Raw genomic sequence first — 111,150 nt, 5'->3', positions numbered from 1 at the left:
CCCATGCACTGGTAATTCGATAAACGAGTACATCGTAGGCTGGCCAAAGTTTTCACTCTGTTCATCGACTTCCCACGCTATCGGCTCTATCTGAGCTTCCCAGGCAGGAATTAACCGAACCAGCGCCCTTTCCTTCAGTAGTTTCACAGCGCCCGTATTTACTTGCTCCTCCCACCGGCCAGCGCCTTTAAGCTGTATCAGTAAAGCGGAGTATCGACCTACCAAATTTCGCCTGTCTGCCCCGCAAATCTGTTTCCAGCAGCGTTTGAGCAGCTTAGCTATGCGCTTGTCCCATTCTGTTTGCTTAGTGGCATCCTTGGTTTTATCGCCTTCATAAACCTCTGGGAAGTCCTCCCAGCAGTCGAGCATGCGTTTTACTGCTGCACCCGCGATAGCATTGCGCTTATATGCCCTGTAGAAGTCGTCAAAGCACAATTCAACGGGATAACCAAACTCCTGGTAAAGTCTTTCGCGCTTGGTGTTACTGGTGCCACTTAGAAGCAAGGAAAGGTTCCCGGCTCTATCTTTATATTTACTGTTAGCGGCACGCTGTTCTGTTTTCATTTGGCTTTCGTTCACGGTTTCCTCCGTCAGCGCGAGCGCACCAACATGCCAGTAATTAGTTCAGGTGAATGCAGGACACGATAGCGAGTACCGTCCCAGTCATGATCTTCCTGGGTGGTATCAACATCGTCAGGATTTTTGCTATCGCGGACTAAAACAGGGATGCGGCTAATCCAGCCTCGGCAGTATTCGAACACATAGAAGCCTGGGTTTTCGGGTATACCTGACTCGGAACTTTTACCTTCAAGCACCGCCTCAAGCATATCGGCAAAAATAGACGCGCCATTAGTTCGGGAACCAGGGCTTTTATTCGCAGGGATCCACTCTACGCCCTGATTTTCCATCTTATCCGCGATGGATAGCTCATTATCACCAGTGTTGTAGATAGCGCCATCGGCAGGCCCAGGGACAACTTCCGAGCAGATACCCGGCATAATATTTACCTGTCCCTTTCCCTGCGTCTCAGCTGGTTCATCGACCTCTTCACCCACCAGCCGCTGATCTATCCACTTAACGCCTTTCGCGACGTTGGTAGATGACATATTCAAGCCTTTGTTGAGTTCGTCAGGTGGGCAGCCATACCACTCACCGATGAGAATCAATGAGCCAGCCGGAGGACAAAACTTTTTGCCATCAGGAAGCATTGCCTCTGTGCCATCAGACTGAGCCCACCAAAGGTTAGAAAATGGTTTCGACTCCCCCCAGTCGTGGGAACGGTCTACCGTCCAGCCATCCGGTATCCTGAAGGGCTTGATAACGTGAACTGCCTCATTCCATAGGTGATCGAACCGCCCACCGCTGGTTACGTCCCAAGAGCCCTCTACCCATGCCTTTTTACGGTTCGGGTCTTTGATGCTCATCAGGGTTGCGATGTATTGCGGATCGAGATAGGGGTTTTCTTTGAAAGAACCGTGAATAGCTACCCTTGTAAGGGTCACGTCCTCTTCACATTCGGTCTGCGGGTTAAATACTCGCTGCTTTTCACGAATGACTGTTCCACGCGGTGCCGGTTGAATAAAACGCTTCTTAACCCAGGTGTGACCAATGCCGAATGGGTTGGTTGTGCTGAATGTCTCCAGCGGGATCGGCTTGAGCAATGAGCCATTAATTCGAGGGTAATCCTCTGGCCTAAACGATGAGCGGCGGCAGGAGAACATCATTTCGTAAAACTCTGATGACTGCTGCTTGGTCAGCTCATTGAAGCCGATAAACGGAAATTCTTGTCCGTGATAGTCCCAGTAGTCATCCTCTTCACTACCAAATCGAAACAGCAGTTCCTCGCCAGTCGGCCATACCCAGCGCAGCTCTGAAGCAGACGCCAAATAACGAGCCCCATCATTAAACAGCCGGTACATACGCTTAGACTGAGTGATGATGTCAGCAAGGTTTTTATATTCTGTGTCGAAGATAACGCCACGCCAAAAAGTCCCATAACCTACCCCAACATTACGACGGAAACGGGCAAGTTGCGCGGCGGTCTTACCAGGGCCGCGAGTGCCTTCATACAAAATTTCGTCACAAGGGCAGCTTAGGGATAGTGATTGCGAGCCAGGCAAAGGCTTCCATACGGCTTTGTAATTCATTCACCTAATACCCCTCTTTGCTGCTGTTGCGCTGCTTGCTCCCAGTCATCGACGCTATCGCATGATGGTACCGGCATGATGTTATGTGAAATTCCGCCGTCTTTGTCCTTGTCGAGCTCTTTGCGTAGCCGATCAATTTCAAGCTGACGCCTTTCGATCTCCAACGCCTGGAGCTTTTGCGAAAATTGACTATCTGCAAGCCCCATTCGCTTGGCGACGGCCTCAAACATCCGCTCGCGGTTTATCGATAAAATCTCAATGCCATTCTTGCCTACCCGCGTTCCTGAGTAAGCCAGCCTGGCTACGGCATCCAGCTTTCTCGAATCCAGCAGATGTGGCTTGCTAATGCCCAGTCCATCACAGCGAGGGCATTCTTGGTTTGGGGGCTTCGTAGAGTTGTATCCGAACCCACCGGGATCCTGCGGCTCTGGCTTTTTTCGCTCGACTGCCTTTAGCCGCTCCTCTTCGAACTCCACCATGTCACGCCATTGGTAGTTGTGTCCGAAGCCCCAGCAGTACCGACAGCACCCGATACGGTGCTGCGATATTTCGTTAGCGTCAAAGGTGGCTAACTGCCACATCGTCTCAAGCACTTCGTCAGCAGAAATCAGCGCACGTTGCGCAGACTCTTTTTGCTGTTGCGCGATTACGCGCTCGACGTGAGGAAGCGTGATGAGCTGCCGACCGTAGCTTGCATCGCTATACCCAGCGCGTGACGCCGCCTGAGTTGCGTTATTATCTTTAAGATATTCAATGACAAACAGCTTTTGCTGGTCAGTGAGTGTTTCATCTTCAATTAACTCATCTGCGCTTTTTTTAACCTGCGCACTGCGCACGCTCTTGCGCACTTTATTTTGCGCAGGCTGCGCATCACTCTGCGCAGAGGCCTTCTTGATATACCGGCGTGCCGTAGCGTAGTTAATGTCCCGCGCTTCGCACCAGTCCTTGGGGGATATGTTCGTTTTGGCATGGTCGGCGAGGAACTGTTTCTGAAGTGCCCCCCAATCCGGTCTTGCCATGAAATCCTCCAGAATGAAAAAGCCGCCAGCAACGGGAGGCCACTGGCGGCTCTATAACTAAACATTGAATCAGCCACTCACTGAATGGCTGCTGCGATGCTTATGCATTGTCGGTGTTGAATAGTGCTAAAGCTTCTTTGCTGTCTTGAATTGACTTAATCGTCTTCGCAACGATATCCGTCTCTGTGCGGGTTCGTGCAAGCTGCTGAAGGAATATTTCGTTTCTTAGTGGGCTATCTTCCACAAAATCAATTGCCAACTGTGCTGCTGCAGTATCGAAATTCACCTGAGCTAGGAGATTAAGACGGATGGCCTGCGCTGGTGTCACTTCTGCTGTATCAGTCATTTTCACTCCTATACATGAGGCATAAAAAAACCCGCCGTAGCGGGTCGTTATCGATGTTCTGTTGCTTCTTACCGTTGGCATGAGACTTTCCTGAACGTTTTAAACACGCTCAGAAGAATAAGATTCTTATATCATTGCTTAACAAGTTTCACTTACATATATTTGTGGTGGACATAGGCACCATTTATTTTTTATAAGAAAGGAAGAAAATGACACTTAAAATAGGCAGTCTATACGTTAGAAATTGTGAAAATGGAGCAAGCATCAGTGGTGATGATATCACTATTGATTTTGTTGACATCGCCGATACCACAGGAGAGGCTTTCAAATACACCTCTGAGGCTGTATCAATTGAAAAAATCAAATTTGAAAGTGAAGAACAAAGAATTGCTTTAAAATCAGCAATTTATGAACTAAAGGAATTATCCCCTGGCGAAATCACAGAGGAAAAAGCCAAAGGGATTTTTGATGCAACCAACCTAACTAAATGGATTAAGGTTGGCACTGACCTTACTGATCTTGCATCTAAGTTGGCAACATTCATTTCATAAATAATAAAACGCAGACGTTATTAACCACGTCTGCATTAATTAACCGTGAAAACATTCAACAAAATATAATATCAACTTTAATTAATGGCAATTTTTCTCCACTCCATGATTGTTTCCACTTGTCCAGCGCAGATTTGCAGTGATGTTTGAAGCGCCAGCGTGTAGCTGAGCGCATCGCCCCACGTATCGCCATGTAGTTGTGGTTGCTCACATGGCGTGAATACGGACTCAGGGGGCAACAGTACGACCTGTTGCGGTGCCGGTGGCGGCGTTCTGCTGCAGGAGGTCAATAACAGCGGCAGGCATAAGACTATTGCCACATTTATCGCTTTTAAGTGCATCGCGTAATCTCCTCTGATACGTTTCCCCCTGCTGGCGCAGTTGCTGTTCTCTTTGCTGTTGTTCTGCTGCTAAGGCTCTGTTCTTCCGGTCTTGTTCTTGCAGGGTTGAGATTAGTCCTGACTGCTGCGCCAGCGTGTTTTTCTGTTCCTTAACCTGCTCTCCAGCCCTTACTGCATTACCGTGGAAGTAAAACGCTAGCCATGCCAGTGCTATGAAGATGAGCAGCAACACAGCGGCTATAACTGCGGTAACCCGGTTCATTTCTGGCTCCAGTTGCAGATCTCACGCTCGACTTCACGCCGATTAATCAGCCCCTTCCAGACCTTGCCACCCGCTTTATTCCAGCGACGCATTTCATCACAGGCACCAGAACTGTCACCGGCGTTGAGTTTTTTCAGCAACGTAGAGGACTCGAAAGCTTTAACGCCTACGTTGTAGCTGAAGCTGATCAGGGCTGCTTTCTGGAATTCACTCGCTGGCACTTTCACAGACCGCTCTACAGAACGAGCAAAAGGCACCAGGTCTTTATCCAGTAGCGCTTTGCATTCAGCTTCGGTGTAAGTTTTGCCGGGGATAATATCGGCACCCGTATGGCCATAGCAGACAGTCAGCACGCCAACTACATCGCGGTAGGGCTTGTACTCCACGCCTTCGAGTGAAGGGATGAGCACCGCGGCAATCGCCATAGCTCCACCGGCAAAGGCTGCGCTGAGTTTTTTCTTTAACGAAGCTGTGAGCGCCATCCTTAGTCCTCCGCTGGCGGTGGTGTGACATATCCAGCTTTAAGGGCCTTCTCATAGGCCTTCGTCTGGCGGCTTTTGAAATAGAAGTTCATCACGGCGGTGATCGCACCGATCACGAACCCACCCACTACTGCAACCTGATTCCAGTCGAGGTCATGTAGCCATTGCAAAATGCTGCCTCCACACACCAGCGTTGCAGAGGTGCAGTAAGAAATGAATGTGGTGATTTTCTCCGGCATGATTTTCATACCTCCCCCTTCCGGGGTTCTGTCCCGGTACCGGGTGATAAAAGTAAAAATCCCGACATAAGCCGGGATTGATTTATTTTGGTTATGCCGGTTGCGAAACCGGAATGTGTTGAGTAGTTACCTGATCGGCGTAACTTTCAAGCAAGTAAAACGGATACTTGAATTCCCAGGTGTCTCCAGCTGCTGATACCGTCGGAGCACCTACACCAGAAAAACAACGCCCTTCGACAGAGATGGCCAGCGAGTATGCAGGCACTGTGTTCAGTACCTCATCGAATTCAGTACCTGGCTCCATTGGCACAGACATGCGGCCAAGGTATTTGTTCAGCAGTACAGCATTTTCAAACTGGCCTGCGACTTCAACCTTAGTAAGAGCCTTAGCTTGCTCTGGGGTCAAAGTAATGTCGTTGTTTTCGCTAATAATCAGATTTGCCATGTGAGGCTCCTTATCATTGACACTGTATCCATATACAGCACATGAATGTTATCAATTAAGAAGCTAAGCATCACATGGTGGCCGCTGTCTCAAAGGTCACACAACGCAGAGTAATCACTATGGAAAATAGGGTTCAACCACCTCCCGGTTATCGGGCTGTGCTGTAGGCTTAAAATAATAAGGGCCATGCATTAGCACAGCCCTGAATGGTTGAAGTGATCTATTACTATCGAAAAGGTTTACACATAAATTCCAATGTGATTTTCGGGTTGTAAATGGTTAGAAGTATCGGGTTGGTATCCATCTGTATAAATATCAAGCTAGTCTCTCCATTAGCCTTCCTACCAAATACTAAACTTTCTCCTCCTTCGGTAGCATCAACCCTATCAATAAAGCGAAATGCTGTTCCGCTTATGGTCACAGTTTGCGATGTTCCATTCATCAGTGCTGAGATTGTTGTGCCGGCCTTCGTGCTGCACTCCAATCTCACCATTGGATTAATGCCTTCTTTAGAAGTAGAAGGGGCACGATGACTTCCACCCGATTCTATTACATATTTTGCCTTCGCCTCTGCAATGCGTTGTTCTGTACTTTTCTGCACACACCCAGCCACAGAAATAATTGCAAGTAAAACTAATAAAATCCTATTAATCACCTAAAAACTCTCTATTGAGCATTCAATTTAATATTTTGACACATTTCACTTTGATGATGTAGGAGTTTGCAGACGGCCATGCAATAGATCAGCCCTTAGCCGTAAACGAGTCGGCGATACGAGGTGTGCCAGGTGTGTGTCGGATGTTGGCTGGGGCTGAAATGCAAAAAGGCCACCCGAGGGCAGCCTTTGAAAGTTCTTTGAATCCACCTTAACAATCAGACGGATTTCTAGTGTTAGGTAGATAATTACCCAGTTTCCGGAAAAAGTAAATAGCTCACGATAAAATAGTTCACTATTTTTCAATGCACTATGCAGTAACTCTCTGCAATGCCTGCTCTGCGTGGTTCTCCTCGCTTTCCAGGATGCGGATTAAACCGTCGTAGAAAGGTTTAACGGTCTTCTCCCATGTTGCCAAGGAAATAGCATCCGTCACCTGCTGAACAGCATCGAAAGCACGCGATGCCGGTATTCTCTCGTAACCACGTCCGCCACAACGCTTACACGCTTTTTTTACTGGGACGCCCTGCCGTTCTGTCTCTTCTCTATCGACAGCCTCACAGCGCCCTGAGCAGTCTCTACACGCCGTCGAAATCACTTTTTTCCCATTGCATTTTTTGCAGACCTTTTTCGTAATGTCGTAATAGGTGTGCTTCACAAACATTTCACGGCCTTCTACCGGCTTGATACTGACTGGCAGATCCCCGCGCACAAAGCTGGCTACAGTGTCATGGGCATGAGCCAATTTATTCATGACGAACTTCCTTTCCTCTACGAATCCATCACAGCAGGCATCGCATGCCGCCACACTTGCCGCACTGCGTGAGTAGTCCAGGAAAGCGAAAATAGACATAACCAGAATTACCTTTGCTCTAATGCCGTCTTGCAACTTTCTTAAGGGAGCCACTCGTACCGATTCAGCCATACCCTGCTCCGCCAGCAGCAACACAGCCTTAACCTTGTCAGCATCGCTAACACCCATCTTGCCCAAGAACGCTGACATGCCGAGTTCTGCCTGTGCCTGGCACATACCTACTGCCGCCATCAAATCAGTGCCTGTTATTGCGTCCGATGCCGTAGCGCGTGGAGAATCGCTGAATGTTGGCGACTTAGGTGCAAAATATTTTGGAATCGACTCTAATCTCATGCTTTTTCTCCCACGGCTTGCGCCAGTTTCTGTTCAATATCTTTCAAAATTTCACTGGCTTGAATACGGATGCTTTCCGATCTCTTATCGGGTGTTGAGAGCAGCAAAAGCTGCTCATTTAAATTGGTTATATTGATCAGTGCGTCGCATACATTCCTGTATTGCTCTCGGGAAATGGTGACCTGTTTCATCCCAATGCTCCCACACCGTAGGAATACTCCATGAACTGAGCCAGCAATACGGCCTGACTGCCGTGCTCGGCTTCCCATGCGTCTGGGTTGTCGTGGAGCTTGCGGTGGCAGTCGCGTGCTAAAGGGATTGTCAGGTAGTCGCTTGGCTTCGTCCCCATTCCACCGAGGCCATGCCCGATAATATGATGTGGGTCATCAGCACGGCGGCCGCAGCCACAGCAGCACGTTTGCGCCTTAACCCAGCGAGTCCATTTGCTATCTTCTACGCGAGTTAGCTTTGGACGAAGCATGAAGGCCTTCGGCGGCTCTGGGTCAACTGTGAAAACCTTAATCGCCGTTTTCTTCAGGATTTCGGTTGCTGAAACTCTTGGCTCCAGGTCTGACTCTTTTCTCGGGCCAGAGACGAAAACCGGCTTAGGCAATCGCAGTAAGTCAGCTGAAATATCCTCAGGAATCAGGTCAACAACATCGGAAATGGACGCCCACAAAACAAGCTCAGGGATAGTTAGCTGGCCTTCCGACTTAAGACGCCATTTCGCCGTCTCAAGCACCCAGCGGGCCATGTTCACGTTCGCTATTGCATCAAGCTTTGGTGACAAATGCCCGTCAGTCTTGTTGTCGCAGCCCCAGCAGAGACGCATTGCAGCATGCCCATAACGACGGGTTAGCAGTTGACGTGGCTGCTCGTCTCCGCAGTACTGGCATCCCGTGAAGCGCGTTGCCCAAGCTTCCATCGCGTTGATACCACCAGCAGCGCCGATAACGCGCTCATGTTGGAAGAAAGGCTGCAGGCGCGGATCGTTCGCTATCTCATGCTCTACCTTTGGCAAAATCCCGTCTGGGAAGTCTTTCATTTCGTCCGGCAGAGTCGATACCAACACGCGGCCCGTCAGGTATGGCAGCAACTCACCACCGGCCTTGATCATCGCAATGCCCAGTTCACGCTGTACGTTAGATTTCACAATTGCTCTCATGACTGTGCTCCTGCCATTGCGTATGCTCGGGTTAAAATTGGACGCCACATCTGGCGAGCCTTTCCTTCGTCAACATTTCCAAAACCGTTCTTGCGCACCTGCTGCTGAGCGCGTTTTTCGGCAGCGTTGGCAGGCATAGCCGCATCACGGATTAAGCGGTCGAAGGACTCTTCGTAATCGATTTTCGGGATATCACCAGCGGGCGGATCCTGACGTTGTTGCTCGACAGCCTCAGCCATTGCCGCTTTTCGATTGCGCTGGCTGTTCCAGGTGTTGGCCGCTGCCAGATATCCACTGAAACGTACCGGGTCAAAAATCATCTTGGCACTGAGCATGTGCCCCATTGCTGGATTGCTCAGCAGCAGGCTTGCACGGTGTTCTGCCACCAGCTTCAGTTCTTCCACGGTATTTCCTTCCGTCAGGCGTTCGGTAATTTCCAGCAGCGTGCTAGTGCGCTTCGGCGTCTTGCCGTTGATTTTCAGATTCAAGAAATCCAGCACTTCCCCAGCCATGTCCGAAGTGTCCGCCGCAGGTTGTTCGCTCTGGGGGGCTATAGGGGGTTTTTCTTTTGGTTCAATGACAGGTTCAAGAGAGTGACTGGTTCTGGTGTCATCTGCTGGCATAGGGGCTGTGCTTTCTGACGGCACAGGGGGTGTCACCTGCTGGCATACCCCTGTGCTTTTTGACGGCATAGGGGTATGCTTTTTTACGGCACAGGGGGCTATGCTTTCTGCTGACACAGGGGTATCCAACGTCAGGTAGTAAAGATTCGAGGTATTACCCTTTCCGTTGTTCACGCCCAAACGGTTCTCTTTGGTGATTAATCCCATCTTAATCAACGCCTCTATGTGCGCCCTCACAGCGCTTTTGCTGCACTCGCAGTGGTCAGCGACATGCTGATAGGAAGGCCAGCATTCGCCCTTGTCGTTAGCGTTGTCGGCTATCTTGATCAGCACCAGCTTGCGCAGTGGATTGCCCACTTTGATGCTCATAGCCTGCGCCATCAGATTCATGCTCATACTTCGACTCGCTTAAATTTCTCTTTAAATCGCTCAAGTGGCTGCATGCATTCATACGGGTAGCCCTTTCGCATAAAAATCACCTGCTGAGCAGCCCGATCCCACCGAACGACGGTCACGCGATTACCGCGAGCATCAAGATAAATCCGGTTTAATGGGACGGATTGGCTCATGGTTAACTCGCCATCAGTTCGGATGCGTAGCGCTCAGCAATCCACTGAATACCGCGTGGCGTTACCCTGGTCTGCGTAAAGGCGTGACCTGACTGCTCGGCGGTACCAGTTTTGACGGTGAAGTTTCCTGAGTGGTGATGACTGGCATACGGCAGCAGATTCCCGGACTGACGAAACAGGACCTTGTCGCGGATAAGGGATTCGATCATCGCCTTTTCTGGCATGTTCAAAACCTTCGCAGTAGCGCGGAGGCTCTTGGAACCGGCTGTTTCGACATAGTGATTAACAAACGCCACTTTCGGTGCGTCAGCCTGAACCTTCTGCTCCAGTTGCGCTTTTTGCTCAGCCATATCAGCGGCGAGGCGCAAAGCTTCAGGGAGGGTCTGCGGCAATGCCGGAGACTGCTTACTTTCTAATTCATGCAGCCGCTTAATGACCTTCATGCGTAGGTTTGCGCTGTAGCCAGTTACCAGGCATTCGGTATGCTCCCTATCGAGAGCATATTCCCGGTACTGCTGGCCGTTCTGGGGGTGTAACCAAAGCTGGATATACCCCTCAGCGTTTTCGCCAAGCTGTTCAAGCATGGTTTCAATGTCGCGCATGACGTGGCCGTGTTGCTTGCCAGTAAGCTCGGCAATTTCACGGCTGGTCATTTTCAGGCTGTTGCCACAGATCGCTACGTTTGCCATAATGAATTCGCCTCTTAGAATTAGTTCTCAGAAAAGTGATGGCCGACCAGTTGCAGCTGTTCGGCTTTTTTTCTTCCCTGCCATAGGCTTCTCGTCCTTCGTGCAGCTCCCCAACACATACCGCCGAGCCATAGCGAGACAGTCGTCATACATCGCACCTTTCTTGCTCGCCTGTGACTTTCGGCGATACAGATCCGCTGCGTACTGCCCCCCCCCCTACAGCCAATGCCTCACTGAATCCCTCAGCTATCAGTTGCTTCCTGACGTTTTCATAAACGAATGTGTCCCAAGCCATTTAGTCCCACCCCAGCGGCTCTGGCCGCATGCGTTCAGCCTTCATTCCAATCTCTGCCAGCGTCTCCATCGAAAAGAGATAGTCACGACGGACGAGAACCGCCCCTGGTGGTGCCAACTGGATCCCCAACTCCGTCAGCAATCGGCAAAATTGCTCAATGTGACCCCCCTTTCCCTTCCACCGGCTAAGCGTCGACTCATCCACGCTAATTGCGTCCGCCACCGGCTTTTGCCCAACCGACGCAAGTCGATTGAGAATCAAGCCTTCCATTTCAACTGGCTTGAGTTTTGGCAGTTCTGACTTGCGTGCTATTGCATTGTTTTCCATTGATAATTGTCCTTATTAAACAGCAGAAAGTTCTGGCCAAATCTTTTGCCAATCATCTGGACGAAGATCCCGACGACTAACCTTGCCGTTTGTTGTTTTTTCGATCTCAACGCAACGCGCAGGTGATATTGAGCACCGGCCAGAAGCCATCTGAGATAAATAGGAGCTGGAAACGAACAAACGCTCAGCAAGCTTTTTTGCGTCTCCCCGCTCTAGTTCGTCGATGTATTGCTTTAGTTGCATATGTCACCTCATAAGTTAACTGGAGTTTATTAAACACTAAACTAAACGTCAAGTATTTGCTTGTTTAGTAACTACTACGCAGAATGGAAAAATGAATACGACAGAGAATCGGCGTGAACGCCTGAAGGCTTGGTTCGCAGATAAGACGCTACCAACCAATGAAAAAAGCTACCTATCACAGTTAATGACGGGTAAGGCTTCTTTTGGTGAAAGAGCGGCAAGACGCCTTGAAACAACTTATGGAATGCCTGCGGGGTTTCTTGATGACGTCAGCGACGACCGATTATCACAGCAGGAAAGCTCTAATTACCGGATCGAAGTCCTTGACGTACAGGCGAGCGCTGGGCCAGGAGTAATTAATAGCGAAGTGGTTCAGACAATACGTTCGATTGAGTATACCGATGAGCACGCGTCGATGATGTTCGGCGGCAAGCAAGCATCACAGGTAAAGATGATCACCGTCGATGGTGACAGCATGGCCGGGACTATCGAACTCGGGGATGCGATTTTTGTTGATGTGAGCAAGGACTACTTCAGCGGAGATGGCATCTATGTATTCCTGTACAAAAACCATCTTCATGTAAAAAGACTCCAGATGTTGCCAGATCACCTACTGGTTCACTCTGACAACTCACAGTACACCGACTGGGCAATCACCGAAGAAAACGAACACAAACTCAAGGTTATAGGTAGGGTGCTATTGAGCCAGTCGCAGGCATTCAAACGTCACGGATAGCTATAGGATGAAACCGATAATATTGAGTAAGGATGTTTCGTTGTGCAGAGCATATCTGGATAAAACTACAGATTCCCTTTATGGGAATTGTGTCTATAATTCCCAAACGGGGAACTTGCTGAGAAGATGGATGTCAGAGGATTAGACAAAATTCACGATTTCTGCAGAAAACATAACCAAGCTAAAGGCCCCCTTACAGCTTGGAAAGATGAGGTTAATCGTGCTGTGTGGAAAACATCACAAGATATCAAACGCAGATACGCGTCAGCCGACTTCATAGCAGATAATAAAGTGATTTTTAACATAAAAGGCAATGATTACCGCTTGGTTGTTCAAGTCGTTTACATCGCTGGAGTTGTAATCATTGAGCGTATTGGGACACATGCCGAGTATGATAAGTGGAGGTTATGATGGCTCAGATTAGTTGGAAAATATTTAAAGACCATAACGACTACACTCGTGGCATGGATCGGTTCTTACAGCTTGCCAATAGTGATCTTACACCAGGCACTGACGATTATGATGAGTTCGAAATGTTGAACCTTCTGATTGGTCATTATGAGAATAAGAATTATTCAATTGAAACTCCAGATCCCATTGAAGCGATTAAATTCAGAATGGACCAACAGGGCTTGTCTCAAGCAGATATGACGCAATTCATTGGCCCTGCATCAAAAGTTTCGGAGGTTCTTAACAGAAAAAGACCACTTAGCCTTTCAATGATAAGGCGTATCCATGACGGTCTTGGAATCCCGGCCGATATCTTGATCCAAGATATGAGCGCCATAGAATGGAATTTGGTCGATGTGGTTGAAAAAGAAGTTAATGTTACAGGTAAATTATTGCAATTCTGCACTGCGATTATGACACCAGGATTCGATCGTGTTTTCCCTGAACATTTTGTGGCTGCAGCGTCGCTAAGCATGTCTCCCCAACAAAAAAGAAACACAGACCCAAGACGAGGAGAGACAGGTATGTTTAAACAGCTTACTGAACTGGGTGGGTACTTTACAGCACCAGTTTATGAATTATCTGAAGAATTACAAATTGACAGGGATTTTTCATTAATATCATGAAAATAGAACTTATTGGTAAAAAAGTCGCATCACTTACTCTCCAGCCATTGGAAGGCGAGTCGTCTAAAAAGACAATGACTGCTAAGGTTACCTTAAACAATGAGCTTTATTCTAATGTTAAAGATCCAAAGGTATTTAGGGTTAGATATCACGCACTTGTAACCATTGAGTCAAGACTACAGATCGAACTCACATATGACTTTGATTTTAAATCAGAGGAAGATTTTTTAGAGGAAGTTGCTAAATCTGATGAGGTCAGAACGTCAGTGCCTTCTATGGCGTATCCTTATATTAAAGGGTATGCAGAACAGCTGATTAGCATGTCTGGACTTGGCAACTATAATTTGCCATATTTCGACTTTTTCAGTGAACCTCTGGAACCCAATAAGAAATGATAAACCCTGCTAACCCGGCCTCAGAGCCGGGTTTTTTATGACTAAAATCCTTCATCTAACTGCTCTATCGCCAGCTTAGTTGGTAAATTCAACTCCCTGGTTTCTTCCATGATCTGCCAGTGGATTTGATTAAGCTGGTATGCCACCTGTGCGCGGCATATCTCGTCGCCATTCTGCTCCAACATCAAACAACACTCCCCTACTATCCCGCACTCCTCGTTCTAAACCAGACCTGAATCTGGGTCTGCCATAGTCGCCGCAGTACAAATATCAATCAAAATACCCCCAAGGGCCACCAAACCATTCCCTGCAAGTAAATTCCAAAAACTAAATTCTCTAAACACTCAATAAGTTAACGATAAACCGCAAATTGATGTTTAGTGTTTACTTGACGATTAAGTTTATTATTTATTAAACTCATTCCATCGACAGAACAACGTCACCCCAAACCACCGGGACGCTCTTTAACAATCAGGTTTAGTCACCCAGCGTTGAGCAGAGAGATCTGCATAACTCAGCACCCTGCGGATCCCCAGCCCTTACGGGGGCATGGCACGGCAGGCATGCGGCGGACAGAGTTGGGTGGCGAAATATCTTTTACACCCGGCGCACTTATCAGCTTCGGCTATGACGAGTGCGTGGGACATAAGCACGGGAGCCTGACCCAGCATGAGAACAGGCAGACAACTGGAGGGCGGGATCATGTAGTGAATGAACGGGACGACCGTAAATACCGGCCAGCCGCATCAGCGGTAAGAGGCCAAGTTCCCCCGGCGACGGAGTGAGGGAAAGGTGGCGATAAGCATCACGCAGTTCAGATTGGCGACCTGTTAACGCATCAAACAGCCTAAAAATGAAAATGTGGATTTACCCTGCCGCCGAGAGCATCCGGCGGACAGGCATAAGACCACTGAGGAATTCGCAATGAAAAAAGTACATGAAATGAGCTTTGAAGAATTCGAGCAGCACATGAGTGCGGCTATTCGTGAGCAACAAGCGCCTGAGATTAACCCTGACGTTGTGTTTGTGGGGATGGTTGAGGAGAAAGGCGAGACCCTCGCTCAGTTCGATAACGTTTTTGTATTTTGACACCCATGAGGAATAACACGATGAAGGTGATAAACGAGCATGTTGGCTGGGGTGTTGATGGTAACGACCTGAAGGTTTTGTTTTGCAACAACTGCCGCGAGGTTTTCTATAAAACACACAGTGCCGGGAAAGCAATTCAGGCGAAGCGCGTGTTTAGCAAAAAGCACCAGTGCGCCAGCAGAAACTAACACAGCAGAGGGTTACACGATGCAACTCGAACAGAACGCCAATTGGCAGACCAAAGCACGCGGCGACAACGACAGCGAATATCAGATTTACCTGTCCTGCGCTGATGACGGTAAAGGCAACGAATTTATGACCGGCAAGCCGCTGAAAACCTATGACGAGTGGCTTGCTAGCTAACTCCCACCGCGCCCTACGGGGCGCATCGAGGCAATCATGAGCTTAAACGGATGGAAGGCGCTGACATACAGCGTCGTTATCGGCCTGTTTCTGTGGGCCACTACCATTGCAGGCTGTGTCTACATCGCCGGGTAATACCGGCGTCGCACTTATCTGGTGGCGTATCGTTCCGGTTCTAATTTTAACCCACACAGTATAAATCCCCGGTTCGGTGCGCCACCAGGTGCGTGAGTCATCACGAACCTGCTCCGTAACACCTCCATTGTCATCCTTTGCCCCGCTAGCCGGGGCTCTTTTTTACATCAATAAAGGCTCTGCCCCGCTCCAGTGTGCTGGAACCGTAGGGAAACCGAGCGCGTGCATCAACTCAGGCAGTGCCTTTATCCATGTAAATTTCATTGAGAGGACATGTCATGCATACCATTGCCCAGATCACCTGTGAGCATTGCAAAAAACAGCGCGAAAGAACCGAGTGCAAATTTGTGACCGTTCAGCGTTGGGAAGGCGGTAGATATAAAAACGTGAGCATTCTGGTGTGTGCAGACACTTGCTCCAGCTTCTACGTCACCCGCAACAACATTAAAACCCTGCAGCGTCGCCTGCACGCTATTCAGCGGAGGCCAGCATGGTGAGCCTAAACGCACGTATTCAGCATAAACACGACCTGACAGGGGGCGATTTCGCCCCTAAGCGTCACCACGGTAAACACCTCTTCTACCTGCTCATTTTTACTTTGTGCCTGCTCACTGCTGGCGCTGTCTGGAGTTAATCATGGAAAAGAAACCTCTCCCGCCAAGTCTGTGCGAACCGCGCTACCACATTGGCACCATCGTGAATTACTCAGATCACCGGGGTAAAGATGTTCAGGGCCAAATAGTTAGCGCCTGCGCACGCTGGACGGGGTTTAAAGACGGTTCAGCGTATGTCCTGACTTATGGCCTTACCCACCCATCAAGTCCCCGCCTACAGCACCACAGCGAAAGTACAATCCACGGAGAGGTTGAATAAGCGATGGCTAACTCATTTAAGCAGATGGCAAAGGACGGCACGATAAAACGTCCTGATGGGCGCATGACTATGAACCTGGACGATATCCACGTTCAGGAAGGCTTTAACAAGCGCGTGGAGAATGAACACACTCTGGCTGAAGATGAAAAACTCTTTCAACACCTGATGAGCGGTAAGCCAGTACCACCGCTTGAAGTAAGGGTTCGCGATGAAGGCGGTGTTTGGGTTGTTGAAGGCCACCGCCGTCGCCGTGCTTATAGCCGCTGCCGTGATGCGGGGAAGCCAGTAGAACGCATACAGATAATTCAATTCACAGGGAATGATGTAGAGCGTATCGCCCGCATCATGAACAGCAACACCCAGTTGCCGCTATCCCCTTATGAGCAATCGCTCGTCGTGAAAGAACTGGCTGGGTTCAACCTTTCCCCTGATGAAATTGCCGCCTTGGTCGGCAAGAGCCGCGCAACGGTCGATAAGCTACTGGCATTCAGCCAGGCAAATCACGACGTTCAGACGCTTGTTAGAGAGGGTTCTGTCGCTGTTGACGCTGCTGTAGACCGAGTGAAGGAGCACGGCGAAGCGGCGGGCAAAGTGCTTGCCGGTGATGTCGAAAAAGCGAAGAAGGCAGGTAAAAAGAAGGTCACCAAGTCCTTTATCGCTCCCCAATTCAGTGCATCCCGCGCACGCAGATTATGCGAACTGCTCTTCGACGCTTCGCCAATGCTCCGTGAAGAAGGTGACGTGTTACTCCTCGCGCCGGGAACGAGAGAGGAAATAAACAAGATCCTCAACGAATACCGACAACAGAACCCAGCCCTGGAGGCCAGTGATGATCAAGCGCTTTAACCCTGACTTTTCACTGAGCATTTCTCATGAACTCGCTTTTATGCGTGAAACCCCGGAGGGCGGCTACGTGGAACACGGCGACTATGCAACTTTGTTTTCTGAGCTGGAGTTGGTGAAGGCTGAGCGCGATGCGCAGCAGAAACGAGCCGATGCGCTGGCTGTCGAGAATGCTGAGTTGAAGCGCGAGCGCTCAGAGATAAGTGCTATCGGTGAATTAATCCGCACCCAAAACAACCGCATAACTGACCAGCCATTTTTTGCAGTCATGACTAAGCGGGAAATCATTGGTTCTGAAGACCATGACTGTGACCGTATTTGCTGGGTAGAAAACCAGAGCGGTGATTATGTCGAGGCAACAGAGACCCAATACCGCCGCCTTGAAGCTATCTATCAGAACCGTTATGAAGTTAGGGATGGTTGGGATAGACACGCCATGAAAGAGATTGATGTGTTTGTGACTGGCTGCTTTACCGAGCAAGGTTGCAAAGACTACATCAGAAGGAACAGTCACAACCTCAACAAGCCATTCATTTACGCCTTTGGAAGCTATCGCAACGATGAATACCAATCGGTGCGGAAATTCATCATGCAGATGCCTGAAACCCCAGCCACCTCCGCCGCCCTTGCCGATGTGCGGGCGCAAGGGGTGGATGCTGCAATTGCTCTCCTTCTAAATAAGTTCGAAGGAACAGGACAAATTGGAGTGCCAGTTATGGCGCTTGAATCGCTGGCCAAGCAGCTGCGGGAGGCCAAATGAAACAGGCCATTGCACACCTCACCCCTGAAGCAATCAAGCAGGCTTTCGAAGGCACCAATTTTGGACGCACTGACTTTGAAGTCATTCTGGCCGACACTGTGCTTAAGCGCGCCGCCGGTTACCACTCTGGCTACACTGCGATCTGCATTGCTGTAGAGCTTGGTCTTATCTCAAAGAAAATACACAAGCCGACAAAGGCAGGTCATGAGTGGGCACTGGAAGTCTTCTATTCTCGCCGCAAGCGTGTGGGAGGTAGTGATGCCAGCAAATAACGTAACAGTTAATTCTTACTTCTGCGGTGCTGGCCTGATGAATATCGGGTTAATTGCTGCGGGTATCACTGTTAACGAAGATTTCGAATTGGATGCCAATGCTTGTAAAACATACCAGCACATCTTCGGCGCTCACTCAATATAACTCATCCGAGAATGGAAATAGTCAAAACCAATGAATTTCCCAGTGAATCAAAAACAAACAAAAGAGAACCACATAATAAAATAACACTTTAAAAACCAATTACAGAAATATATAACACTCGCGAAAGGACTCTAATTGGTTAATTTAGAAAAATGTAATTATTTACTTGATACAGAGAACCACCATCTAGTACCGAGAACAACATCTTGTGTTGGTCTGCACTCATTTACTGTAAATTTACTCAAGTCTGTTTGGTTAATTACTTTCGACCGAACAACGTTGCATGTATTAGCATCACCGAATGGACCGTACCCTGTATTCCCAGCATAAACCACTGATGAACAAAGCACGAATCCCAACATTAAATATTTCTTCATTTTATTTCCTTATTCGTTAATGAGTCCTTTCGCTTTGGCTCATGACAATTAATAACATGAAAATAGATACTTTTTATCATGTAAAAACATCATCACCGCTAATTATAGTAGTCCACAAGTTTAATTTTTTCCAATCAGCATTTCGGATATAAAAAGAGATATACATGATACTAATGACGTAGAGACTGCGCGAAATCGCAGAAGACGGATTCCTGGAGCGTGGCGACGCCAAAGCAATAGCCCGCGAACTCCTGGCTAACCGGGAGGCGCAGCCGGAGGCATGGACAACGCCAGAAGAGTTGAGCGAAGCGGATTGTGGCGATGTTTGGATGTGGCTAGCGCCAAGAAATCACCCAGATGAGATTGCGCTATTCACCGCCCCGCCAGCGCCAGCCATTCCTGAGATTGGTTCCGAAGTGGTCAACGATGCCGCATGGAAGTTGCACAACTCTCTAACCGAGCACGGGCCGCTCAATGAGCGGCAATTCAACAATATAAAAGGCTGTTTTTATGAAGCCTTGAAAATTGTAATGACCGCCCCGCCAGCAGTTGTAAACCCAGAGCTTACACGTGCGCCAGTGGCACCACCAGAAAAGAAGTTGCCTGAACTTATGATGGCCTCATATCACGAGGCCATTGGCTGGAACGCCTGCTGCGCCGCAATGCTGGCTCAACCTGTTAGCCAGGGTTACGAGTTGCCAGACAATGTGCGCGAAGCCCTCACGCTTGCATTACAGGCCATGGAATTCATGGGCGACACGCTGAATAGTGTCGATGTTGTCTGCACTGAAGATGTTGAGTATGTTACCCCAGCATTTACAGCGGTTCGTGGGTTGCTGGCAGCAGCGCCGGAGGGTGGGAATTGACTCTCACATCATCATAATTATACTGTATTCATAAACAGTAATTTTATGGTTTTCGTTATGGCTTCAAATGAACTCGGCTATCAAGTCGTCTATCGCGGGCAAGGCCTTGAATACTTCGTAGATGGCGGATGGGTGTTCTTCCAGCGCCTCAAAGAGTACGGCGGCGGCTTCTGGCTCGGGCGTACCTATCACGATGTCTTCATTCTGGAGTATGACCGACCAACTTCACTGTACGATGGGATATTGTTCATTTTCGAGATGAAGAGAACCGAGCGTGGGTTTACTGCATTTGATGATGACTTTACCCTTACATAGGGTTTGGCTATGTCATAAAACTTAGCCGACAAATCGCAAAAAAATGCGAAAACTTTAACGTAACATCCAGTGAAGGGGGTTAAGTGATGGACACTATCCTATGGATAATTGACAAGCTATTCGAGTGGAAAAGAATTGAACCAGAGCTGCGCTATGCAGCCGTAGATGGGCTTACCCCAGCGGTTTCCTCAACCATTCAATACACTACGGCAAGAACAAATGGTGCACCACGAGATCTTAGGGCAGAGAATGAGCTTCACAGTTTATGGTATGGGGCATCGGCTGCCGTTTATCGAGTAGATAAGACACTAGCCAAAGACTGCATAGCTAAAGCCGAATATTGGCTATTCAGAGATAGCTATAACGCAGAAAATGAATACAAACTTGATGAACTCAATATTAGATTGAAGAGAATGAAAGCTGTCCTTGAGCAACTAAAGCATAGCTAACTCATAACTAGCTTAAGCGACCTCGCATATGCGGGGTTTTTTATTACCTATCGGAGGCGCATTTTGCTGTTAGTTCCCGATGATAACGAAATACTCGAAAGGCTAAGCACAACTGGCTCAACCCCTGATTCAGTTGCAAACCTTCTCCGCTGTTCTGGCTACAAAGGCATGACCGGTATAGCCATACGCAGGAGGCTGATCCAACTGGAGAAAGAAAAAGCTGTTGAACGCGTTCGCCGCTCAGACATCAAAAAAATCTGCTGGGCTCCAATCACTAAATAACCTTCCCCACCGGTAAAAATGAAACCTCGAATTCCGCAACGAATCAGCATCAAAGCTGATGGGGTTCTGTACGCCTTCAGAGAGGGCAAAAAGACACCCACCCGAACATCTCAACATAATCATTTATCGCTGCCAGTGGCCCGCTGCTGGCGACTGCTTTCTAAAGACAACGGCCACTCATGGGAAGTTATGAGCCATGAGCGATACAACACCCAGATAAGGATTTGAAATGAGCAACTTTGAAATACTTGAATGGCTGATTAAAGACGGTGGTCAGTATACCCGAGAGCAGCACATTGCCATTCTTCAGCAGAATTTCCCCGACCTCGACATTACCGAGTCAAAAGTGACATCTCTTCGGCAGTCAATTGCTACGTCACGATTTGTTAAAGCAGATATCGAGGATGTAAAACCACAAGGCCGAAAGATGAAGGTGTTGGCGGTAGAGCAAGAATATAAGCGTTATTCAAGGGCTCGGGTCGGCCTTCCTGAAAACGCACCCACCACCTGGCTAAATGAAGAACCAAAGGCAGTTGTCGATTACATCAATCGAGTTCGATGGTTCAACCAACTGCTTTCAACTGCAACCCTCCAGCGAGCCTACTAACACCGGAGCATAATCATGACATTTGGATATAAAAACTTAGCGCACCAGGCCGCTGAGGCGGAACGTCTCGCCCATTATTCCGACGCCGCCAGTATTTGGCTTAAAGCATTCGAAGTAGCTCGGGCAGTCGATGTTGCATGGGTACAAATCCGCATCGATTTTTGTGTCAACGCTGCGGCACGCAACTGGGGTAGATAAAATGCATCCTGTCGCTGATACCGACAGCATCAAGAAAAACCTTCTCCGTAGCACAGCAAGAGAACTACTGAACGAGTTCGACTCCCCCACCAACAATTCCACCTTTCGACAACTACTCGACAAACACGCAGTGAAAATCGCGCCCTACTGGCCTAAGACTCCGCCGGTATGGCTACGCCTTTGCTGTGAGGTTCACCGAGTGCGGGAAGGGAAATAGCAGAGGAAATTATGAATAAGAAAACAGTAACTTTTCAGCCAGTACTTATCACAAGAGAAAACGTTCAGCAGCAATTGGGGGGTATATCAAGAACTACGTTTTGGCGCAGAAAAAAACAGTGGGAGAAGGAGGGCAAGCCATTTCCCTCCCCAGCACCAGGAACAAATCCGATCAACGGCGGTGAACAATATCGCTACTGCGACGTAATGCGCTTCTTTCGGGATCATGGGTTCATTGATGATACACAGACCGATATATGAGCTGCGAGGGTGTCGAGGGCCTCTTGTTGCTCTCTCAGGTATGAGTGCTGATCATACACGGCAAGTACTCCACCCAACTTATGCCCCAGCACCTTTTCCGAAACATGGGGAGAAATACCCAGTTCGCTCATCTTCGTTTTTGCCGTTCGACGTAAATCATGCATTGCCCAATCATGCACTCCCATCTCATTGCGGATCTGCTCTGCAAGATTAAGCAGCACCCCTGCAGACATAGGCCTATCTTCTTGGCTGACTGCTGGCGGGAAAAGCTGTTTGATGTGCGGATATAGATTTATAGCTTCTTCAATCAATAACGCAGCATCCTTCGATATCCCCCTTTCAAACGGTTGACGGGTTTTTGAGTTTTCGGCAGGAACCCGCCACGTTCTATTTTTTAAATCAAATTCCCCCTTCTTCGCCTTCCTTAGTTCAACTCCCCTTGCTCCTGTCAGTAGCAACAGTTTTACGAGCAATTTGTTTTGATGAGTTATGTTGGAGCCTTCCAGAGCAAGCCAGAACCGGCCAATTTCATCGTCACTAAAGTAGCGTTTGACAACTTTCACCGGGGTGCCGACGTCATTCACCCGTAATGCAGAGATCGGGTTTAACTTTATCTTTTCTGTTCTGACGCAATAGGCGAAGGCCTGTTTGAGTTTTGACAACATTATCCCTGCGAACGTCTCTGCCCCGTTCTCCCTCATTCTTTTGAATACTGGCTGCCAGTGGGATATCTGCATATCATCCACCACCATAGAGCCCACATAGGGAGATACGTGGCGGGCAAATGCCCTCTTCCAATAATCAAGTTTAACGAGTCGAGACGCTTGGGCGCTTGCCGCCCAGTGAGCCAGGCAGTTATCGACAGTGGGAGCGCTGGTTTGTGCGTCAATCTCCATCGCCTTGACCGTTATCGGATCTTTACCATCCGCAAGGGCTCTCTTGGCCTCCTGAACAATATCACGCGCGTCCTTGAGTGATATGTCATCGTAAGCACCTAAAGTCATACGCCTGGCTTTACCAGCGTATCGGTAACGATATTGAAACACGATCAGCCCCAGTGGGGTTATGCGGATTGATAAGCCGCCACCGTCTGGCATTTCTATTAATTTGGGGATTGGTTTGCCGTTAAGTTTGCGAAGCTTGGCGTCAGTGAGCACTGTGTACATCTCCGATTATGTACACAGTTATGTACACAATTTTCATGGCTTGGACTGAAACAACGTAGTACAGATTGAAACACTACGCCAAGCCTTTATCAAGCCACACAGTAAGTTAAGGCGGGAAAATGAAACAGGGTGGGATTCTGTGAAACATGGCGCATTGCTTACACGACAGATCACATGCAGTACGAAAATTGGATTGGGATTTAGTCAGTTAGGTTTCAGATCTCGCCCACAATTGCCAGATTGATACCTAACCTGGTACACAGAATGAAAAGCATACCTTCACAGCCATATTTGGCTAAGTGGATACTATCACTAAAAATGTTTCGGATAAATAAACTGCAATTCAAACCCGCTTATCGAATATCTACCTTGCATGGCGATAAAGTGCCTTTCAGGTAACTCAGGGTGGCAATCAGGCAGAAGGTATACCCCAGGAGTTCACACCCCTCTTCAACCATATTCTTCACCACCCGGTTGTAACCATCGAGCATCAATGTCTGCCACAGTAAATTCATGCCAAACAGGCGTGAGAACACCAAAATGCACAGCAGACCAGCACACATCATGCCGTAGCTCGGGTGCGTCACAAAATGCACCAGCCCCTGTAAGGTGGCAGCGACATGACGTGACGCATACCCCAGACAAATCAGCGTAACCGCCAGGGCAAACCACATCCAGGCGCCATGCCAGAGCATATCGAAAGCAAAATCCATCTCACGAATCAGCATGCACAGGAAAAACCCGCTGACCAACATCCACGCCGGTCGGTAAGTGGGTTGCCGACATGCCGCAATGAAAAAGCAGGATGAGATAGTGGCAAGCATCAGCTCCTGGACTATTTCAGTTAAAGAGGTTTCGTAGACAAAGTTATGCAGCCAATGCACATCGATAAAGATCAGCCCCATCAAGCCGGCCAGTAACAGGCTATAAAGCAGAAAACGACTTACTTTCCCCAGTATAATTTGCAGATCATGTTTCATAGTCATACTCGTTATTATTTAAAGCGCGCCTATGGTAGGCCTCTGTCTATGGGGATCGTGGCAATTAATGCGAAATAGGCCCTTCTCGGGGCTGGCACAGCGCCAAAGCGCCATAAAAAACAAAAATCTCAGGCAAAACTACCAAGGTAAGCGCAGGAAAAAAGATTGCTGACGTTGGTTCAACGAGCTTCCGATGCATTTTTCACTCAAAAATCAGCTATGGCGAACATCCCCCACTCCCGCTATTCTGATGCCATTAACGGCAGAGTTGAGACAGTACCCCGTATCATGAATCGGTTATTGAAGTTACTGGTGGGTTCCTGCGTGGTGCTGACGGTTATTTTTGCCTTGCTCCACCTGGGGGCGGATCGTCACCCCCGAGCTATCGCGGTGAATGAGCCGCCTATGGAATGTGAGGATACGCCGGAGATTACCAACGATTGCGTGAGCGACGATGATGCTGACGTTGACGCCGTTCCTGACCTTACCCCCCCAGGCATTCCGGGTTGATGTTGCACAAAACCATTTTATTTTAACCTTTAGTCTCATATTGCTGCCGCGACTTGCAGGGCAAGCCAGGCAATAAGCTGCGCCGCGCTTTTGACTGAAAACAGGGAGTTTGCGTTATGACAAGTATTCTGCAGTTGATCCAGGCCATCGGTCTGGGCTTGGTACTGCTGCTGCCACTGGCCAACCCGCTGACCACCGTCGCGCTGCTGCTCGGGCTGTCGGGCAATATGACGCGCGAAGAACGCAACCAGCAATCGTTGATGGCATCGGTTTACGTATTCTTCATCATGACGGTGGCGTTCTATGCCGGTCAGTTGGTGATGAACACCTTCGGTATCTCGATTCCCGGTTTACGGATCGCCGGTGGGTTGATTGTGGCATTTATCGGCTTTCGTATGCTGTTCCCGCAGCAAAGTGCGGATGAGGCTCCCGAGGTTGAAAGCAAAAGCAATGAGTTGCGTAAGAAAACCTCGGCCAATATCGCCTTTGTCCCCTTGGCGATGCCCAGCACCGCCGGCCCCGGTACCATTGCGATGATCATCAGCTCGGCCTCGAGCGTTAAAGAAAATACGCTGGGATTTGCACACTGGGTGCTGCTGGTCGCACCGGTCGCCATCTTCCTGACGGTCGCCCTGATTTTGTGGGCCTGCCTGCGCAGCTCCGGTGCAATCATGCGTTTGGTGGGTCAAAGCGGCATTGAGGCCATCTCACGCCTGATGGGCTTCCTGCTGGTGTGTATGGGCGTACAGTTTATTATCAACGGCATCCTGGAGATCATCTCGACCTATACGCCAGCCGTTGCCTGACCGATTAAACGGGCGCGATAATGAATCGCGCCCACTTCACTATTTACCTGCCGGGGCCTGCGCGCCCAAAATCCCCTTACCTTCCGGTACTTCGGTAAAACGACTGAGGATCTCACTGTAGGTTTTCGCCGGATCCAAATCCTTGAACTGATTTGGATAGATAAATTTCGCCAAATACTCCAGCCCGACAATATTGTACGGGTGGTTGTAGAAATTGTGGTAAATGCCGTAGAAGCGGCCATCTTTCACCGCCGAGACCTGAGCAAAGCCCGGGCGCTGCTTCATGCGATTGAACGCGTCATCCACCTGCTGTTGCGTCACACCATAGCCAAAGGGCACCGCAGCGTTGGTTTTGCTGGCCCATTGAGAACCGGAAACAATATAGGCGTCCGGCTTCATGCTGATCACTTTTTCCAGCGAGACGTCACCGGTCGCGCCCGGCAACAGTGCAGAACCGACATTGCGTGCCCCTATCGCCTCGATCATCCCACCCCAACCCACGTGTGCATGGGTGAAGCAGCAAGACTCAAGCCCATTCAGGCCGGCTTTGGCTTCAATAAACACCAGGGGCTTTGGCTCTACCGTTTTGGTTTTATCGAGGATGCTCTGATAGTGCTGCTGATAAAAATCGGTGTACTGTTTCGCTTCACTCTCACGGTTCAGGGTTTCCCCCAGCAAGCTAATGCTTTTGGGCGTGTTTTCCACCGGCTTGAGCATGGTGTCGATAAACAGCACCGGAATATTCAACGCTTGTAACTTGTCGAGTACGCCAGTCTGGCTCAGTGAGGGTTTGGAGCGCAGTTGCGCCACCATCAGGTCGGGATGTTTGGCGATCACGCTTTCGAGGTTGATCTCGCCCTTGTCGCTGAACCCCATATCGATAATGTTGTTCGCTTCAGGCCATTTGCTCTGCAAGATTTTCCAGGTTTCGCCATCGCTTTTCTTCAGCAGGTTGTTCCACGCCACCAGCCGGGTAAAGGGATCGGCACGGTCCAGCAAGGCCAGCGTCAGAATATCGCGCCCGTCCTGCACCACGATGCGTTTCGGCTCTTGTTTAATCGTCACCGTCTGGCCGGCGGTATCGGTCAGGGTCAGTGGATAAGTGGTTGCCATCGCCTGGGTAGACAAACCACAGGCGCAGGCCAAAGCCAGAAGGGTTATTCGACGGTGCACGTAAAACTCCTTAGCGTTGGAAATTAATCCGGAAATAATAATGAGAATTGCTCCCATTATCAAAGAGAACGCCGGGCGAGTTTTCGCTTAATTGAAAAGAGATGTGAACAGCAGCAAGGCGGCACGCCAATTTCGGCGTGCCGCACAGGTTAAATCAGGCCGTAAATCAGCGCCGACAACGCAATCAGGCCCATCACCAGCACAAAGACGTTGCTCAGCGCACGGTAGCGACGCATGGCAGGCACGGCACGTACCGCATACATCGGCAAAATAAACAGGATCGCCGCGATCAGCGGGCCGCTGATGGTTTCAATAATATGCAGTGCACTTGGGTTCCAGACCGTTGCCGCCCAGGTCAGGAGGAACAACAACACGGCGGAAATACGGTGCGTAATACGCGAGCTTAACGGTTTGCCAACGGCGCGCGTCAGGCCGTCAATCAGGCTGGTCGCCCCTTCGGTCACCCCGAGGGAGGTGCCCAGGTAGGACTTGGCCATTGCCAGCATCGCCATCATCGGCCCCAAATAGGCGATCAGCGGGTTGGAAAATTTGTTCGCCAGCGTAGTCAGCACGGTAATGTTTTGATCTTTCGCCTGCTGCATTTCTTCGTGGGACAGGCTCAGCACGCAACTGAGGACAAAGAACAACACGGTAACGCAGATCAGCACATAGCTGTAGCGCATGATACGCGCGCAGCGGCGTTCAGCCTGCTCGCCATACAGGCTTTTTTGGGTCGAGGCGAAGGACGAAATGATCGGCGCATGGCTAAAAGAAAACACCATCACCGGTACCGCCAGCCACAACGAATGCCACAGATCCGGGCTGCTGAACTGAGTGTTGGCCAGGCCACTGACGAAGTTGGCGGTTTGCCAGGTCGGCATCAGGTACAGCGAGATGCCCATCAAAAACACCAACAGCGGGAACACCAGCATGCCCATCGCCGAAACGATGGCATCTTTACCGCGCAGCAGGACCAGATTCAACACCACCACCACCGCCAGGCTCAGCCAGATACGTGGCAGCGGCGTCAGGTGAAACTGATGAGTCAGGAAGCTGTCCAGCGCGTTGGTGATCGAAATGCTGTACACCAGCACGATCGGGAAGAACGCCATCAGGTACAGCACCATGATGATTTTGCCGGCCAGCACGCCAAAGTGCTCGACCACCACATCATGAATATTGCCGTCGCGGCTGGAGCCGGAAAGCACAAAGCGGCTCAGGGCACGGTGCGGTAAATAAGTCAGTGGGAAGGCAAACAGTGCCATCAACAGCAGCACCAGTGGGCCGTTTAAGCCGGCGTTGATCGGCAGAAACAACGTACCTGCCCCCACCGCAGTGGCGTAGAGACCGAACATCCAGACGGTGTCAGTCTTGTTCCATTTGCCCGGCTGGGCGGAAACCAGCGTGCCTGAATCGGGAGAAATCGTACTCATAGGAAAGCTTACCTTAATCTGCAGCGACAACGATTGCGCCTAACGGGATATCCTTCTCCGCGAATTTTTAATAATAATCAGTGGATTAACTCAGATTTTCATTCTTATGCCTGGTAAAAGGACGGCAAAGGATAATTAAAAACGCTGCCCGGGTCTATCTTTCACTGGCTGAGTGGCTACTTCGCGAACAATGATTGCGGTGAAAATCGGCGTTGGCAGCACAAAAATCTGGGGCCTCTGACGAGGCCCCGGGAGGATGACTTACTTGTTCGCGTCCGGATGTTCCGGCACCGCAGCGCTGCCCATGTCCTTCTGGTCTTTTCGCACGCTGGCCACGTCCGAGGCGCTGACCGGCTTGGCGCTGTTACCCCAGCTTGAGCGAATGAAGTTAACCACTTCCGCTACCTGCTGGTCGTTCAGACGCCAGCCGAACGGTGGCATGGTGATGTTGGATACCGCCCCTTTCACCGCCGGCGTCGTGTTACCGGTCAATACGATGTGGATCAACGAGGTCGCATCTTCGGTCTGCACCACCGGATTGCCCTTCAGCGCCGGGAAGGCGCGTTTGTAGCCCACGCCATCGGTACGGTGGCAGGCCGCGCAGTTATCGACGTACAGAGCCGCTCCGGGCTTGCTGTCGTCACCTCGCCACAGATCCTTGGCTACGCTGTCTTCTACCGGTGCTGGCTGTTGCTTACCGTCTTTCGGCGGCAGCGTTTTCAGGTAACGCGAGATCGCCGTCAGATCCTCATCGCTGAGATACTGCAGGCTATGCTCAACCACATCACTCATACCGCCAAACACGATCGACTTATCGTTACGGCCGGTTTTCAGGAACTCGGTCAGCTCGGCCTCGCTCCAGGTGCCCAACCCGTCCTTGTTGTCACCGCGCAGGCTGGAGGCGACCCAACCGTCGATCGGCGCATTGCTGCCGGCCAGGTAGTTGTCACCGTCGTTATTGCTCAGCGCTTTTTCCTGCATGGTGATGCTGCGTGGCGTATGGCAGGCACCGCAGTGGCCCAGCCCTTCCACCAGATAGCGACCACGTTCGATCACCGGATCGGCCTTGGCATCAGCCACAAAATCCGCCGGCGACGGCGCAAACATGCCGCGCCAGAGACTCAGCGGCCAGCGCATCGACAGCGGCCAGGGAATGTCGGAATCCTTATTGGCCTGCTCCACCGCCGGAACGCCGTGCATGAAATAGGCATACATGGCACGCATGTCGTCCTCTTTCACCAGCGCGAACGACGGATAGGGCATCGCCGGGTACAGGGTGCTGCCGTTTTTGGCGACACCCTTGCGCACCGCGTTGTCGAAGTCCTCGAAGCTGTAATCACCGATACCGGTTTTCTTGTCCGGCGAAATATTGGTGGAGTAAATGGTGCCGATCGGCGTTTCCATCGCCAGGCCACCGGCAAATTCTTTACCGCTTTTACCGTTAGTGTGGCAGGCCACACAGTCACCGGCGCGCGCCAGATATTCGCCGCGTTTGATCAGCTCGCTGCTGACCGTGGCGTCCTGCGCCCAAACGGAAAAACTCAGTGCACTGAGAACCAGTGCGGGAACAAATGCTTTCATCAGTCGCCGTCCTTATGCCTGCACCAAAGGGCCTGGGTTTTTCAGATACTGCTCGCGAATAGCGCGGGCAGACCAGTAAGCCAACGCGGCCACGGTGCCGGTCGGGTTGTAACCCAGCCCTTGCGGGAAGGCCGATGCCCCGATCGAGAACACGTTATGCACGTCCCAGCTTTGCAGATAGCGGTTCACCGCACTGGTCTTCGGATCTTCCCCCATCACCGCGCCGCCGTTCATATGGGTGGTTTGGTAGCTGGTGGTATCGAAATGGCTGTCGGCGTTTTTAGGGCTGCCGGCAATCAGTTTCGGGTTCATGGCCTTGGCGATCGGCGCCATTTTGTCGTACATAAATTGCGACATCTTGACGTCGTTTTCCTGCCAGTCGAACGTCATGCGCAGCAGCGGCTGGCCGAACACGTTCTTGTAGTTGGGATCGAGATCCAGATAGTTGCTGCGATACGACTGATGCGCGCCGTGGGCGTCCATCGACAGATGATGGGTGTAGGCGTCCGCTACTGCCGCTTTCCACTTGCTGCCCCAGGCCGGAGTGCCCGGAGGGGTTGGCAAGCCGGAGATCGGTTTGGTGCCCGCCTGGTTGACCCAGAACGGCGAACCGCCAACGAAGCCTGCTTTGGCATGGTCAAAGTTGTCGGCGTTGAAATCGTCGACCCCGACCCCGTTACCACCCGCGCCGATAAACGGGTTGGTGAAGACGTCTTTGTCGAAGAACGCCTTGATGGTGGTCAGATTTTGGTAAGCGAAGTTACGACCTACCACACCTTCGCCGGTCACCGGATCGTAAGGTTTACCGATGCCGGACAGCAGCATCAGATGCACGTTGTGGAACTGGAACGCCCCCAGGATCACCAACTCCGCCGGCTGTTCGATTTCACGACCCTGCGCGTCAATGTAGTTCACCCCGGTCGCACGAGACTTGTCGGCGGTCAGGTTCACTTTCAACACGTTGGCGTTGGTGCGCAGTTCGAAGCGTTTCTCCATGCGCAATGCCGGCAGAATATTGACGTTCGGCGAGGCTTTGGAATACATGTAGCAGGCGTAGCCACTGCAGAAACCGCAGAAGTTGCACGGCCCCATCTGCGCGCCATACGGGTTGGTATAGGAATCCGAGGTGTTGGCGGAAGGCAGGTTATACGGGTGATAGCCCACGTCCCGCGCCGCTTTCTCGAACATCTGCGCAGAGAACGTATTCTTCTGCGCCGGCAACGGGAAGTTGTCGGAACGGTCAGCCGCGAAGGGGTTTCCGCCCTTCGGCGCCATCTTCTGTCCCTTGACGGTCCAAGCGGTTCCGGAGGTACCGAACACTTTCTCGGCCTTGTCGAAGAACGGCTCCAACTCGTCGTAGGTGACACCGAAGTCCTGGATGGTCATGTCCTTCGGGATAAAGCTTTTGCCATAACGCTCTTCGTAATGGCTACGCATACGCAGCTCGATAGGGTCGATGCGGAAATGCACACCTGACCAGTGCAGGCCTGCGCCGCCCACGCCGGTACCCGGCAGGAACGCCGCCAACTGACGGTAAGGCACCGCAGCCTGGCTGGTATTGTGACGAATGGTCACGGTGCTTTTCGACAGATCCTGGAACAGCTTGCGGCGGATGTTATAGGTCAGTTCGTCGATCACCTGCGGATAGGAACCATCCGGATAGGTATCGCGCATCGGGCCGCGCTCCAGCGCCACCACGTTCAGCCCCGCTTCGGTCAGCTCTTTGGCCATAATCGCGCCCACCCAACCGAAGCCGACGATCACCGCGTCTACTTTTTTCATTACCGTTGCCATTGTTACCCCCTCTCCCCACGAATTGAAACCGGAGGTAAGGGATAACGTTCCCCTCGCTCAACCCAGTCCATAAAGTCGGCGCGTGCGCCCGGAAAATTAATCAGTTTCCAGCCGACCATGTCTTTATTACCGCCATGGATCGGATCGCTGAAGAAACCTTCGCGGGTGTTTTGCAGCAGGTAGGAGAAGAACAGTTTGGCGGGCAACTGCGCGAATTCCGCTTCACCGGATTCAAATTTCTGCAGCAGCGCGTCCTGCTGTGCAGCGTCCAGTTCGGCAAAGGGTTTACCGGCGGTTTTCTTGCAGTAGGCATCGGCGTCCGCGATGCCCAGGTTGTAGATCTGTTTCGGTACCAGCGGCAGTTGGTAACCCATTTCTTTCGGTACATCCGGGTTAAACGGCCCCTGCATATACCAGATCGAACCGGTGGCGTACGGGGTATTCATCTGACGATCGATAAACTCCGGTACACCGGCTTCCAGCGCGCCAGGACCGCGATCGTCGGCCGGGATCAGCCGTGCCGTCGCCGCCTTGACGAAGGCCCACTCCTCCGGAGTGAAGAACGTAGGCTGGTAGTCGTTTTGTTTTGGGGTGTCCGTTGCCGCAACCGCCGGTATTGAGGCCGTCAGCGCGCTAACGCCGCTGCCGCCAATCACCGCTGCGGGAATTAAAGTCATCGATTTCAACAGGAAATCGCGCCGTGAATTGTTAGTTTTATCGTCCGACATGTCACATTCCATCCAAAGATAATCACAACTATTTAACCTCAACCTTGCGGTCGATGCGGGTTTTAAACATAAATTGTTACTTATTTGTATGTTTATTGAAGCTCAGAATGTGAGCAAGCGCCACAATGTTACCGGTAACTTATTGAATGAACGTAAAGAATTGATGGTTAATGTAAAATTAACTATTCGTGCGGTTTTTCAGGTAACAGGATGGGAAATAACGAGAAATGGGAGATATGTCGCGATTTTACCGTCTAGCCATAAAAAAACCGGCCGTTTTAGCGGCCGGTTTGACTAACAAATCTGAACTAGGGTGACATCGCCTGATAGGCTGTGGTCACCTTCCATAAATAGCGTGGTGCCTGTGGAGCCGGATGCTTTTTCTGAATGTGTTGATAGAACTCATCCGGACTCATCTGGTTGATGCGGTTCACCGCCACACGCTTGTCTGATGAGAAGGTGCGCAGCATGGCGCCTGCCCCATTAACATAAGAAACGATAGTAGCGTAACGTAATGTTTGTGGATCGTTGATCCCGGCTAGCTGCTGGCTTTGAAGAATATTGATATAGGCCGTTCCCAGATCAATATTAACCGCCGGATCCTTCAACTCACGCGAGCTTGGCTGCCCGCTTCTTCCTTTCAGACGATAGGCGTCACGCCCGGCGGTTGAAGGTTTTAACTGCATTAACCCGACTGCGTTCGAAGTGCTTACGGCGTTCGGATTAAACCCGGACTCCACCTGAATAATCGCTTTAATCAGCGTTTCGTCTACGCCATAGCTGTTAGCGGCCTGACGAATGTAATCGTTATAGGCTACCGGTGTCCCCGTACGGTTAACTGGAGCCTGCGGGGGGGTCTTTAACCAACCGCCACGCGATGTGCCACTGCCTGAAATATTGTTTGCTGTTTGTGGGTCTTTGGCACAACCCGACAAAAGCAAAATTGCCGTCAGGCAACCTATTTTTGTTTTCACAGAATCCCTCACTCCTTTCAATGAGTTGCGTAGCATATACAACTTGTAAGGACGCCTGTACGCTTTTTTTGGTCTAATCTCAAGCTACTCGTATACCAAGAGGTGATTTATGAGTCAATCTGCAACGACGTGTTTTGTGGTGACTTTTCGCTATCAGGAAGAAGGATTAGCTGATTTGGCCAAGCTGACAGGACAATTAACCCTTCAGGGATTTGTCACGTCGGTGACCGACGAAAATGGCGTTCCGCATGAACTGGGCAGCAACAGCTTTGCGTTGATAACCCCATTGGATCAACAGGATGTACTGCTCCTGGCACAGAAGCTGGCGGAGGTGGCTCTGGGGAAAACACCCGAGGTCGATATTGTCACCTACGACGACTACCTTAAGCGGTTACATGCTGATACATAAAATGCTATAACTCACCGGGCGGTATTATTTTTCCCACTGAGTAAATAACCGGCAGTCTGCCGGCAGGTGACGCTTGACTTTGCTCTAATTGATATTGATAATCATTTTCATTTGAGCCAGGAGATGTCACCATGTTTATGAAACAACGCGCTTTTCCCCGCCTGTCCCCGATTAAGCCCCGGGGCTTTTTCCGCCCTGTCGCCCTGCTGTGTCTGTTATTGACCGCCGGTCTCGCCAGCCATGGCGCCTTGGCGGAAAAAAAGCTGCGCGTGGTAACCACCTTTACCATCATTCAGGATATCGCCAAAAACGTGGCCGGTGACGCCGCCGTGGTGGAGTCAATCACCAAACCGGGCGCGGAAATCCACGATTACCAGCCAACGCCGCGCGATATCGTCAAGGCACAACATGCCGACCTGATCCTGTGGAACGGCATGAATCTGGAACGTTGGTTCCAGCGCTTCTTCGAGAACATCAAACAGGTGCCCGCTGCGGTCGTCACCGAAGGCATCACCCCACTGCCGATCCGCGAAGGACCGTATAACGGCAACCCGAACCCACATGCCTGGATGTCCGCCAGCAATGCATTGGTGTATATCGAAAATATCCGTAAAGCGCTGGTGCAGCACGATCCGGCCAACGCAGAAACCTATAACCGCAATGCCAAAATCTATGCTGCCAAAATTGCCGCGTTGGACGCGCCACTTCGCGAACGTCTGGCACGCATTCCTGAAGCCCAGCGTTGGCTGGTGACCAGTGAAGGCGCCTTCAGCTATCTGGCCAAAGACTATCAGTTGAAAGAAGTGTATCTGTGGCCGATCAACGCCGATGAACAAGGGTCACCGCAGCAGGTCCGCCGGGTAATCGACGCCGTGCGCGCCCACCATATTCCGGTGGTCTTCAGCGAAAGCACCATTTCCGACAAGCCGGCCAAACAGGTGGCGAAAGAGACCGGTGCAAAATACGGCGGCGTGCTGTATGTCGATTCGCTGTCCACTCAGAACGGCCCGGTACCGACTTATATCGACCTGCTCAATGTCACCGTACAAACCATTGCCAAAGGATTTGATCAATGACCACTGAGGTTTTTGTCCGCCCTGAATTGAGCGTGGACGACGTTACCGTGACCTACAATAACGGCCATACCGCGATCCACAACGCCAGCTTTACCCTGAGCGGTGGTGCCATCTGCGCGCTGGTTGGCGTCAATGGCAGCGGCAAGTCGACCCTGTTCAAAAGCATCATGGGACTGGTCAGGCCCACCACCGGCCGCGTACAGCTCAACGAGCAGCCAGTCGCGCAAGCACTAAAGAAAAACGTCATCGCCTACGTCCCGCAAACTGAAGAGGTTGACTGGAATTTCCCGGTATTGGTGGAAGACGTGGTGATGATGGGCCGCTATGGCAAGATGAACTTCCTGCGCATCCCTTCAAAGGAAGACCGACTGCGGGTCGATAAGGCGCTGGAGCGCGTGGGTCTGAGCGAACTGCGCTCTCGCCAGATTGGTGAGCTTTCCGGAGGCCAGAAAAAACGCGTTTTTCTGGCGCGCGCACTGGCACAACAAGGCACGGTCCTGCTGCTGGACGAACCCTTTACCGGCGTCGACGTCAAAACCGAGAACGCCATTATCGACCTGCTGCGTGCGCTGCGCGATGAAGGCCACCTGATCCTGGTCTCCACCCATAACCTGGGCAGCGTGCCGGAGTTTTGCGATCGGGTGATCCTGATTAACCGCACGGTGCTGGCCGCAGGACCAACCGAAACTACCTTTACCCAGAGCAATCTGGAACAGGCGTTCGGCGGCGTACTGCGCCATATCAACCTGTCCGGCCCAGACCTGCACGACGACAACGATCCGCGCACCGTGACGGTGTTGACCGATGACGAGCGCCCGGCGGTGTTCTATGGCCATACCAAGAGCGATCCGCCTGCGCAGAGCCAGCCAAAGGAGAAACAACCCTGATGCTGGACATTCTGCTGCAACCCTTCAGTTACAACTACATGGTCAAAGCCATTTGGGTCAGTGCCATCGTTGGTGCCGCCTGCGCGTTTCTTTCCGCCTACCTGATGCTGAAAGGCTGGTCGCTGATGGGTGACGCACTGTCGCACTCGGTGGTGCCCGGTGTCGCCGGAGCCTATGCGCTGGGTCTGCCCTACGCCGCCGGGGCATTTTTCACCGGTATGCTGGCCGCGCTGGCCATGACGCTGGTACGCCACGTCACCCGCCTGCGCGAAGACGCGATTATCGGCTTTATCTTTTCCACCTTCTTTGCCGTCGGTCTGCTGATCGTTTCGCTCAACCCGACCTCGGTTAACGTGCAGTCGATTATCTTCGGCAATATTCTCGGCATCGCCGACGAAGACGTGTTGCAGGTCGAGATTATCATCGGCGTTTCACTGCTGATCCTGTGCCTGGTGTGGAAAGACCTGCTGGCGGTGTTCTTTGACGAAAACCACGCGGTGTCGATCGGCCTGTCGCCGCTACGGTTGAAGATCCTGTTCTTCACCCTGCTCAGCGCCTGCACCGTGGCGGCATTACAAACCGTCGGCGCGATTTTGGTGATCGCCATGGTCATCACGCCGGGGGCAACTGCCTATCTGCTGACCGACCGCTTCAGTCGGCTGGTAATAATCGCTATCGTGATCGGCGCGCTGACCAGCGGTTTCGGTGCCTACCTGAGTTTCTTCCTCGACGGCGCAACCGGTGGGGTGATCGTGACCCTGCAGACGCTGGTGTTCCTGGCAGCCTTTTTCTTTGCCCCCAAACACGGTCTGCTGGCATCCAAACGCCGTGTGGCACGTGAACAGACCGGAGGCCACTGATGGAAACTCTGTATCAACTGCTCAGCGAACCCTTCGCCTACCCGTTTATGCAGCGGGCGATCCTGGCCGCTATCGTCACTGGCGTGGTGTGTGCGGTGTTGTCGTGTTATCTGGTACTCAAAGGCTGGTCGCTGATGGGGGATGCCATCTCGCATGCGGTGCTGCCCGGCATCGTGCTGGCGTTCGTGCTCGGCATCCCGGTGGTGATCGGCGCATTTTTCTCCGGTATTTTCTGTGCGGTCGCCACCGGTTACCTGAAGGAAAACAGCCGGGTGAAAGAGGATACGGTGATGGGTATCGTGTTCTCAGGCATGTTCGCCTTCGGGCTGGTGTTGTTTTCACGCGTCGATACCGACCAGCACCTGAGCCACATTCTGTTCGGCAATATGCTGGGCATTACCGACGCCGAGCTGAAACAAACGCTGCTGATGGCCGGCATTACCCTGCTGGTGGTGTTGCTGAAACGCAAAGATTTAATGCTTTACTGTTTCGATCCCAACCATGCCAGGGTGATTGGCTTGCCGGTGAAGCTTTTGCACTACGGGCTGCTGTGCCTGCTGGCGCTGACCATTGTCGCCTCGCTGCAGGCGGTGGGGGTGATCCTGGTGATTGCGATGCTGATCGCACCGGGCATTATTGCCTTTATGCTGTGCCGCAGCTTTGATCGCATGCTGATAGTCGCCACGGTGGTATCGGTATTCTCCTGCGTGCTCGGCACCTTAATCAGCTTCCACATCGACGGAGCCACCGGCCCCTGCATTGTGATCGTCCAGGCGATGCTGTTTGTGGTCGCCCTGCTGTACAGCAAATTCAGACCGTTACAACGTCACGAAGAGGGCTTGCTCAACGCGAAGCCTTGAAACCGGTGGCGGTGCCCAATTAGCACCGCCGCCTGGTGTTACTGCTGCTGGTAGATATCTGGCCGGACAATGTGCCAGACAAAGTCCTCGCGATTCACCGCTTCATAGCCCACCTTCTGATACAGCCACGGCGCAGTGCCGGTCACCAACATAATTCGCCGCAACCGTTGCAACACCGGATGCTCCAGCGTGCAATCCATCAACCAACGCGCCAGCCCCTGCCGCTGGTAATCCGGAGAGACAAACACATCACACAGGTAGCCGAAGGTGGTGTAATCCGTGACCAGACGTGCAAAACCAACCTGCTGTTGCTGGTGATACAGGCCAAAACACAGGCTGTTATCGATGGCCAGCTGTACCGTCGCCAGCGAAATACCACTCGCCCAGGTCGAGGTGGTCAAAAAAGCGTGGGTAAAGGCGATATTTAATTCACTTTTATCGCTGTTGATCCGGTATTCACCGCGTTGCCACTGCTGGTTTTGCTCCATTAATTTCTCATCTCATTGATAATAAAAGACATCAAAAAAACACCCTTTCGCCTCAGCCATAGCTGGCCTGATAAACATCGCCCTCACGTCGGCAAGTTGCAACATGCACAGTGCTTAAATTAATCAATAGCGTATATACTTTGAGCAAACGCGGGTGGCGAGAAAATCGCCAGTTGTTGGTGCCAGCTGTGCGCCAGGTCGTGTTTTCTTCAGGCTAAAGACGCTAACCTAATGAATTCGCAGGCAACACAGAGGGGGTGTACCATGTGGCAAGCCGTTAGCCGTCTGTTAAGTGAACATCTTGGCAGCGCAGAAATCCGCGAAAGAACCGAACTGCCCGGGGGCGATATTCACCCGGCATGGCGTGTGAGTTACGGTGACAACCAGGTGTTTGTCAAATGCGATGCCCGTGAGCTGTTGCCCATCTTTACCGCCGAGGCCGACCAGTTGGAATTGCTCGCACGCAGTAAAACCGTGCGGGTGCCTCAGGTGTACGGCGTCGGCAGCGATCGCGACTACAGCTTCCTGCTGCTGGAATACCAACCCCTGAAACCCTTTGACGCCCATGGCGCCTACTGTCTTGGCCAACAACTGGCCCATCTGCATCAGTGGAGTGAACAACCGCAGTTCGGTCTCGACTTCGACAACGATCTGTCCACCACCCCGCAACCCAATGCCTGGCAGCGCCGCTGGTCAGAGTTTTTTGCCGAGCAGCGCATTGGCTGGCAGTTGCAGATGGCGGCGGAGAAAGGCATGACCTTCGGGGATATTGACGAGATTGTTGACGCGGTTTATCTGCGCCTGCAGCACCATCAGCCGCAGCCTTCACTGCTGCATGGCGATTTGTGGCCGGCCAACTGCGCTCTAACCGCCAATGGCCCCTTACTGTTTGACCCGGCCTGTTATTGGGGAGACAGAGAGTGCGATCTGGCGATGCTGCCGCTGTATCCGGAACTGCCGCCGCAGATTTATGACGGCTACCAGAGCGTCTGGCCCCTGGAGAGTGGGTTTATCGAACGTCAGCCGCTGTATCAGCTGTATTACCTGCTCAACCGCAGCAATCTGTTTGGCGGCCAGCATTTGGTCCGCGCCCAGCGCGCGGTAGAAATTCTGCTCCACCCCGAGTCCTGATAAAATAAAGGCGCTGAATCCAGCGCCTTTACCTGACCTCATATCACCTCAAGCCGTGCCGGCCAGTTGACCGAGCAGCTTGATCACAAACCAGGCGATCACGGCAATCACCACCGGCAAAATGTACAGCGGGAAGTATTGCAAGAAGATGGTGTGGTGCGGCAGCGTAATACGTTCTTCCAACTGCGCACGGGTATGTCCTTCGCTGCCCTTGGCCTGCTCGAGGATCATCTGGTCCTCCAGGCCTTCGCGGATAAACTTCACCTGACGTGACATACGCGCACCTGAAGCCTGCAGTGCCAGCCCGACAAAAATCAGAATATAAATAACGATAAACATGAAATTAGCGCCGCTGAACAAGCTTTTCTCTATGTCAGGAACCGGCGAGTTATACCAAAAGATATTCAGGAACGGTGTATTGAAGCGCACCATATCGACCATCACGTGGACAAAATCCAGCATTACCGCATTAATGCCTTTGGTTTTTTCACTGTGCTGATAAACAAACATCAACATTGAGATCAGCGTCGACAGCAACGCCGGGATGAAAACCACCCAGCCAAGAATACGTTTGATAATGGCGATGCGCCCAGCCTGTTGATACGTCATGTGTTCCCCTTGTAAGCGACGTAACCGTAATGGGCTAAGTCTACCTGTAGTTACTGAAACTCGCCCACCGTTTTCTTCAGCCTTGCTGTGCTACAAGCGTAGCCGGGTTTATCCGAAATCAACAGCTTAACGGCATCCGCGCGTTACCATTAAATAGTTATATAGTTAAATCAATCCGTTTAGACAGGGGCCACCATGATCCGGCTGATTATCTTATTGTTGGGCCCACAGGCACTGCACGGTCAGCGCCGCCTGCTGATGCTGTTCGGCTGGCTGTGGATCGCCGTTGGCGCACTGATGTTGTTCGACATATTGCAGGATGGCCGTTCGGTACTGGCGTTAGATGCATTGGCGGTGATGCTGGCGCTGGAGGGGCTGGTGGCAATCTCTGCCGCGCTGGTGATTGGCTCATCCGCCAGCCGGCCGGTACTGCTGAAAGGGCTGGGCTTCTTGTTTATGGCCTTCTTGATGCTGGACGTGCCCGCAGACGATAATATCGTCGCCACGCTGGTGTTTGGCAGCGCGCTGTTGTTGGATGGCGCGGTGCGAATCGCCTCCTCCACGGTGATCCAGCACAGCCGCTGGAAACCGGTAGCCCTGGCGGGCTGCGGCGAAATTCTGCTTTCGCTGATGATTTTTGTCGGCTGGCCCGCCCCCCACCGAATGACGGTACCCTTTTGCCTCGGCGTGATGATCCTGCTTTCCGGCTGGGCGCTGCTGCGTATCGCCCGGCAGTTGGAGAGTTTTGCGCTAAATCAGAACCAGGCCCCCACTGCGCCGCCTCGGATCAATGAAACCCTTCCACTCACCGTCTATGTCTGGACGCCAATCGGCTCGGCAAAAGACGCGCGCCGCCGCTACATTGTCGATCGCTACATCGCCGCGGTGGATGGCGGTGGCAATATATCCACCGGTCACGCCGCTTTGGCGCTGGCACCCGATGTGTATATCAGCCACTACCCGCTTAACGATATCAGCCACTCGGCGCAGGATTTCCGCCAGTTGCTGCATTCCGGTGAGCAAAACAACGTCGACGGGCGCTTTCTGCCCGGCCTGCAGCAAGAGGTTGCCGCCTGGTGCCCACCGGACAAAAAAATCCAGTTCCATCGCTATAACCCAACGGCACTGCGCGCTTTCTGGCAAGATTATCAGCAGGACAGCACCTACAACCTGACCCGGCGCAACTGTTCAACCACGGTTATTCGGGCGCTCGACAGCGCGCTGGAAGGCGTACTGGGCGATAAGCATCTGTGGCGTCGATTTCTGTTGCTGGTGCTCGATCCCAACCTGTGGATGCTGGCGGTGCTGCGCAGTCGTGGTGAAAGCATGACCTGGACGCCGGGGTTGGTGCTGGATTATGCACGTATGTTGCAGCAGGTCACCGAACGCCAACACCAACGCTGGTGGCTAAAACTGCGAGAAATGTGGCGTATCCTGCGCTTTGGCAAAGCCTCGCCACGCAGGCAAAAGTTTTAGTCTCGGCGTCGGCGATGATAAAGTAGCGGGCACATTCACCGGCGTCGGCAGGAGTTAACCGCTAATGGCCTATTCGCAACGCATTGAAACCGCTATTTTTGATATGGACGGTTTATTGATCGATTCAGAACCCCTGTGGCTACAGGCGGAACTGGATATCTTTGGCGCACTGGGATTGGACTTGTCCGATCGCCACAAGCTACCGGATACTCTGGGTCTGCGTATCGATCTGGTGGTGAAAATGTGGTACCAGGCCATGCCGTGGCAAGGGGTTTCGCAGGAGGAAGTCTCTGCGCGAATTATCGAACGCGCCATCGAACTGGTCCGTGAAAAGCAGCCATTGCTGCCGGGCGTACACCAGGCGCTGGAGCTGTGCCGCAGCCTGGATCTGAATATCGGCCTGGCTTCCGCCTCGCCGCTGCACATGCAACAACAGGTGCTGCAGATGTTTGGTCTCGAGGGTTATTTTGATCAACTGGTTTCCGCCGAGTACCTGCCCTACAGCAAGCCGCACCCGGAGGTGTATCTGATCGCCGCCGAACGCCTGGGTAGCGATCCGCTGCGTTGTATCACCCTGGAAGACTCGTTCAACGGCATGATTGCCACCAAGGCCGCCAGAATGCGTTCAATTGTTATCCCGGCGCACGAATATCGCGATGATCAGCGCTGGGCATTGGCCGACCATAAGCTCGAGACACTGGAACAGCTTACCCCGGACCACCTGGCGTAATCTTCACGGCATCGGTCTACTTCCGGTGCCGTTATTCATCCCCGCTCTAATCCCCTGTCACCGCCTGATTTCAAAACCTGACGCTACACCACAAAATAAATAAAACATTATTTCATTTATATTGAATTACCGTACCACGCTCTCTATGCTGGGACCCTAAGAAAGCGCCGGGCGATCGGTACAGGTTGTCACTGCCACGCAGCCTAATCCGGTCGCCCGGCGTTTTCGTTCCATTCAATCCTCGCGTCAGTTCAAAAACGCACAACCCTTAACCCCTTAAGATAACAAGCCATTGTAAAACGGGATAAAATAAACAATTGGTTACAGGGTAACTGCTTCCACCACTGGGAATTTTCCCATATACTGGATAAATTAACAGTTTATCAGTCGGAACAGCAGTATGACCGCGGAAGGACATCTTATTTTCTCTGTCGCTTGCGCGATTTTCGCCAAGAAGGCCGAGGTGACACCGGAGCTGGCTACCGGCGACTGGTGGCATATTATCCCCGCCGCGCTGCTGACCTCACTACTGCCCGATATCGATCACCCCAAATCGGTGCTGGGTCAGCGCCTGCGCTGGATTGCCATCCCGATCTCGCGTGCCTTCGGCCATCGCGGTTTTACCCACAGCCTGCTGGCGATCGCCGGCGGCATGGCGCTTTTCCAGCTTGACGTGCCGCGCAGTTGGCCGATCCCGCCCGACGTGTTGCACGCCATGATTATCGGTTACTTCAGCCACCTGTTGGCGGATATGCTCACTCCGGCCGGCGTGCCCTTGCTTTGGCCCTGCCGCTGGCGTTTTCGCCTGCCGCTGCTCAATTCCCAAAAAGGCAATCAACTCGAGCGCGCCCTGTGCCTGTGTCTGGTGGCTTTCGCCATCTATTGGCAAGGCGGTTGCACCCTTCCAGTGCAGTCATATTTTGAACAAATAAAAAATATCAGACTGTGATCACAAAAAAACGGCCATTTAATCTTCATTCAGATGATTAATTAAACAAATTCGCGCACAAAGTTATATTAAATTCCATTTGGATATAAGTGAGCCGTTACGCAAACTGTTACGATATTTAGTATCGCTACGCCTTGGTGCATAGCCATTTTTATATAAGAAAAAATAATTGGAGACATTGGGGATGAATCTTCCGCTGGTTATTAACGTGGTGATTTTTGTCGCCCTCCTTTTGCTGTTGGCGCAAACCCGCCACAAGCAATGGAGCCTGGCGAAAAAAGTACTGGTTGGTCTGGTGATGGGTGTGGTGTTCGGTCTGGCACTGCAACTGGTTTACGGCTCGGACAACCCGGTACTGAAAGAATCCATCAGCTGGTTCAACATTGTCGGTAACGGCTATGTACAACTGCTGCAAATGATTGTCATGCCGCTGGTCTTCGCCTCGATCCTGAGCGCGGTCGCCAAGCTGCATAACGCCTCTTCATTGGGCAAAATAAGCTTCCTGACCATCGGTACCCTGCTGTTCACCACGCTGATTGCCGCGCTGGTGGGCGTTCTGGTGACCAACCTGTTTGGCCTGACCGCAGAGGGTCTGGTACAGGGCACGCAGGAAAGCGCGCGCATGGTGGCCATTCAGAGCAACTACGTCAGTAAAGTGGCAGATCTGACCGTACCGCAACTGGTACTGTCGTTCGTGCCGAAAAATCCGTTTGCCGATCTGACCGGTGCCAGCCCAACCTCGATCATTAGCGTGGTGATTTTTGCCGCCTTCCTGGGTGTAGCTTCGCTGCAGTTGCTGAAAGACGATAAAGAGAAAGGCCAACGCGTACTGGTAGCCATCGACACCCTGCAAGCATGGGTGATGAAGCTGGTGCGTCTGGTCATGAAGCTGACCCCGTACGGCGTACTGGCGTTAATGACCAAAGTGGTAGCCGGTTCCAACATCCACGACATCGTTAAACTCGGTAGCTTTGTGGTGGCCTCTTATCTGGGCCTGGCCATCATGTTTGGCGTGCACGCAGTGCTGTTGGCCTTCACCGGCGTTAACCCGGCGAAATTCTTCCGCAAAGTTTGGCCGGTGATCACCTTTGCCTTCACCAGCCGCTCCAGCGCCGCCAGCATCCCGCTGAATGTGGAAGCACAAACCCGTCGTCTGGGCATCCCGGAATCTATCGCCAGCTTCTCGGCGTCTTTCGGCGCAACTATCGGCCAAAATGGCTGTGCGGGCCTGTATCCGGCCATGTTGGCGGTAATGGTTGCCCCTACCGTCGGTATCAACCCGCTGGATCCGGTGTGGATCGCCACGCTGGTGGGTATCGTCACCATCAGCTCTGCCGGTGTGGCCGGCGTGGGTGGCGGCGCTACCTTCGCCGCGCTGATTGTGCTGCCCGCACTGGGCCTGCCGGTCACGCTGGTCGCCCTGCTGATTTCGGTTGAACCGCTGATCGACATGGGCCGTACCGCGCTGAACGTCAGTGGCTCCATGACCGCCGGTACCGTCACCAGCCAACTGATGAAGCAGACAGACAAGTCCATTATGGACAGCGAAGACGAAGTGGAACTGGCTCACCAGTAAATTTCGTCGGCAATAAAAAACCGGGGCAGCACTTGGCCCCGGTTTTTTTATGTCTGGAAAAGGTTATGGCCGTTCGCCTGACGCCAGCCGCTGATTGATTTCATCAATCACTCCCGGCAGTTGCACCAGCGTATCAATTACGTAGTGTGCTCCGGCGGCATACAGTTTCTCCGTCGCCAGCGCACGCCGCCGCTCAATCTCCGCGGTGCTCATCTGCTGGTATTCCTGCCAGGTCGCGCCAAATTCGTTGCCGGACAGCGCCAGCCCGATGCTCCACATACCGGCATTCAGCCCTTCGCTTATGCCCGGCACCGCGTCATCCACTTTGACACAGTGCGCCACCGCATCAATACCCAGTGCAATCACGTTCTGCAACGCCATCCACGGGCCGGGTCGGCCGCCCACGCTCAGGTCGTCGGTCGCCACCCAGTGATCCGGCGCATAACCACGCAGCGCCGCGGCCGGTGCCAACACCTCCATGACCGCACGTGGGTACCCGGAACAGGAGCCTATCTTGATGCCCTGCTCGCGCAGCCCCGCTATGACCTGCGGAATCCCTTCGATAGGTGCAGCGAAGTCGACCACCTTGGCAATCTGCAACGGCATAAAGGCCTGGTACAGCGCATCGATATCCTGCCGATTCATCGAGTGGCCAAGCCGTTGCCGGCAGCGCGCATCCACCTCTGGCAGCTTACCCAGCGCTTCGATATGCTGCCACTTACCCAACCCCATCGGAATGCGCGCCTCCGCCAGGCTAATGTCGATATCAAAGGTCTGCTTAAAGGCTTCAACAAAGATCTGTGTCGGTGCAAAGGAACCGAAATCCACCGTGGTGCCGGCCCAATCGAGTATCACTGCGTTAATCTGCTTCATGCTCATCCTTAGAGATCCCAATACATCGCTTGCCCGACCGCGGTCAGCAAACCTTCGATATCCGGCGGATAAATCTCACCGATATTGCCAATGCGGAAGCAGTCGCTCTGTGAAACTTTGCCTGGATAAATAACAAAGCCCTGCTGCTTGAGACGCTGATAAAACTCGGTAAAGCGATAGGTTTCGGCCTTCGGAGAATAGAACGCGGTAATGATCGGCGAGTGCAGCTCATCTTCCAGCAAAGTCTCGAATCCCAGTTCACGCATTCCCGCCACCAGGCGTTGCTGGTTAGCGCGGTAACGGATGTTACGGGCATCAATTCCCCCTTCCTGCTCCAGTTCGCGCAGTGCCTGCGCAAAGGCCAGCAAGGTGTGAGTCGGCGAGGTAAAACGCCATTTACCGGCATTATCTTCCATGCAGCGCCACTGGGCGTATAGATCCAGCGAGAGCGAACGCGACCGTCCGGCGCACTTTTCCAGCTCGCTACGGCGGGCAATCACAAAGGCGAAACCCGGCACGCCCTGAATGCATTTATTGGCAGAGCTGATCAGGTAATCAATGCCCAGCGCATCGACATCCAGCGGAATGCCACCGAAGCTGCTCATCGCATCCACGATCAGGGTTTTACCGTTTCGCGCTGCCAGGCCCGAAACCCGCTCCAACGGATTAAGCATCCCGGTGGTGGTTTCGCAGTGCACCATGGCGATATGGCTAATCTGTGCATCGCCCTTCAGCACCGCTTCCATGGCCTCCACATCCGGCTCATTCACTTCACCACAGTGAAACTCGTGGTGATTGAGGTCCATCAGTCTGGCCATTTCGACCATACGAGCGCCGTAAGCACCGTTATTGACGATCAGCAGTTTGTCCTGCGGCCCCATCACCGTGCCCAACACCGCCTCTACCGCAAAACTGCCGCTGCCCTGCAACAGCACCGAGGTATAACCCGTCGATTGAGTCGCCAGTGTCACCAGTTTTTGACGAATACTCTGTACCACGCCCAGGTTGTAGTCTTCATCCCAGGTACAGCTATCGAACAGCATCGCCTCTTTCACCGTTTTTGAGGTGGTCAGCGGGCCGGGCGTTAACAGCAGGTAATTATGTTCAGACATTTCACTCACCCATTTGGTCTATACCAGATAGCGAGTATAGTGGCGGTAAATTTGCCTTCGGGTCAAACGACAACCGCAGCTGAAACAAAAAATTCATCTGCATATGTATAATGGGCGCGTGCCGAAATGCCATAGCGAGATGAGATGAAACCACATCAGGGCGAGATGCCCCACTACCTGCAAATCAAGGATCAGTTACAGGCGCGCATCAGCCAGGGTGCGCTGCAGGCGGGTGACAAGCTGCCTTCTGAGCGTGAGCTGTGCGCCATTTTTTCCACCACCCGCGTGACGGTCCGTGAAAGCCTGGCACAGCTGGAAGCCACCGGTGCCATTTATCGCGCCGACCGCCGGGGCTGGTTTGTGACACCGGAACGGCTGTGGCTGGATCCAACACAGAACACCAACTTTCACCGATTGTGTCTGGAGCAGGGACGCACGCCGCGTACCGAATTGTTATCCGCTGAAAAAACCACGGTGCCGCTCGACGTGATACAGCCGCTGGCCCTGCAGCCGTTTGATCAAATCTATCTGCTGCGCCGCGTACGCCATGCCGACGGGCGGGCGATTTGCTACTGCGAAAACCACTGCCTGCCACAACGGGTACCGGGCCTGCTCGAGCAGGATCTCAACGGCAGCCTGACCGAGATTTATCAGCAACACTACGCGCTGATCTACCGCAAAATGCACCTGTCGTTTTACCCAACCGCCTTGCCCTACCACGCCGCTAGTGCTCTGGGTGCCATGGTTGGCTTGCCTGCACTGCTGCTGCGCCGGCTGAATTACGATCAGCATGGTCACATTCTCGACTTTGATATTGAGTACTGGCGCCATGACAGCCTGCGCATTGAAGTGGATACGTTGTAAATCTCTTGGTATAGACCAAAAAAAGGCGCTGCCCGTGTCTGGCAACGCCTTTTAATGGCGAAAAATGGGATCAGAATGGATAGTGGTGGTAACCCATTTGCTCAGAAATGTTGCGCGCGGCGGCATGCAGACGTTTGACGTAATCCGCTCTGGCGTCTTCAGAATAACGAATGGAGGGGAATGAAATGCTCAGGCCGGCGGTCACCATGCCGAAACGGTCAAACACCGGCACCGCGATACAGCGCAGCCCTTCCTCCTGCTCCTCTATATCTTCACCCACGCCCTGCTCACGCACCTGATCCAACAGCGATAACAGCGCCGCGGCGTCGGTCAGGGTGTTCGGGGTGCTGCGGGTAAACTCAATTTGCGACAGAATTTTTTCCACTTCAGCCCGGTCACGCCAGGCCAATAGCACTTTACCGATCGCAGTGCTGTGCAGCGGGTTGCGACGACCGATGCGCGAATACATGCGCAGGTTATACATGGCATCAATTTTATGGATATAGACAATGCTGTCTTCATCCAGCGCCCCGAGGTGTATGGCTTCACGGGTGTGATTCGACAGTTCGCGCATTTGGATATCAGCGCTGCGGATCAGATCGACGCTCTGCAGCGACTTGGCACCCAGTTCAAACAGCTTGAGCGTGAGCGCATATTTTTCCGACTCGCCTTCCTGCGACACATAGCCCAATGACTTCATGGTCTGCAAAAAACGGTAGACGGTGCTTTTGGACATCATCACCCGTTGGGAAAGTTCAGTAATGCCGATCTCGCGTTCCTCGCCCAGCGCCTGCAAGATACCGAATACTTTCAGCACGGACGAAACCGCATCCGGTTGTTTATCTGGATCTGCGTTAACCATAGTCAATATCCCACCTGGCATTTTCTGTTTTAAGAAATTTGAACAAGGGTTTCAGTATACGCGGTACCTCAAAGGCCACGCAATCTGCCCCGGGGATAAATGCCTGAAGAACGTATTGGGCGCAGTGTTCTCATCGGTTATTACAATTGCGCGGGAAACTGTGGATGCAATCGCAGACGAATATGATTAGCATGTTAATACTCCCCCGGATTAATACCTTCGAGATCAACATGCGTTCTTGTACTGACGGCCTGCCCGTCCCGCAACGCTATGGGGCAATCCTCGCCATTGCCCTGGGCATTACCGTTTCAGTGCTGGACGGCGCGATTGCCAACGTGGCCCTGCCGACCATCGCCCGCGATCTGAACGCCAGCCCGGCCAGTTCCATCTGGGTGGTTAACGCCTACCAGTTGGCCATCACCATTTCACTGCTGTCACTGGCCTCGCTGGGCGACCTGATTGGCTATCGCCGTATCTATCAGGCCGGCCTGTTGCTATTCAGCATTACCTCGCTGTTCTGCGCCCTGTCCGACTCGTTGACAACGCTGACCATCGCCCGCGTGCTGCAGGGCTTTGGCGCAGCCGCCATCATGAGCGTTAACACCGCCTTGATCCGCATTATCTATCCGCAGCGTTTTCTCGGCCGCGGCATGGGCATTAACTCGCTGATTGTCGCCTTTTCCTCGGCCGCCGGCCCCACGGTAGCGGCGGCGATCCTGTCGGTCGCTTCCTGGCAATGGCTGTTCGCCATCAATCTGCCGATTGGTATCGTCGCATTGTTATTGGGAATGAAGTACCTGCCCGGCAATAGCCAGAAAAGCTCCAATCAACGCTTTGATCCGACCAGCGCCGTGATGAACGCCCTGACCTTCGGACTGTTGATCACCGCCATCAGCGGCTTCGCTCAGGGCCAAAGCCTGACGCTGATTTTCGGCGAAATCGCTGCGCTGCTGGTGATTGGCTTCTTCTTTGTCCGTCGCCAGTTGCGTCAGGAGTTCCCATTGCTGCCGGTAGACCTGCTGCGCATCCCGATTTTCGCCCTGTCGATGGGCACCTCCGTTTGTTCATTCGCCGCGCAGATGCTGGCCATGGTGTCGCTGCCGTTCTTCCTGCAAAGCACGCTGGGCCGTGATGAGGTCGCCACCGGCTTGCTGCTGACCCCCTGGCCTTTGGCGATTATCGTCATGGCGCCGCTGGCAGGACGACTGGTGGAGCGCATCCATGCCGGTTTGTTGGGCTGTATCGGCCTGGCGGTATTTGCACTGGGGCTGTTCCTGCTGGCGCTGCTGCCGCATAACCCGTTGGATCTGGATATCATCTGGCGCATGGTGCTTTGCGGCGCGGGCTTTGGCTTGTTCCAGTCACCGAATAACCACACTATTATTTCCGCTGCCCCGCGTAACCGTAGCGGGGGTGCCAGCGGCATGCTGGGTACCGCACGGCTGTTGGGACAAACCTCCGGTGCCGCCTTGGTGGCATTGATGTTCAACCTGTTCCCCACCTCCGGCACCCATGCCTCGCTGATCCTGGCCGGCAGTTTTGCCACGCTGGCAGCGGTGGTCAGCAGCCTGCGCATTACCCAACCACGGGCACAACAGGTAGAAAGCAGCCGCCCCGCCAAATAGCAGGCATAAAAAAACCCCGGCAAGCCGGGGTTTTTAACGTTCTCAGGGTTACTTCAGATACTGACCTGAGCGCAGCGCTTCGATACGTTTATCGAGCGGCGGGTGCGACATGAACAGTTCGCTGAACGACTTGGATTTGCCGTTGATGCAGAACGCCATCATGTTGCCCGCTTCCTGCGGTTCATAGCTGGTTTTCAGCCGTTGCAACGCAGCAATCATCTTCTCGCGACCCACCAGTTTGGCGGAACCTGCGTCGGCATAGAACTCACGGTGACGCGAGAACCACATGGTGATAATGCTGGCCAGGATGCCGAAGACCAGCTCCAGTACCATCGACACGCCGAAATAAATCATCGGGTTGCCGTTGCCTTCCCCTTCGCCGTCACGGTTGCCCAGGAAGCCGGCGGCCGCCTGTGCGATCAGCCGTGAGATAAAGATCACGAAGGTGTTCACGATGCCCTGAATCAGCGTCATGGTGACCATGTCGCCGTTGGCAACGTGGCTGATTTCGTGGGCAATAACCGCTTCCGCTTCGTCACGGCTCATGCTTTGCAGCAAACCGGTGCTGACGGCGACCAGCGACGCATTACGGCGCGCACCGGTGGCGAAGGCGTTAATGTCTGGTGCGTGATAAATAGCCACCTGCGGCATGGCAATGCCTGCCTGCTGCGACTGACGGCGGACCGTTTCCAGCAGCCAGTTTTCGGTCTCGTTACGCGGCTGTTCAATCACTTCCCCGCCGACGGAGCGCAGCGCCATCCATTTGGACATCAGCAATGAGACAAACGAACCGCCGAAGCCGAACAGACCGGCCATGATCATCAGGCCCTGAACGCTACTGGATTGGATTCCTGTCAGGCTGAGCACCAGCCCGAAAACCAACATCACCGCCAGGTTGGTGAGCAGGAACAGAGCTATACGCATCATAAAATGTTTACTTCCTCATAAATGTTAACAAAACGCTGCCTCGGATACCCTAGATGGTATGGGCATTCGTCACAGTTTCAAGAGTTGCACGCCATTAACCTACTAAAAATACGAAACTTTACAAAAACGGCGCTCAAGCAATACTTTTCAAATTGTAAACGATTGTTGCGCAAAACGGTGGGTATTTTTGCGTAAAATTAACGGTGTGGATTATTCAACTTCCTCCGGAGCGCCCATTAAAAAACGCACCCTAGGGTGCGTTTTTCATTTACTGATACTCGGCTGCGTTATTTCGCCGCCGCCGGCTGCGCCTGTTCAAGGTGCGCCAGATCCAGGGCGATGTGCACGGTTTCATCCAGGTATGGGTCTGGCTCCTGGTAATCCTTCGGCAAATCGTCCAGTGCCTTCAGCGGCTTCTTACCGGCGCGCTGCAGGCGATCATTAACGCGTTGCAGACGGGTAGCGTCATCGTCGTGGTTCTCTTTCTCGCGCTGGGCAAGGTTGAGTGAGACGATGTTACGCTTGTCCTTCAGCGCCTTGTAATGAGCAATATCCTGCGCGATGTACTGGAACTCCGGATCCTTGGCGATACGCTGCTCATGGTCTTTCAACAGCTCAGGATCGAACGGCTTCAGATCACCGGTTTTGGTGTAGGTCGCCGCATTGATGCTGTCCCACGGCATAGCGTTATCTTCAAACGCTTCACCGGTTTCCGCCGGATCGACACCGCTTGGCATCAGGATATCCGGGGTAACCCCCTTACGTTGGGTACTGCCGCCATTAACGCGGTAGAACTTCTGAATGGTGTATTGCACCGAGCCCAACGCCGGCCACTCCGGACGCAGCATCTGATCGTAAATGCGGTTCAACGAGCGATACTGCTGCACGGTGCCTTTCCCGAAGGTCGGTTCACCGACAATCAGTGCACGACCATAGTCTTGCATCGCAGCGGCAAAGATCTCGGAAGCCGAGGCGCTGAAACGGTCAACCAGTACCACCAGCGGTCCCTTGTAATAGGTCACGCCGTCGGTGTCCGCGTCTTCGCGTACTTTGCCGTTGTTATCACGCACCTGCACTACCGGGCCGCTAGGAATGAACAGGCCGGACAGCGATACCGCTTCGGTCAGTGCGCCGCCGCCGTTAGTGCGCAGATCGATGATCAGGCTCTTGACGTTCTGCTTGGCCATCTTCTGCAACTGAACTTTCACATCATCGGTCAAGCCAACGTAGAAGCCCGGGATGTCCATCACCGCGACTTTCTCTTTACCGACGGTCTTGATGGTCATTTTCACCGCGCGGTCTTCCAGACGGATACGCTCGCGGGTCAATGTGACCACCCGGGTTTTGGTGCCCTTGCCGGCCGGCAGGATTTCCAGGCGCACCTTGCTGCCCTTCGGCCCTTTAATCAGGGAAACCACGTCGTCCAGACGCCAGCCGATCACATCGACCACAGGTTTGCCCGCCTGGCCAACGCCGACAATACGGTCACCCACGGTGATCGCCTTGCTCTTCGCCGCCGGGCCACCTGGCACCATGGAGTTGATCAGGGTGTAATCGTCATCCATCTGCAACACCGCACCGATACCTTCCAGTGACAGGCTCATCTCGGTATTGAACTGTTCGGTGTTACGTGGGGAGAGATAGTTGGTATGCGGGTCGATTTCATGCGCAAAGGCATTCATCGCCAGCTGGAAAACGTCTTCGCTGTTGCTTTGTGTCAGGCGCTTGATGGCGAACTGATAGCGTTTGGTCAGCGTTTCACGGATTTCCTTGTCGGTCTTGCCGGTCAGCTTGAGGTTCAGCTCGTCATATTTGACTTTAGCGTTCCACAGCGCGTCCAGTTCGGCCTTGTCTTTCGGCCACGGCGCTTTGCTGCGGTCGAGATCGATAGTGTCGTTGCCGGTGAAGCTCATTGGCTTTTCCAGCAGCGACAATGCATAGGTATAACGCTCAAAACGGCGTTTCTGCGCCAGATTGTACAGCGCGTATGGCGTATCCAGCTTACCGCTTTTCAGCTCTTCGCCCAGCTGATTGCGCTTGTTGGCGAATTGCGCCACGTCGGAGGCCAGCAGCACGTTATGGCTGTAGTCCAACATATTCAGGTAACGATCGAAGATCTTGCCTGAAAAGTCCGCGTCGAGGGCAAACTGACGGTAATGAGAGCGAGTGAAGCGCGAAGTTACGCGCTCACTCACCGTTGCATGTTGCGGTTCCTGCTGAAGCTGAGGCAGTTGATCGATGCGGATGTTGGCTGGTTCCGCTCCGTAACTGACACCCGCCCACAACAGACCCGCGACTGCTGTTAATCTGACAAATTTGTTCATGCCTTGGTTGGCCTCCGTATCAGAACTGCAAGTGTTCTGCGCGCACAATCATCGCCAGACCGGAAGAGAGCTGCACACGTACGCCATCTTTGGCGATTTCAAGTACGGTTGCATCCATCGCACTCTGGCCTGCTCTGACTTTGATTTCTTGGCCAATTTGCAGTTTAGAGATATCCGTGACTGGCACACGACGCTGCTGGCTTTCCTCTTTGACTTCACGAGGTTGGCGAGCGGGCTGTGGGCGAGTTTGTGGGCGCGGCTTGCGGTTTTCCGGTGCGGCTCCGCCTTCGCGACGTGCAGCAGGTTTTTTACCGGCTGGACGTGGACGACGAGGTTCCGCAGCGGCTGATTCACCGGCAGCTTCACGTTTTTTGGCGTTTTGCTCGGCACGCTGTGCCTGAACTCGCGCTTTTGCTTCTTCAAGCTGTTGACGGGCATGATCGACATGCTGCTGTTCCAGCTCACCGCACGGGTTACCGTCCAAATCGACGCGCTGGGCGCCAACTTTGACACCGTACAGGTAACGCCAGCTTGAGGTGTACAGGCGCAGTGCAGAACGCAATTGCGTTTTGCTTAGGTTTTCTTCCCCCTGAACACGCTCGACCAGATCCTGAAAAATACCGATTTTCAACGGGCGAGCTTCGCCCTCGGCGCTAAAGCAGAGCGGAAAACGCTCGGCAAGAAAAGCAATGACTTCTTTACTAGAGTTCAACTTAGGTTGATTTTCCATGAAATTTCCTGATTACAACGGGTTTGCCAACCAGCGCAGGCATGAACAGGCGTCATTATAATGACGCCATCGGTAAATGCCACGTTAACCGTAGATCAACTTGCTGCCACAGTGACATATTTCGCACTATCACACTGTTCCAGCTGCGCGCAAAGCCCCGCCACCACTGCTTCCAGGCCCCTTTCGTCCTGTTCGTCGAAACGTTGATAAACTGTGCTGTCGATATCGAGAACGCCGATAATCTGACCGCCAACATTGAGCGGCAGCACAATTTCTGCATTACTGGCCGCGTCACAGGCGATATGACCGGGGAACTCATGGACATCGCCAACGCGCTGCACGCGATTTTCTGCCACTGCGGTACCACACACTCCCTTGCCGACCGGAATACGCACGCAGGCGATTTTTCCCTGGAACGGACCCAGCACCAATTGTGCTCCATCCATCAGATAGAAGCCGGCCCAGTTGACGTCGTCAAGACGCTCGTTGATCAACGCACTGGCGTTGGACAACGCGGCGATAAAGTGGGTTTCGCCGTCAAGCAGCGCGCATAAATCACGTTTTAATTCCGCGTAGAATTGTTCTTTTGTCATTTGTTAACCATTAATACAGTGAAGATGGCCACTAGCCCGAGTCTTAAGCCCTATAAAATAAGCATTAAATGCGTATAGCCACAAGGTTAATCATCTGTTGCTTCACAAAACCCTACCGGGCGAGGTATGTTTGCCGGTCGGAAACCCTGTTTTGCCGTCCGGTGCTTGGCCTTATAAGGTACAGACAGATTTATTTTTCAGCTACGCTAATCGAATACGGCGAGCTCTGGGGCAGCTTTTGTCATGATGAAAATACACGCGATCACCGGTCCGCTATCCAAAGCACGTCACCAGCGCTGTTGCGAATGCGACCTGCTGTTTGTGTTGCCGCCCCTGAGCGGCAAGCAGGCGGCCTACTGCCCGCGCTGCGATGCCAAGATCGTGAGTGGCCGTGACTGGTCGATGACTCGCCTGACCGCCATGGCGGTCACCATGCTGTTGCTGATGCCCTTCGCTTTCAGCGAGCCGTTGATCAGCATTCGCTTGCTGGGAGTGCGCATTGACGCCAGCCTGCTGGAAGGCATCTGGCAGATGAGCCACCAGGGGGATCCTCTCACCGCCAGCATGGTGGCGTTTTGCACCATTGGCGCCCCACTGACGCTGGCGCTGTCGCTGCTTTACCTGCGTTTCGGCCATGCGCTGGGCATGAACCTGCGCCCGGTGCTGCTGATGCTGGATCGATTGAAAGAGTGGGTCATGCTCGATATTTACCTGATCGGCATGGCGGTGGCGACCATCAAAGTTAAAGAATATGCGGATATTCAGGCTGGCAGTGCGCTGATCGCCTACCTGTCGCTCACCCTGCTCAGCATCCTGACGCTGATCCACGTCAATCTGGAACAATTGTGGGAGCGCTATTATCCGCAGGAACAACCGGAAGGCCCACCGACAGCGCTGCATATCTGCCTGTCGTGCCACTTTACCGGCTACCCAGATGAACGTGGCCGCTGTCCGCGTTGCCATATTCCGATGTGTCACCGGCAGCCCTACAGCCTGCAAAAAACCTGGGCGGCGCTGATTGCGGCGATGATTTTGCTGATCCCGGCCAACCTGATGCCGATCTCCATTATTTACGCCAACGGCGCACGAATGGAAGACACCATCTTCTCTGGCGTGGTCTCGCTGGCGACCTCCGGCAATGCGCCGATCGCCGCCATCGTGTTCATTGCCAGCGTACTGGTGCCCTTTACCAAGGTCATTGTGCTGATCACCCTCCTGTTCAGCATTCATTTCAAGACCTCGCACAGCCTGAAAACGCGAATCCGCCTGCTGCGCCTGGTCACCTGGATTGGCCGTTGGTCGATGCTCGATCTGTTTGTGATTGCCTTAATGATGTCACTGGTGAATCGCGACCAATTGTTATCTTTTACTATGGGACCGGCAGCCTTTTACTTTGGGTCTGCGGTTATTTTAACTATTCTTGCCGTAGAGTGGCTGGATAGCCGATTGATTTGGGATGCACATGCAACAGGAAACGCCGAATACACCGACTGAAGCGCGGGTCAGAAACAAGCGCCGTATTTCGCCATTCTGGTTACTGCCGTTTATTGCCCTGCTGATCGCAGGGTGGCTGGTCTATAACAATTTCCAGGAACGCGGCACCACGGTAACCATTGATTTCCAGTCCGCGGCGGGCATTGTCGCCGGACGTACCCCAGTGCGTTATCAGGGGGTGGAAGTCGGTACCGTACAGAGCATCAGCCTGAGCAAGGATCTGCGCAGCATTGTGGTCGAAGTCAGCATCAAGAGCGACCTGGAAGACTCCCTGCGCGACGGCACCCAGTTTTGGCTGGTGACGCCAAAAGCCTCGTTGGCGGGCGTATCTGGCCTGGATGCCCTGGTGGGCGGCAACTACATCGGCATGATGCCGGGCACCGGGCAGCCGAAAACCCACTTCACCGCGCTCGATACCCAGCCCAAGTACCGGCTGAATACCGGTGAACTGATGATTCATCTGCATGCTGACGATCTCGGCGCACTCAACACCGGCTCGCTGGTGTATTACCGTAAGATCCCTGTTGGCAAGGTGTATGACTACACCATCGCCGAAGGCAATAAAGGCGTCACTATTGACGTACTGATCGACCGCCGCTTTGCCAATCTGGTGAAGGGCAACAGCCGTTTTTGGAACGTCTCCGGCTTCAAGGGTGATTTCAGCCTGGCGGGTGCCTCGGTGCAGATGGAAAGCCTGGCCGCGTTGGTCAACGGCGCCATTGCTTTTGACTCACCGCTCGAGGGCCAGCAGGCCAAGGCCGATCAAAGCTATACCCTGTATCCGGATCTGGCACACAGCCAACGCGGCGTGAACATTACGCTGGACTTGCCGAGCGGCAATAACCTGAGTGAAAACCGCACCCCGCTGATTTATCAGGGACTGCAGGTCGGTACCCTGACCAAGCTGACGCTACAACAGGACAGCAAGGTCACCGGTGAGCTGACCATCGATCCGTCGGTGGTAGATTTAATGCGTAGCGGCACGCGAATTGTCATGCGTAGCCCACGCCTGAGCCTTAACGATGCCAAACTCAGCCAACTGCTCACCGGCAATACGCTGGAGCTGGTGCCGGGTGACGGCGAACCGCAACAGCATTTCAACGTGCTGGATAGCAGTGAGACTCTGTTGCAGCAACCTGGCGTGCTGACCGTGACGCTGAACGCGCCACAAAGTTACGGTATTGACGTCGGTCAGCCGTTGGTGGTGCATGGCGTTAAAGTCGGCCAGGTAATGAGCCGTGCCCTGACGGACAACGGCGTGGTCTTTACCGCCGCCATCGATGCGCAATATCGCCGCCTGCTGCACAAAGACAGCAAGTTCGTGGTCAACAGCCGGGTCGACGTCAAACTGGGCCTCGACGGCATGGAAGTGCTGGGGGCCAGTGCACAGGAGTGGCTGGACGGCGGCGTGCGTATTATCCCCGGCAGCAAGGGGGAACCTGTCGGCCAGTATCCGCTGTATAGCAACAGTGAAAAAGCCGAGGCCGGTATTATCGGCAACAGCCCAACGCCAACCCTGACGCTGAACGCCGTCAGCCTGCCGGATGTTCAGGCCGGTTCGGTGGTGCTGTACCGTAAATTCCAGGTGGGCGAAATTGTTAACGTTCGTCCGAAGGCCAACGAATTTGAAGTGGATGTCTATATCAGCCCGGAATACCGCAAGCTGCTGACCAACGAAAGCATCTTCTGGGCCGAAGGCGGTGCCAAGGTGCAATTGAACGGCAGCGGCCTGACGGTACAGGCTTCACCGCTTAACCGGGCGCTGAAGGGGGCCATCAGTTTCGATAATTTGCAGGGCGTGACGCTGAGCAAAGGCGCCAAACGCATGCTGTACGCCACAGAAACCGCCGCCCGCGCGGTGGGTAGCCAGATAACCCTGAAAACCTACGACGCCAGTAAAGTGTCGCCAGGCATGCCGCTACGTTATCTTGGCATCGATATCGGCCAGGTGGATTCGCTAAAATTGGCGCCAGAGCGTAATGAAGTGTTGGTCAAGGCGGTGCTGTACCCGGAATACGTGCAGACCTTCGCGCGTCTGGGCAGCCGTTTCTCCATCGTATCGCCGGAGATTTCCGCCGCCGGGGTCAGTAACCTGGACACCCTGTTGCAGCCGTACATTAATGTGGAACCGGGTCGTGGGCGTGAACTGCGCAACTTTGAACTGCAAGAAGCCACTATTACCGACTCGCGCTATCAGGACGGCCTGAGCGTGATCCTCGACGCCGCCGAAACCGGCTCGCTGCAAATTGGCACCCCGGTGCTGTTCCGCGGTGTGGAAGTGGGCACCGTCACCGGCTTCTATCTGGGCGCCATGTCCGATCGCATTCACGTCGCGCTGCGCATCAGCAAGAAGTACCAATATCTGGTGCGTAACAACAGCGTGTTCTGGCTGGCTTCCGGCTACAATCTGCAGTTCGGTCTGACCGGCGGTGTGATCAAGAGCGGGACCTTCCAGCAGTTCATTCGTGGCGGCATTGCTTTTGCCACCCCACCGAGTATTCCGCTGGCACCGAAGGCGACGCCGCACAAGCACTTTATGCTGAATGCGGAAGAGCCAAAAGACTGGCGAGAATGGGGTACCGCCATCCCTAAAGAGTAAATTCGTCTCTCCTCAGGGGCTCAGCAATGCTGGGCCCCTACTGTTTCTCGCTTTGTGGTAAACTCCCGCCCTTATTTTGATAGCTGCCAGAGAGCTCACCCCGTGGCCAAACCTGCCTCCGTTTTTTTGCCGCCCGCCTTTCTCGATGCGACGCGCGCCATCATGCCCGCCGACCTGTCGATGGACGATTTCATTGCTGCCTGCCAACGCCCGCTGCGCCGTAGCCTGCGGGTCAATACCCTGAAGATCAGCGTTGCCGATTTTCAAGCGCTGGTGCAGGACTATGACTGGCAATTGGAACCGATCCCCTGGTGTGCGGAAGGCTTTTGGATCGAACGTAAGGACGAAGAGCTGCGGCTGGGCAGCGCGGCAGAACACCTGAGCGGCCTGTTTTACATTCAGGAAGCCAGCTCGATGCTGCCAGTCAGTGCGCTGTTCGCCGAGACTGAAATGCCGCGCCGGGTGCTGGACGTTGCCGCTGCGCCGGGCTCCAAAACCACCCAAATTGCGGCGTTGATGAACAACCAGGGCGGTATTGTCGCCAATGAATACTCCGCCAGTCGGGTCAAGGTGTTGCACGCCAACATCAGCCGCTGCGGCGTGAAAAACGTGGCGCTGACCCACTTCGACGGCCGGGTGTTCGGCGCGGCGTTGCCGGAAAGCTTCGACGCCATTTTGCTGGATGCCCCCTGTTCCGGTGAAGGCGTGGTGCGTAAAGATCCGGACGCCATGAGCAACTGGTCGCCGGCAAGCGTAGCCGCCATCGCCGACACCCAGCGTGAACTGATCGACAGCGCCTTCCATGCTCTGGCTCCGGGTGGCGTCATGGTCTACTCCACCTGCACGCTCAACGCGCAGGAAAACCAGCAGATCGTCAACGGACTGCTGGCGACCTACGGCGACGCGGTAAGCATTGAACCTCTGGGTGAACTGTTCCCGGGCGCAGAACGGGCGTTAACCGCTGAAGGTTTCCTGCACGTCTTCCCACAGATCTACGACAGCGAAGGCTTCTTTGTGGCGCGGTTGCGCAAGCACCACTCCGTCACCGCGTTGGCGAAGCCAAGCTATAAGTTGGGCAAATTCCCGTTTACCCCGCTTTCCGGCAAGGATTCCGCCGAGATCGCTCAGGCCGCAGCGGCCTCTGGACTGGCCTGGGATGAAACCAGTCGCCTGTGGGCACGCGATAAAGAGATCTGGCTGTTCCCTGCCGAGCTGGAAGCGCTGGTCAACAAGGTGCGTTTCTCGCGTATCGGGATAAAACTGGCCGAGCGTTTCACCAAGGGCTACCGCTGGCAGCACGAAGCGGTTATCGCGCTGGCAGTTGCCGAGGGCAAACAGCGTTTTGAGCTGGACGCCGCACTGGCGCAAGAGTGGTTCCACGGTCGCGACCTGTACCCAGAGCCGCCGCCGCTGACCGATGAATGCATTGTCACCTATCAGCAACAGCCGTTAGGCATCGCCAAACGCATAGGCAGCCGGATAAAAAACAACCTGCCGCGCGAACTGGTTCGCGATGGCACGTTGGATTTTCATCAGTAAATCAATCCGCATGGGTTGGAACTGGCCGGAAAATTCCGGCCAGTTAATTTCGCTAATAATATTCCGACAGGCGAATATTATTATTCTAATCATTTTACTCTCTCGGCATTATCCCCTCTTCTGTTCGGAAGATAGCGACATCTTTCAAAAATAAAGAAAATTTTCGGCCCCCTACCAAGACATTTCTGACTTCTTATTCTATTAATTAAACTGTAAATAAATTAATGCGTTTATCCTTTTCTGGATGGCGTTTTTTGGGGCTCACCTTTACACGGCAAGGAAAAAGACATGAAAAAAATTCTGATGGCATTGACCTCGGCAGCCACCTTGCTGTGTGCAAGTGGTGCCGCCAACGCGGCAGGGACTATTCAGGGTAACCTGGGGGTAACCCTGACCATCGGCGCAGGTTGCGTGGTGGGCGGCGGAAACAGCGCCGGCAGCGTCAACGACTTTGGTGCCATTAGCTTCGGCACCTACTCTTCGCTGTCCAACATTATCGACGCCAGCGCAACCGGTTCCGGCGGCGCAGGTACCCTGTCGCTGACCTGTACCACAGGTACCGACTACACCGTGGCGCTGAACGACGGTCTGCACGTGGCGGCCGGTAACCAGCGCCAAATGGCCAGCACCGCAGGTGCCTTGATCAAGTACAACCTTTACCAGGATCAGGCCCGCGCTACCGCCTGGGCCAGCGGTGCCAATGCATTGACCGGCACCGGCACCGGCGCAGCGGTTCCGTTGATTGTCTACGGTCGTGTCCCGGCCGCCGCCACCACACCCGATCCTGATACCTATAACGATACCGTGACGATGACGGTAACCTGGTAACAGTGCGGCAGGTTGTTTTGGGCTGTGGCTTGCTGGCGTTAAGCCTGGCGGTGAATGCTGATAGCAAAACGGCCACCATTGGCGTCAGCGCCACCTTGTTGAAGGCTTGCGAAGCCGGCAGCAGCTCGGGGGGCAATGTCAGCTTCGGTTCGCTTAACTTCGGTACGGTCTATTTCCTCAGTACCAGCGTCAGCGTCGCCGGGCAACAAAATGCCGGCGCCATTCGCATCAAATGCAACAACGGCACCAGCTACAACGTCCTGCTTAACGGTGGGCAAAGCGGCAACACCGCTGCCCGTTACCTGAAAAGCGCTGCCGGCCAACAGGTGAACTACAACCTGTATACCAGCAGCGCCCACAGCACCATCTGGGATAACCTGACCGGGGTGTCGCAAACCGCCAACGGCCAGGATAACTGGTTACCGGTGTACGGCATGATCCCGGTGCAATCCACCCCGCCGATCGGCAGCTACACCGACACCGTGCAGGTCACCATCAATTGGTAATGGCAATGCGTATTTTAAGCGGTGGTTTATTGCTCTGGATGATGGCGCCGCCGGTACTGGGCGACACGGGCGTCAACGATCAGCAAAAGACCCAGGCACTGACCGTCAACGCGACGGTGGTGAAAGGCTGCATCCTGGGGAGTGGCAGCAGCGATGTCACCACCTTCGGCAGCCTCAACTTTGGTCAGGTCTCTTCGTTAGCCAGCAATATCAGCATCGTTTCCAGCGCCGGGGCTGGTTCAGTGCTGTTTCGTTGCAATCCGGGTCTGAGCGTTACGCTGGCGCTGGGTATCGGCAATAACGTCACCGGTTCTATCTCCGCCGGACGCAAATTAAAAAATACCCTGACCCCCGAGACCCTGATTTATCAGCTTTACCAGGACAGCAACTATTCCACCATTTGGGGTGATGGCAGTAACGGTGGCACCACCGAGATTGTCGCCGCGACCGGCAGTACTCAGGAAATAAAAGTTTATGCCCGTTTGTTCTCGACCAGTACCCTGCCCACCAGTGGCACTTACAGCGATACGGTCTTACTGACGGTCACTTATTAGTATTTTGAATAAACAAGGATTTAGCCATGCGCATACCTTTACGACTGTCACTGACGGCAGCGCTGTTGATTGTCGGCCAACAACAGGCGCTGGCCGCCGCCTCTATTCTGATTTGGCCTATCGATCCGGTGATTGAAGATCAACAACCCGCAACGGCGCTGTGGCTGGAAAACCGCGACAGCAAACCGGTCTATATGCAAGTGCGCGTGCTCGGCTGGAAACAGACCGCCGGTAAAGACGATTACAGCAACCAAAGTGAAGTGATCGCCAGCCCGCCAGTCGCCTCGATTGCGCCAGGTAAACGCCAATTAATCCGGTTGGTTAAACAAACCCCACCCCCCGCCGGCCAGGAACGCGCTTACCGCATTCTGATTGATGAAGTCCCGGTGAAAGATTCAGGCAGTCAATCTACCCCCGATGGGGCTCAGATGGGGCTGAAATTCCAGATGCGTTATTCGGTGCCGTTGTTTGTCAGCGGCAAAGGCGTCTGGACCAAACAGGATTCAGAAAAACCGCGTGATTACGCCTCCGCCAACCAACCGCAGCTCAGCTACCGACTGTTGCAGCAAAGCAGTCAGCGCTGGCTGGAGGTACGTAACCAGGGCATCGTGCATGCGCGTATCTCCAAAGTCACAATGCAGGGGAAAACGCTCAATGCCGGCCTGATGGGTTACGTGTTGCCCGGTTCGCAGATGCGCTTTGCGGTACCGGCTTCTGGCAGTTTCAGCAGCGGTCAACTGCAGGCCAAGGTCAACGACAACAAGCAGCCGATCACCCTGACTGCTTACTGAGCAACATGTGCCGTTAACCAGCATGCCGTCACCCAGGCGTAACGGATTCGGTCTGAAGCCGTTAGCATTCGCCGTACTGTGCGCAGTGGCCACGCCGTGGCTACCCTATTCCTACGCCGATGATTTACCGCCGCCGCCCAGCGCCATCAGTATGCCGGATACCACGTTGTATCTGGAGCCGGTGGTCAATGGCCGCCAGACCGGAAAAGTGGTGCCGGTGACTTACCGTGGCGGCCACTATTACCTCACACCTCAGCAATTGCTCGACGCCGGTCTGCCGGTAGCGGATAAACAGGCGAAAGAAATTGCGGTCGACCAATTAGAGAAAGTGGACGTCACCTACAGTGGTGAAATCCAGCAGTTGATGATCAACGTCCCCAATGACTGGCTACCCAAGCAGAAATTCAACGCTCAGAACCCGTTGGATCGCCTGCCGGCACAGAGCAGCCTCGGCCTGCTGTTCAATTACGATCTTTACGCCAGTCAAAGCAGCGCCAACGGTCAGCCGGGCTATCTTTCTGCCTGGACCGAACAGCGGCTGTTCGACGGCTTTGGCGTGGTGTCCAACACCGGTATTTTCCGCGGCAGCTTTAACACCTCCGCCAACAGTGACCAGGACAACCGCTATATCCGCTATGACAGCCAATGGCGCTACAATGATGACGACCGCCTGCTCAGCTATACCGCCGGCGATCTCGCTACAGGCGCGCTGACCTGGAGCAGCTCGGTGCGTATCGGCGGCGTCCAGCTGGCGCGTAATTTTGCCTCCCGGCCCGATCTGATCACCTACCCGCTGCCGCAGTTCTCCGGCCAGGCAGCGCTACCCAGCAGTGTTGATCTGTATATCAACAGCTATAAAAACAGCAGTACCAGCGTTAACCCCGGCCCTTTCACCCTGGATACCGTGCCTTACATCAACGGTGCCGGGCAAGCCACCGTCGTCACCACCGATGCACTGGGCCGACAAGTCAGTACCGTGGTGCCGTTTTATGTCGCCAGTAATCTGTTGCAGGCTGGCATGAGCGACTTCAGCCTGTCTTCCGGTGCCCTGCGGCGCAATTATGGCATCAGCTCTGCCGATTACGGCCAGTGGGTGGCCAGTGGCAGCGGACGTTACGGCGTCACGGATTGGTTAACCCTGGAAGGACGTGCCGAAGGTGCCGCTGAGCTGGCGGTGGGCGGCGCCGGGGCCAATATTCGTGTTGGCCAGTGGGGGGTATTCAACGCCTCTTACAGCTACAGCAAGGCCAGCGATAACGCTTTTAATGATTATCAGCCTTCGCAACAGCCCAACTACTACGATCCGCTGACCGGTCAACCTATCCCTCAGCCCGATCCGCAGCCGGTCTATCAGTACAGCACCAATCATGGCGATCAGAGCAGCATCGGCTACACCTACAGCAACCGCTATTACAGCCTGAATGCCCAGCGCATCCTGCGCAGCGCCGGTTTCGGGGATATTTCGGTGTATAAAAGCGACTATCGTCTGAGCCGCCGTACCGATCAACTGACTGGCAGTATCGGCCTGAACCGGTTCGGTAGCATTGGCGCCGGCTATTTTGATGTCCGTGACGCCATTGGTCAGCGCACTCGCCTGGTCAACTTCTCCTACAGCATTTCGCTGTGGCGCAATACCAGCCTGTATGCGTCGGTGAACCGCGAAATCGGCAGCAGCGGCTACAGTGCCCAACTGCAACTGTCCATTCCCTTCGACACCTGGGGGACCGCCAGCGTCAGCGCCTCTCGCGACAACAACAATCGCTGGAACCAACGCGTCAGCTACAGCCGTGCCGCACCGACCGACGGCGGTTTGGGCTGGAACCTGGCCTACGCGGATGGGCAAAGCAGCGACAGCTATAGCCAGGCCGATATCACCTGGCGCACCCGTCTGCTCGAGGCCCGCGGCGGGATGTACGGCAACAGCGATGATTATACCCGCTGGGGGGAAGTGAGCGGTTCTCTGGTGGCAATGCAAGGCGATCTGTACGCTACCAATACCATTAACGACGCCTTCGCCCTGATCTCTACCGAAGGCTACCCGGATATTCCGGTGCGTTATGAAAATCAGTTAATCGGCGTGACCAACGCCAAAGGCTATCTGCTGGTGCCCACCGTCACCTCCTATTACCACGCCAAATTCCAAATCGACCCGCTTAATCTGCCGGCGGACGTGGCGGTTCCCACGGTGGAGAAAACCGTGGCTATCCGCGATCACAGTGGGTTCCTGGTCGATTTCCCTATCCAGCAAATTTCCGCCGCCGACGTCAAACTGGTCGATGCCCAGGGCAAACCGCTGGCCAACGGCAGCGAGGTGGCCATCGTCGGCAGCAATCAGCAAAGCTATGTTGGCTGGGATGGCATGGTCTATGTGGATCCGGTGCAATTGCAAAACCGGCTGAGCGTCATTCCGGCAGACGGTAGCGCCCCCTGCCAGGCGCAATTTAGCCTGACCAAAACCCAGGGCATCCAAAGCATCGGACCGATTGTGTGCCAGTAACTCATGATGGAGAAAAAGATGATTAGTGGATCCAAAGCGTTATTACTGGCGCTGCTGCTGTTCACCGGCCGACAAGCGCTGGCCGACTGCACCACCACCAATGGCAGCGTCACCCTGCCAGGCAGCAGCACATTTGCCGTTTATAATGGCTCACTCAGCGCCCAGGGTACCGCCGGACTCAACTGCAGTGGCTTGGGACTATCGCTGTTGACGCAAAATACCGTGACGGTAAAAATAAACTCGACCACCAATACCATGGCGCTGGCCAACACCGACGGTTCCGGCGATAAAATCCCCTATCTGATTTATCCCGATGCGAATTACCAGTATCCCTATACCGTCGGGCAAACCATCGATTACAGCTCATTGAACCTGTTGACGCTGATCCTGATCTCCCCCAACGTCAACTTTCCGCTGTACATCAAAACCACCGCCGGGGCCAACGTCCGCTCCGGCACCTATACCGACACGGTCAACCTGGTGTGGAACTACCATATCTGCGGGCTGGGTTTGATCGGATTGTGCATTTGGTGGGATGGCACCAATAAACCCAGTACCGTGACGATTAACCTGATCCTTACCAAAGACTGCCTGTTCGGCACCGCGCAGAACGTCAACTTTGGCAGCATGGCGCTGGTCGGGCAGTTTAACCCGGTGAACCAAAGCATTACCCTCACCTGCACCAAAACCGAGGGTTACAACACCTACTTTACCGACGGCAATAACCCGGTCACCGGCTGGCGGCGAATGAAAAACGGCACCAGCAACTATATGCAGTATCAAATCTACCTGCCCAACAGTACCACGGTGTGGAACAGCACCAACAAACAAGCAGGCGCCGGTACCGGGCTGGCACAAAGTATCCCGTACCTGGCTCAGATCAACCCGGCGCAAACCGAAGTGCCGGTGGGAACCTACCAGGACAACATCAGTTTTGTGGTGGAGTATTAAGCCCCTGCGCTAGTCACGGATCGTCGATGTTGCCAGTTTGTATTTTTTATGTGGCATTTTTTGCTCATTTGACTATGCTAATGATGACGACCTCAACTGGTCACACCTCATACCAGCAGATCAAGCAGGAGTTCCAATGGGCAAAACCGTGGTGAAAATAGGCAGTTTCGAGGTCGATGACGCGCATTTATCCTCCTCGTCCGAGCAGGCCAGCACGCTGGCGATCCCTTGCAAGTCGGATCCCGACCTGTGCATGCAGTTAGACGGTTGGGATGAGCACACCAGCATTCCGGCGATACTCGATGGCAAGCAATCGCTGTTGTACAAGCAACATTACGATCGGCAGAGCGATGCCTGGGTGATGCGATTGGAATGAACGACGACAAACTGAAGAACGCGCGGTGTCCCCTCAGGAACACGGCGCGTTTTTTTATGTGATAGCAATACCGCGACCGGCGAAGAAACGGCCAAAGCTGCTCAGCGGTAAAGTCACCTGTTGGCGCGTGGCCGGGCTGTCACCCGAAGGGTTATGGAAGGTTACGCGATCGGCCTCAGCGGCGGTCACCAACACCAGATGACCGCCACGCTGGGGTGGCGTCTGCTCGGGCTGGCGAATGCCGGGATGTACCGAAGCGATAAAATAACGCCGTTGCGACAACACCAGTGGCAAGTCTTCCGGCTCGATACCGACCCTCACCTCAGATTCCAGCGCAAACTGCTCACGCACATAGTCGACAAAGGGCGCGTAAATCAGCCCCTTGATACGCTCGCCTTCACGAACGTAAGCACCGTACGGCAGACTACGGCGCGCCAACTCCAGCAGCGAGGGCGCCTCACCATCTCGATGGCTAAGTACCATTCTCAGACAGGCCATGCCACAGACGTGGTTGGCCCATTCGATGTATTCCGCCCGATCGCGCGCGCCGCTGCGCGCCCAGTTAACATCATCCGCCAGCGTCACACGCCCGGCAATCAGATCGGCCGCCAACTCGGGCGTCGCCCATTGGCAGACGTAAGGGACAGAGGACATCAAATCAGAAAGTCTCTGCCACTTTGAAATTCATCAGCACCAGCGTCATATCCGGTGAGAACAACTCATATTCTTCAAAGAAGCTCTGCAACTCTTTACGCCAATAGGCCAGAGAACGGTCACCTTCCCCTTCGGCAAAAGCATGGGCTTCATCAACCTGATCGTAGGTTTTCATCTCTACCGACGTCAGTTCTACCGCACACACCGGGTCACCTTTACCGTCCACCACCACAAACACGTCGCCGGCCAGTGGGATGCCTTCGCCATCGAGATTGGCACAGGTTGCCGTCTTGGTCCCGTTGAGGATCAGCTTGACCACGTCATCGGCCTGCTGCTCGGTGTTGCCGAATGCCCAACGCTCGGTGTTTTCGTATTTCTTCGGAATTTCGCTCGCCATTGCCATACCTTATTGAATGAATCATTGTGCAGACAGAATAGTACAACGTATTCCCTGCGGCCTCCACCTGCCGAATTCACGCCACTGTGGCCTATTCCCCTATCTTTTATAGGCTGTTTCGGGTAAATCCCTGTGCCTGCGTCGGCACAACAGGCATACTGTGGACGCAATTCACTCCATGGCTATTGGCCAGGCGGCAACAAAATGAAGAATGACGACAAAGACTCCGATGACACTTTCAGCGACTTGTTAAAAGTGCTGGCGGTGGCGGCGATTGTTATCTTTGTTATCGTCGGCTGGTATTTCAGCTAATAAGCACCACAGGAGGTCACATTGGCAACAAAACGCATGCGCACCAAGCACTGGAAGATGTTTTTGATCCTGCTGCTGATCTGTCTCGCCCTGCTGTTATTACGCTGGGCAGCGATAGTCTTTGGTTAATGGCAGGGAGCAATACGAATGGCAAAACGTAATGGCAACGGCGTACAAATCGCCTTACTGCTGCTGGCGCTGGTTATTCTGGTCTGCGGCATTTTAATGATTACCACCGAACTGGGTCATCAGGTACTGGAAGAGATCGAGGATATTCTCGAGTAAAGCCAGCCCGGCCGGACACTGGCTGGCACCCTATTATCCAGGTTCCCGCTCTGCGGGTTGTTTGACCTCCGGCTCCAACAGCTCGCGCAGATAGGCGATCCGCGCCTCCCCTTGTGGCAACCAAAAACGACACAGCCAATGCGGCACTTCGGCCCCTTGGCTTCGGCGATGGTACACAGCCAGTTGATCGACCAGTTTCATTATTCGCCCTCCAGTAATTTAACAAGGTCAGTATTGGGCGAAAAAACCAGAAGAAACACTGATGGCTTATTTTTTATGCTTCCTGATTTAATATTGTGCGATCGGCGCGGTGGCGAACCCCTGGCTCAACTGCTACATTGACCAAAAATCACCCAGCCGAGGTAAGCGATGATGTTCTCGGAGCAGGAGATAAAACCCGTGTGGGATGAAGTGGCACGCTTGATCGGCGACAGCGTGATGCAGTTGCGCCATCGCGGCGAGGTTTTATCGGTAGAAACGCTGGCAAAGCATCTGGCGCAACAACTGGCAGACTGTCATGACATTGAACGCCGGATCCTGATTGGCGCAGCGATCAACATGCTGAAAGATGGAAAATGAATCGCCAACCGGAAGGGTTGGCGATTCGGCAGAAGCCCGAGGTATGCAAGCCCGGCCTTCTGTGCGCTACTATGTCAGGCTAACATGACGAAATTAATAGGAATTGTCGGGTTTTTCCTCAAAATGCCGAATTTTTATTGCCATCTGTCCTCAGGCCAGCACGAAATCACTGGTTTCCAGTGGTTGACCCACCACTTTCACCAGAAAATCACTGGCGTCAAACCCACCGCCCAGATTGATGGCTAAATCGCTGACCTGTGCCTGCGCGTCGTAGCTCAGCATTGCCTCACCGGCCTTGCCGCTGAACTGGCTGACAAATTCGAGGCCCTTGCTGCCACCGGTGTTAAACAACGACAGATCTATCTTGTCCTCGCCGCTAACAAAATCCACGATCCAGTCCGGTGCATCAGCGCGTGACTCGTTGGCAGCGAAATAAACAAAGGTGTCTTTGCCCTCATTACCAAACAAATGATCCGACTCACCACCGCCGTACAAAATGTCGTCCCCCGCGCCGCCCATCAAAATATTATTGGTGTCGTTACCGATGATCACATCGTTTCCGGCACCGCCAAAAGCGTTTTCGATGGTCACGCCGGCAGCAATCGAAACGTTTCCCTTCAGTCCTCCCACGTCAGAGAAAGATTGCTCATTGAGGTTAATACGTTGGTTCTGGCTAAAACCCGAGAAATCAAAAGTGTCCGTACCGCCAGCGTCCCAGGCGCTAAACACAATTTTATCCTGTGCTCCGGTGGCGGTGAGGAAATCGCGATCGGTGTTGGAGTTAAAACCGTAGATCGTATCACCGCTGCGGGTGGTCATATTGGCACCATAGAAATGCTGGATGGCGGTAATGTCATTTAACAACGGCGCGGAAGAGTAAGCGCCCTGGAAATCCTGGCCAGTGCTGCTCTCGCTGAAATAGCTCATCACGCTGTGGGCGCGACTGTCTTCGAAATAAGTCGCATCCTGGTTGTAAGTAATACTCACACCCGGTGCGGCATTGTAATCCCCCGGATGCTGCAACCCCAGCGCATGGCCAATTTCATGGGTTAGCGTCTGGCGGCCATATTCGTTTTCGTGGATCAGGTCATTGGCGAAGACATTACTTGTGGCGTTATACCAGGTTTGCCCCGCCACCGACGCAGAAGAGTCCGGGTTATACGCAAAGGCATAAGAGCCGCGAGAACTGACATCAAACAGGCCAAATTTGATATTGGCGTTTTGGGTGTTACTGGTCTCGGTAAAGGTGATATTGGCGACGTCTGACCAGGATTGCAGTGAAAGTTTCGCCTGTTCACGCTGCTGTTGATTAAAGCTGCTGAATCCGCCGATCGCCATACTCGACATATTAGTCGGTGCCTGTTCCCAAAAACTGTAACTCAGGTTAACCGGGGTATCGGTCACGCCTTTATCATGCCAGCTTCGGTCGCCACGGATCAGTTCCAGCCCCGCATTTTCAAAACTTTTTGAGGGATGAATCACGTTCAGCAACGGATCGCTATCGGGTTTATAAGCGCCCTGCAGGGCCAATACGCTGATAGCTTCGGCGGAGGCGTTAGCCTGTTGATTGCTTGATGACATACCAATATCTCCATATTTGTCATTTCAGTGTGTCGACAACATCACTGACGGATGGCCTTAATGGCCCGGGTCCGGTGCTGAATAAATACGGGGATATCGGTAATGCGGTTGGCACCCTCCATGAGTACTCTTGATGAGAACGATAATCCCTTAAATAAAAGAATAGACGCTTTGGTTTAAAATACAGAATTATCTGAGGAAAAATAATCTCGACTATTCCCTCTCCATTTGGCTGCTTATTATTTTCAGTAACACAAATAAAAAAACCGGGGCAATCCACCCCGGTATCCATAATTCAGTCTGGACTCAGATTAACCAACCCAACAACAGCGTGGCGCCAATGACGGTGGACGCACCGCCGATACGCGTGGCGATTTGCGCAAACGGCATCAACCCCATACGGTTGGAGGCGGAGAGGATCGCCACGTCGCCGGTTCCGCCTAACCCACTGTGGCAGCAGGTGACGATCGCCGCTTCTACCGGGTACATTTTCAGGTAAGGCGCAATCAGGAAACTCACCAGTCCCATCGACAACACCACCGAACCGCAAACCACCACATAGCCCACCGAGAAGACCGCCACCACGCTTTCCAGCGGCACATACAACATGCCCAGACCAATCATCAACGGCCACACCAGCGCGGTTGAAACGAATTTATAAAAACTGTGAGCACCGGTTTCCATTGAAGTTGGGATCACCCGACAGTATTTGCACAGTACCGCAAACAGAATCATCAGCACCGGGCCGGGAATATGCACGATGTGTTCGAACAGACCGCCGACGATAAAGAAGGCGCAGATCACCAACAGCCCACCGCCCATCAGTTGAAAATCGACGTTGCCGTTGGTTTCCTTGATGGCAAACACCGCGTTTTCCTCTGCCGAACGGATCAACATGCCGTCACCGCTCAGCGCCTTGCGCTTCATCCCCAAACGCGCCAACACGCCTGCCGCCACAATAGCGAAGATATTACCCAGTACCGCCGCCGGGGCCAGTTGCGCCACGTACACGTCCGGCGTCGATCCCAGAATGGCAGAATAAGCCAGCGACAGCGGCAATATGCCCTCGCCGATACCGCCGCCGATAATCGGCACAATGATAAAGAAGAAGGTATGGTAAAAGGTGAAGCCAAACAGCTTGCCCACCAGCAGCCCGGTCGCTACCGCGGTCACCGTACCGATCACCAGCGGCACAAACATGCGGATCATGCCCTGGATCAGGATCACCCGGTTCATGCCGAGAATGCTGCCGACCACCAGACTGGCGATAACAAAGTACAGCAGGTTGGCGTCTTTCATCAGCAGATGGACGGTCCCCATCACGTTCGGCTGGAAGAAATTAAAGTAGACCAACACCGAAGGCACCATCAGGCACAGAATGGCCGGACCGCCGATATCACGCAGTACCGGAATGCTTTTGCCTAAATGCGCCAGTGCAAAACCCAGCGTCATAATCACCGCCAAGCCACCGATCATATTCTTTGGCAAGAAGTTGGCATAAGCCGAAACGGCAACAATGGCACAAATAGTGATAAACAACGCCACCGGCACGGCACCGATATTCATTTGCCGGATTTGGTTAATTAATCCTGAAGGATCAGGCTGCAACGCATCTTTCTCACAGGCAATTTCTGCATTTATCTGTTTCATTATTCACCCTGCTGACCAGTGTTCAGTGTGGAGCGGATCGTCTAACGCCATATGAAATAATTTAAACAGTTAAAACAAATTATTATCATAGACACGATGGAGACTTTGATTTTTTATAATGATTAAAATAGTAGACAGCCCAGACGATATGATAAAAAATAAAAATACGTAATCAAATTACGCCTTATTAATCCAATATTGTGAGCCCCCACTGATGTTGGTTTTAATTAATTATCGTCAGCGTTTTGTAATTAAAATAATCAGGCGTAAATTCGCTGCTATGCTATAGATGGAAGTAAAAATCCGTGCGTTTACTAATGAGAACCGGAGCGGTAATTAGCTGAATCCGGTCAGCTGTACCCGAGCCTGCTCCTGCACGCGGCACCGTGCAGAAAACAGGCAATAATATATGCCCCATGGCTTTCAGGTTGTTGCCGACAATAGGGTACTCTGAAAGCCGACAGGCATAGCACTAATAAGGAAGTAGGATATGTCTTCAATCGCGATTACCCCACAAACGCTGGCCCGTTACGGCATCCATCAGGCTACCGAAATCGTCCATAACCCAAGCTATGAACAACTGTTTACCGAGGAAACCCGTGCCGACCTGCCGGCACTGGAGCGCGGTACGCTGACCCAGCTTGGCGCGGTCAACGTCGATACCGGTGAATTCACCGGTCGTTCGCCGAAAGATAAATACATCGTCCGTGACGACACCACGCGCGATACCGTCTGGTGGTCCGATAACGGCACCGGCAAAAACGACAACCAGCCACTGTCGCCGGAAGTGTGGCAGCATCTGAAAACACTGGTGGGTAACCAGCTTTCCGGCAAGCGTCTGTTTGTGGTGGACGCCTTCTGCGGCGCCAATGCCGACACCCGCCTGAAGGTCCGTTTCATCACCGAGGTGGCCTGGCAGGCGCACTTTGTCAAAAATATGTTTATCCGCCCGACGGATGAAGAACTGCAGAATTTCGAACCGGACTTCGTAGTGATGAACGGAGCCAAATGCACCAACCCGGACTGGCAACAGCAGGGGCTGCATTCAGAGAACTTCGTCGCCTTTAACCTGACCGAACGTATTCAGTTGATCGGCGGAACCTGGTACGGCGGCGAAATGAAGAAGGGCCTGTTCTCAATCATGAACTACCTGTTACCGCTGCAGGGTATCGCCTCGATGCACTGTTCGGCCAACGTCGGCGAACAAGGTGATGTGGCGGTGTTCTTTGGCCTGTCCGGTACCGGTAAAACCACCCTCTCCACCGATCCCAAGCGTCAATTGATCGGCGATGACGAACACGGCTGGGACCATGACGGCGTGTTCAACTTTGAAGGCGGCTGCTACGCCAAGACCATCAAGCTGTCGCAACAGGCCGAGCCGGAGATTTATCAGGCGATCCGCCGTGACGCACTGCTGGAAAACGTGCAGGTGCTGGCCGATGGCAGCATCGATTTCGATGACGCCAGCAAGACTGAAAACACCCGCGTCTCCTACCCGATTGAGCATATCGAGAACATCGTCAAACCCGTGTCCAAAGCCGGTCACGCGAAGAAAATCATCTTCCTGACTGCGGATGCCTTCGGGGTATTGCCACCTGTGTCACGCCTGACGCCGGAACAAACCCAGTACCACTTCCTGTCTGGTTTTACCGCCAAGCTGGCCGGTACCGAGCGCGGCATCACCACGCCAACCCCAACCTTCTCCGCCTGTTTCGGCGCCGCGTTCCTGACGCTGCATCCGACGCAGTACGCTGAAGTGCTGGTGAAACGCATGGAGGCGGCCGGCGCTCAGGCCTATCTGGTGAATACCGGTTGGAACGGCAGCGGCAAGCGTATTTCCATCAAAGACACGCGTGGCATCATCGACGCCATTTTGAACGGTGAGATTGAGCACGCCGATACCTTCACCCTGCCAATCTTTGGCCTGGCGGTCCCGACGGCACTGCCGGGAGTTGATCCTTCGATCCTCGACCCGCGCAAAACCTACGCCGACGAATCCTTGTGGCAGGAGAAGGCGCAGGATCTGGCGCAACGCTTTATCGATAACTTCGCCAAATACACCGTGACGCCAGCCGGCGAAAAGCTGGTCAGCGCCGGTCCCAAGCTTTAAGACTGCAAAGGCACAATGGTGTCTTTAGACGTCTGACAAAGCTTGTTATTAGGGAGAGCGTGCCGGAGGGGTCGTAGCAGCCTTGGCTGCCGACCAATTTGCCGGGAGCAAATTGGAACGACTTCGTCGGCCCGTAGGGTGGGACACACGGACGTGTCCCATAATGGCCCCTCGGTGCGCTAGGCCCGAGTATCTCGGTCTAAAAGACAATTTAGCCATCAACCTCAAGGGGCCCGTCGGCCCCTTTTTTACGCCAGTTGCGTATCCAGATTGATCAGCGCCTGCGCCAGCACTCTGGCTCCATCGGCCAACTGCTGTTCGGTAATCGACTCCTCTGGGCAATGACTGCGCCCATTCAGACAGGGAATAAACACCATCCCCACCGGCCCGGTGGCTGCCATATATACCGCATCATGCCCGGCACCGCTCGGTAGCCGACGGCTGGCCAGCCCGAGCGTCTGCGCAGCACCGTCGATCGCCTGCATCACCGTTTCCGCACAGGCCGTGGGCCGTGCCCGACTGACATGCTGCAACTCCGCCTGCAAACCCAGGCTCTGCAAACGTGGCTGACAACTTTCCAGCAGTAATTCAGGGAAGCTATCCAACACCTGCTGACTGTCGCTACGCACCTCAAGCATCAGTTCCACCCGGCCCGGCACCGCATTAGGCACGTTGGGCGTCATGGCAATACGGCCCACGGTCGCCACCACATAGTGCGGATTACCGCTCTGCTGCGAGGCTGCCGCATGCGCCTGTTCGATCACCTGTGCCGCTCCCACCAGCGCATCACGACGAATATCCATTGGCGTAGTCCCGGAGTGATCCGGCTGGCCAATCACCGTCACCAGGACCCGGCGAATGCCGACAATGTGCGTCACCACGCCAATCGGCAATTGCTGGCGCTCCAGCACCGGTCCCTGCTCGATGTGCAACTCGACATAGGCGGCGGTGCCGCCAGGCAAGCGCAGCGGCTGGGTCAGTTTTTCCGGCTGAGCGCCGATTCGCCTCATCGCTGCCGCCAGCGTTTCCCCCTGCGCGTTCTTCGCCGCCAGCATACTGCTGTCCAACTCACCACTTAGCGCCCGGCTGCCCACGCAGGAAATCCCGTAATCGCTCGGTTCCTCGGACAGAAAGTCGATCACCTCAAATGGGTGCTGCAAAGCTATCGCCTGCTGGTGCAGGCAGTGGGCGATCTCAATCCCCGCCAGTACGCCGATAATGCCGTCATAGCGGCCGCCGCCAACCACGGTATCGCAATGCGAACCGGTGACGATCGGCGCCAAATCCTTACGCAACCCGGCGCGGCGCCCAATCAGATTACCGCCCTCGTCCAGCGTCACCGTCAGCCCGGCCTGTTTCATTTGCTCAGCCAGCCAGAGACGTGCCTCACTGAACAATGGCGTAAAGGCACGGCGCGTCCAGGGCACTTCCGGCAGTGTCATCTGTGCCAGGTGGTTAACCCGGGCCCACAAGCGCTCGCTATTGATTAATTCGGTCATTGACTCTCTCCTTTGGCAGCATGCGGGCGCAAAAACTGGCCCGTCCCCGGCGAATTGACAATATGCCCATCGGCAAACACCGCCTGACCGCGGCAATAAGTGGTTTCCACCCGCACGCTGAATTCCATGCCCTCAAAGGCACTCCACTTCACCGCCGACAGACTGTTGGCCGGATCGAAGCGGTAATGCTCAGGCTTCATAATAACGAAGTCAGCATCCATACCGATATCAAAGCCGCCTTTACGATCGTCGAGCAGGAAATGGCGCGCCGGGTTGCGGCACAGCAGTTGCGCTACGGTGGTCGGCGCAATGCCATGCTGTTCACAGCCGGTCCACAGCGCCGGTAACAGCGTCTCCAGTCCCGGTCCGCCGGAGGCATTTTTGAATACGTTGGCATCCCCTTTACGTTCCAGCCCCCAGCTGACGTGATCGGAAGAAACAAAAGTACAGTTACCCTGCGCAATATGGCTCCACAGCAGTTCGGTTTCCGCTTGCGGGCGGATCGGCGGGTAGTGCTTGGTCTTGGCACCAAACTGACGCGTGTGCTGTTCGTGGTTCAGCATCAGGTACTGCACGCAGGTCTCAATGCTGACCGGATAGCCCGCTTGCTGATACATCCGGTAGAGTTCGAAACCCCGCGAGGTGGAAACGTGTACGGCGTGGGCGCGCGCGCCACTTTCTGCCCCCATTTCATAGATCAGCGCCGTCGCCAGATTCTCGATCAACGGCGTGTGGGCACGCATAAAGGCATCCCAACCGGTGTCACCCGCTTCGGTCATCCGTTGGATATTCTTGCGCGTCAGCTCCTGCATTTGGTTATGCACCGCACAGGCCAGCCCGGTCGGCGCAATCAGTTGAAAGGCGTGCATCAGGTCGTCTTCATCTACCCGAGGGAAACGGCCCGGCGTGGCTTCAAAAGTGGAGAACTTGAAGGCGCAGACTCCACCTTCAATCAGCCCGGCGGCGGCGTCAAACCCGTAGGTGGGGTTCAGGGTGCCAAACAGCGCCACGTCGACATGGCAATCACGCTCTACCTCGGCAATTTTGGCCTCCAGCAGGGCACGGCTTGCCACCGGCTCCGGGTCGTCATAGGGCATATCGACCATCACCGTGACGCCCCCCGCCGCCGCCGCCCGCGATGCCCAGCCCAGGCCTTCCTGATTGGCCTGGCTGCCCGAATGCACCTGACCGTCAATCACCCCCGGCAGGATCCACTTGCCATGGGCGTCGATCACCTGTTCGGCCTCAGGTGCCTGCCCGCTGCCGCTGCCAATGATTTTACCGCCGGCGATCGCCAGCCAGCCGTCAGGCGTCACCCGCTCGGCATCCACCAGGTTACCCTTGACCACCAGCTCTGGCCGTTGACTCAAATTCATAGCGCCTCACCCCTTATTCCAATACGCCCGAGAACTGCATAAAAATGCACGCTTCTCAACTTATCAATCGGCCTGTTGTGCCGATACCGAGGCCAGTGTAGGGTGAGGCTGTCTATTCTGTCTTATGCTTGTTTATCACTCATGCATAACAAAATGTTAACCATTGTGGAGGGCGTGTGCGTTTAAACCTCAAGCAAATCGAAGTGTTCCGCGCCATCATGCTGACCGGTTCGATCAGCGGTGCCGCCAAGCTACTGCATGTTTCCCAACCGGCGGTCTCACGGCTGATTGCCTATACCGAACAGCGCTTGGGCCTGACGTTGTTTGAACGCATCAAGGGCCGCCTGTACCCGACACCGGAGGCGCGTCACCTGTTTGTCGAGGTCAACTCGGTGTATCAAGGAGTGCAACGGGTCAACGAAGTGGCGGAGGATCTGATCCAAAATCGCATGGGTCACCTGCGCATCGCCTGCAGCCCAAGCCTGGGCCAGGGACTGATCCCCAGCGCTATCGCCAGGTTCCACGCCCAGTTGCCCGAGGCACGGGTGATCCTGCACACCATGATCCCGGACGTCTTGCTGCAGGCGGTACTGACGCAGCAGGTCGAGCTGGGCGTGGCCTTTCTGCATGAAGGCCATCCCAACGTCCATTCACGCCAGCTATACGAAAACCGACTGGTGGTGGCACTGCCCGCCACTCACCCGCTGACCGCCAAAAACGTGATTAGCATCGAAGATTTGATCGACCAGCCGTTTATCGGTTACGGCAGCGAGATCCCTATCGGCCAACTGGTGCGCAAGCTGCTGGATGACGCCAATATGCTCCTGCGCCCTACCGTTGAGGTACAGCAGATCCACGTAGCCTGTGCGCTGGTACAGGCCGGGGTAGGCATCGCGCTGATCGACGAAATTACCGCCAACGGCCCGGTGTGGACCAAGGTGGTTTTCCGGCCGATAGAACCCACCGCCAAAACCCCGATCAGCATCGTACATGGCATGTACGAACCCCTGTCACGCCTGGCCCAGGCGTTTATCGCCACCCTGGAGTCGGTGCAGATCCACTGGTCACGCTAAGCCCTTTAAGCGCTTCCCTTCCTGCCGCTTTCCCGAGTGATAGCGGCATAACTCATTCACCTGTCCCATGGGTTAACATTTTGTTATACGCAGGTGATAAAAAGTAATGCGACATTTTAGTTAACCGCCCCCTAGTATCGAATTCCGGTAGCGCAACTATTCATAGATTATTCATTCAAGCGCAATCTCACCGATACTTTCAGGAGCACAGACCATGGGGCGTGTTTTAACACTTAATGATGTGGAAGCCGCGGTAAAAGGCGGTTCGGTATTTGCTTGCGGCGGTGGTGGTTGGGTTGCCCACGGCCTGGAGCTGGGGCGACTGGCGGTGACCATAGGTCGCCCGGAACTGGTCAGCCTCGACGAATTGGCCGATGACGCCTGGTTAGCCACCGCGGCGGCGATTGGTGCCCCCGGCGGTCTGACCGACTGGCAGATGCTTGGCGTCGACTACGTCAAGGCGGTGCAACTGGTGCAGCAGGAACTGGGGGCCCCGATCGCCGGACTGATCGTCGGCCAGAATGGCATGTCCAGTACCCTCAATGGTTGGCTGCCTGCCGCCGTGATCGGTTGCAAGGTGGTCGATGCGGTCGGCGATCTGCGCGCCCACCCAACCGGCGATATGGGCTCACTCGGTCTGGCTTCCAGCCCGCAACCCATGATCCAGGCCGCCGTCGGCGGTAACCGCGCCAATAACGCCTATATCGAGCTGGTAGTGAAAGGGGCCACCGCCAAGGTGTCGCCGGTGCTGCGCAAAGCGGCCGACATGTCCGGCGGGTTTATCGCCAGCTGCCGCAACCCGATACCGGCGGCCTACGTGCGCCAACACGCCGCACTGGGGGGCATCAGCCTGGCAATCTCATTGGGTGAAAGCATCCTGGCGGCGCGAGGCAACGGCGTGGTCGATGCCATCTGTCGTCATACCGGTGGCCAGATTATTGGCAGCGGCGTGGTAACAACCAACAGTCTGCGCTATACCGAAGAGGCGTTTGACGTCGGCATCGTGACTCTCGGTGAGGGGAATGCACTGCGCCGCATCCACGTCATGAACGAACACATGGCGGTAGAAGACGCCCACGGCGAGCGTATCGCCAGCTACCCGGACGTGATCACCACGCTGGACAGCGCCGGTAACCCGATCAGCGCCGGGCAATTGAGGCCAGACATGGAAGTGGTGATTTTCCATATGCATCACTCCCAGTTCCCCCTTTCGTCGTCGGTGACCGATCCGGCGGTCTATCCCCCGGTGGAGAAAACGCTGGGTATCGATCTGCGCAGCTATCTGCCGTCAGGAGATGCCGCATGAAAAGAACCTTTGAAGTGACTTCAGGTAGCACGCTGCGCTGCCTGGGCTGGCGGCAAGAGGCGCTGCTGCGCCTGCTGGAAAACGTGCTGGCAGTCGGTGAAAACCCGGATGAGCTGGTAGTGTACGCCGCGCTGGGCCGAGCCGCGCGCGACTGGCCGTCACACGATGCCATTGTCCACGCGTTAAAAACCATGCGTGAAGACCAGACCCTGCTGGTACAGTCCGGCAAGCCAATTGGCCTGCTGCAAACCCACGCCAACGCCCCGCTGGTGATCATGGCCAACTGCAATATGGTCGGCCAATGGGCGAAGGCGGAGAACTTTTACCGCTGGGAAAAAGAAAACCTGATCTGCTGGGGCGGCCTGACCGCCGGTGACTGGCAATATATCGGTTCGCAGGGGGTGATCCAGGGCACCTATGAAATCTTCTCGCGCATCGCCGAGCGCCATTTTGATAACGATCTGCGCGGGCGCTTTATCCTCACCGCCGGGCTGGGCGGCATGGGTGGCGCACAGCCGCTGGCAGGCACCCTGGCCAACGCCGCGATCCTGACCATCGAGGTCAATCAGGCCAGCATCGACAAACGATTGAAAAACGGTTTTCTGCAACACCAGGCGGCCGATCTCGACCAGGCACTGATGATGATCGCCGCCGCGCAACAGCGCAAAGAAGCCCTTTCGGTCGCCCTGCTGGGTAACGCCGCAGAAATCTACCCGGCCATCCTGGCGCGCGGCGTGATCCCGGACATCGTCACCGACCAAACCGCCGCGCACGATCTGGTGTACGGCTACGTTCCCGCCGGTTACAGCCCGGAACAGGTGGCCAAACAGCGCGAGGACGATATCAATGCGCTGATGGACGCCAGCCGCCGCTCCATCGTTCAGCACGTACAGGCGATGATCGGCTTTATGGATCGCGGGGCGGTGGTGTTCGACAACGGCAATCTGATCCGCACCCACGCTCATCAGGGCGGCGTTGAGCGCGCCTTCGAGATCCCGATTTTCACCGAAGCCTTTCTGCGGCCGCTGTTCTGCCGCGCCATCGGCCCATTCCGCTGGATCGCCCTGTCCAACAACAGCGACGATATTCGGGTCATCGATGACTACTTGCTCGAGCGCTTTGCCGACAACCGCATCGTCAGCAACTGGATCACCCTGGCGCGCCAGCATGTGCCCTTTGAAGGCTTACCGGCGCGCATCGCCTGGCTCGGTCACGGCGAACGTACCGAACTGGCACTGGAGGTCAACCGCATGGTGGCAGACGGTCGCCTGTCCGGCCCCATCGCCTTCACCCGCGATCACCTCGATGCCGGGGCGATGACCCATCCGAATATCATGACCGAGAAAATGAAGGATGGCTCTGATGCGATCGCCGACTGGCCGCTGCTCAACGCGCTGGTCAACTGCGCCTCAATGGCCGATCTGGTGGCGATCCACTCCGGCGGCGGCGGTTACAGCGGCTATATGACCAGCTCAGGCGTCACCACCATCGCCGATGGCAGTGACGCTGCAGCACAACGTCTGCAACTGTCGATGACCAATGACACCACCACCGGCGTGATGCGTTACGCCGATGCCGGTTATCAGGAGTCACTGGATGAGATCGCTGACAAATCCTTGCCGTATATCTCACTGCCTCGCGGAGAATAATAATGATCAATAAAAGCACGCTTCCGCCCATCGCCCCTCTGCTGGCCGCCGATGCCGCCACACCGCGTAAAAACAGCGGCCGCAAGGCGATTGCCGCAGCCTCCATCGGCAACGCGCTGGAATGGTATGACTTCTCGGTGTACGCCTTCTTCGCGGTGTATATCGCGCAGAACTTCTTCCATCAGAACGATGCTGGCACCCAGCTGTTTGAAGCCTTCCTGGCTTTTGGGCTCGGCTTTGTTATTCGTCCGCTTGGCGCATTGGTGATCGGCGCTTACGGTGACCGGGTCGGCCGCAAGGCAGCCCTGACGTTGACCATCATGACCATGGCAGTCGGTACTGCAATCATTGCCTTTGCGCCGCCGTACAGCGCCATCGGCATCGGTGCGCCGCTGCTGATCCTGTGTGGCCGGGTGTTGCAGGGCTTTTCCGCCGGTGGCGAAGTGGGCGGCGCGGCGGCATTTTTGATCGAGCACGCCCCGGCGCATCAGAAAGGCCAATACGCTTCATGGCTGCAGGCCAGCATGGGGATCTCCAATATCCTCGGCGCGCTGGTGGCAACCGCGGTTACGCTGACGCTCAGCCACGAGCAGATCGGTGACTGGGGCTGGCGTATTCCGTTCATCATCGGCCTGTCGATCGCACCGATTGGCCTGTGGATGCGTAAAACGCTGGAAGAAACGCCGCTGTTCGCCGAAGAGCAGGCGCGCCAGCAGCGGGAACCCCGTACGCCGGAAATGCCGCTGCGCTTGCTGTTCCGCACCCATCGCCGCGCGGTGCTGCTCGGTACCGGGCTGTCGATTCTGTGGGCGGTAAGCATCTATGCGCTGATCATCTACATGCCGATTTATGTTCAGCGAGTGATGCACTTCGAGAGCCACCAGGCGTTTCTGGCGGCGCTGATAGGCAACTGCTTTATGGTGGTGTGCTGCGTGGCGGCCGGGGCCTGGTCTGACCGGATCGGCACCCTGAAAATCCTGCAGGTCGGGGCAGTGCTGTTACTGGTGGCCAGCTACCCGCTGTTGTTGTTGCTCGATGCCTACCACACCACCGCGATGTTGATCCTGGTGCAGACGCTGTTTTGCATCCTGGTGTCGCTGTTCGTCGGCGTGGCCCCTGCGGCACTGTCCGATCTGTTCCCTACCCAGGTGCGGGCCAGCGGCATGTCGGTGTCCTACAACCTGGCGGTGACGGTGTTCGGCGGCTTTGCTCCGGCGATCCTCACCTGGCTGACCCAGAATACCGGCACCCGTTTTGCCCCGGCCTGGTATGTGATGATCGCCAGCCTGCTGGCATTGATCACCCTGTATTTTATCGCTCGCCATCCAGCGCGGCAGCCCTGAACACAACGCAATAACAACATCATAATAATCAATAATAAGGGTTCACTTATCATGCCAGGAAAAGTCGCTTTATCGCTGCTGGCCGCGCTGACGCTCGGTTATAGCCAGCTTGGGTTGGCCACCGTCACGCTCGACGGCCACTCCATTACTCCGCAGATGATTGCTAACGTCGCCGATGGCGAAGCGGTGGCCGTCGCCCCTGCCGCCATCAAACGCGTGACAATGTCACATAAGGTGCTGATCGAGGCGGCACAGAACGGTTTGAAAATTTATGGGCTGACGGTCGGCGTCGGGTTGAACAAGGATCGGCCGATGGTCGACGTGCACGGCAAGCTGACGCAGGAAGTGATCGACGCATCGAAAAAATTTAACGTCGGTCTGCTGCATGCCCATTCCGGCGGCATCGGTGAACCAATGAGTATCCGCGTGGCACGGGCCACCCTGGTCACCCGGCTCAATGCCCTGCTGAACGGGGGCGGTGGCGTTCAACCGGCGATTGTCGACGCCTATGTCGCCTTTCTCAACAAAGGGATTACCCCGGTGATCCCGGCGGACGGTTCGGTGGGTGAAGGCGATATCACGGTGATCAGCCACATCGGGCTGGCGATGCTCGGCGAAGGCGAAGTCTATTATCAGGGCAACAAAGTGGCCGCCAGTGCGGCGCTGCAAAGCAGCCAAACGCCGGCCATTACTCCCTATGCCAAGGACGCACTGGCGATCCTCAGTTCCAATGCCTATTCCGCCGCCAGTGGCGCACTGGCGCTGGATTCACTGGCCCATCTGATGCAGGTCAATACCCTGACCTATGCCCTGAGTTTGCAGGCGCTAAACGGCAACGTATCGCCGTTTCTGGCCAATACCCTGGCGCTACGTCCCTATCCGGAAGTGGCGGCGATGGGCAAAAACCTGCGTGAACTGTTGGCCGGTTCCAGCCTGTGGCAGCACGACGACAGCCGCCCGCTGCAGGATCCGCTCAGCTTCCGCTCCGGCGTCTATCTGCTGGCGGAACTTCAGCGCAGCTACCGGCAGGCCTACGATCAATTACTGGTGCAGTTAAACAGTTCCGACGACAACCCAGGGGTGGCGCTGAACGTCACGGCACCGTCACAGCGGCCGCAGGAGGCGGTCAGCTACGTGAGTGAAGGCAACCTGCAGGGCGCGGTGCTGCCGAGCGCTAACTTCGAGCCACTGCCGTGGGTGCTGGCCTTCGAGCAGTTGGGACTGGCACTGGCGCACAACTCGCTGGCCAGCGCCCAACAGGTAGTCAAACTGAATAACCCGGCGTTTACCGGCCTGAGCCGTTTCCTCGGCACCGATCACACCGTGCATGCCTTTGGCGCGATGGAAAAACCGGTGATGATGCTGGCAATGCGCAATAAAGAGCTGGCGATGCCGGTCTCACTCGATTACTTCCCGGTCGCCGGCGATATCGAAGACATCGCCACTAACGCCCCGGCGGTGGTTGAGCGTGTTCAGCAGCAGGTGGATAACGCTTATCAACTGCTTGGCATCCTGCTGGTGCACGACGCCCAGGCGGTGGATCTGCGCCAGCAGCGGCATAACGGTTTTACGCTCTCTGCTCCTACGGCCAAACTCTACGCGGCGATACGCCAACAGGTGCCGTTTATCGAAATCGATCGCCCACTGGCCCCCGACTTCGCCGCCGCTGAGCAGGTGCTGCGCCAGTACGGCAAATAACCCCTAATACTGGCGATATTGTCCCCTCTCCTTTGGGAGAGGGTTAGGGGGAAGGGATAGGTACTGAAGCTAAAGCCCCCACTCACAGTTCCCGCTGAAAATAATTGATTGTTTTGTCATAAGAATTTAGAACTGACTGACAATAATTCAAACACACGGGAATGGGGATGAGCACACAAACGACGGTTATTGACGCACGCCAGTCGCGTCAGGCGTTGCTGGCCGGATCGGTCGGCAACTTTATTGAGTGGTATGAATTCGGCGTGTACGGTTTTCTCGCTACCGTGATCGCCGCCAATTTTTTCACCCTGCAGGGTGAAAGTGAAATCACCAGTCTGATCCTCACCTATGCCGCCTTTGCGCTGGCCTTTTTCTGCCGCCCGATCGGTGCGGTAATTTTCGGCCGCATCGGCGACCGCATTGGGCGTCGACCGACGTTGATCGCCGTATTGCTGCTGATGACCGTGGCTACCGCGCTGATCGGCGTGATGCCGACCTACGCCTCTATCGGCGTCGCCGCCCCGCTGCTGTTGACCCTGCTACGCATGTTTCAGGGGCTGTTTGCCGGCGGTGAATTTGGCGGCGCGGTGTCGCTGATGACCGAGTTCGCTCCCAAGGGCAAACGTGGCCTGTTTGGTGCCTGGCAGTCACTGACCGTGGCGTTCGGGCTGCTGGCCGGTGCCGGGCTGGTGGCCTTGCTGGCCGCGCTATTGACGCCGGAACAGCTACACGACTGGGGCTGGCGTATTCCCTTCCTGCTGGCGTTGCCAATGGGGGTAGTAGCACTGTGGCTACGGCTGAAACTGCAGGAAACGCCAACCTTTACCCAGGCACAGCAGACCCGCGGCTCAACCACGCAGCCACCGGTGGTGAAGCTGAGCAGCGTAGCAAAAACCATTATCCTCGGCATTGGCCGCATGATGGGCTGGTCCGCCGCCGGTTACACCTTCCTGGTGGTGATGCCCTCTTACCTGCAAACCTCACTGCACGCCACCTTCCAGCAGGCACTGGTGGCCACGGTATTGGCCAACGTCGGCTTCGCGCTGACCATTCTGCCCGCCGGTATGCTCAGCGATAAACTGGGGCGCAAAACGGTAATGCTGACGGCAGTAGTGGCGGTGATCCTGTTTACCTTCCCGCTGCTGCACCTGCTGCAAGACCCGCAAAGCTCACTGCTGGCCAAAGGCATCGCGGTGATGATCGCCGGGGCGGTGGTCGGCTTGCTGGCCGGGCCTGGCCCGGCCATGCTGGCAGAAATGTTCCCCACCCAGGTACGTTATACCGGCCTGGGGCTGGCCTATTCGTTGTCCAATGCGGTGTTTTCCGGCTCAGCGGGGTTAATCATCACCGGCCTGATCAAACAGACCGGCAACCTCGATATCCCAGCCTACTACGTGGTGGCCACCTCGGTGGTCAGCCTGTTCGCACTGATGACCCTGCGGCGTGACGATCATCTGCGTTCGCTTAACCAACGTTAATTCCTGTCGGGCGCCCTGTGCGCCCTTTTCCTCTTCGGTGATTTTGATCACACCCACAAAATGTTAACGTTAACTTTTGTGATTAACATCGCAATCCCTCGCTTTGATGGCTTTATCTGGCTCAAAGTTAACGTTAACAATAAGGGCAATTTCATCCATCAGGGCATTCCACATGAACCGCGAAACAAAAAAATATTATGTGCTCCTCAGCGGCCTGTTGTTTTTCTTCTTCTTTACCTGGTCGTCCAGCTTTTCACTGATCTCCATCTGGCTGAACCAGAAAATCGGCCTGAAAGGGACAGAAACCGGGCTGATCTTCTCGGCGATGTCGATTATGGCGTTGTGCGCCCAACCGCTGTACGGCTTTATTCAGGACAAGCTTGGGCTGCGTAAGCACCTGCTGCTGTTTGTCGGCGTACTGTTGTTGCTGACCGGCCCGTTCTTTATCTACGTCTACGCCCCGCTGCTGCAGAGCAACCTGGTGGTTGGCGCACTGGTAGGCGGCGTGTTTGTCAGCCTGGCGTTCAATGCCGGGATTGGCGCGCTGGAATCCTATACCGAACGAGTCAGCCGCATCGTTGGCTTCGAATTCGGCCGGGCGCGCATGTGGGGTTCATTAGGCTGGGCCAGCGCCACCTTCTTCGCCGGTTTTAACTACAATATCAACCCCAATATCAACTTCTGGATCGCCTCAGCCTCGGCGGCGGTGTTCCTGCTGTTGCTGTGGCAGGTGCGCGAGCTGAAACCCAACGCCATGGCCGGGCTGGAGTACGGTAAGCCGGAGAATCTGAAGCTGCAGGACGCCCTGGCGCTGCTGCGCCTGCCGGGGTTCTGGGCGCTGGTAGTGTTCGTGCTCGGCACCAGCATCTACGGCGTGTTCGACCAGCAGTTCCCGGTATATTTCGCCTCGCAGTTCTCCACCCACGAGGAAGGCAACCGCATGTACGGTTTCCTCAACTCGCTACAGGTGTTTCTGGAAGCCGGCGGCATGTTCCTGGCCCCCTTCCTGGTTAACCGGCTCGGGATTAAACAGAGCCTGCTGCTGGCCAGCAGCGTAATGGCGCTGCGCATGTTCGGTTCCGGCTTTGCCAGCGGCGCACTGATGATTTCCGCCATGAAACTGCTGCACGCCGTAGAACTGCCTATCCTGCTGGTGGCGATGTTCAAGTACATCACCACTCGTTTCGACAGCCGCCTGTCCTCTACGCTGTATCTGGTGGGATTCCAGTTTATCAGCCAGATCGTCGCCGGTTTTCTGGCACCGCTGGCCGGCTATGGCTACGACCGCATCGGCTTTGCCGACACCTATTTGCTGATGGGCTGTGCGGTGGCCGCTACCACGCTGATTTCCTGCTTCCTGCTGCGCGGCGAGACTGTCGCCAGTGCGCTTCAATTTCAATCCACGTTAAAATCAAGTGAGCCCACCCAATGAAAAATGCCTTAGCTCAAGCCGATCATGCGGTCGAAGCCCTGCGCGCTCAGCGTCAGGATCACTACTACCCGCGCTTTCATCTGGCACCGGCCGCAGGCTGGATCAACGATCCCAACGGCCTGGTCTGTATTAACGGCGTCTATCACGCGTTCTATCAGCACCACCCCTATGACCAGAACTGGGGGCCGATGCACTGGGGTCACGCCACCAGCCGCGATCTGGCGCACTGGCAACACCAGCCGATCGCCCTGGCCCCCGGCGACGACGATGACAAAGACGGCTGCTTCTCCGGCTGCGCGGTGGATGATAACGGCGTGCTGACGCTGCTCTACACCGGCCACGTCTGGCTGGGCAAGGAAGGAGACGACGATCAGGTGCGCGAGGTGCAGTGTCTGGCCACCAGCGAAGACGGGATCCATTTTGTTAAACACGGGCCGGTACTGTTGCCGCCGGAAGGCATCCAGCATTTTCGCGATCCAAAAGTCTGGCGCACCGCTGACAGTTGGTGGATGGTGGTCGGTGCCAAGGAAAACGGGCTGGGACAGGCGCGGCTTTACCGCTCCGACGACCTGCGCGATTGGCAGTTCGACCGCGTGCTGAGCGGTGCACAGACGCTGCATCAGGGCTATATGTGGGAGTGCCCGGACTTCTTCCCGCTGGGGGAAAAACAGGTGCTGCTGTTCTCGCCGCAGGGGCTGGCGGCCCAGGGTTACCGTCATCGCAACCGCTTCCAGAGCGGTTATTTGCTCGGTCACTGGCAGCCGGGCGAGGACTTCAGCGTCACTCAACCCTTCTGCGAACTGGACCGCGGGCACGATTTCTATGCGCCGCAAACCTTCACCGCCGCCGATGGCCGCCGCATGCTGTTCGCCTGGATGGACATGTGGGAATCCCCGATGCCGAGCAAAGCGCAGGGTTGGGCCGGCGCACTCACTCTGCCGCGCGAATTGACACTGGGGGCCGAGGGCAACCTGCTGATGAACCCGGCGCGCGAGCTGACGGCGTTGCGCGCTCAGCCACATGCATTTGCTGCGGCCAGCTTGCGCAACCAACGCCAGGCGCTGGACGCCGAGGTGCAAGAACTGGCGTTGACGCTAAAACTGACCGACAGCGATGCCGAACGCTATGGCATTGCTATTGGCAACGCGGCACGGCTGTACGTCGACAATCAAGCCCACCGTTTGGTGTTGGAGCGTTTCAGTGAGGATGCGGGCCTGTGCGGCTGTCGCAGCGTCCCTCTGCCGGAAGGTGACGAGCTGTCGCTGCGCGTCTTTATCGACCGCTCATCGCTGGAAGTGTTCGTCAATCAGGGCGTGGCCTGTCTGACCAGCCGTATCTACCCGGCGGACGGCCAACTCGGCATTAGCCTGTTTGCCGAAAGTGGACAGGCGCAGTTTGCTGCATCCCAGGCCTGGGCGCTGGAGAGTATCTGGGACTGACCGCCCGGTTAATAGTAGGGGCGCCGCATGCTGCGCCCCATCGCACCATCAAGGGGTAAATCGGGTCGAACGTGTTCGACCCCTACCGGCCTCAATTGATTATCCGCGCGTGGTTATGAGCCCTAATGGATTACAGAGATTCGCGCAGCAACAACGGGCAGGCCACCTTTCGCGTCTCCCGGTGTTCCAGCTGATTAATCAGATGCAGCGCCGCCTGCCGCCCCAGCTCGTAATGCGGCAATTGCACCGTGGTCAGCGGCGGCAGAAACAGTTGACCGATGCCGACCATATTGTCATAGCCCAAAACCCCCACCTGCTGAGGGATCTTCCAACCCTGCGCCAGCAGCACCTGATACACCATAAACGCCACCCGATCGTTGCCGCACACCACCACATCACAGTCGCGCTGCCCCGGCGAAAAGTGCCTCTCCAGCAGCTCCACGCTGTCGCGGTAATGCTCGTCGCCATCGGTCAAATCAAGATGGTATTGCCGCAACTGGCCAACGTCGCCCCCCGCTTCAAGCCAGGCTCGCTCCAGCCCACGGCGGCGCAGCCCGGCCGCCAGGGTGGTTTCCGGCAGGTGAATGCACAGCGGCGCGCGATACCCTTTGGCGATCAGTGCTCGCATGGCATCGTACTGGCCCTGCTCATCATCCGGGATATAACTCGCCACCGGGTTTTCCGGACTGACGCAGTTGGCCAACACCAGTTTTTTATCCAGCAATTTGGTCGGCAGTGTCACCTGCCGCAGCCCCATGGTGGTGAAGATCACCCCGTCCGGCCGGTGTGCCAGCAGCAGATCGATGGTGTGCTCCGCGCTGTCGTCGGCGAACAGATTGACCACAAAGCTGTTCCAGCCGTGTTCACGCGCGGTTTTTTCAATCGATAGGATCATGTCTACCGAGAAGGGCGTGGTTGCGGTATCCAGCGCCAGCACGCCGAGCGTTTGCACCCGACTGCTGTCACCACGAATTCGCCGCGCCGCGAGATCGGGCACGTACTCCAGTTGGTCAATCGCCAGTTTGACGCGTTGGTAGGTTTCCGGCCGCAGCTTATCGGGCTCGTTGATGGCGCGGGATACCGTCATGAGCGATACCCCGGCAAGTTTTGCAACGTCTTTCAGCGAGGCCATGCGCCCTTCTTTGTGTGGGATAGAAAACCAAATAATCCCACAACTTAGCGCCGGACTCTAGCCCGGCTTAACCGGGTGTGATGTCGGCCCACAGAATAACGCTATCCTCCGTCAGCGGCGTCAGTGAACCGGAGTGCTCACCTGCCGCCCACCAGCCGCCTTCACCTGCTGCCAGGCTGACGCCGTCCGCCACTGTCCAACACCCCTGCAACACATACAAAACGCCCGCATGTTGCACCGGCAGCCGGGTCACCGCCGTTAGGCGCTGCACTCTGGCCGCCCAGCGTCCGCGCCGGGTCATGATGTTGAAGTCCTGGCTGCTGCCCCCCAGCAAGGTCGCCTGCAGCGCCACATCGCCGGAGAAGGCGAACGGCTCGCCGACCTGCGACAGATGATGATCAATTTGCCCTGCGCTGAACAGGTGTACGCCGTCGCCTTCCAGCAGGGTGATCGAACGATCGATACCGCTGAATGCCGAAAACGGGCCGTCCTGCGCAATGGTGGCGATGCTGGCGCGCCAGTCAAAATCCTGAACCCCCAGCGGCCAGCTGACAATCTCTCGGGTTTCCCCACCGCCATTGCGCCACGGCGTGACCGGCAGCGAAGCAAAATCAAAACGCGTCAGGCTCATTATGCCTCCTGCTGGAAGGTTTTCAGCACCTGCAAGAACTCTGCGCTGCTCTGTTGTTGCAAGGCGTGGCGACCCTGATCGATCACCTGACGCCCGCCAACAAACACATCGCGAATTTGTTCCTTGCCGCCGGCGAACAACCAGCGATTCAGAATGGAAGCGTCCGGCGCGGCAGCCAGGTAAGGATCGTCGCCGTCCAGCACCAGCCAGTCGGCACGGTAGCCGCTTTGCAAACGGCCGATAGGGGCACCACAGGCCTGCGCCCCACCCTGCAAGGCCTGCTGGTAGAGCACATCCGCCACCGCCGGTTGTTCCGGCGTGGTCAGGCGGTTACGGCGCTGATCGCGCAGCCGTTGACCGTATTCGAACCAGCGCAGTTCCTCCACCACGTTGAGCGACACATGGCTGTCGGAACCGATGCCCCAACGACCCTGATGTTGCAAATAGGCGTCGCCGGGGAAGATGCCGTCGCCCAGATTGGCTTCGGTGGTCAGACACAGACCCGCCACCGCCTTGCTGCGTGCCAACTGTTCCAGCTCGTCACGGTCAAGATGGGTGGCGTGCACCAGACACCAGCGGCTATCCACCGGCAGATGCTCATACAGCCAGGCCACCGGCCGACGCCCACTCCAGGCCAGACAGTCGTTGACCTCTTTCTGCTGCTCGGCAATATGAATATGCACCGGCAGCGTGCTGTCCGACGCCGCCAGGATCTGCTGCATCTGGCTCAGTTCCACCGCACGCAGTGAGTGGAAACACAACCCCTGATTCTGCAACGGCTGGTCCGCCAACTGACGCGCGATCACCTGCTGCTGCTCCAGGTAGCGATCCGCATCCTGAATAAACCGTTTTTGCCCCGCCTGTGCAGGCTGACCGCCAAACCCGGCGTAGCTGTACAACACCGGCAACAGCGTCATACCGATCCCCACCTGCGCCGCCGCCTGGCTGAGTCGGCCGGTCATTTCACCGCGATCGGCATAGGGGTTGCCGTCGGCACCGTGATGCAGGTAGTGGAATTCTGCCACCTGGGTATATCCGCCTTTCAGCATTTCGATATACAGTTGGCGGGCGATCACCTCGACCTGCTCCGGCGTCAGTCGCTGCACCAGACGGTACATCAGATCGCGCCAGGTCCAGAAACTGTCCTGCGGGTTGCCCGCCACCTCCGCCAGCCCGGCCATCGCACGCTGAAAGGCGTGAGAATGTAGGTTCGGCATGCCCGGCACTACGTCGCCGTGCAGTCGGGTGCAGCCTTCGGGATCGGCATCGGCAGTCACCTGGGTCAGGTGGCCTTGCGCATTGACGTCCAGGCGAACGTTATGCGCCCAGCCTTCGGGGAGCAGAGCACGTGAGGCAAAATAAGCAGGCATGGCAGTATTCCACTGTTAGTGTAACGGCTAATAACGCGCGATAATCGCGCATCCGAAAATGCACTGGCCCATCGCATTGCTGTGGCGAACCGGCCCTTAGTTGTATATACATATACATACGCCGACACCAACAGTAAACTGGTGTTATTATTTTTTTATTTGACGAGGTTAACGTCTTGGTTGATCAACAGACCGTGCTGCAACTGGCTGCTGCAATGAGCGATACCCCCGCCCCGATTTATCAACGGGTCAAGCAGGCGATCGTAAACCAAATCCGTGCGGGCCATTGGTTGCCGCACCAACGTGTCCCCTCGGAAAGCGAACTGGTGGCCGAGCTTGGCGTTAGCCGCATGACCATCAACCGCGCACTGCGTGAACTGACCACCGAAGGCTTCCTGATCCGCATGCAGGGCGTGGGCACCTTCGTCGCCGAAGCCAAGGCGCACACCGCGCTGCTGGAAGTGCATAACATCGCCGACGAAATCGCCGCCCGTGGCCATCGCCACAGCAGCAAGATCCTGCAGTTAAAAGCCCGCCCGGCCAGTGAAGAAGAAGCGCTGGCGTTAGGTATTCAACCCGGCCAACAGCTGTTCTATTCGCAGATCGTGCATTATGAAAACGACCTGCCGGTGCAGGTGGAAGACCGCTGCGTGAACCCCCTGATCGCACCCGATTACATGAAGCAGGATTTTGACCGCGTCACGCCCTATATCTACCTGACCCAGGCCGCACCGCTGACCGCCGGTGAGCACATTGTGGAAGCCGTGGTGCCGACTCATCATGAGCGCGAGCTGTTGCAGCTGGAAGACCACGAACCGGGCCTGCTGATCCACCGCCGCACCTGGTCTGGCAAAACCGTGGTGACCTCGGCGCGCCTGCTGTATCCCGGCAGCCGCTATCAGCTGTTTGGCCGTTTCACCAACGACGTCTGATCCCCCGCGGGTGCTCTTTTGCACCCGCCCTTCCACAACGATCACATTCCGATAACAAATTTTTATCCCGCCTCTTGTGACAACTCGATGAATGCGCTAGGTTGTTTTTAATTGTATATACAACCATGTGGGAGCCAAGGCTCCGGCGGAGAAAAGCCATGACCTCTGAGATTCATTGCGACAGCCTGTGGCACGGGGCCGACATCGTCACCATGCGCGACGGCAAGTATCACACCCTCAGCAACGGGGCGATCGCCGTCCGTGACGGCAAAATTGTCTGGCTGGGTGAATACGATGCGCTGCCTGCGACGTTGATCGCGGATGAAAAGGTGAAATTCGACGGTGGCATCATTACGCCGGGCTTTGTCGACTGCCATACCCACCTGGTGTTCGGTGGCAACCGCAGTGGAGAATTCGAACAGCGCCTGAACGGCGTCAGCTATGCCGAGATCGCCGCTCAGGGCGGCGGCATCATTTCCACGGTCAAGGCCACCCGTGACGCCGAAGAAGAGCAACTGCTGGAGCAGGCACTGTTCCGACTACGGCCGCTGCTGGCGGAAGGCGTGACCTGCGTGGAGATCAAATCCGGTTACGGCCTGACGCCGGAAAGTGAACTGAAAATGCTGCGCGTGGCGCGCCGATTGGGCGAACTGCTGCCGGTAGAGGTGAAAACCACCTGTCTGGCGGCGCACGCGCTGCCGCCGGAATACGCCAACCGTGCCGACGACTATATCGATTTGGTGTGTAACACCATTATTCCTCAGGCTGCCGCCGCCGGACTGGCGGACGCGGTTGACGCCTTCTGTGAACATCTGGCGTTCTCACCGGCCCAGGTGGCACGAGTGTTCGCCGCCGCCGAAGCCGCCGGCCTGCCGGTTAAGCTGCACGCCGAACAACTTTCCGCGCTGGGTGGCAGCGAATTGGCCGCGCAGCATCATGCGCTGTCTGCCGATCACCTCGAATACGCCACCGAACAGGATGCGCGGGCGATGGGCGATGCCGGTACCGTCGCGGTCCTGCTGCCGGGCGCTTATTACCTGCTGCGCGAAACCCAATGCCCGCCGGTTGATTTGTTCCGCAAACACGGGGTGGCGATGGCGATTGCCAGCGACGCCAACCCAGGCACCTCACCGGCGCTGTCGCTGCGCCTGATGATCAACATGGCCTGCACGCTGTTCCGCCTGACGCCGGAAGAAGCCCTGGCGGGCGTTACGACACACGCGGCCAAAGCGCTGGGCCTGCAGGCGAGCCACGGTACGCTGGAAACCGGCAAGGTGGCTGACTTTATTCACTGGCCGCTGTCGCGACCGGCTGAACTGGCTTATTGGCTGGGTGGACAACTGCCCTGCACGGTGATTTTCCGAGGAGAAATACGTCAATGACTGTTCGCGACCCTTTTGATTTCCACGCCGGTAGCCTGCCGCTGCTGATCAGCATTCCCCACGCCGGTACCCGACTCACTCCGGCGGTCGAGGCCGGTTTAACCGAAGATGCCCAACCGCTGCCTGACACCGACTGGCATATCCCGCAGTTATACGAATTTGCCCGTGCGATGGGTGCCAGCGTACTGGTCGGCAATTATTCGCGGTTTGTTATCGACCTGAACCGCCCGGCGGACGATAAACCGCTGTACACCACTGCCACCACCGGCCTGTTTCCGGACGTACTGTTTGACGGCCGCCCAAGCTTTCTGCCGGGCAAGGCCCCCTCGGACCAGGAGCGAGCCGGTTATCTGCAGCAGATCTGGCAGCCGTATCACCAGCAGTTGCAGGACGAACTGGCGCGGTTAAAGGCGAAACACGGCTACGCACTGCTGTTTGATGCCCACTCTATCGCCTCGGTGATCCCACGTTTGTTCGATGGCAAGCTACCGGACCTTAATCTGGGCACCAACGGCGGTGAAAGCTGCGCCCCAGCGCTGAGCGATCGCCTGGTGGCCTGCTGCGAACAACAACAGCAGTTCACCCACGTGCTTAACGGTCGCTTCAAGGGTGGTTACATCACCCGCGCTTACGGCCAGCCAGACGAGCAACAGCATGCGATCCAACTGGAATTGGCGCAGGTGAACTACATGTCCGAAAGCTACCCGTTTGCCTTTGAGCCACAGCGTGCAGCCGCTCTGCAGCGCCTGCTGAAACAAATGATCGACAGCCTGCTTTCCTGGGGCGGCCAGCCGCGTTAAGCCTTTTCCAGCCTGATGAAGGGTGACACTGTCACCCTGCATCCGCCCTTTATCCCCCGTAGCTAACTTCCTGATTTAGTGACAGACCTTTGGTATCCCTGCTCGCCGTCGTTTCGATTTGCGTACTGCATCGCAGTTTTGACTGAAAATCCCCCAATCTGGTCGGAACAGCGCACAAAACAGCGGCCCACGGATTTCGCGGTGCGCGACAATCTGGCGAAAAGTCCGCTGAGTCACAAATCGAAAACTCACTCTGGAGGCATAGTATGTCTGAAACCCCGCTAAACTGGCGCGCCGCACAGGCAGTCGCCGAGCGGTTGCTGGCTGACTGGCAGTCCGACGGCGAACCCGGTGGAGCGATTACCCTGTTCGACGCCGCGCAAATCCGGGCAGTGGCCAGCGCCGGCCTGGCCGATCTTGCACAAAACACCCCTTTTACCGCCGACAGCGTGGTGCGTTACGCGTCGGTCACCAAACATATATTTGCTGCGCTGGCGCTGAATGCCACCGACAACGCCCTGAGCCTGGACGATCGCCTTGGCGACTTGCTGCCGGAGCTGCATCCCCCGCTGGCGGACGTCACCGTCGGTCAGGCGCTGGATATGACCAGCGGACTGCCTGACGTGCGGGAAACCCTCGGGCTGCTGGGCATCTCGGTGCATACCCGCAGCGAGGCGCAACCGGTGATGCAGTTCCTTCAGAGGCTGGGCGGACTGAACTATCCGGCCGGCAGCGAAATCACTTATACCAATAGTGGCTACCGCTTGGTTGAAGCGGCCCTGCAGGCCAAGGGGTATGACTTCGACCAACTGGTGCAGCAACACATCGCCCAACCGCTGCAAGTGCAACTGCGGGCGCCAGAGAGCTGGTTTGACGTAGTGCCGGGGCTAACGCCCGGTTACTGGCGTTCAAAGCAGGGTTGGCAACTGGCCAGCGCCGGCCTGCATCTTTCCGCCTCCGGCAGCCTGACCGGCAGCGCCAATGCCCTCACCCGCTGGCTACAGACGCTGCTGGCCGACCAGGGTCCGGGGCGCGGCGTACTGGCACAGCTGAGCGCACCTCGCCATCTCAATCAGGGCCAACTCAGCGCTTACGGGCTGGGACTGGCGCAAACCCCACTGGGTAAACAGCGCCTGCTGGGACACGGTGGTTCGCACGCCGGTTACAAAACCTATTTCCTGCTGGCCCCCGATCGACAGGCCGGTGTGGCGCTGGTAGCCAACCGGGAGGACTGCGACAGCTTCGGTATCGCGCTGCAGGTGATGGCCGCCTTGCTGGATGAGGCACTGCCGCAACGCAGCAACGCCATTCCCGATGGCATTTACACCACGGTAGCAGAGCCCTACTGGCTGGAAGTAAAAGACGGTAACGTCGCCTATCTGGGCAGCGATGAACCGCTGTATCAGGGCGATGACGGCTATGCGGTCTCGCTTTCCGCCCATATGCCCATGCGGCTGAAATGGACCGGTGAAGCGGTTGAAGGCGAAGTGTGCCATGTAGCCCGCAGTTTCCTGCCGGTCACGGCTAATCGCGAATGCCTGAAGCACGTGCAGGGCCTGTGGTATCACCCGCAATACCGCACCGCCTTCGAGATTTGCGGCGACCAGGTGCACATTGGGGTGGGGCCGGCGGCGCAGACAGGAACGATCAGCTCACTGGGCCAGGGCCGCATGCTGGTCGAAAGCCGTGATGGCCCGTGGCAAAAACGCTTTTGCCTGTATTTTCGCGGTTACAGCGTGGACTTGATCGCCAATCGCAGCCGGGTGCTGACCTTTCAGCGCAGCGGTGCCGGTTGATCACCCCGCCTTGCCGGCCCGAACGGCCAGTAAGGCGGTAAACAGCCGCTGCTTATCGGCATCGCTGAGGTTGGCCTGGGTGATGGCATCAATAAAGCTGCTACCTGCCGACTCGGTCAATGGACCGGTTTTCAGCTGCTGCGCCAGCCGTTGCAAGATACGGCTGCTGAGTTCGGCAATCTGCGGTCGTAAGCTATCCAACGGGCGTGGCTGCCAGCCACTTTCCGGCTGCGCCAGCCAGTCTGCACGATAGCGGTACTGAATCGCCTTGGCGGCATCCATTTGCGCCAGGATAAAGGGCCGCACCGAAAGCGGATCCAACCCCAACCGCTCCGCCTCTGCTTGCGTGCTGGCCAACACCCTGGCCTCCTGAGCCAAATCCTCGATCGGCAGATGCTGCTGCGCCTTGTAACCGGCAACGTCCTTCATATATGCCAACCGCTGATTGACCAGTTCACCCAGCGCCGTACCGCCGTCCGCCAGTGCAGAAAAGCTGACCAGACAGCAGGCAATCAATAACATCCTCAACATCGCCCTTTCCTTATCCAACCGAAAAACCAGGGGCAGAGTTCACCACGTTCTCCCTGCTTCAGGCAAATAAAAAGCCTCGCCGAAGCGAGGCCTTGAAATGGAATGGCGGAATATTAATTAAAGACACCGTTGATCACCGAGGCCACCAGGGCGGTGCTCAGAGCCACCAGCACCAGGTCGTCACCGGCAATACGCCATTCGTAACCCGGATAGTAAGGCAGATCGCGCAGCATCGATGACGGCACCATCTTCTTGGCGATGCCCGGAGGCAACGGCTTGCCCCGAGCCAGATTTTTAGCAATGCCCGGTGGCAAAGAGCCGTAACCGGTCAGGCCATAGTTTCGTGCCAGGGAGCGTGCGCGATCGCGGGAAATACTGACGGAAACCAGCCCCTGGTCGCCATCATTACCTTTGGCTTTATTGCCATGCTTGCCGCTATTGCCGTTATTGCCATGATTACCGTTGTTGCCGCTATTACCATGATTGCCGCTGTTGCCATTGCCGCCTTTATCGGCCAGCGCTGCGGATGACAGACCCAACGAAGCAATCAGCGCCAGCACTGTGAGAGTAGTACGACGTTTGCTCATAATGTCATTTCCTGCAGGGGTTATTAGCTTCACTATAGGCGTAATTCCCCACATAAAGCATGCGGAAAACTCTGAGAGTTTGATCACCTATAGCGACAGCAGGCTGGCCAGAGAGTCAAATATTATTCCAGCGCAAAACTATTCGATAAAACCGAATTTAAAACCCAGATTTTTCTTGCAGCGAAATAAGCCTTGCCGTAGTTTGGCTAAGTCACAAAAAAGAGTTAGCGAGCTCTTTTTCGTTGCACCTCAAATCATTTTTTATCACTCAGTGTGATAGTACTGAATACTTCCCGCCGTTCCGTGCGGGATTCTTTTTACCGATAAATCGACATCAAATGCACCAATACAGTGCTTTTTGTTGAGATTTGGTTGCCAATACTTTAAATTCGGCGTCTGAGAAACCTCAACCTCCCGCGGTGGCCAGTTGGCAACGGGTGGGCGTTCAGGAGCAAAAGACATGCAAATGACCCTCATGGAATACATCACGCAGCACTTTAATGGCGATCTTCACCGCTACGCGCAATCCGAAGGCGTGAGTCGTGAACAAATCATCAGTTGGATTGATAATGAATGCCACGTAATCAAAGGACGATTATTTATGCCGGTGCGGCATTTACCCGGCGAACAAGCGCAGTGATGACGAAAAAAAACCCCGCTAAAGCGGGGTTTTCTGATTCTGATACCACGGAAAATCAGAAGTTATAACCCGCCACCAGGTAGTAACCCCAGCCGGTAGATTTAATTGGACCCTGTGGGGTACCGATATCCGCCCCGTCCTGCCATTGGCCGCCGTTATGGAAATAACGTGCCACGAAGGAGTAGTGCCAGTGATCGTAGTTCAGCGCCAGAATATGGCTGGAAGCGATCGAGTTGCTGGTGCGAACCTGTTTGCCGGTGCCGTCGGTCCAGTTGCTGTCTTTGCCCAGATCGGAACCAAAGTCAAAGTTGGTAAAGCCGATGTAGCTCAGATTGCCGCCCCACAATTGGGTCAGCGGCACAAAGTATTTCACCTTGAAGCGGTAACCGTCCCAGCTGTTCTCATTGGCAGCCTGGTAGTTTTCCCACTGGTATTTGGCATAGATGTTCATCGACAGGCTCATTGGCAGGCCGGTCTCGATATCGGTGCCCAGACCCATGTACCAGGTGTTCTGGCGGCCGTCGGTGTCGTGGCCCAGGTCATAGATGTAGTTGTTGGCGAAGTACCATTCTTTGAATGGACCGAAGCTCAGGTCGGTGTTGGTCAGTTTGTCGATCGAGAAGCGAGGTTCGATCTCCATAAACATCGGTGAGCCTTTATCCCAGATACCGCGGTCCGGGGTGTTGCCGACGCCGAAGAATTTAGGCACATCGACATAACCATAGAAATCAAACCAATCTTTTTTGGCGAAGGCTTCGTACTCCAGGTAAACATCGTTGTTCAACTGAGGTCCGAAACGGGTGTGGTAGCTGCCCACCACGTTAACGCTCTGGTGCCACCAATCCGAGACGTATTGGCTGTCTTTGCTATCAGCCATTGAAGATGCACTGTAAGACGCTGCGAGCAGGATACCTGCTGCGAGAGCTATTTTTTTCATTTTATTACCACATGCTTAAAGGGCCATTTCCTGCCCGTTAGAAAAGATGACAATGAGTCTGACGACACCTGGCGTTGCCTCCGCTTACAAACTTCTCGGGCGACGCGCGCATTATAGAAATCACTGGGTGTAAGAATCTGTGATCCAGTTATGCATTTTGCGAATAGGTAATCGATTGCGTTCACATTTGTCAAATTATGTTTCATGCAAATTCACGATCGCTGTGATTTTTGTCATGCCCGGTGATTTTTAAAGCAGTTTTTGTGCCAATTGTGTGCAACACAAAAAAGTAACCAGGTCTGTCGCAGAAATAAAAATGCCGGCGTTTTTAGCACCGGCATTTGTTGGAAATGTGACTGAGGGAAACGGAGGTTCGAAAACCCTGGCTGAGACTCAGCTAATCGAGGGGATCGCTTTGGCGATATTTTCCTTACGGAAGACCACTTCTTGACCCGGTTCGATTTCCCACTCTTTGGGTGGAATATCCACCTTGGGTGCGGCGGCGATCACCGAACCATAAATCAGCTTGTCTTCCCGGCGCAGAATACTGACATCAAGCTGGTATTCGTGGCGCAGATTGGCGGTGGTCAGGCGCACCGTATCACCGCGCATATAACTTGCATCATCAATCACAGGTTGCTGAATGAATTGGATATCGTCTCTCATTTTTTATGTTCCTTCATGCAAGATCGCTAGTTAGATTCTAGTTCAACATTGAGCAATCGGCGGATAATTTCCGTTAGTTTCCTCGGGTTGCCCGCCAACAGATTAACGATCCCAGGGTCACCATCACCACGCCCTGCCAGAAGCTGGCGTTCAATGCGGTATCCAGCACCAGCGCGGCAAACACCGCCGATAACACCGGGGTAAAGTAAGATACCGTCGCCAGCAGCGTCATATTGCCGTGCAGAATACCCACGTTCCAGGCCGCGTATCCCACCCCCATCGCCATGCCGGCACACAGCAACGTCAGGGTCACCGGCAGGGTGAACTGCATGCCGCTTTCGCTGCTGAAGGCATATTTGATCCACAGCGCGACGGCGGTCAGCGTAATAAACAGCACCACGCCGTTATGGCCCTGGGCAATTTTCTTGGTCAGATTGCAATACACGGCCCAAATCACCGCCCCGGCGAAAGCCAGCGAATAACTCAGCGGATTACTGTGCACGTTCGCCAGCATTTGCGCCGGTGACCACCCCCCCTCGCCGCTCATGATCCAGCCAATGCCGAACAACGACAGCAGCAGCCCGGGCAGCAACCACCATTTGGCCTTTTGGCCGTTGAACGCCAGCGCCATCAGCACGGTAAAACAGGGCCAGAGATAATTGATCATCCCTACTTCAATCGCCTGCAGACGGGTATTGGCATAACCCAGCGACAGCGACAGGCAGATTTCATAGCTGACAAACAGCAGGCTGCCGAGGATCAGATAGGCACGCGGAAACTGTCGAAGGTTTGGCAGGCGCAGTGCCAGCAGTAAAAAAACCGCGCTGACGCTGTAGATCATCGCCGCCCCGCCGATGGGTCCCAGTCCTTCGCTGACGCTGCGGATCAGGCCGACCACGCTGCTCCACAGCAGGATCGCCAACAGACCGAGCAAGGTGGCTTTATACGAAACGGGGAGTGAAGACATAAAGATGATCCAATCGGTTATTTTTTATCAGTATTTTCACTCTACTGTCCGACGGACAAAAAAGAAAGGCGGGAAACCCCGCCTGACTCAGTTATTGCTGTGGCTGTCGTTCCAGCTGCGGTGGCGGCTGACGGAAGCGCCGGGTGAGATAAGCCAGGTAACCAAAGCCCAGCGCCGCCCAGATCAACCCCATGGTCAGCGAACTTTTTTCCAGGTTGAGCCAGAGCACGCCGACCGTCAGCGCCCCCACCAGCGGCAGAAACAGATAGTTAAAGCGGTCTTTCCAGCTTTTGTTGCGCCCTTCACGAATATAGAAATGGCTGATCACCGACAGGTTGACGAAGGTGAAAGCCACCAGCGCGCCAAAGTTGATCAACGCCGTGGCGGTAACCAGATCGAAAGACAGCGCGGACAGCGCCACCAGCCCCACCAACAGCACGTTCAGTGATGGCGTGCGCCATTTCGGATGGATATAGCCGAAATATTTTTCCGGGAACACGTTATCGCGCCCCATCACATACAACAGCCGTGAAACGCTGGCATGTGACGCCAGGCCCGACGCCAGGGTGTTGATAAAGGTGACGCACAGGAAAATCGACTGGAACAGCTTGCCGCCCACGTACAGCGCGATTTCCGGCAGTGCCGCATCCGGCTGATGGAAACGTTGAATAGTAGGAAAAAACAGTTGGATAAAGAACGACACGCTGATGAAGATCACCCCGCCATACAGCGCCGTCAGGAAGATGGCCCGCGGGATCACCCTGGCGGCATCGGGCGTTTCTTCACACAGCGTGGTAACGGCGTCAAAACCGAGGAACGAGAAACACAAAATGGTGGCACCGGTGATAATCGGCAGCAAATGCGCATTTTCACTGACGAACGGTTGCAAGCTCCACACCGTCCCCATGCCTTCTCCGCTATGCAGGCCACGCACTACCAGGAAGATAAACACCACGATGATCGCGACCTGGGCCAGCACGAACAGGGTATTGAAGTTGGCCACCAGATTGACGCTTTTCAGGTTGATGGCGGTAATGATGATCACAAAACCCACCACCCAGACCCACGGCGGGACTTCAGGGAACAGCGCAGTCAGATAGATTTTCGCCAACAGGGTATTGATCATCGGCAGGAACAGGTAGTCGAGCAGCGACGACCAACCCACCAAAAAACCAACGTGCGGATTAATCGCCTTTTGTGCATAGGTGTAGGCAGAACCGGCGGTCGGAAACTGGCGCACCAGCTTACCGTAGCTGATGGCGGTAAACAGCACGCCGGCCAGCGCCAGCAGATAGGATGCCGGTACGTGGCCGTCAGTCAGGCCGGAAACAATACCGAAGGTGTCGAACACCGTCATCGGTGTCAGATAGGCCAGGCCCATCATCACCACTTGCCACAGTTTCAGGGTTTTACGCAGTTGCGGCTTGGCCGCTTGATCACCGTCAGTCGCATTAATCGTCATGACTCTTCCCCTCTTTGTCCTCTGCTGGTAACCGTTTAACGTCATTCAGAGAGGCCGCGGGGATACTGCTGCTCAGGCGGCGGGAAGTCGAAGATAAAGACAAAAAATCTCGGCCAACGGATGGCCCGTATTCACTGCGGCACGGGCTGATGCCCGCGCAAACTGAAGAAACAGTTAAGGCTGTCATGGTTCTTTCCTCGCCGACGTCCTGTACGCCAAAGTGGAAGAAATGCTTTACCGCTGCGCGTAGCTTCGCAGGCCACAGGATAGCCGGCGGAATGCGCCAGACGCGCGCGGTATCATGAGTTCGAGCGGGTTTAGGCGTTTTTCAGCATCCACTCGATTTCGGTTTCGGTGATCAGGCGCTCAAATTGCACCAGCTCATCCGTTTTACAGGCCAGGTAAACATGGCTGAACCTTTCCCCCAGCAGCGCATTCAGCACCGGCTGATGCTCAAATTCATACAGCGCATCGCTCTGACGGATCGGGAACGGCAGCCCCTCCTGCTCCAGCCCGTTGCCGGTGACCGGCTCTTGCAGCGGCAGCGTGGTTTCCAGACCGTAGACAATGCCGGCCAGAATGGTCGCCATCACCAGATAAGGGTTGGCATCGGCCCCGGCCACGCGATACTCCACGCGATGGCTGTCGCGATCGCCACAGGGAATACGCAGCGCCACGGTACGGTTGTTATGGCCCCAGGACGCCTGAGTCGGCACGTACATGCCCGGCTGGAAGCGGCGGTAGGCATTAACGTTGGGAGCCAGCAGCGCAATAGAAGAAGGCATCAGGGCAATCATCCCGGCCAACGCCTGTTTCAGCAGCACGGAGTCTTCGCCGTCATCGTCGGCGAGAACGTTGTTACCCTGCCTGTCCAGCATGCTGATATGCACGTGCATGCCACTACCAGCGTGTTCCTCGTAGGGCTTGGCCATAAAGGTGGCCTGCATGTTGTGATTTTCCGCCACCATGCGGATCAGCCGTTTTAATGCCAACGCATGGTCGCAGGCTTGCAGAACGTTATCGGTATGGTGCAGGTTGACTTCAAACTGGCCGGGCGAAGCTTCGGCCACCGCCCCGTCTGCCGGCAGGCCCTGCATGCGTGCCAGTTCGTCAATTTCACTCAGCACGTCGGCAAAGTGGTTAAGGTTATCGACGGAGTACACCTGACTCTGGGTGTTGCGCTCCTGGGTGCCCGGCGAGCACGGCGGCTGCAAATAGCCTTCCGAATCGCGTTGGCGATCGATGAGATAGAACTCCAACTCTACCGCTACTACGGGGGATAGCCCGCGCTGACGCAAACGCTGCCAAACTCGGTTCAGCACATTGCGCGGTTCAACGTCAAAGGGAGTACCATCTTCATCCAGCATGGTGAGCAGCACCTGGCCGATATATTGCGGATCCGCCGCCGACGGCGTCAGGGTGCCCAAGACCGGTACACAGATATGATCCGGCTCACCCAGTTCCTGCCCCAGCCCGGCCTCTTCAACCACGTTACCGAGAATATCCATCGCAAACACCGACGCCGGGAAGTAACAGCCTTTCTCCAGCTTGCTCAGCCCGCCCACCGGAATGCGCTTGCCACGGAAGCTGCCGTTAAGATCGGTCAGCAGAACGTCAACGTGCTGAGTTAATGGATAACACTCCAGGTACTTCTTCACTTCACGTTGGAACGCGCTACTTCGCTTTTCTTCGTGGTGCTGAACAAAGTTTTCCACTTCTACTATGTTGGTCTGCATGATTCACCCGCCATGTATGTTTTTTGTCTGTGGTTCTCACACTTATTGCCGTCGATGTTTTTTGACCATCTTGCTCAATATAATGTCCACCAATGAAACATAGATGCAACAAAATTGTTTTGCAAGTGTTACTTTGAGTTTGAATATTGCCCATTTGGCTGCTAGATTTATAAAATATTGAACGAAAACGGCAGTGGAGAAGCTTATCGTTCATAATTTCGAACATACCAAGGGGACAGTATGGGCAATATATTTAACAGACCAGTGGTCGGCGTAGTGATGTGCAGGTATAGGTTAAACGGGCATCTCACTCAGACCTTGCAAGAAAAGTACCTAAATGCCGTCGTGGCCGCGGGAGGGTTGCCAATCGCCCTGCCACACGCGCTGGCGGAACCCAAACTGCTGGAAGAATTGCTGGAGCACCTCGACGGCATTCTGCTGCCGGGCAGCCCCAGTAATGTGCAGCCGCACCTTTATGGTGAAAACGGCGATGAGCCTGACGCCGATCCTGGGCGAGATGAATTGAGCCTGGCGTTGATCCGCCACACGCTCGACAGGCGCATTCCCCTTTTCGCCATTTGCCGCGGTATGCAGGAAATGGTGGTCGCCAGCCAGGGCACCCTTCACCGTCGGCTGTTTGAACTGCCCGAACTGCTCGAACACCGTGAAGATCACGACCTGCCGCTGGAACAACAATACGCCCCCGCCCACGAGGTCATCGTTCAGGAAGGCGGCTTACTCTCGCAGCTGATACCGGATTGCAACCGATTCTGGGTCAACTCACTGCATGGCCAGGGAGCAAAAACCCTCGGCCCCGACGTACGCATCGAGGCTCACGCTGCCGACGGATTGGTGGAAGCCATCAGTCTGCGCGACCAACCCTTTGCGCTGGGTGTGCAATGGCACCCGGAATGGAACAGTGAAGAGTACGCCCTGTCGCGCCTGTTGTTTGAGGGGTTCATTAGCGCCTGCCGGAACTATCAAAAGGAAAAACGCCCATGAGCGATGTCAGCTTGGCACCGGGAAAACGTCTGTCGCAAATCCGCCAGCAGTTGGGATTGTCGCAGCGCCGAGCGGCCGAACTGTCTGGATTAACCCACAGCGCCATCAGCACCATCGAACAGGACAAGGTCAGTCCGGCCATCAGTACCTTGCAAAAGCTGCTGACGGTGTACGGGCTGTCACTGTCGGCGTTCTTCGCCGAGCCGGAAATTCCGGATGAACCACAGATTGTTATCGACAGCCAGGATCTGATCGAGATTGGCAGCCAGGGGGTATCGATGAAACTGATCCACAACGGCGACCCCAATCGCACTCTGGCGATGATGATCGAAACCTATGAACCGGGTACCACCACCGGCGAACGTATCAAGCATCAGGGGGAAGAGATCGGCACCCTGTTGGAAGGCGAAGTGGTACTGCAGGTCAACGGGCAGGCTTATCACCTGCTGGCTGGCCAAAGCTACGCCATCAACACCGGCATTCCCCACAGTTTCAGCAACACGTCGGCGCGGATTTGCCGGATTATCAGCGCCCATACGCCGACGACATTCTGATCAACGGAGCAAGGTATGGACTTCCACCATCTGCAGTATTGGCAACACCGGGCGCAAGCCCTGAAAATTGAGAACCAACTGTTTATCAATGGCCGCTATCAGCAGGCCGTAGAAGGCCAAACCTTTGCCGTGGAGGATCCCGCCGGGCAACGTGAGTTGACCCAGGTGGCCCGGGGCAGCAGCGTCGACATCGATTTGGCGGTCAGTGCGGCGCGTGAAGTGTTTGAGCGCGGCGACTGGTCCAGAGCGGCTCCGGCGCAGCGCAAGGCCACTTTGCTGAAGTTGGCAGAATTGATGGAACAACACCATGAAGAGCTGGCGCTGTTGGAAACGCTGGATACCGGCAAGCCGATCCGCCACAGCCTGCGCGACGACGTGCCCGGCGCTATCCGTTGCCTGCGCTGGTATGCCGAAGCGGTCGATAAGGTTTACGGTGAAATTGCCCCCACCGGTGGCGATGCACTGGCGTTGATCGAACGCGAACCTATTGGTGTGGTCGGTGCCATCGTACCCTGGAACTTCCCGCTGTTATTGGCCTGTTGGAAGCTCGGCCCGGCGCTGGCCACCGGTAACAGTGTGATCCTGAAACCCTCTGAAAAATCCCCGTTGACCGCAATCTATCTGGGCAAGCTGGCGCAACTGGCCGGGCTGCCGGACGGCGTATTGAATATTGTCCCCGGCTACGGTCACGATGCCGGTAAGGCGCTGGCGCTGCACAACGACGTCGACGCCCTGACCTTTACCGGATCCACCCAGGTCGCCAAACAACTGATGATCTACGCCGGCCAGTCCAATATGAAACGGGTGTGGCTGGAGGCCGGCGGCAAGAGCGCCAATATTATCTTTGCCGACTGCCCGGATCTGGACAAGGCCGCACAGAGCGCCGCCGCCGGCATTTTCTATAACCAGGGACAGGTGTGCATCGCCGGTACCCGGCTGTTGGTGGAAGAGAGCATTCAGCAGGAATTCTTACTGGCGCTGAAGCGGCATGCGGCAGCCTTCACGCCGGGCGATCCGCTCGATCCGACGACGGTGATGGGCACGCTGATCGACCAGGGCCACTGCGAGAAAGTGGCCGACTATATCGAGCAGGGCCTGAGCCAGGGTGCCGCGCTGTTCCTGGACGGCCGCGAGCACCCACAGAACGGCCATGTCGGCTACCTGGGCCCGACCATTCTGACCCAGGTAGATAATGCCATGAGCGTGGCGCGTGATGAAATTTTTGGCCCGGTGCTGGCAGTCACCAGTTTTAGCGGCGAACAACAGGCCATGCAGTTGGCTAACGACAGCGACTACGGATTGGGCGCCGCCATCTGGACTCGCGACCTGTCGCGTGCTCACCGGTTAGCTCGTCAGTTAAAAGCCGGCACGGTGTTCGTCAATAACTACAACGACGGGGATATGACGGTCCCGTTCGGCGGTTACAAGCAAAGCGGCAACGGCCGCGACAAATCGCTGCACGCGCTGGAAAAATTCACCGAACTGAAAACCACCTGGATTTCGCTGGAATAAGGGCAGATATCATGACTGAACACGTAAAAAGCTATTATGCGGCCTCGGCCAACAGCCACGCGCCCTACCCGCAGTTGAATGACTCCATCGAATGCGACGTCTGCATCGTCGGCGGCGGCTACACCGGCCTGTCTTCGGCGCTGTTCCTGGTGGAAGCCGGTTACAACGTAGTGGTGCTGGAGTCCGCACGCATCGGCTTTGGCGCCAGTGGCCGCAACGGTGGCCAACTGGTGAACTCCTACAGCCGCGACATCGACGTGATTGAACAGCGCTACGGTGCGGAAAGCGCCCGTATACTCGGTGGCATGATGTTTGAGGGTGCAGAGATCATTCGCAGCCGTATCCAAAGGTACGCCATCGAATGTGACTATCGCCCCGGCGGCATCTTCGCCGCCCTGAACAACCGGCAATATCACGCGCTGATCGAACAAAAACAGCACTGGGAGCGTTATGGCAATACCCAGCTTGAACTGCTGGATGCTGAGCGCATCCGTCAGGAGGTCAACAGTGAGCGCTATGTCGGTGCGCTGCTGGATCACAGCGGTGGGCATATTCATCCTTTGAATCTGGCCCTCGGTGAAGCCGAAGCCATCCGCCTGCAGGGCGGGCGCATCTTCGAACAGTCGGCCGTCACTAATATCCGTCACGGCGAACCGACCATCGTCAGCACCGCCAGCGGTCAGGTGAAGGCACGCTATGTGATCGTGGCCGGCAACGCCTATCTGGGTGATAAGCTGGAACCAAGACTGGCCAAGCGCAGCATGCCGTGCGGCACTCAGGTGGTGGCCACCGAACCGCTGGCACCGGAAGTGGCGCAGTCGCTGATCCCGCAGAATTACTGCGTCGAAGACTGTAACTATTTGCTGGATTATTACCGTATCACCGGTGATAACCGCCTGCTGTACGGTGGGGGCGTGGTGTATGGTGCGCGCGACCCGGACGATATCGACAACCTGATCCGCCCCAAACTGCTGAAAACCTTCCCGCAGTTGAAAGGGGTGAATATCGACTACCGCTGGACCGGCAATTTCCTGCTGACGCTGTCGCGCATGCCACAGTTCGGCCGCCTGGAGAATAACGTCTATTACATGCAGGGCTATAGCGGCCACGGCGTGACCTGTACTCATCTGGCAGGCAAGCTGATTGCGGAATTAATGCGAGGCGATGCGGAAAGATTCGATGCCTTTGCCAAACTACCGCACCTGCCGTTCTTCGGCGGTCGCAACCTGCAAATTCCGTTTACCGCAATTGGCGCGGCCTACTACCAACTGCGCGATCGGATTGGGGTGTAAAGCTCTCAGGCCCGGCGTTTAACTTCACCGGGCCTGAGGATTAATGCTTAAACAATCTTCGGCTGACCGTCTGAGGCGGTCGCCCCACCATCCACCGGGATGTTGGCACCGTTGATAAAGCTGGCGTCGTCACTGGCCAGGAACGCCATCACCGCCGCCACTTCTTCCGGCTCTGCCGCACGCCCCAGCGCAATACGCTCATTGAACTTGTCGCGAATTTCCTGCGGCCAGCCGTTGGTCATATTGGTTTTCACCAGGCTTGGGCACACCGAGTTCACCCGCACGCCGTCACCGCCGTGATCGAGCGCCATGGCACGTGTCAGGTTTACCACTGCCCCTTTCGCCGCACAGTAATAGGCTGCGCCCCAGTCGCCTCCCAGGCCAGAGACCGAAGCGGTGTTAACGATGCAGCCTTTGGTTTTCAGCAGATAGGGCATAGCGAATTTGGAACAGAAGATCACGCCGTCGATGTCTACCCCGGCGATGCGACGCCAGTCAGCCACGCTGGTTTCCAGCACGCTGCCCGCCACGTGCACGCCGGCATTGTTCAGCAGCACGTCGATGCGGCCCAATTTTTCCGCCACTTCATTCATCATTTTCTCAACCGCGACGTGGTCAGAAACGTCGATATGCACCGCCAGCGCCTTGCCTTTCGGCAGTGAGGCCGCCACTTTGTCTACCGCCTCTTTCGCCCAGTCAGCCAGCACCACGGTAGCGCCTTCAGCGGAAAACCGGCGCGCTGCCGCTTCCCCCATCCCGTTGCCTGCGCCGGTGATGATGACCACTTTATTGTCGAAACGCATAAGAACTCCTCCATGTGAATGTATTCTGATAAGTCATACAAATCCTGATTGAATCGAGGATAAAACTCATGAGGGGAGAGGGACAGTCAAAACGTGCGGTTTACTAATCAAAAAGAGGTATTCACTGTAAATTCAATGCGTCAGAACAATCAATATCGGAATTAGGCCAACCATTTGATGAGATTGATAAAATCCTCTGGCGTGACTATTTATCGGCCGTACTATCAGCCATCAATAAGTTCAGTCACGGCCCTATACCGCCACTTACCGATAAGCATTGATTATTAAAAAATCGGGCCGCTGAATGATAGCGGCCCTGGGCTGGCTTATTTTTTCTCAATCGGAACCACCAGCAGATCGACCTGCAGGTGATTGATCGCCTGCCGCGCCGACGATACCCACCGACTCCAGATATCGTGATGGTGGCCGAAGAGGATCAGGTCGCAACCCTTGTCCTTAGCCGCCCGATTCAGCTCCTCCATCAGATCGCCACGCCCGATAATCACCTCTTCAACCGGATAAGACGAGTGGTCTTTGATGGCATTGAGCATATTTTTCACGCGTTCAGAAAAAGTGCGATCCGTGTAGTTGTATTCACCCACGCCCAGTTCGGCGTAATAGCCAGTATGATGAATATCGATATAGATCAGAGATAATCGGGCATTCAGCGCCCCAGCCAGTTTGGCGCCTTTGCCCAGCAGGAACTCGGCATCTTCGCCAAGATCGGTTGCGACCAGGATATGTTGATAAGTCATGATAACTGCCCTCCGCCTCGAGCCAGTAAACAGGATGACGCTCCCTGCCAGCAGACGCTGACCGCCTATTTATTAGGCAATTTAAGTTTAGTTCAGAGGTGAAATTATCGCTCATCGACACCATCGTTCCTCTGATGGCACGATGCCCCTTATCAACAGGCCCGTTTCGTTTCGGGTCCGTTGGGCTGCGGGCATAAAAAAACCCCGGCACAGGCCAGGGTCATCAATGTTTGTCGGTCACTTTCCCGACTGTCATGTTATGGCGTAAGCGTCCGTCCAACACTCCAACCTTACGCAGCCTAAGCACAACTTTTTCACAACAGAAAAATAGACTGAATCACTGCCGTTATTATTATTACGACGCCAATCTTTTTTGCTGTTGCCAATAACTATTGCTATTGGAATATTCTGAATATAACTATTTAGATAAACTCCGGGTAATCCCGGAGTTTATTCAGGTAATTCTTTTATTTCTTATCTGCTCCGGTTTACACCTTCTTCGCTATCGTAAGAAATAAAACACTACCTATAAATTATAAAACTACTACGTTGCCGGCAGAAGGACCCTTCTGACCGTTTTCGATAGTGAATTCAACGCGCTGACCTTCATCAAGCGTTTTGAAATCATTGCTCTGGATAGCAGAGAAGTGCACGAACACGTCTTTGCTGCCGTCTGCCGGAGAGATAAAGCCAAAACCTTTACCTGCATCAAACCATTTTACCAAACCAGTCATTTTAGTAGACATAGATATTTCCTTTATATTTTTGAGACGCCATAAGGCGATTGAGGTCTGTTTTTATTGGAAACTTACTTGGGCACTAGAGAAGGAAATTCGCGGAAGAAGAGGTATCTATGGGATATCACTAATACTGAGAACTGCTTTACTAAAACTGCTTTCATAAGGTCTGTACTACAAACCGATGACGTTATTTATACACGAGGAAATTATTTAAGCAAGGAATATTTATTATAATATTTATACACACCATTTATTATTTATCCGCCGTAACGCCCTTGGCCGCACCCTGTAAGGGCCTGACGGCCCCATGGTGCAAAAAGCTTAACCGATAACCGCAATTCCCAGCCGTTCCATCATTTGAAACACCTGATAGCTGTCCAGTTTCACGCCCTGCAGATCGGTACTGCGCAGGTCCAGCTCACCCAGTTCCGAGTTGGTCAGGTCACATTGGGTAAAGTTGGCGGCACGCCAGTCAAACGAGGAAAACTCGCCACCGGACAGATCAGAGCCGCTAAACGTCGCGCCGAGGATCTGCGCGCTGTTCCAACGATTTTCCCACAGCTCACACTTCTCCAGCACCACTTTCGAAAAGTTGGCATAGCTCAGGTTGCTTTTGGTGATGTAAGCGCTGCAAAACCAGGTGCGCGGCGTGATCATATTCATAAAACTGGTGCCGCGAAAATCCGCCCCCTGCGCCCGGCACTCACGGATCTCGATACCTAATGCACTGGCGTTTCTGAAGTCCGCCATCGACAGGTCACAGTTTTTGAAACTGGCATCCTTCAGCAAGGCGCGACTGAAATTCCCCCCCTGCTGGCTTTCGCGATCGTAAAACTGACAGTCGATAAATTCGGTACCGATCAGGTCAGTGCCCGAAAAATCGCAGTTGATAAAACTGCCGCTTTCAATTTTCTCGCCGGTAAACCGGTTACGAGCAATCTTTTCACCCTTCAACACCAGCGTCATCACGACACACCTGTTTATTTGTACAGTCAGTGATGCATTATAAGCAGAACTG

121 protein-coding genes (1 of these 121 cut by a window edge) are annotated in these 111,150 nt (G+C 54.8%); 64 read left to right on the top strand and 57 right to left on the bottom strand.

Annotation, left to right across the window (positions count from 1 at the left end; translation table 11 throughout):
• The 4 genes from NHG65_RS11250 to NHG65_RS11235 all read right to left on the bottom strand — a co-directional run.
• Positions 1-579, bottom strand: the 5' portion of a protein-coding gene (locus NHG65_RS11250; RefSeq protein WP_499183339.1) for an anti-CBASS protein Acb1 family protein. The gene continues 837 nt to the left of window position 1, outside the view; the window shows 579 of its 1,416 coding nt (coding positions 1-579); it begins with the start codon at positions 577-579; its stop codon lies off the left edge, out of view.
• Between the two features lie 11 nt (positions 580-590).
• Positions 591-2,147: a terminase large subunit domain-containing protein gene (locus NHG65_RS11245; RefSeq protein ID WP_499183338.1), complete on the bottom strand. Its 1,557-nt coding sequence runs from the start codon at positions 2,145-2,147 to the stop codon at positions 591-593.
• The gene (locus tag NHG65_RS11240) at positions 2,144-3,166 is read right to left on the bottom strand and encodes a terminase small subunit (RefSeq protein WP_499183337.1); all 1,023 of its coding nucleotides are present in this window, start codon (positions 3,164-3,166) and stop codon (positions 2,144-2,146) included. The genes NHG65_RS11245 and NHG65_RS11240 overlap by 4 nt, the downstream gene beginning before the upstream one ends.
• Before the next feature lie 100 nt (positions 3,167-3,266).
• Positions 3,267-3,512 carry a DUF2560 family protein gene (locus NHG65_RS11235; RefSeq protein ID WP_499183336.1) on the bottom strand — a complete coding sequence of 82 codons (246 nt, stop codon included), beginning with the start codon at positions 3,510-3,512 and terminating at the stop codon, positions 3,267-3,269.
• Between the two features lie 209 nt (positions 3,513-3,721).
• Here NHG65_RS11235 and NHG65_RS11230 point away from each other — a divergent pair, with 209 nt between their 5' ends.
• Positions 3,722-4,063, top strand: a complete 342-nt coding sequence (locus tag NHG65_RS11230) for a hypothetical protein (RefSeq protein ID WP_499183335.1) — start codon at positions 3,722-3,724, stop codon at positions 4,061-4,063.
• A 77-nt stretch (positions 4,064-4,140) separates the two neighbouring features.
• On the opposite strand, the gene lysC is transcribed toward NHG65_RS11230, so the two are convergent.
• The 14 genes from lysC to NHG65_RS11160 all read right to left on the bottom strand — a co-directional run bounded on the left by lysC (position 4,141) and on the right by NHG65_RS11160 (position 11,545).
• On the bottom strand, positions 4,141-4,404 hold the full coding sequence (lysC, locus tag NHG65_RS11225) for an Rz1-like lysis system protein LysC (RefSeq protein WP_499183334.1): 264 nt from the start codon (positions 4,402-4,404) through the stop codon (positions 4,141-4,143).
• Complete coding sequence (locus tag NHG65_RS11220) at positions 4,292-4,666, bottom strand: DUF2570 family protein (RefSeq protein WP_499183333.1); 375 nt, start codon at positions 4,664-4,666, stop codon at positions 4,292-4,294. Before NHG65_RS11220 ends, lysC begins: the two co-directional genes overlap by 113 nt.
• The gene (locus tag NHG65_RS11215; protein ID WP_499183332.1) at positions 4,663-5,148 is read right to left on the bottom strand and encodes a lysozyme; all 486 of its coding nucleotides are present in this window, start codon (positions 5,146-5,148) and stop codon (positions 4,663-4,665) included. The genes NHG65_RS11220 and NHG65_RS11215 overlap by 4 nt, the downstream gene beginning before the upstream one ends.
• 2 nt (positions 5,149-5,150) lie before the next feature.
• On the bottom strand, positions 5,151-5,396 hold the full coding sequence (locus NHG65_RS11210; RefSeq protein WP_037419444.1) for a phage holin: 246 nt from the start codon (positions 5,394-5,396) through the stop codon (positions 5,151-5,153).
• A gap of 82 nt (positions 5,397-5,478) precedes the next feature.
• Positions 5,479-5,832 carry a hypothetical protein gene (locus NHG65_RS11205; protein WP_261284277.1) on the bottom strand — a complete coding sequence of 118 codons (354 nt, stop codon included), beginning with the start codon at positions 5,830-5,832 and terminating at the stop codon, positions 5,479-5,481.
• Positions 5,833-6,058: 226 nt separating this feature from the next.
• Positions 6,059-6,487 (bottom strand): hypothetical protein, encoded by a 429-nt coding sequence (locus NHG65_RS11200; RefSeq protein ID WP_499183331.1) that lies wholly within the window; start codon positions 6,485-6,487, stop codon positions 6,059-6,061.
• 310 nt (positions 6,488-6,797) lie between these two features.
• Entirely contained in the window at positions 6,798-7,634 is an 837-nt protein-coding gene (locus NHG65_RS11195; RefSeq protein WP_499183330.1) for an antitermination protein Q, read from the bottom strand.
• Complete coding sequence (locus tag NHG65_RS11190) at positions 7,631-7,825, bottom strand: hypothetical protein (RefSeq protein WP_499183329.1); 195 nt, start codon at positions 7,823-7,825, stop codon at positions 7,631-7,633. The genes NHG65_RS11195 and NHG65_RS11190 overlap by 4 nt, the downstream gene beginning before the upstream one ends.
• Positions 7,822-8,799 carry a DUF968 domain-containing protein gene (locus NHG65_RS11185; RefSeq protein WP_499183328.1) on the bottom strand — a complete coding sequence of 326 codons (978 nt, stop codon included), beginning with the start codon at positions 8,797-8,799 and terminating at the stop codon, positions 7,822-7,824. Before NHG65_RS11185 ends, NHG65_RS11190 begins: the two co-directional genes overlap by 4 nt.
• The gene (locus NHG65_RS11180; protein WP_499183327.1) at positions 8,796-9,818 is read right to left on the bottom strand and encodes a helix-turn-helix domain-containing protein; all 1,023 of its coding nucleotides are present in this window, start codon (positions 9,816-9,818) and stop codon (positions 8,796-8,798) included. Before NHG65_RS11180 ends, NHG65_RS11185 begins: the two co-directional genes overlap by 4 nt.
• Positions 9,815-9,991 carry a DUF4222 domain-containing protein gene (locus NHG65_RS11175; protein ID WP_499183326.1) on the bottom strand — a complete coding sequence of 59 codons (177 nt, stop codon included), beginning with the start codon at positions 9,989-9,991 and terminating at the stop codon, positions 9,815-9,817. Before NHG65_RS11175 ends, NHG65_RS11180 begins: the two co-directional genes overlap by 4 nt.
• A 2-nt stretch (positions 9,992-9,993) precedes the next feature.
• Positions 9,994-10,680 (bottom strand): phage antirepressor KilAC domain-containing protein, encoded by a 687-nt coding sequence (locus NHG65_RS11170; protein ID WP_499183325.1) that lies wholly within the window; start codon positions 10,678-10,680, stop codon positions 9,994-9,996.
• Positions 10,681-10,975: 295 nt separating this feature from the next.
• Positions 10,976-11,302: a CII family transcriptional regulator gene (locus NHG65_RS11165; RefSeq protein WP_413503895.1), complete on the bottom strand. Its 327-nt coding sequence runs from the start codon at positions 11,300-11,302 to the stop codon at positions 10,976-10,978.
• A 15-nt stretch (positions 11,303-11,317) separates the two neighbouring features.
• Complete coding sequence (locus tag NHG65_RS11160; protein WP_499183324.1) at positions 11,318-11,545, bottom strand: transcriptional regulator; 228 nt, start codon at positions 11,543-11,545, stop codon at positions 11,318-11,320.
• A 91-nt stretch (positions 11,546-11,636) separates the two neighbouring features.
• Between NHG65_RS11160 and NHG65_RS11155 the strand changes: the two genes are divergently transcribed.
• From NHG65_RS11155 to NHG65_RS11140, 4 genes are all read left to right on the top strand, one after another.
• Complete coding sequence (locus NHG65_RS11155; RefSeq protein ID WP_499183323.1) at positions 11,637-12,281, top strand: S24 family peptidase; 645 nt, start codon at positions 11,637-11,639, stop codon at positions 12,279-12,281.
• Between the two features lie 126 nt (positions 12,282-12,407).
• The gene (locus tag NHG65_RS11150) at positions 12,408-12,692 is read left to right on the top strand and encodes a type II toxin-antitoxin system HigB family toxin (RefSeq protein ID WP_037419418.1); all 285 of its coding nucleotides are present in this window, start codon (positions 12,408-12,410) and stop codon (positions 12,690-12,692) included.
• Entirely contained in the window at positions 12,689-13,357 is a 669-nt protein-coding gene (locus NHG65_RS11145) for a helix-turn-helix domain-containing protein (protein ID WP_499183322.1), read from the top strand. Before NHG65_RS11150 ends, NHG65_RS11145 begins: the two co-directional genes overlap by 4 nt.
• On the top strand, positions 13,354-13,752 hold the full coding sequence (locus tag NHG65_RS11140) for a hypothetical protein (protein ID WP_186428197.1): 399 nt from the start codon (positions 13,354-13,356) through the stop codon (positions 13,750-13,752). Before NHG65_RS11145 ends, NHG65_RS11140 begins: the two co-directional genes overlap by 4 nt.
• Positions 13,753-13,793: 41 nt before the next feature.
• On the opposite strand, the gene NHG65_RS11135 is transcribed toward NHG65_RS11140, so the two are convergent.
• Complete coding sequence (locus tag NHG65_RS11135; RefSeq protein WP_499183321.1) at positions 13,794-13,937, bottom strand: hypothetical protein; 144 nt, start codon at positions 13,935-13,937, stop codon at positions 13,794-13,796.
• Between the two features lie 739 nt (positions 13,938-14,676).
• Between NHG65_RS11135 and NHG65_RS11130 the strand changes: the two genes are divergently transcribed.
• The 14 genes from NHG65_RS11130 to NHG65_RS11065 all read left to right on the top strand — a co-directional run bounded on the left by NHG65_RS11130 (position 14,677) and on the right by NHG65_RS11065 (position 21,326).
• A complete protein-coding gene (locus NHG65_RS11130; RefSeq protein WP_499183320.1) occupies positions 14,677-14,841 on the top strand; it encodes a hypothetical protein in 165 nt (54 codons plus the stop codon).
• Positions 14,842-14,861: 20 nt separating this feature from the next.
• The gene (locus NHG65_RS11125) at positions 14,862-15,029 is read left to right on the top strand and encodes a hypothetical protein (RefSeq protein WP_499183319.1); all 168 of its coding nucleotides are present in this window, start codon (positions 14,862-14,864) and stop codon (positions 15,027-15,029) included.
• A 19-nt stretch (positions 15,030-15,048) separates the two neighbouring features.
• On the top strand, positions 15,049-15,204 hold the full coding sequence (locus NHG65_RS11120) for a hypothetical protein (RefSeq protein WP_244758106.1): 156 nt from the start codon (positions 15,049-15,051) through the stop codon (positions 15,202-15,204).
• A gap of 413 nt (positions 15,205-15,617) precedes the next feature.
• Positions 15,618-15,836, top strand: a complete 219-nt coding sequence (locus NHG65_RS11115; protein ID WP_499183318.1) for a hypothetical protein — start codon at positions 15,618-15,620, stop codon at positions 15,834-15,836.
• 379 nt (positions 15,837-16,215) lie between these two features.
• The gene (locus NHG65_RS11110) at positions 16,216-17,058 is read left to right on the top strand and encodes a chromosome partitioning protein ParB (protein ID WP_499183317.1); all 843 of its coding nucleotides are present in this window, start codon (positions 16,216-16,218) and stop codon (positions 17,056-17,058) included.
• Positions 17,042-17,815 (top strand): hypothetical protein, encoded by a 774-nt coding sequence (locus NHG65_RS11105; RefSeq protein WP_499183316.1) that lies wholly within the window; start codon positions 17,042-17,044, stop codon positions 17,813-17,815. Before NHG65_RS11110 ends, NHG65_RS11105 begins: the two co-directional genes overlap by 17 nt.
• The gene (locus NHG65_RS11100; protein ID WP_499183315.1) at positions 17,812-18,087 is read left to right on the top strand and encodes a hypothetical protein; all 276 of its coding nucleotides are present in this window, start codon (positions 17,812-17,814) and stop codon (positions 18,085-18,087) included. The genes NHG65_RS11105 and NHG65_RS11100 overlap by 4 nt, the downstream gene beginning before the upstream one ends.
• Positions 18,074-18,232: a DNA cytosine methyltransferase gene (locus NHG65_RS11095; RefSeq protein ID WP_499183314.1), complete on the top strand. Its 159-nt coding sequence runs from the start codon at positions 18,074-18,076 to the stop codon at positions 18,230-18,232. Before NHG65_RS11100 ends, NHG65_RS11095 begins: the two co-directional genes overlap by 14 nt.
• Before the next feature lie 676 nt (positions 18,233-18,908).
• The gene (locus tag NHG65_RS11090; protein ID WP_499183313.1) at positions 18,909-19,475 is read left to right on the top strand and encodes a hypothetical protein; all 567 of its coding nucleotides are present in this window, start codon (positions 18,909-18,911) and stop codon (positions 19,473-19,475) included.
• Between the two features lie 57 nt (positions 19,476-19,532).
• Entirely contained in the window at positions 19,533-19,790 is a 258-nt protein-coding gene (locus NHG65_RS11085) for a hypothetical protein (RefSeq protein WP_499183312.1), read from the top strand.
• Between the two features lie 83 nt (positions 19,791-19,873).
• Positions 19,874-20,239 (top strand): hypothetical protein, encoded by a 366-nt coding sequence (locus NHG65_RS11080; protein WP_499183311.1) that lies wholly within the window; start codon positions 19,874-19,876, stop codon positions 20,237-20,239.
• Between the two features lie 300 nt (positions 20,240-20,539).
• Complete coding sequence (locus NHG65_RS11075; RefSeq protein WP_499183310.1) at positions 20,540-20,749, top strand: ParE family toxin-like protein; 210 nt, start codon at positions 20,540-20,542, stop codon at positions 20,747-20,749.
• A gap of 1 nt (position 20,750) precedes the next feature.
• A complete protein-coding gene (locus tag NHG65_RS11070) occupies positions 20,751-21,128 on the top strand; it encodes a hypothetical protein (protein WP_499183309.1) in 378 nt (125 codons plus the stop codon).
• Between the two features lie 15 nt (positions 21,129-21,143).
• On the top strand, positions 21,144-21,326 hold the full coding sequence (locus NHG65_RS11065; protein ID WP_499183308.1) for an ANR family transcriptional regulator: 183 nt from the start codon (positions 21,144-21,146) through the stop codon (positions 21,324-21,326).
• Between the two features lie 440 nt (positions 21,327-21,766).
• On the opposite strand, the gene NHG65_RS11060 is transcribed toward NHG65_RS11065, so the two are convergent.
• A complete protein-coding gene (locus NHG65_RS11060; protein WP_499183307.1) occupies positions 21,767-22,969 on the bottom strand; it encodes a tyrosine-type recombinase/integrase in 1,203 nt (400 codons plus the stop codon).
• Between the two features lie 353 nt (positions 22,970-23,322).
• Positions 23,323-23,949 (bottom strand): hypothetical protein, encoded by a 627-nt coding sequence (locus NHG65_RS11055; RefSeq protein WP_499183306.1) that lies wholly within the window; start codon positions 23,947-23,949, stop codon positions 23,323-23,325.
• A gap of 288 nt (positions 23,950-24,237) precedes the next feature.
• Here NHG65_RS11055 and NHG65_RS11050 point away from each other — a divergent pair, with 288 nt between their 5' ends.
• Together NHG65_RS11050 and NHG65_RS11045 are read left to right on the top strand one after the other, a co-directional pair.
• Positions 24,238-24,459 carry a hypothetical protein gene (locus NHG65_RS11050; protein WP_099065561.1) on the top strand — a complete coding sequence of 74 codons (222 nt, stop codon included), beginning with the start codon at positions 24,238-24,240 and terminating at the stop codon, positions 24,457-24,459.
• 116 nt (positions 24,460-24,575) lie between these two features.
• A complete protein-coding gene (locus NHG65_RS11045) occupies positions 24,576-25,265 on the top strand; it encodes a MarC family NAAT transporter (protein WP_099065533.1) in 690 nt (229 codons plus the stop codon).
• Between the two features lie 39 nt (positions 25,266-25,304).
• On the opposite strand, the gene NHG65_RS11040 is transcribed toward NHG65_RS11045, so the two are convergent.
• The 6 genes from NHG65_RS11040 to NHG65_RS11015 form a co-directional block, all read right to left on the bottom strand.
• Positions 25,305-26,438, bottom strand: a complete 1,134-nt coding sequence (locus tag NHG65_RS11040; protein ID WP_099065532.1) for an ABC transporter substrate-binding protein — start codon at positions 26,436-26,438, stop codon at positions 25,305-25,307.
• A gap of 149 nt (positions 26,439-26,587) precedes the next feature.
• Positions 26,588-27,871, bottom strand: coding sequence for an SLC5/6 family protein (locus tag NHG65_RS11035; RefSeq protein ID WP_261415948.1), 1,284 nt, complete (start codon positions 27,869-27,871; stop codon positions 26,588-26,590).
• A gap of 261 nt (positions 27,872-28,132) precedes the next feature.
• Positions 28,133-29,452 (bottom strand): c-type cytochrome, encoded by a 1,320-nt coding sequence (locus tag NHG65_RS11030; protein ID WP_198404509.1) that lies wholly within the window; start codon positions 29,450-29,452, stop codon positions 28,133-28,135.
• Between the two features lie 12 nt (positions 29,453-29,464).
• On the bottom strand, positions 29,465-31,246 hold the full coding sequence (locus NHG65_RS11025; protein ID WP_099065529.1) for a GMC family oxidoreductase: 1,782 nt from the start codon (positions 31,244-31,246) through the stop codon (positions 29,465-29,467).
• A gap of 2 nt (positions 31,247-31,248) precedes the next feature.
• Positions 31,249-31,974, bottom strand: coding sequence for a gluconate 2-dehydrogenase subunit 3 family protein (locus NHG65_RS11020; protein ID WP_099065528.1), 726 nt, complete (start codon positions 31,972-31,974; stop codon positions 31,249-31,251).
• A 308-nt stretch (positions 31,975-32,282) separates the two neighbouring features.
• A complete protein-coding gene (locus tag NHG65_RS11015; RefSeq protein WP_099065527.1) occupies positions 32,283-32,948 on the bottom strand; it encodes a transglycosylase SLT domain-containing protein in 666 nt (221 codons plus the stop codon).
• 109 nt (positions 32,949-33,057) lie between these two features.
• Between NHG65_RS11015 and ghoS the strand changes: the two genes are divergently transcribed.
• From ghoS to NHG65_RS10990, 5 genes are all read left to right on the top strand, one after another.
• The gene (ghoS, locus tag NHG65_RS11010; protein WP_099065526.1) at positions 33,058-33,357 is read left to right on the top strand and encodes a type V toxin-antitoxin system endoribonuclease antitoxin GhoS; all 300 of its coding nucleotides are present in this window, start codon (positions 33,058-33,060) and stop codon (positions 33,355-33,357) included.
• 131 nt (positions 33,358-33,488) lie between these two features.
• Positions 33,489-34,433 carry a metal ABC transporter substrate-binding protein gene (locus NHG65_RS11005; RefSeq protein ID WP_499183305.1) on the top strand — a complete coding sequence of 315 codons (945 nt, stop codon included), beginning with the start codon at positions 33,489-33,491 and terminating at the stop codon, positions 34,431-34,433.
• Complete coding sequence (locus NHG65_RS11000) at positions 34,430-35,320, top strand: manganese/iron ABC transporter ATP-binding protein (RefSeq protein WP_129934856.1); 891 nt, start codon at positions 34,430-34,432, stop codon at positions 35,318-35,320. The genes NHG65_RS11005 and NHG65_RS11000 overlap by 4 nt, the downstream gene beginning before the upstream one ends.
• Positions 35,320-36,180 (top strand): iron/manganese ABC transporter permease subunit YfeC, encoded by an 861-nt coding sequence (gene yfeC / locus NHG65_RS10995; RefSeq protein ID WP_085116436.1) that lies wholly within the window; start codon positions 35,320-35,322, stop codon positions 36,178-36,180. The genes NHG65_RS11000 and yfeC overlap by 1 nt, the downstream gene beginning before the upstream one ends.
• Positions 36,180-37,040 (top strand): metal ABC transporter permease, encoded by an 861-nt coding sequence (locus tag NHG65_RS10990; RefSeq protein ID WP_207980148.1) that lies wholly within the window; start codon positions 36,180-36,182, stop codon positions 37,038-37,040. The genes yfeC and NHG65_RS10990 overlap by 1 nt, the downstream gene beginning before the upstream one ends.
• Positions 37,041-37,078: 38 nt before the next feature.
• On the opposite strand, the gene NHG65_RS10985 is transcribed toward NHG65_RS10990, so the two are convergent.
• Positions 37,079-37,528 carry a GNAT family N-acetyltransferase gene (locus NHG65_RS10985; protein ID WP_099065522.1) on the bottom strand — a complete coding sequence of 150 codons (450 nt, stop codon included), beginning with the start codon at positions 37,526-37,528 and terminating at the stop codon, positions 37,079-37,081.
• 264 nt (positions 37,529-37,792) lie between these two features.
• Between NHG65_RS10985 and NHG65_RS10980 the strand changes: the two genes are divergently transcribed.
• The gene (locus tag NHG65_RS10980; RefSeq protein ID WP_085116433.1) at positions 37,793-38,659 is read left to right on the top strand and encodes a fructosamine kinase family protein; all 867 of its coding nucleotides are present in this window, start codon (positions 37,793-37,795) and stop codon (positions 38,657-38,659) included.
• A 48-nt stretch (positions 38,660-38,707) separates the two neighbouring features.
• On the opposite strand, the gene NHG65_RS10975 is transcribed toward NHG65_RS10980, so the two are convergent.
• Entirely contained in the window at positions 38,708-39,268 is a 561-nt protein-coding gene (locus NHG65_RS10975) for a YniB family protein (protein WP_099065520.1), read from the bottom strand.
• A gap of 195 nt (positions 39,269-39,463) precedes the next feature.
• On the opposite strand from NHG65_RS10975, the gene NHG65_RS10970 reads away from it, so the two are divergent.
• The 4 genes from NHG65_RS10970 (at position 39,464) to NHG65_RS10955 (ending at position 43,999) form a co-directional block, all read left to right on the top strand.
• Entirely contained in the window at positions 39,464-40,744 is a 1,281-nt protein-coding gene (locus NHG65_RS10970) for an HdeD family acid-resistance protein (protein WP_099065519.1), read from the top strand.
• Between the two features lie 64 nt (positions 40,745-40,808).
• Entirely contained in the window at positions 40,809-41,474 is a 666-nt protein-coding gene (gene hxpB / locus NHG65_RS10965; protein ID WP_099065518.1) for a hexitol phosphatase HxpB, read from the top strand.
• 400 nt (positions 41,475-41,874) lie between these two features.
• Entirely contained in the window at positions 41,875-42,423 is a 549-nt protein-coding gene (locus NHG65_RS10960; protein WP_085116429.1) for a metal-dependent hydrolase, read from the top strand.
• A gap of 184 nt (positions 42,424-42,607) precedes the next feature.
• The gene (locus NHG65_RS10955) at positions 42,608-43,999 is read left to right on the top strand and encodes an L-cystine transporter (RefSeq protein WP_198404508.1); all 1,392 of its coding nucleotides are present in this window, start codon (positions 42,608-42,610) and stop codon (positions 43,997-43,999) included.
• A gap of 63 nt (positions 44,000-44,062) precedes the next feature.
• Here NHG65_RS10955 and phnX read toward each other — a convergent pair whose 3' ends face one another.
• On the bottom strand, positions 44,063-44,872 hold the full coding sequence (phnX, locus tag NHG65_RS10950; protein ID WP_499183304.1) for a phosphonoacetaldehyde hydrolase: 810 nt from the start codon (positions 44,870-44,872) through the stop codon (positions 44,063-44,065).
• Between the two features lie 8 nt (positions 44,873-44,880).
• Entirely contained in the window at positions 44,881-45,984 is a 1,104-nt protein-coding gene (phnW, locus tag NHG65_RS10945) for a 2-aminoethylphosphonate--pyruvate transaminase (RefSeq protein ID WP_489843846.1), read from the bottom strand.
• Positions 45,985-46,128: 144 nt separating this feature from the next.
• Between phnW and phnR the strand changes: the two genes are divergently transcribed.
• Positions 46,129-46,848, top strand: a complete 720-nt coding sequence (phnR, locus tag NHG65_RS10940) for a phosphonate utilization transcriptional regulator PhnR (protein WP_499183303.1) — start codon at positions 46,129-46,131, stop codon at positions 46,846-46,848.
• A 70-nt stretch (positions 46,849-46,918) separates the two neighbouring features.
• Here phnR and kdgR read toward each other — a convergent pair whose 3' ends face one another.
• Complete coding sequence (kdgR, locus tag NHG65_RS10935) at positions 46,919-47,710, bottom strand: DNA-binding transcriptional regulator KdgR (RefSeq protein ID WP_112348357.1); 792 nt, start codon at positions 47,708-47,710, stop codon at positions 46,919-46,921.
• Positions 47,711-47,940: 230 nt separating this feature from the next.
• Between kdgR and NHG65_RS10930 the strand changes: the two genes are divergently transcribed.
• Positions 47,941-49,335 carry an MFS transporter gene (locus NHG65_RS10930; protein WP_499183475.1) on the top strand — a complete coding sequence of 465 codons (1,395 nt, stop codon included), beginning with the start codon at positions 47,941-47,943 and terminating at the stop codon, positions 49,333-49,335.
• Positions 49,336-49,383: 48 nt separating this feature from the next.
• Here the strand turns inward: NHG65_RS10930 and htpX are convergent, their stop codons facing one another.
• From htpX to NHG65_RS10910, 4 genes are all read right to left on the bottom strand, one after another.
• Positions 49,384-50,262 (bottom strand): protease HtpX, encoded by an 879-nt coding sequence (gene htpX, locus NHG65_RS10925; protein ID WP_012144856.1) that lies wholly within the window; start codon positions 50,260-50,262, stop codon positions 49,384-49,386.
• 287 nt (positions 50,263-50,549) lie between these two features.
• Positions 50,550-52,586, bottom strand: coding sequence for a carboxy terminal-processing peptidase (gene prc / locus NHG65_RS10920; protein ID WP_099065609.1), 2,037 nt, complete (start codon positions 52,584-52,586; stop codon positions 50,550-50,552).
• Between the two features lie 19 nt (positions 52,587-52,605).
• The gene (proQ, locus tag NHG65_RS10915; RefSeq protein ID WP_012144854.1) at positions 52,606-53,316 is read right to left on the bottom strand and encodes an RNA chaperone ProQ; all 711 of its coding nucleotides are present in this window, start codon (positions 53,314-53,316) and stop codon (positions 52,606-52,608) included.
• Positions 53,317-53,411: 95 nt separating this feature from the next.
• Positions 53,412-53,909: a free L-methionine (R)-S-oxide reductase MsrC gene (locus NHG65_RS10910; RefSeq protein ID WP_099065608.1), complete on the bottom strand. Its 498-nt coding sequence runs from the start codon at positions 53,907-53,909 to the stop codon at positions 53,412-53,414.
• A 246-nt stretch (positions 53,910-54,155) separates the two neighbouring features.
• Here NHG65_RS10910 and yebS point away from each other — a divergent pair, with 246 nt between their 5' ends.
• The 10 genes from yebS (at position 54,156) to NHG65_RS10860 (ending at position 66,044) form a co-directional block, all read left to right on the top strand.
• Positions 54,156-55,403: a membrane integrity lipid transport subunit YebS gene (gene yebS / locus NHG65_RS10905; protein ID WP_099065611.1), complete on the top strand. Its 1,248-nt coding sequence runs from the start codon at positions 54,156-54,158 to the stop codon at positions 55,401-55,403.
• Complete coding sequence (locus NHG65_RS10900) at positions 55,372-58,002, top strand: PqiB family protein (protein WP_099065607.1); 2,631 nt, start codon at positions 55,372-55,374, stop codon at positions 58,000-58,002. Before yebS ends, NHG65_RS10900 begins: the two co-directional genes overlap by 32 nt.
• A 102-nt stretch (positions 58,003-58,104) precedes the next feature.
• Positions 58,105-59,541, top strand: a complete 1,437-nt coding sequence (gene rsmF, locus NHG65_RS10895) for a 16S rRNA (cytosine(1407)-C(5))-methyltransferase RsmF (protein WP_207980042.1) — start codon at positions 58,105-58,107, stop codon at positions 59,539-59,541.
• Between the two features lie 288 nt (positions 59,542-59,829).
• Entirely contained in the window at positions 59,830-60,369 is a 540-nt protein-coding gene (locus NHG65_RS10890) for a Csu type fimbrial protein (RefSeq protein ID WP_207980044.1), read from the top strand.
• A gap of 2 nt (positions 60,370-60,371) precedes the next feature.
• Positions 60,372-60,875 (top strand): Csu type fimbrial protein, encoded by a 504-nt coding sequence (locus NHG65_RS10885; protein WP_099065604.1) that lies wholly within the window; start codon positions 60,372-60,374, stop codon positions 60,873-60,875.
• 5 nt (positions 60,876-60,880) lie between these two features.
• Complete coding sequence (locus NHG65_RS10880) at positions 60,881-61,429, top strand: Csu type fimbrial protein (protein WP_198404514.1); 549 nt, start codon at positions 60,881-60,883, stop codon at positions 61,427-61,429.
• Positions 61,430-61,455: 26 nt separating this feature from the next.
• Positions 61,456-62,220 carry a fimbrial biogenesis chaperone gene (locus tag NHG65_RS10875; protein ID WP_099065602.1) on the top strand — a complete coding sequence of 255 codons (765 nt, stop codon included), beginning with the start codon at positions 61,456-61,458 and terminating at the stop codon, positions 62,218-62,220.
• A 22-nt stretch (positions 62,221-62,242) separates the two neighbouring features.
• On the top strand, positions 62,243-64,717 hold the full coding sequence (locus NHG65_RS10870) for a fimbria/pilus outer membrane usher protein (RefSeq protein ID WP_499183302.1): 2,475 nt from the start codon (positions 62,243-62,245) through the stop codon (positions 64,715-64,717).
• 18 nt (positions 64,718-64,735) lie between these two features.
• Entirely contained in the window at positions 64,736-65,668 is a 933-nt protein-coding gene (locus NHG65_RS10865) for a Csu type fimbrial protein (protein WP_207980047.1), read from the top strand.
• 136 nt (positions 65,669-65,804) lie between these two features.
• Complete coding sequence (locus tag NHG65_RS10860; protein ID WP_085116412.1) at positions 65,805-66,044, top strand: YebV family protein; 240 nt, start codon at positions 65,805-65,807, stop codon at positions 66,042-66,044.
• A 54-nt stretch (positions 66,045-66,098) separates the two neighbouring features.
• Here NHG65_RS10860 and NHG65_RS10855 read toward each other — a convergent pair whose 3' ends face one another.
• Together NHG65_RS10855 and NHG65_RS10850 are read right to left on the bottom strand one after the other, a co-directional pair.
• Positions 66,099-66,698: a cysteine peptidase family C39 domain-containing protein gene (locus NHG65_RS10855; protein ID WP_198404513.1), complete on the bottom strand. Its 600-nt coding sequence runs from the start codon at positions 66,696-66,698 to the stop codon at positions 66,099-66,101.
• A gap of 4 nt (positions 66,699-66,702) precedes the next feature.
• Positions 66,703-67,095 (bottom strand): ASCH domain-containing protein, encoded by a 393-nt coding sequence (locus NHG65_RS10850; protein WP_085116410.1) that lies wholly within the window; start codon positions 67,093-67,095, stop codon positions 66,703-66,705.
• A 333-nt stretch (positions 67,096-67,428) separates the two neighbouring features.
• On the opposite strand from NHG65_RS10850, the gene yniD reads away from it, so the two are divergent.
• Both yniD and NHG65_RS10840 read left to right on the top strand, forming a co-directional pair.
• A complete protein-coding gene (gene yniD, locus NHG65_RS10845; protein ID WP_012144841.1) occupies positions 67,429-67,536 on the top strand; it encodes a small membrane protein YniD in 108 nt (35 codons plus the stop codon).
• Between the two features lie 18 nt (positions 67,537-67,554).
• On the top strand, positions 67,555-67,692 hold the full coding sequence (locus tag NHG65_RS10840) for a hypothetical protein (protein WP_017892602.1): 138 nt from the start codon (positions 67,555-67,557) through the stop codon (positions 67,690-67,692).
• Between the two features lie 33 nt (positions 67,693-67,725).
• Here NHG65_RS10840 and NHG65_RS10835 read toward each other — a convergent pair whose 3' ends face one another.
• Entirely contained in the window at positions 67,726-67,893 is a 168-nt protein-coding gene (locus NHG65_RS10835; RefSeq protein ID WP_198404512.1) for a hypothetical protein, read from the bottom strand.
• Positions 67,894-68,061: 168 nt separating this feature from the next.
• Here NHG65_RS10835 and NHG65_RS10830 point away from each other — a divergent pair, with 168 nt between their 5' ends.
• A complete protein-coding gene (locus NHG65_RS10830; RefSeq protein ID WP_085116409.1) occupies positions 68,062-68,271 on the top strand; it encodes a hypothetical protein in 210 nt (69 codons plus the stop codon).
• Positions 68,272-68,421: 150 nt separating this feature from the next.
• Here the strand turns inward: NHG65_RS10830 and NHG65_RS10825 are convergent, their stop codons facing one another.
• Positions 68,422-69,852 (bottom strand): serralysin family metalloprotease, encoded by a 1,431-nt coding sequence (locus tag NHG65_RS10825; protein WP_099065599.1) that lies wholly within the window; start codon positions 69,850-69,852, stop codon positions 68,422-68,424.
• Between the two features lie 306 nt (positions 69,853-70,158).
• A complete protein-coding gene (locus tag NHG65_RS10820) occupies positions 70,159-71,502 on the bottom strand; it encodes a 2-hydroxycarboxylate transporter family protein (protein WP_099065598.1) in 1,344 nt (447 codons plus the stop codon).
• A gap of 490 nt (positions 71,503-71,992) precedes the next feature.
• Between NHG65_RS10820 and pckA the strand changes: the two genes are divergently transcribed.
• Positions 71,993-73,612: a phosphoenolpyruvate carboxykinase (ATP) gene (pckA, locus tag NHG65_RS10815; protein ID WP_499183301.1), complete on the top strand. Its 1,620-nt coding sequence runs from the start codon at positions 71,993-71,995 to the stop codon at positions 73,610-73,612.
• A 248-nt stretch (positions 73,613-73,860) separates the two neighbouring features.
• Here the strand turns inward: pckA and ertE are convergent, their stop codons facing one another.
• Entirely contained in the window at positions 73,861-75,111 is a 1,251-nt protein-coding gene (gene ertE, locus NHG65_RS10810; RefSeq protein WP_499183300.1) for an N-carbamyl-l-glutamate amidohydrolase ErtE, read from the bottom strand.
• Complete coding sequence (gene ertD, locus NHG65_RS10805) at positions 75,108-76,487, bottom strand: hydantoin-5-propionate amidohydrolase (RefSeq protein WP_499183299.1); 1,380 nt, start codon at positions 76,485-76,487, stop codon at positions 75,108-75,110. Before ertD ends, ertE begins: the two co-directional genes overlap by 4 nt.
• Positions 76,488-76,663: 176 nt before the next feature.
• On the opposite strand from ertD, the gene NHG65_RS10800 reads away from it, so the two are divergent.
• The 8 genes from NHG65_RS10800 (at position 76,664) to NHG65_RS10765 (ending at position 87,905) form a co-directional block, all read left to right on the top strand.
• Positions 76,664-77,560, top strand: coding sequence for a LysR family transcriptional regulator (locus NHG65_RS10800; protein ID WP_099065594.1), 897 nt, complete (start codon positions 76,664-76,666; stop codon positions 77,558-77,560).
• A gap of 214 nt (positions 77,561-77,774) precedes the next feature.
• Positions 77,775-78,866, top strand: coding sequence for a thiohydantoin desulfurase (gene ertC / locus NHG65_RS10795; protein WP_499183298.1), 1,092 nt, complete (start codon positions 77,775-77,777; stop codon positions 78,864-78,866).
• A complete protein-coding gene (gene ertB / locus NHG65_RS10790; RefSeq protein WP_207980057.1) occupies positions 78,863-80,515 on the top strand; it encodes a thiourocanate hydratase in 1,653 nt (550 codons plus the stop codon). Before ertC ends, ertB begins: the two co-directional genes overlap by 4 nt.
• Before the next feature lie 2 nt (positions 80,516-80,517).
• Entirely contained in the window at positions 80,518-81,858 is a 1,341-nt protein-coding gene (locus NHG65_RS10785; protein ID WP_207980059.1) for an MFS transporter, read from the top strand.
• A gap of 51 nt (positions 81,859-81,909) precedes the next feature.
• The gene (locus NHG65_RS10780) at positions 81,910-83,556 is read left to right on the top strand and encodes an HAL/PAL/TAL family ammonia-lyase (protein WP_499183297.1); all 1,647 of its coding nucleotides are present in this window, start codon (positions 81,910-81,912) and stop codon (positions 83,554-83,556) included.
• Between the two features lie 167 nt (positions 83,557-83,723).
• Entirely contained in the window at positions 83,724-85,034 is a 1,311-nt protein-coding gene (locus NHG65_RS10775; protein WP_099065589.1) for an MFS transporter, read from the top strand.
• A gap of 172 nt (positions 85,035-85,206) precedes the next feature.
• On the top strand, positions 85,207-86,466 hold the full coding sequence (locus NHG65_RS10770; protein ID WP_499183296.1) for an MFS transporter: 1,260 nt from the start codon (positions 85,207-85,209) through the stop codon (positions 86,464-86,466).
• A complete protein-coding gene (locus NHG65_RS10765; RefSeq protein WP_262260694.1) occupies positions 86,463-87,905 on the top strand; it encodes a glycoside hydrolase family 32 protein in 1,443 nt (480 codons plus the stop codon). The genes NHG65_RS10770 and NHG65_RS10765 overlap by 4 nt, the downstream gene beginning before the upstream one ends.
• Before the next feature lie 130 nt (positions 87,906-88,035).
• Here NHG65_RS10765 and NHG65_RS10760 read toward each other — a convergent pair whose 3' ends face one another.
• From NHG65_RS10760 to NHG65_RS10750, 3 genes are all read right to left on the bottom strand, one after another.
• On the bottom strand, positions 88,036-89,037 hold the full coding sequence (locus NHG65_RS10760) for a LacI family DNA-binding transcriptional regulator (RefSeq protein ID WP_112348332.1): 1,002 nt from the start codon (positions 89,035-89,037) through the stop codon (positions 88,036-88,038).
• A gap of 67 nt (positions 89,038-89,104) precedes the next feature.
• Positions 89,105-89,668 (bottom strand): HutD/Ves family protein, encoded by a 564-nt coding sequence (locus tag NHG65_RS10755; protein ID WP_262260695.1) that lies wholly within the window; start codon positions 89,666-89,668, stop codon positions 89,105-89,107.
• Positions 89,668-91,038, bottom strand: coding sequence for a formimidoylglutamate deiminase (locus tag NHG65_RS10750; RefSeq protein WP_262260696.1), 1,371 nt, complete (start codon positions 91,036-91,038; stop codon positions 89,668-89,670). The genes NHG65_RS10755 and NHG65_RS10750 overlap by 1 nt, the downstream gene beginning before the upstream one ends.
• A 176-nt stretch (positions 91,039-91,214) precedes the next feature.
• Here NHG65_RS10750 and hutC point away from each other — a divergent pair, with 176 nt between their 5' ends.
• The 4 genes from hutC (at position 91,215) to NHG65_RS10730 (ending at position 95,948) form a co-directional block, all read left to right on the top strand.
• Positions 91,215-91,970, top strand: a complete 756-nt coding sequence (gene hutC / locus NHG65_RS10745) for a histidine utilization transcriptional repressor HutC (RefSeq protein ID WP_112348329.1) — start codon at positions 91,215-91,217, stop codon at positions 91,968-91,970.
• 158 nt (positions 91,971-92,128) lie between these two features.
• Positions 92,129-93,352: an imidazolonepropionase gene (hutI, locus tag NHG65_RS10740; RefSeq protein WP_414069727.1), complete on the top strand. Its 1,224-nt coding sequence runs from the start codon at positions 92,129-92,131 to the stop codon at positions 93,350-93,352.
• Positions 93,349-94,152, top strand: a complete 804-nt coding sequence (hutG, locus tag NHG65_RS10735) for an N-formylglutamate deformylase (RefSeq protein ID WP_499183295.1) — start codon at positions 93,349-93,351, stop codon at positions 94,150-94,152. Before hutI ends, hutG begins: the two co-directional genes overlap by 4 nt.
• Before the next feature lie 266 nt (positions 94,153-94,418).
• Positions 94,419-95,948, top strand: a complete 1,530-nt coding sequence (locus NHG65_RS10730) for a serine hydrolase domain-containing protein (RefSeq protein WP_099065579.1) — start codon at positions 94,419-94,421, stop codon at positions 95,946-95,948.
• On the opposite strand, the gene NHG65_RS10725 is transcribed toward NHG65_RS10730, so the two are convergent.
• On the bottom strand, positions 95,949-96,479 hold the full coding sequence (locus NHG65_RS10725; protein ID WP_499183294.1) for a chorismate mutase: 531 nt from the start codon (positions 96,477-96,479) through the stop codon (positions 95,949-95,951).
• 113 nt (positions 96,480-96,592) lie between these two features.
• A complete protein-coding gene (locus NHG65_RS10720; protein WP_499183293.1) occupies positions 96,593-97,066 on the bottom strand; it encodes an anti-virulence regulator CigR family protein in 474 nt (157 codons plus the stop codon).
• 460 nt (positions 97,067-97,526) lie between these two features.
• Here NHG65_RS10720 and NHG65_RS10715 point away from each other — a divergent pair, with 460 nt between their 5' ends.
• Positions 97,527-97,706 (top strand): hypothetical protein, encoded by a 180-nt coding sequence (locus NHG65_RS10715; protein WP_017892577.1) that lies wholly within the window; start codon positions 97,527-97,529, stop codon positions 97,704-97,706.
• Between the two features lie 55 nt (positions 97,707-97,761).
• On the opposite strand, the gene NHG65_RS10710 is transcribed toward NHG65_RS10715, so the two are convergent.
• From NHG65_RS10710 to NHG65_RS10690, 5 genes are all read right to left on the bottom strand, one after another.
• Positions 97,762-98,643 carry a nucleoside-specific channel-forming protein Tsx gene (locus NHG65_RS10710; RefSeq protein WP_112348323.1) on the bottom strand — a complete coding sequence of 294 codons (882 nt, stop codon included), beginning with the start codon at positions 98,641-98,643 and terminating at the stop codon, positions 97,762-97,764.
• Between the two features lie 393 nt (positions 98,644-99,036).
• Complete coding sequence (locus tag NHG65_RS10705) at positions 99,037-99,309, bottom strand: hypothetical protein (protein ID WP_099065575.1); 273 nt, start codon at positions 99,307-99,309, stop codon at positions 99,037-99,039.
• Between the two features lie 73 nt (positions 99,310-99,382).
• On the bottom strand, positions 99,383-100,276 hold the full coding sequence (gene yddG, locus NHG65_RS10700) for an aromatic amino acid DMT transporter YddG (protein ID WP_099065574.1): 894 nt from the start codon (positions 100,274-100,276) through the stop codon (positions 99,383-99,385).
• Positions 100,277-100,367: 91 nt separating this feature from the next.
• Positions 100,368-101,738, bottom strand: a complete 1,371-nt coding sequence (locus NHG65_RS10695; RefSeq protein ID WP_099065573.1) for an APC family permease — start codon at positions 101,736-101,738, stop codon at positions 100,368-100,370.
• A 317-nt stretch (positions 101,739-102,055) separates the two neighbouring features.
• Entirely contained in the window at positions 102,056-103,474 is a 1,419-nt protein-coding gene (locus tag NHG65_RS10690; RefSeq protein ID WP_099065571.1) for a glutamine synthetase family protein, read from the bottom strand.
• Positions 103,475-103,714: 240 nt separating this feature from the next.
• On the opposite strand from NHG65_RS10690, the gene puuD reads away from it, so the two are divergent.
• From puuD to NHG65_RS10670, 4 genes are read left to right on the top strand one after another with little or no spacing between them, the layout of a single operon-like run.
• Positions 103,715-104,476 (top strand): gamma-glutamyl-gamma-aminobutyrate hydrolase, encoded by a 762-nt coding sequence (gene puuD / locus NHG65_RS10685; protein WP_085116364.1) that lies wholly within the window; start codon positions 103,715-103,717, stop codon positions 104,474-104,476.
• A complete protein-coding gene (gene puuR, locus NHG65_RS10680) occupies positions 104,473-105,030 on the top strand; it encodes an HTH-type transcriptional regulator PuuR (protein WP_085116363.1) in 558 nt (185 codons plus the stop codon). Before puuD ends, puuR begins: the two co-directional genes overlap by 4 nt.
• A 15-nt stretch (positions 105,031-105,045) precedes the next feature.
• Positions 105,046-106,542: an aldehyde dehydrogenase PuuC gene (puuC, locus tag NHG65_RS10675; protein WP_099065570.1), complete on the top strand. Its 1,497-nt coding sequence runs from the start codon at positions 105,046-105,048 to the stop codon at positions 106,540-106,542.
• Positions 106,543-106,553: 11 nt separating this feature from the next.
• Positions 106,554-107,834, top strand: a complete 1,281-nt coding sequence (locus NHG65_RS10670; protein ID WP_207977867.1) for an NAD(P)/FAD-dependent oxidoreductase — start codon at positions 106,554-106,556, stop codon at positions 107,832-107,834.
• 47 nt (positions 107,835-107,881) lie between these two features.
• On the opposite strand, the gene budC is transcribed toward NHG65_RS10670, so the two are convergent.
• From budC to NHG65_RS10650, 4 genes are all read right to left on the bottom strand, one after another.
• On the bottom strand, positions 107,882-108,637 hold the full coding sequence (gene budC / locus NHG65_RS10665) for a meso-2,3-butanediol dehydrogenase (RefSeq protein WP_207977865.1): 756 nt from the start codon (positions 108,635-108,637) through the stop codon (positions 107,882-107,884).
• Positions 108,638-108,963: 326 nt separating this feature from the next.
• On the bottom strand, positions 108,964-109,392 hold the full coding sequence (locus tag NHG65_RS10660; RefSeq protein WP_219015986.1) for a universal stress protein: 429 nt from the start codon (positions 109,390-109,392) through the stop codon (positions 108,964-108,966).
• A 533-nt stretch (positions 109,393-109,925) separates the two neighbouring features.
• On the bottom strand, positions 109,926-110,138 hold the full coding sequence (gene cspE, locus NHG65_RS10655) for a transcription antiterminator/RNA stability regulator CspE (RefSeq protein WP_012006483.1): 213 nt from the start codon (positions 110,136-110,138) through the stop codon (positions 109,926-109,928).
• A 315-nt stretch (positions 110,139-110,453) separates the two neighbouring features.
• Complete coding sequence (locus NHG65_RS10650; protein WP_499183292.1) at positions 110,454-111,098, bottom strand: Qnr family pentapeptide repeat protein; 645 nt, start codon at positions 111,096-111,098, stop codon at positions 110,454-110,456.
• Positions 111,099-111,150 lie beyond the last annotated feature (52 nt).

Origin of the sequence: Serratia myotis, from assembly GCF_027474885.1 — a bacterium.
In the GTDB taxonomy this organism is placed as follows: Bacteria; Pseudomonadota; Gammaproteobacteria; order Enterobacterales; family Enterobacteriaceae; genus Serratia; species Serratia proteamaculans.
The sequence above is the reverse complement of the archived record's forward strand: the minus strand, read 5'-3'. Positions and strand labels throughout refer to the sequence as shown.

What these genes read in the sequence shown, in the direction of transcription:
- NHG65_RS11245 (WP_499183338.1), bottom strand. Translation starts at nt 2,147, where the DNA reads ATGAATTACAAAGCCGTATGGAAGCCTTTGCCTGGCTCGCAATCACTA.
- NHG65_RS11240 (WP_499183337.1), bottom strand. Translation starts at nt 3,166, where the DNA reads ATGGCAAGACCGGATTGGGGGGCACTTCAGAAACAGTTCCTCGCCGAC.
- NHG65_RS11235 (WP_499183336.1), bottom strand. Translation starts at nt 3,512, where the DNA reads ATGACTGATACAGCAGAAGTGACACCAGCGCAGGCCATCCGTCTTAAT.
- NHG65_RS11230 (WP_499183335.1), top strand. Translation starts at nt 3,722, where the DNA reads ATGACACTTAAAATAGGCAGTCTATACGTTAGAAATTGTGAAAATGGA.
- lysC (WP_499183334.1), bottom strand. Translation starts at nt 4,404, where the DNA reads ATGCACTTAAAAGCGATAAATGTGGCAATAGTCTTATGCCTGCCGCTG.
- NHG65_RS11220 (WP_499183333.1), bottom strand. Translation starts at nt 4,666, where the DNA reads ATGAACCGGGTTACCGCAGTTATAGCCGCTGTGTTGCTGCTCATCTTC.
- NHG65_RS11215 (WP_499183332.1), bottom strand. Translation starts at nt 5,148, where the DNA reads ATGGCGCTCACAGCTTCGTTAAAGAAAAAACTCAGCGCAGCCTTTGCC.
- NHG65_RS11210 (WP_037419444.1), bottom strand. Translation starts at nt 5,396, where the DNA reads ATGAAAATCATGCCGGAGAAAATCACCACATTCATTTCTTACTGCACC.
- NHG65_RS11205 (WP_261284277.1), bottom strand. Translation starts at nt 5,832, where the DNA reads ATGGCAAATCTGATTATTAGCGAAAACAACGACATTACTTTGACCCCA.
- NHG65_RS11195 (WP_499183330.1), bottom strand. Translation starts at nt 7,634, where the DNA reads ATGAGATTAGAGTCGATTCCAAAATATTTTGCACCTAAGTCGCCAACA.
- NHG65_RS11190 (WP_499183329.1), bottom strand. Translation starts at nt 7,825, where the DNA reads ATGAAACAGGTCACCATTTCCCGAGAGCAATACAGGAATGTATGCGAC.
- NHG65_RS11185 (WP_499183328.1), bottom strand. Translation starts at nt 8,799, where the DNA reads ATGAGAGCAATTGTGAAATCTAACGTACAGCGTGAACTGGGCATTGCG.
- NHG65_RS11180 (WP_499183327.1), bottom strand. Translation starts at nt 9,818, where the DNA reads ATGAGCATGAATCTGATGGCGCAGGCTATGAGCATCAAAGTGGGCAAT.
- NHG65_RS11175 (WP_499183326.1), bottom strand. Translation starts at nt 9,991, where the DNA reads ATGAGCCAATCCGTCCCATTAAACCGGATTTATCTTGATGCTCGCGGT.
- NHG65_RS11170 (WP_499183325.1), bottom strand. Translation starts at nt 10,680, where the DNA reads ATGGCAAACGTAGCGATCTGTGGCAACAGCCTGAAAATGACCAGCCGT.
- NHG65_RS11165 (WP_413503895.1), bottom strand. Translation starts at nt 11,302, where the DNA reads ATGGAAAACAATGCAATAGCACGCAAGTCAGAACTGCCAAAACTCAAG.
- NHG65_RS11160 (WP_499183324.1), bottom strand. Translation starts at nt 11,545, where the DNA reads ATGCAACTAAAGCAATACATCGACGAACTAGAGCGGGGAGACGCAAAA.
- NHG65_RS11155 (WP_499183323.1), top strand. Translation starts at nt 11,637, where the DNA reads ATGAATACGACAGAGAATCGGCGTGAACGCCTGAAGGCTTGGTTCGCA.
- NHG65_RS11150 (WP_037419418.1), top strand. Translation starts at nt 12,408, where the DNA reads ATGGATGTCAGAGGATTAGACAAAATTCACGATTTCTGCAGAAAACAT.
- NHG65_RS11145 (WP_499183322.1), top strand. Translation starts at nt 12,689, where the DNA reads ATGATGGCTCAGATTAGTTGGAAAATATTTAAAGACCATAACGACTAC.
- NHG65_RS11140 (WP_186428197.1), top strand. Translation starts at nt 13,354, where the DNA reads ATGAAAATAGAACTTATTGGTAAAAAAGTCGCATCACTTACTCTCCAG.
- NHG65_RS11135 (WP_499183321.1), bottom strand. Translation starts at nt 13,937, where the DNA reads ATGTTGGAGCAGAATGGCGACGAGATATGCCGCGCACAGGTGGCATAC.
- NHG65_RS11130 (WP_499183320.1), top strand. Translation starts at nt 14,677, where the DNA reads ATGAAAAAAGTACATGAAATGAGCTTTGAAGAATTCGAGCAGCACATG.
- NHG65_RS11125 (WP_499183319.1), top strand. Translation starts at nt 14,862, where the DNA reads ATGAAGGTGATAAACGAGCATGTTGGCTGGGGTGTTGATGGTAACGAC.
- NHG65_RS11120 (WP_244758106.1), top strand. Translation starts at nt 15,049, where the DNA reads ATGCAACTCGAACAGAACGCCAATTGGCAGACCAAAGCACGCGGCGAC.
- NHG65_RS11115 (WP_499183318.1), top strand. Translation starts at nt 15,618, where the DNA reads ATGCATACCATTGCCCAGATCACCTGTGAGCATTGCAAAAAACAGCGC.
- NHG65_RS11110 (WP_499183317.1), top strand. Translation starts at nt 16,216, where the DNA reads ATGGCTAACTCATTTAAGCAGATGGCAAAGGACGGCACGATAAAACGT.
- NHG65_RS11105 (WP_499183316.1), top strand. Translation starts at nt 17,042, where the DNA reads ATGATCAAGCGCTTTAACCCTGACTTTTCACTGAGCATTTCTCATGAA.
- NHG65_RS11100 (WP_499183315.1), top strand. Translation starts at nt 17,812, where the DNA reads ATGAAACAGGCCATTGCACACCTCACCCCTGAAGCAATCAAGCAGGCT.
- NHG65_RS11095 (WP_499183314.1), top strand. Translation starts at nt 18,074, where the DNA reads ATGCCAGCAAATAACGTAACAGTTAATTCTTACTTCTGCGGTGCTGGC.
- NHG65_RS11085 (WP_499183312.1), top strand. Translation starts at nt 19,533, where the DNA reads ATGGCTTCAAATGAACTCGGCTATCAAGTCGTCTATCGCGGGCAAGGC.
- NHG65_RS11075 (WP_499183310.1), top strand. Translation starts at nt 20,540, where the DNA reads ATGAAACCTCGAATTCCGCAACGAATCAGCATCAAAGCTGATGGGGTT.
- NHG65_RS11070 (WP_499183309.1), top strand. Translation starts at nt 20,751, where the DNA reads ATGAGCAACTTTGAAATACTTGAATGGCTGATTAAAGACGGTGGTCAG.
- NHG65_RS11065 (WP_499183308.1), top strand. Translation starts at nt 21,144, where the DNA reads ATGACATTTGGATATAAAAACTTAGCGCACCAGGCCGCTGAGGCGGAA.
- NHG65_RS11060 (WP_499183307.1), bottom strand. Translation starts at nt 22,969, where the DNA reads ATGTACACAGTGCTCACTGACGCCAAGCTTCGCAAACTTAACGGCAAA.
- NHG65_RS11055 (WP_499183306.1), bottom strand. Translation starts at nt 23,949, where the DNA reads ATGAAACATGATCTGCAAATTATACTGGGGAAAGTAAGTCGTTTTCTG.
- NHG65_RS11050 (WP_099065561.1), top strand. Translation starts at nt 24,238, where the DNA reads ATGAATCGGTTATTGAAGTTACTGGTGGGTTCCTGCGTGGTGCTGACG.
- NHG65_RS11045 (WP_099065533.1), top strand. Translation starts at nt 24,576, where the DNA reads ATGACAAGTATTCTGCAGTTGATCCAGGCCATCGGTCTGGGCTTGGTA.
- NHG65_RS11035 (WP_261415948.1), bottom strand. Translation starts at nt 27,871, where the DNA reads ATGAGTACGATTTCTCCCGATTCAGGCACGCTGGTTTCCGCCCAGCCG.
- NHG65_RS11030 (WP_198404509.1), bottom strand. Translation starts at nt 29,452, where the DNA reads ATGAAAGCATTTGTTCCCGCACTGGTTCTCAGTGCACTGAGTTTTTCC.
- NHG65_RS11025 (WP_099065529.1), bottom strand. Translation starts at nt 31,246, where the DNA reads ATGGCAACGGTAATGAAAAAAGTAGACGCGGTGATCGTCGGCTTCGGT.
- NHG65_RS11020 (WP_099065528.1), bottom strand. Translation starts at nt 31,974, where the DNA reads ATGTCGGACGATAAAACTAACAATTCACGGCGCGATTTCCTGTTGAAA.
- ghoS (WP_099065526.1), top strand. Translation starts at nt 33,058, where the DNA reads ATGAGTCAATCTGCAACGACGTGTTTTGTGGTGACTTTTCGCTATCAG.
- NHG65_RS11005 (WP_499183305.1), top strand. Translation starts at nt 33,489, where the DNA reads ATGTTTATGAAACAACGCGCTTTTCCCCGCCTGTCCCCGATTAAGCCC.
- NHG65_RS11000 (WP_129934856.1), top strand. Translation starts at nt 34,430, where the DNA reads ATGACCACTGAGGTTTTTGTCCGCCCTGAATTGAGCGTGGACGACGTT.
- yfeC (WP_085116436.1), top strand. Translation starts at nt 35,320, where the DNA reads ATGCTGGACATTCTGCTGCAACCCTTCAGTTACAACTACATGGTCAAA.
- NHG65_RS10990 (WP_207980148.1), top strand. Translation starts at nt 36,180, where the DNA reads ATGGAAACTCTGTATCAACTGCTCAGCGAACCCTTCGCCTACCCGTTT.
- NHG65_RS10985 (WP_099065522.1), bottom strand. Translation starts at nt 37,528, where the DNA reads ATGGAGCAAAACCAGCAGTGGCAACGCGGTGAATACCGGATCAACAGC.
- NHG65_RS10980 (WP_085116433.1), top strand. Translation starts at nt 37,793, where the DNA reads ATGTGGCAAGCCGTTAGCCGTCTGTTAAGTGAACATCTTGGCAGCGCA.
- NHG65_RS10975 (WP_099065520.1), bottom strand. Translation starts at nt 39,268, where the DNA reads ATGACGTATCAACAGGCTGGGCGCATCGCCATTATCAAACGTATTCTT.
- NHG65_RS10970 (WP_099065519.1), top strand. Translation starts at nt 39,464, where the DNA reads ATGATCCGGCTGATTATCTTATTGTTGGGCCCACAGGCACTGCACGGT.
- hxpB (WP_099065518.1), top strand. Translation starts at nt 40,809, where the DNA reads ATGGCCTATTCGCAACGCATTGAAACCGCTATTTTTGATATGGACGGT.
- NHG65_RS10960 (WP_085116429.1), top strand. Translation starts at nt 41,875, where the DNA reads ATGACCGCGGAAGGACATCTTATTTTCTCTGTCGCTTGCGCGATTTTC.
- NHG65_RS10955 (WP_198404508.1), top strand. Translation starts at nt 42,608, where the DNA reads ATGAATCTTCCGCTGGTTATTAACGTGGTGATTTTTGTCGCCCTCCTT.
- phnX (WP_499183304.1), bottom strand. Translation starts at nt 44,872, where the DNA reads ATGAAGCAGATTAACGCAGTGATACTCGATTGGGCCGGCACCACGGTG.
- phnW (WP_489843846.1), bottom strand. Translation starts at nt 45,984, where the DNA reads ATGTCTGAACATAATTACCTGCTGTTAACGCCCGGCCCGCTGACCACC.
- phnR (WP_499183303.1), top strand. Translation starts at nt 46,129, where the DNA reads ATGAAACCACATCAGGGCGAGATGCCCCACTACCTGCAAATCAAGGAT.
- kdgR (WP_112348357.1), bottom strand. Translation starts at nt 47,710, where the DNA reads ATGGTTAACGCAGATCCAGATAAACAACCGGATGCGGTTTCGTCCGTG.
- NHG65_RS10930 (WP_499183475.1), top strand. Translation starts at nt 47,941, where the DNA reads ATGCGTTCTTGTACTGACGGCCTGCCCGTCCCGCAACGCTATGGGGCA.
- htpX (WP_012144856.1), bottom strand. Translation starts at nt 50,262, where the DNA reads ATGATGCGTATAGCTCTGTTCCTGCTCACCAACCTGGCGGTGATGTTG.
- prc (WP_099065609.1), bottom strand. Translation starts at nt 52,586, where the DNA reads ATGAACAAATTTGTCAGATTAACAGCAGTCGCGGGTCTGTTGTGGGCG.
- proQ (WP_012144854.1), bottom strand. Translation starts at nt 53,316, where the DNA reads ATGGAAAATCAACCTAAGTTGAACTCTAGTAAAGAAGTCATTGCTTTT.
- NHG65_RS10910 (WP_099065608.1), bottom strand. Translation starts at nt 53,909, where the DNA reads ATGACAAAAGAACAATTCTACGCGGAATTAAAACGTGATTTATGCGCG.
- yebS (WP_099065611.1), top strand. Translation starts at nt 54,156, where the DNA reads ATGAAAATACACGCGATCACCGGTCCGCTATCCAAAGCACGTCACCAG.
- NHG65_RS10900 (WP_099065607.1), top strand. Translation starts at nt 55,372, where the DNA reads ATGCAACAGGAAACGCCGAATACACCGACTGAAGCGCGGGTCAGAAAC.
- NHG65_RS10890 (WP_207980044.1), top strand. Translation starts at nt 59,830, where the DNA reads ATGAAAAAAATTCTGATGGCATTGACCTCGGCAGCCACCTTGCTGTGT.
- NHG65_RS10880 (WP_198404514.1), top strand. Translation starts at nt 60,881, where the DNA reads ATGCGTATTTTAAGCGGTGGTTTATTGCTCTGGATGATGGCGCCGCCG.
- NHG65_RS10875 (WP_099065602.1), top strand. Translation starts at nt 61,456, where the DNA reads ATGCGCATACCTTTACGACTGTCACTGACGGCAGCGCTGTTGATTGTC.
- NHG65_RS10870 (WP_499183302.1), top strand. Translation starts at nt 62,243, where the DNA reads ATGCCGTCACCCAGGCGTAACGGATTCGGTCTGAAGCCGTTAGCATTC.
- NHG65_RS10865 (WP_207980047.1), top strand. Translation starts at nt 64,736, where the DNA reads ATGATTAGTGGATCCAAAGCGTTATTACTGGCGCTGCTGCTGTTCACC.
- NHG65_RS10860 (WP_085116412.1), top strand. Translation starts at nt 65,805, where the DNA reads ATGGGCAAAACCGTGGTGAAAATAGGCAGTTTCGAGGTCGATGACGCG.
- NHG65_RS10855 (WP_198404513.1), bottom strand. Translation starts at nt 66,698, where the DNA reads ATGTCCTCTGTCCCTTACGTCTGCCAATGGGCGACGCCCGAGTTGGCG.
- NHG65_RS10850 (WP_085116410.1), bottom strand. Translation starts at nt 67,095, where the DNA reads ATGGCGAGCGAAATTCCGAAGAAATACGAAAACACCGAGCGTTGGGCA.
- NHG65_RS10840 (WP_017892602.1), top strand. Translation starts at nt 67,555, where the DNA reads ATGGCAAAACGTAATGGCAACGGCGTACAAATCGCCTTACTGCTGCTG.
- NHG65_RS10835 (WP_198404512.1), bottom strand. Translation starts at nt 67,893, where the DNA reads ATGAAACTGGTCGATCAACTGGCTGTGTACCATCGCCGAAGCCAAGGG.
- NHG65_RS10830 (WP_085116409.1), top strand. Translation starts at nt 68,062, where the DNA reads ATGATGTTCTCGGAGCAGGAGATAAAACCCGTGTGGGATGAAGTGGCA.
- NHG65_RS10825 (WP_099065599.1), bottom strand. Translation starts at nt 69,852, where the DNA reads ATGTCATCAAGCAATCAACAGGCTAACGCCTCCGCCGAAGCTATCAGC.
- NHG65_RS10820 (WP_099065598.1), bottom strand. Translation starts at nt 71,502, where the DNA reads ATGAAACAGATAAATGCAGAAATTGCCTGTGAGAAAGATGCGTTGCAG.
- pckA (WP_499183301.1), top strand. Translation starts at nt 71,993, where the DNA reads ATGTCTTCAATCGCGATTACCCCACAAACGCTGGCCCGTTACGGCATC.
- ertE (WP_499183300.1), bottom strand. Translation starts at nt 75,111, where the DNA reads ATGACCGAATTAATCAATAGCGAGCGCTTGTGGGCCCGGGTTAACCAC.
- ertD (WP_499183299.1), bottom strand. Translation starts at nt 76,487, where the DNA reads ATGAATTTGAGTCAACGGCCAGAGCTGGTGGTCAAGGGTAACCTGGTG.
- ertC (WP_499183298.1), top strand. Translation starts at nt 77,775, where the DNA reads ATGGGGCGTGTTTTAACACTTAATGATGTGGAAGCCGCGGTAAAAGGC.
- ertB (WP_207980057.1), top strand. Translation starts at nt 78,863, where the DNA reads ATGAAAAGAACCTTTGAAGTGACTTCAGGTAGCACGCTGCGCTGCCTG.
- NHG65_RS10785 (WP_207980059.1), top strand. Translation starts at nt 80,518, where the DNA reads ATGATCAATAAAAGCACGCTTCCGCCCATCGCCCCTCTGCTGGCCGCC.
- NHG65_RS10780 (WP_499183297.1), top strand. Translation starts at nt 81,910, where the DNA reads ATGCCAGGAAAAGTCGCTTTATCGCTGCTGGCCGCGCTGACGCTCGGT.
- NHG65_RS10775 (WP_099065589.1), top strand. Translation starts at nt 83,724, where the DNA reads ATGAGCACACAAACGACGGTTATTGACGCACGCCAGTCGCGTCAGGCG.
- NHG65_RS10770 (WP_499183296.1), top strand. Translation starts at nt 85,207, where the DNA reads ATGAACCGCGAAACAAAAAAATATTATGTGCTCCTCAGCGGCCTGTTG.
- NHG65_RS10765 (WP_262260694.1), top strand. Translation starts at nt 86,463, where the DNA reads ATGAAAAATGCCTTAGCTCAAGCCGATCATGCGGTCGAAGCCCTGCGC.
- NHG65_RS10760 (WP_112348332.1), bottom strand. Translation starts at nt 89,037, where the DNA reads ATGGCCTCGCTGAAAGACGTTGCAAAACTTGCCGGGGTATCGCTCATG.
- NHG65_RS10755 (WP_262260695.1), bottom strand. Translation starts at nt 89,668, where the DNA reads ATGAGCCTGACGCGTTTTGATTTTGCTTCGCTGCCGGTCACGCCGTGG.
- NHG65_RS10750 (WP_262260696.1), bottom strand. Translation starts at nt 91,038, where the DNA reads ATGCCTGCTTATTTTGCCTCACGTGCTCTGCTCCCCGAAGGCTGGGCG.
- hutI (WP_414069727.1), top strand. Translation starts at nt 92,129, where the DNA reads ATGACCTCTGAGATTCATTGCGACAGCCTGTGGCACGGGGCCGACATC.
- hutG (WP_499183295.1), top strand. Translation starts at nt 93,349, where the DNA reads ATGACTGTTCGCGACCCTTTTGATTTCCACGCCGGTAGCCTGCCGCTG.
- NHG65_RS10730 (WP_099065579.1), top strand. Translation starts at nt 94,419, where the DNA reads ATGTCTGAAACCCCGCTAAACTGGCGCGCCGCACAGGCAGTCGCCGAG.
- NHG65_RS10725 (WP_499183294.1), bottom strand. Translation starts at nt 96,479, where the DNA reads ATGTTGAGGATGTTATTGATTGCCTGCTGTCTGGTCAGCTTTTCTGCA.
- NHG65_RS10720 (WP_499183293.1), bottom strand. Translation starts at nt 97,066, where the DNA reads ATGAGCAAACGTCGTACTACTCTCACAGTGCTGGCGCTGATTGCTTCG.
- NHG65_RS10715 (WP_017892577.1), top strand. Translation starts at nt 97,527, where the DNA reads ATGCAAATGACCCTCATGGAATACATCACGCAGCACTTTAATGGCGAT.
- NHG65_RS10710 (WP_112348323.1), bottom strand. Translation starts at nt 98,643, where the DNA reads ATGAAAAAAATAGCTCTCGCAGCAGGTATCCTGCTCGCAGCGTCTTAC.
- NHG65_RS10705 (WP_099065575.1), bottom strand. Translation starts at nt 99,309, where the DNA reads ATGAGAGACGATATCCAATTCATTCAGCAACCTGTGATTGATGATGCA.
- yddG (WP_099065574.1), bottom strand. Translation starts at nt 100,276, where the DNA reads ATGTCTTCACTCCCCGTTTCGTATAAAGCCACCTTGCTCGGTCTGTTG.
- NHG65_RS10695 (WP_099065573.1), bottom strand. Translation starts at nt 101,738, where the DNA reads ATGACGATTAATGCGACTGACGGTGATCAAGCGGCCAAGCCGCAACTG.
- NHG65_RS10690 (WP_099065571.1), bottom strand. Translation starts at nt 103,474, where the DNA reads ATGCAGACCAACATAGTAGAAGTGGAAAACTTTGTTCAGCACCACGAA.
- puuD (WP_085116364.1), top strand. Translation starts at nt 103,715, where the DNA reads ATGGGCAATATATTTAACAGACCAGTGGTCGGCGTAGTGATGTGCAGG.
- puuR (WP_085116363.1), top strand. Translation starts at nt 104,473, where the DNA reads ATGAGCGATGTCAGCTTGGCACCGGGAAAACGTCTGTCGCAAATCCGC.
- puuC (WP_099065570.1), top strand. Translation starts at nt 105,046, where the DNA reads ATGGACTTCCACCATCTGCAGTATTGGCAACACCGGGCGCAAGCCCTG.
- NHG65_RS10670 (WP_207977867.1), top strand. Translation starts at nt 106,554, where the DNA reads ATGACTGAACACGTAAAAAGCTATTATGCGGCCTCGGCCAACAGCCAC.
- budC (WP_207977865.1), bottom strand. Translation starts at nt 108,637, where the DNA reads ATGCGTTTCGACAATAAAGTGGTCATCATCACCGGCGCAGGCAACGGG.
- NHG65_RS10660 (WP_219015986.1), bottom strand. Translation starts at nt 109,392, where the DNA reads ATGACTTATCAACATATCCTGGTCGCAACCGATCTTGGCGAAGATGCC.
- cspE (WP_012006483.1), bottom strand. Translation starts at nt 110,138, where the DNA reads ATGTCTACTAAAATGACTGGTTTGGTAAAATGGTTTGATGCAGGTAAA.
- NHG65_RS10650 (WP_499183292.1), bottom strand. Translation starts at nt 111,098, where the DNA reads ATGACGCTGGTGTTGAAGGGTGAAAAGATTGCTCGTAACCGGTTTACC.